Here is a 112644-nt window from a genome sequence, read left to right on the forward strand (position 1 = left end):
CGACCGCGCCGCGCCGGCCGAGGCGGGCGTGCCGGCCCCGTTGCGCGGCGCCGGGTCGAACGGCCGGCCACCCAGGGTGACCTGGTTGCCGGACTCGCCGGGGCGCTGCGTGGGCATCGGGTTGGCGGGGCCGTTGCCGAGGGCCGGCAGGGCGCCGAAGGCCGGGGCCGGGCCGGACGAGCGCGGGCCGGGCGGCGGCAGCGCGGGCGACGACTGCGGGCGGCCGGAGAGCGCCCGGGGCACGAGCACCGAGGTCGGCATGACCACCTCGGCGACGGTCCCGCGGTCGGTGCCCGGACGCAGCTCGACCTTGACGCCGTGCCGGGACGCCAGCCGGGCGACCACGACCAGGCCCATCATCCGCGAGACGGCCACGTCCACCTGCGGCGGCGTGGCGAGCCGCTCGTTGAGGTCGTGCAGCTGCTCGGGGCTGATCCCGATGCCCCGGTCCTCCACGTAGAGCGACGCGCGGTCGCCGACGCGCCGGGCCTCCACCATGACGTGCGAGTCCGGCGGCGAGAAGGCGGTGGCGTTGTCGAACAGCTCGGCGACCAGGTGGACCAGGTCGTTGACGGCGTGCGCCGCCACCTCGATGTCCCGGTCGATCACCCCGAACTCGATGCGGGTGTAGTGCTCGACCTCGGACTGGGCGGCCCGGAGCACGTCGATCAGGGCGGCCGGCTCCCGCTGCACGCGGGTGGAGTCGGCGCCGGCGAGCACCAGCAGGTTTTCGTCGTTGCGGCGCATCCGGGTCGCCAGGTGGTCGAGCTGGAACAGCTCGGCCAGCCGGTCCGGGTCCTCCTCGCCGCGCTCCAGCCGGTCGAGGTGACCGATCAGGCGGTCGACCAGGATCTGCGAGCGGCGGGCCAGGTTGACGAACATCGTCGCGACGGACGCGCGCAGCGCGGCCTGCTCGGCGGCGGTGCGGACGGCCTCCAGGTGGACCGCGTTGAACGCCTCGGTCACCTGGCCGAACTCGTCCTTGCTGCGTACCGGCAGCGGTTCGGCGATCTGGTTGGCGAGCTGCACCGGGGAGAGCTGGCCGGTCACCTTGGGGTCGCGCAGCCGGGCCACGGCCTGGGGCAGGCCGTACTGGGCGATGGAGAGCGCGCCCTGACGCAGGTCGCGCAGGGAGCGGGCCATCGAGCGGGCGACCAGGTAGGCGAAGAGGATCGCCAGGAGCAGCATGCTGAGCAGCAGGCCGGTCTCCAGGAACACCTGACGCTGCACGTCCGAGCGCAGCTCCTCGGCGCCCGCGACGACCTCGCGGTCGATCTTCGACTCGACCGTACGGATCAGCTTGGCGTTGGCCACCATCGCCGCGTCCCACTGGTCCGCGTCGAACGGCGCGCCGGTCAGGCTGTCGGCGGTGGTGATGCCGTTGAGCCAACTGTTGTAGGTGTTCGCCTCGCGCAGGTCGGGGCCGGCGACCACCTGGGCGTAGTACTCCTGCTCCGGCTGGCTCGCCACCACCTGGAAGCTCTGCAACCACTGGCTGGAGCCGGTGCTGGTGGCGATGTACTCGTTGCGCAGGTTGGGGGTGAGTCGCTGCTGGATGAAGGCCCGGTGCACCACGTCCCGGCGGCGCGACAGGAACTCCTTGTTGCGGGCGGTGGCGGTCGACGCGCGCATCTGGTCGCTGAGCTCGTTGTCGCCGGCGAGCTGGGTGGCCGAGTCGCGGATGCTGATCAGGTCGTCGATCAGGCCGTCGTACGCCTGCATGGCCGGGACGAGCCCGAGCTTGCCGTTGAAGACCTGGCTGCGGGTGCCGGGCAGGTCGGTCAGCGTCTGGTCGATCTCGCCCAGCAGGGTGTCGAGGTTGGCCGGGAGGTCCTCGACCTCGGCGCGCTGCTGCGAGTACGGCCCCTTGGCCTTGTCGACGCGGGCGTTGGCCTGCTCGTACGCCTGCTTGTAGCGGGCGTTGTCCTGACCGCGGGGCACGCCCAGCAGGCGCAGCGCGTTGGTGCGCTCGTCCTGGAGGGTGTCCACCAGGTCACCCGAGTAGCCGACGAGGTTGGCCAGGTCACCGGCCCGGTTGGCGTTGTTGAGGGTCTCCAGGTGGTCGACGAGGCCGCTGGTGCCCACGACCACCGTGGCGATGGTCGGCACGATCATGATGAGACCGAGCTTGGACCAGATCGGCATGTCGCGGAGCCGACCGGTCGGCCGGCGCAGACGCGACAGGAAGGAGCCCGCCGCCTTTGGCCGTTTGCTCACGTCACCGCCCTCGCGAAATTCTGGAACTGCGTTGCCCCTGGACAACGCCCAGCGGCCGACCCCACGGGCCGGACCATTCGAGATTCCATCACGCCACCTGCGAAAGAGAAAGCCCAGGTTGGCCGCAGCGGGAGGTGTGATGAGATGTTGATGCAATTTGATAGCAATCCGTCTGGCCGGAGTAACTGAAGGTAATGAAGCACCCCCATCGCGTTGTCCTGCTCGCCGGGCCTTCCGGGTCCGGAAAGTCGTACATAGCGCAGCGAACCGGCCTTCCGGTGCTCTGCCTGGACGACTTCTACAAGAACGGCGACGACCCTACGTTGCCGCGCCGAAACGGCCTGGTGGATTGGGAGTCGCCCCGCTCCTGGGACGCCGCGGCGGCCGTGGAGACGATTGCCCGGTTGGCCAGGGAGGGCAGGGCCGATGTGCCGGTCTACGCGATCGGTGCGGACCGCCGGGTGTCCACCCGGCCATTCGAGGTCGCCGGTTCGCCACTTTTCGTGGCCGAAGGGATCTTCGCGGCCGAGATCGTCGAGGAGTGCCGTCGGCGCGGGGTGCTCGCCGGGGCGTACGCCCTGCGTCGGCCCCGGGGGGCGACCTTCGTCCGCCGCCTGGCCCGCGACCTCGCCGAACAGCGCAAGGCTCCCCGGGTGCTCGTGCGCCGCGGCCTGGCGCTGCTGCGCGCGGAGCCGGCGGTGCTGCGGCGGCAGACCGGCCTGGGCGCCGAGGCGGCCCGGGCGGGCGAGGTGCTGCGCGCGGTGGCCGGCATGCTCGCCGGCCACCCGCACCGCTCCTGAGTCCTGCCGCGATCAGCCCAGCAGCTTGCCGTACGCGGGCTTGATCACTTCATCGATGATCTTCAGCCGCTCGTCGAACGGGATGAAGGCGCTCTTCATGGCGTTGATGGTGAACCACTGGAGTTCCTTCCAGCCGTAGCCGAAGGCGTCCACCAGCAGGGCCATCTCCCGCGACATCGACGTGCCGCTCATCAGCCGGTTGTCGGTGTTGACCGTCACCCGGAACCGCAGGTCCCGCAGCAGCCCGATCGGGTGCTCGGCGATCGACGGCGCGGCGCCGGTCTGCACGTTCGACGACGGGCACAGCTCCAGCGGGATCCGCTTGTCCCGCACGTACGCGGCCAGCCGCCCGAGCACCGGCTCCGGGCCGGGCGTGATGTCGTCCACGATGCGCACCCCGTGGCCGAGCCGGTCCGCCCCGCACCACTGGATCGCCTGCCAGATCGACGGCAGGCCGAACGCCTCGCCGGCGTGGATGGTGAAGTGGAAGTTCTCCCGCTGGAGGTACTCGAAGGCGTCCAGGTGCCGGGTGGGCGGGAAGCCCGCCTCGGCGCCGGCGATGTCGAAGCCGACCACCCCGGTGTCCCGGTGCCGGACGGCCAGCTCGGCGATCTCCTGGGACCGGGCGGCGTGCCGCATCGCGGTGAGCAGGGTGCCGACCCGGATCGGGGTGCCCGCCTCGGCGGCCAGCGCGCTGCCCTCGACGAAGCCGGCGAGCACCGCCTCGACCACCTCGTCCAGGGTCAGGTCCCGCTCCAGGTGCTGCTCGGGGGCGAACCGCACCTCGGCGTAGACCACCCCGTCGGCGGCCAGGTCCTGGGCGCACTCCCGGGCCACCCGCCGCAGGGACGACGCGGTCTGCATGACGGCGACGGTGTGCGCGAACGTCTCCAGGTAGCGCTCCAGGGAGCCGGAGTCGGCCGCCTCGACGAACCACCGACCGAGCGCCTCGGGATCGGTGGTGGGCAGCTCGTGGCCCACCTCGGCGGCCAGTTCGACGATCGTCGCCGGCCGCAGGCCGCCGTCGAGGTGATCGTGCAGCAGCGCCTTCGGGACCTTGACGATGTCCTCGTAACGGATTGTCGCGACCATGCACAGACCCTAGTCGGCACCGCCGGGTCGACCGACGCGACCGGCACGGATCGGCGCTCGGCGCGCCGCCCCGCCGGCCCCGCGCCACCGGCACCCGTGCCGGCCGGACGCCCCGCGTCGCCTGGGCCGGAACCGCCGGTGCGGTGGGCCGGGCAGGTCAGGGACGCCAGCCGTACACCCGGTCGACGGCGAGCCGGAGCACCAGGCGGCCGTCGGCGACCATCGCCGCCCGGTAGTCGGCCCAGTCGGGGTGCTCGCCGCGGATCCGTCGGTAGACCTCGACCAGCTCCTCGACGCTCGCGTCGTCGGTCGCCGCCGCCGGCGGGCTGAGCGTGACCACGCCCTCCGCGACCGCGTAGGCCCCGCCGTCGGCGGTGGTGACGTGCAGGCTGGCCCGGGGATCGCGGCGCAGGTTGCGCACCTTGGCGCGGTCGCCGGTGGTGGAGCAGCGGATCAGGCCGGGCTCGGCGAGGAAGTCGAGGTTGGACAGCTGGGGCCGCCCGTCGCGGCGCAGGGTCACCAGCACGCCCCGGCCGCGCTCGCCGAACAGCTCCCACAGCCGGGCGTTCACGCCGTCACCCGCAGCGGGGTGAGGGCGGCGGCCAGCCGGGCCACCTCGTCGAGCAGCACCGTGGCGGCGGCGTCGCGCTCCGGGTCCGGCACGAGTTCGTCGGAGGCGTCGTACGCGGTGGCGGCGGTGAACCAGTCGCCGATCCGGCGGCCCGCGCGGCCGGGCCGGGTGCTGGCGACGATGACGGTCAGGCAGGGCATGGCGAAGTCGCTCCTGTGGTGACGGGCCGGACCGGGGCCGGCACGGTGAACTTCGGGATGAGGCGCTGCGCCAGCGGGCCGATGCTGACGGCGAAGAGGAGGGTCCCGGGGCCGACGGTGCCGCCGAGCGTCCAGCCGAGGGCGAGCACGCCGAGCTCGATGGCCGTGCGTACCCGCCCGATCGGCAGGCCGCGGGCGGCCAGCCCGGTCATCAGGCCGTCGCGCGGCCCGGGACCGAGGCGGGCCCCGAGGTAGAGGGCCGTGGCGAGCCCGTTGAGCAGGATGCCGACGAGCAGCAGGCCGACCCGGCCGGCGACCGGGGCCACGGGCGGCAGGACGGCACGGGGCCGCTCAGCAGGGGACCAGCCGGCCCGGCAATCTGGTTGACATGTCACTCACCCTAGGAGGCAGGTTGATGACATGTCAACCAGATCGTTAGGATGGTCGGCATGGAGCAACCACGCTGGCTGGACGAGCGGGAGCAGAGCGCCTGGCGCGGCTACCGGCGGATGCGCCGCCTGCTCGACCTGGAGCTGGCCCGCGAGCTGATGCGCGACGCCGGGCTCTCCGAACCCGACTACGACGTCCTCTCCGACCTCTCGGAGACGCCCGACCAGCGGCTGCGGCTCAGCGAGCTGGCCGACCGGATGCTCTGGTCGCGCAGCCGGCTCTCCCACCACCTCACCCGGATGCAGCAGCGCGGCCTCGTCACCCGAGAGGAGTGCGCCTCGGACGGGCGCGGCGCCGTCGTCGTACTCACCGCCGAGGGCCGGCGCGCCGTCGAGGCCGCCGCCCCCGGCCACGTGGCGGCCGTCCGCCGGCACCTCGTCGACCTGCTGACCCCCGACGAGATCGCCGCGCTGGACGCGCTCACCCACCGGGTGGTCGACCACCTCACCGGCCGGGACGCCGCGCGGGACTGACCGTGGTGGTGCAGGCACCACCATCGAACCGGCGTACGCGCACCCATCGAAGTGCCCCGTCCGGCTCCCTAGCGTCAACGGCACACGTAGGAGCCGACGCGGGGAGTTGCACGTGTTCACGACATTGGCCACAGCGGTGGTCCGCCGTCCGGGGCGGGTGATCGCCGGCTGGCTGCTCGCCATCGCCGCGCTGACCGCCGCCACCTTCGCCGTCTACGGGCCGGGCGGACCGCGCCCCGCCGACAGCCAGGCCGACATCCTGCCGGCCCGGTACGAGTCCGCGCAGGCCGCCGCCATCGCGGCGCGGATGTTCCCCGAGCCGCCCGGCAGCTGGTCGCGATGGCGATGAACCTCGGCCTCGCCGAGGAGCTGCTGGCCCGCGATCCCGAGGCGGCGCGCGGGCTGGTCGCGGAGGCCCGGACGAGCGCCGGCACCGCCCTGTCCGAGCTGCGCGACGTGGTACGCGGAATCCACCCGCCGGTGCTCGCCGACCGGGGGCTCGCCGCCCTCGCCCTCGGCGCGGCCCTCCCGGTCGACCTGGACGTCGACCTGCCCGGCCGGCTGGCGCCCCCGCTGGAGTCGGCGCTCTACTTCACCGCCGCCGAACTGATCACCAACGCGGCCCGGCACAGCGGAGCGGCGCGCGTGGCGGTACGGCTGCGTCGGACGGCCGAGACGGTCCGGCTGACCGTCTCCGACGACGGCCGGGGCGGCGCCGACCCGCAGCGGGGCACCGGGTTGGCCGGCATCCGGCGGCGCCTCGCCGTCTTCGACGGCCGGGTCCGGATCGACTCGCCCGCGGGTGGGCCTACGGTGGTCGACGTGGAGCTGCCGTGCGAGTCGTGATCGCCGAGGACCTGGTGCTGCTGCGCGACGGGCTGATCCGGCTGCTCACCGCGTACGGCGACGAGGTGGTGGCCGCCGTGGAGACCGGCGACGAGCTGCTCGCCGCCCTGCTGGAGCACCGCCCCGACGTGGCGGTGGTGGACGTCCGGCTGCCGCCCACCCACACGGACGAGGGGCTGCGCGCCGCGCTGGCCGCCCGGGAACGGATCCCCGGCCTGCCGGTGCTGGTCCTCTTCCAGTACGTCGAGCAGCTCTACGCCCGGGAGCTGCTCTCCGACGGCGCGGGATCGGTCGGCTACCTACTCAAGGACCGGGTGGCCGACGTGACGCAGTTCGTCGACGCGGTGCACCGGGTCGCCGACGGCGGGATGGCGATGGACCCGGAGGTCGTCTCGCAACTGCTGGCCCGGCCGGCCCGGGCCGCGCCGCTGCGCCGGCTCACCCCGCGCGAGCACGAGGTGCTGGCGCTGATGGCCGAGGGGCGCTCGAACGGCGCGATCGCCCAGCGCATGGTGGTCACCGAGAAGGCGGTCAGCAAGCACATCAACTCGATCTTCGCCAAGCTCGACCTGCGCGACTGCGACGACGACCACCGCCGGGTACGCGCGGTGCTGACCTTCCTGGACGCCTGACGTGGACCCCCGCATCGTCGACCGTCTCCGCTGCCCGGTCTGCGCCGAGCCGCTGGCCGAGGTCGCCACCGGTGGCGCCGGCGCGCTGCGCTGCCCGCGCCGGCACAGCTTCGACGTGGCCCGCCAGGGCTACGTCAACCTGCTCGCCGGCCGCGCCCCGCACGCCGGCGACACCGCAGAGATGGTGGCCGCCCGCGCCGACTTCCTCTCCGCCGGCCACTACGACCTCATCTCGGCCGCCCTCGCCGCCACCGCCATGGAGGCCGTCGACCGCGTGACGGCTGCTCGGCGCCTGCCGGCCGGGGAGCAGGCCGGGGCACGCGTCGACGGGGCGTACCCCCTGGTGGTGGACGCCGGGGCGGGGACGGGCCGGCACCTCGCGGCGGTGCTGGCGGCGCTGCCGGACGCCGTGGGTCTCGCCCTCGACGTGTCGAAGCCGGCGCTGCGTCGGGCCGCCCGCGCGCACCCGCGCGCGGCGGCGGCGCTCGCCGACACCTGGCAGCGGCTGCCCCTGGCCGACGCCGGCACCGCCGTGCTGCTGAACGTCTTCGCGCCGCGCAACGGCGCCGAGTTCCACCGGGTCCTCGACCCGGCCGGGTCCCTGCTGGTGGTCACGCCGGCCGCCGACCACCTCGCCGAACTGGTCGGCGCCCTCGGCCTGCTGCGGGTGGACCCGGCCAAGGCGGACCGGGTCGCCGAGAGCCTCGGCGGACACTTCACCGAGGTGACGGCGGCCGAGCACCGGCGCGAGCTGGCGCTGACCGGCCCGGAGGTCGCGACGCTGGTCGGGATGGGTCCCAGCGCCTGGCACACCGACCCGGCCGGGCTCGCCGCCCGGGTCGCCGCCCTCGCCGAGCCGGTCCGGGTGACCGTCGCGGTGCGGCTGGCCGTCTGGCGCCCCGCCCCGCGCTGACCGTCCCTCAGGTGGAGAGGTCGACCTCTTCCCAGCCGGGGGGCTCGTCGTGGTACGGCCCGCGCAGCATGACGGCCCACTCCAGGGCCCACCGACGCTGGCCGATGGCGTTGGCGTCGACCAGCCCGGGCGGCGTCCGGCCGGCCCGTTCCGTCTCCAGGTACGCCCAGTCCAGGCAGTAGTGCAGGTCCAGCAGGGCGGCCGCGTCGGCGGGGTGCTGCGGGGCGGCGAGGATCCGGGCCCGCCACTGGCCGAAGGTCTCCCCCTCGGGGATGTGCGGCATCCGCTCCACCAGCCGCTCGTCGACCGGCAGCGTCGGGTCGAGCTGCTTGGTCAGGCCGAGCACCCAGGCCAGGGCGAAGAGCGCGTCGTGGTGCAGCACGAACGACCGGTGGTCGCCCTTGCCGCCGGTCACGAACTGGAACTCCGGCGGCGTGACCATCTCCACCAGGTGCGAGGCGAGCAGCCAGCTCATCGCCGCCTGCGGCGGCATCCCGAAGCAGCGGGCCAGGATCAGGTGCAGCACCGCGATGCGGGCCTCGATCTCCACCGTGGGGCGGAGCTCGATCTGGTCGCCGGGCTCCCACACGAGCGGGAACTGGGCGGGTGGCAGCGGAAGACGCAGCCGGGACAACTCGTCCAGGCTCGCCTCACGCACCTCCCGCGGATCGGGGGCAGGTACGGTCACGGCGAAAGATCCTGTCTGCTCGCGACGACTCGGCGCCGGTTGTCCCCCCTTGGCCAGGGAGGATAGCGGTCCGAACGGGCGGACACCATGCCGCCCCGGCGACCGCCGCGCTCAGCCGATCCGCTCGATCACCAGCGGCGTCGCGGCGGGCGCGACCGGCGCGATCCGCACCGCCCGCGCGGCGTCGTCCCGCGCCGCCGGGATGCGGGCGGCGTCCTGCGCGCGCAGCTCGTAGAGCGGGTCGCCCGCCCGCACCGCCTCGCCCGGGCGCTTGTGCAGCACCACCCCCGCAGGCACGCTGACCGGGTCCTCCTTGCGGGCGCGTCCGGCGCCGAGCCGCCAGGCGGCCACCCCCATGTCGTACGCGTCGATCGCCGCGACGTGGCCGTCGGTGTCCGCGCGGACCACCTCGACCTCGTTGGCGGTGGGCATCGGGGCGTCCGGGTCCCCGCCCTGGGCGCGGATCATCGCCCGCCAGGAGTCCATCGCCCGGCCGTCGCGCAGGGCAGCCTCCGGGTCGACGTCCGGCAGCCCGGCCGCGTCGAGCATCTCGCGGGCCAGCGCCAGGGTCAGCTCGACCACGTCGGCGGGGCCGCCCCCGGCGAGCACCTCGACGGACTCGGTCACCTCGACGGCGTTGCCGATGGCCTGGCCGAGCGGGGTGGACATGTCGGTGAGCAGGGCGACGGTCCGTACGCCGTGCGCGCCGCCCAGCTCGACCATCGTCCGGGCCAGCTCGCGGGCCTGCTCGACGGACTTCATGAACGCGCCGGAGCCGACCTTCACGTCGAGCACCAGCGCGCCGGTGCCCTCCGCGATCTTCTTGCTCATGATCGAGCTGGCGATCAGCGGGATGGCCTCGACGGTCCCGGTCACGTCGCGCAGCGCGTACAGCTTGCGGTCGGCGGGGACGAGCCCGGCGCCGGCCGCGCAGATCACCGCGCCGACGTCGCGGAGCTGGGCGGTGAACTCGTCGTTGCTCAACGCCGCCCGCCAGCCCGGGATCGACTCCAGCTTGTCCAGCGTGCCGCCGGTGTGCCCGAGGCCCCGGCCGCTGAGCTGCGGCACGGCGGCGCCGCACGCGGCGACCAGCGGGGTGAGCGGCAGGGTGATCTTGTCACCGACGCCGCCGGTGGAGTGCTTGTCGACGGTCGGCCGGGCGACGGCGGAGAGGTCGAGCCGCTCCCCGCTGGCGATCATCGCGGCGGTCCACCGGGCGATCTCGGGTGCGGTCATGCCGCGCAGCAGGATCGCCATGGCCAGCGCCGACATCTGCTCGTCGGCCACCACCCCCCGGGTGTACGCGTCCACCACCCAGTCGATCTGCGCGTCGGAGAGCACACCCCCGTCCCGCTTGACCCGGATGACGTCAACCGCCGTGAAAGCACTCACCTTTGAGTTCCTATCAATCGTTGCGAAACGGGTCGACGGGCCGCGACCACCGACGGCTGGGCTCAGCCACCCCAGCGAGTCGGTATCTCCATCGGCGGCTCACCCTCGCCCGCCCAGAAGATCGCTCCCGAGGCGTCCACGACCACCACCCGGGGCGTACGGGCCAGACCCCACGTGATCGCCTCCGCCGGGTCGCCCCAGCTCGGGCCCTCCTCCAGCACGCCGGTCTCGGCGCCCTCGTCGTCGCCCGCCGACCGCTCCCAGTAGGCCGTCCAGACCTGCTGGCCGGCGGAGAGGTCGGGGTGCACGAAGACCGTGCCGCGCCCACGCCAGGCGGCCAGCCGATCCGGCACCACGGGCACCGGGGCCTCCCCGGTCACGGCCTCCAGGTCGGCCACGTCGAAGGCGTGCGGCAGCAGCTCCGCCATCCGCAGCGGGCCACCCTTCGCCTCGATGAGACACTCCGGCCCGCCCTGTTCCCAGAGCAGCTGGCGGCACCGGCCGCACGGCATCAGCGGTTCGCCGGTGGCGTCGACGCAGGAGAGGGCCACGATCCGGCCGCCCCCGGTGGCGTGCAGCGAGGAGACGACCCCGCACTCGGCGCAGAGCACCACGCCGTACGCGGCGTTCTCCACGTTGCAGCCGACCACCACCCGGCCGTCGTCGACCAGCGCGGCCGCCCCGACCGGGAACTTCGAGTACGGCACGTACGCGTGCCGCATCACCTCGGTGGCGGCGTCCCGCAGCCGTTCCCAGTCGATCTCAGTCATTCCATCATTCTGCCGAATCCCCACGGGCCAGGCGTAGGAAGGGTGCGCGTGGGTGGTGGCCGGCACGCTCCGACGCCGGTGTCCGGCTGCCCGACGCGGCCGTCACCTGACGCTCAGTTCGGCCAGCCGCCGCGGGCTGACCGAGGTCAGCGTCGCGGCGGCCGCCTCGACGTCCACGTCGGGAACGTCATCGCCGCGACTGACCTGTACGAATGCGCCGTCGCGACGCAGCAGGTGGACGCGCTGGTCGTTCTCGACGCGCACCCAGTGCTCCGATTCCACCCACTGACAGGGTCCGTTCGTCCTGGTTGGCGCGGTGACGATGTCGCGCACTGAGACCTCAGCCACCGTCGGACCGCACCGCTGTGGTGGAGCGAAGTCGGCCGGCAGCGGCAGCACCGAGATCGATATCCGGCGATCCCCCTTCATCACGGTCACCGCCAACATGGGGTCGCGCAGTTCGGCGCGTGCGAAGACCACCTGGTAGCCCTCCACCTGCGGCACCAGGAGCGGCAACCCGAGGCGGGCGAACCCGTCCTCGCGGACGTCGCTTCGGGTCTCCTGACGCAGAAGCGGAAACGCGGCGAGCGGAACGGCCAGGACACCGGCCAGGACGACCTGGAGCAAGCGGGTACGGCCGCCGCCGATCGCGGTCCCGACGGCGAACCCCACCGCACCCAGCAGCACCGCCAGCCACACCGGCGGCGGAACCCAGCGTGGATGCCCCGCCTCGTAGAGCAACGTGCCGCTGGCGGTGGCGAGGGCGCCGAACAGCGCGGACAGCAGCGGACGGTCGACGGCCAGGGCGCGCAACGTTGCCCAGATGACGGCGACGGCGGCGTACGGCCCGATGAGCAGTACCGGGATCCCCCACCCGAGGCAACCGCCGACGTTGTTCGGCACGCAGTCCGCCTGCGCGTGGACCTCGGACTGCCAGAGAGAGGTCAGCAGCCCGGCGCCGACGGCGCCCAGGACGCCGGCGAGGACCGCGTCACGTAACCGCTTCACTGATGCCTCCCGGCCTGCGGGGCCTGGTCGGACTTCGGCCAGGCCCCGCAGGATACCTACCACCGGTAGTTGAACAGACCCATGTAGTCGGTCAGGATCCGGGCATACGCCTGGTTGCCCGCCCGGGTGGGGTGCAGCGTCTCCATACTGGAGAACTGCTTGGGGTCCCCGTCGTCGTCCACGGACGTGTCCCCGACCCGCGCGGCGTGCAGATAAGCCTCAGAGCTGCCACAGATGTTGTGATCGGCGAACTCACTGCGCGCGTCCATGCCGTACACCCGGTTGGCGGCGTCCGACGGAAGCACCGACACCATCTTGTCGGAGAGCCCGTTGAGGAACTGCGTCTCGGTGGGCGAGAAGCCGAACGGGATCGACGGAGGCAGCACCACCGCGTACTGACAGGGCGTGTCGAACAGGTGCGGGTATCCCATCACGAAGATGGCGGCGTTTGGCGCCCGGAGTCGGACCTGTCGTACGACCTCCTGGATCGACTGCCTGACGTAACCGTTGATCAGTTCCTCCTGCTTCTCCCCCAGCGGCTTGTCGTCGCCCTCCATGCGGTAGTCCGGCGCGCTGCAGTCGATGCCTGTCGCACAGGACATGCCGATCTTCGTGAACCGGGCGTCGTTGCCGCCGATGGACAGCATCACCGCCGTGGTGTTGGTGTTCAGCGATCCCTGATCGAGTTGGCTGATCTCCCCGTACTGGCCCACGGCCGGCTCACCCTGCCAGGCACCGCCGGAGAGCAGGCTCGGGCTCATCAGATTGTGGGCCCGCGCTCCGCTGCACGCCACGAACTGCGCGTCGATGTTCTGGTGGTGCTGCGCCGTCAACGACGCGACGGTCCCGGGCGCGCCGGGAATCGTCGCCTGCTGCGACCAGGCGTGCGCGCTGCGCCGGCAAGAGTTCCGCCACGCCTTGTCGTCGCCGTACTGGTCGCTGACCCGCGTGTAGTCGCCCGTCCCCTCACCCGAGGAGTACGAGTCGCCCAGCGCCACCAGGAAGTGCCGGGGTTTGCTGGGCAACGGCTGCACGGCGACGGCGTCCCAGGCGATGTCCTGGACACCGGTGCCGTCCAGGGTGAAGTTGCTCAACTCGACCTTGGGGTTACCCGTTCCGGTCAGGTCGAATACGCCCAGGTTGACCCATTTGTTGGACTCCCACTGCGTGGGGATGATGCGCCGTTCGGTGGTGCCGTTCGGCCGGCGGATGACGTATTCCGCCTGCCGTGTGTGCGCGCCGTGGTCCGGCATGTGCGCCCAGATCCGGGTCCAGGCGTTGGTCGGGTTGATGTTCCAGGTGCCGGTGACCCGGTACGTGGGATGTTCCGACCGTTTGTAGGTGTGGGTGAACCAGAAGTGCCCGCCGAAGCCGGCCCCGATCTGGTGGAAGTCCACCTTGCCGGGGTTCACCACGTCGCCGTCCGGCTGGGTGTGGCTGGCGAAGTTGAGGCTGAAGGTACCGCCCGACGTGAACGTGGGCCGGCAGCCCTCCGCGCCGAGCGGCACGGTGGTCGAGATGTCGTCGATGATCCGTGCGCCGCTGGGGAGACCCTCCACCTTGCAGGTGCCGTCCGAGTTGACCGGGGTCGGGTGGATGTTGTCACCCGCGTTCGCGTACGGCCGGGGCTCGACCGTCGTGTACTTACGGTTCTCCAGGCCACAGTTGATCGAGCAGTCCGTCCAGGTGACCGGGCCGTGCCACCAGCACTTCAGGTCGTCGCGCTGGCAAGCCCCCGCCTTGGTGGTCGGGTAGTCGCCCGGCACCTTCGGTGGCAGGGTCTCATCGCAGTCGTTGACCTGGGGTTCGCAGAAGGTGTAGCGGGCCGCGTGCGCGACGTCCGGCTGCCGTGCCGCCGCCGTCACGTACGTTGGGGAGAACGTCTCCAGCTTGTAGTTGTAGCGAATCAGCGACGTGTAGGCGAAGCCGATCACCCGCTCGGGGTACGACCAGTGGTTGGGGTGCTTCGCGTTGTCGTAGCCGATGTCGTCATCGACATCGTCCTCGTCGCCCGGGTTGTCCACGTCGAGCGGCGCCGTCAGGAACCGCTTGCGGTCGGCAGGATAGTCGGTGTTGGCGGGGTTGTTGGCCCAGCCCACGCCCCAGGGCAGGGTGGGGGCCTGCGGGTTCTGTGCGTAGAAGCCGGTGTTGTAGGCCCAGACGGCGAACCACCAGTTCTCCAGGTACTTCGGGTCGCCGTCGTTGGCGATCAGCCCGGCAGCACGGGTCTGGTTCCACTTGTCCTGCAGGATCCGCAGACCCGCCGCCACGTTGGTGGCGTAGTCCGTCGCGACCGCCTTCTGCTTCGTGTAGTCCCAGGTGACCCCGGCGAGGGTCCGGCCGGTCTCGGACTTCCGCATGCCCGAGGTCACCTGACCCGCGCCGTATCCGCAGTCCGGACGCGGTTCCTTGGTCTCGTCGAAATTGATCAGATTGAAGTCCGGGTCCTGGAGGTCGAGACCGTAGTAACCCAGGCTGGTCAGCGGATTCCCGACGGAGGCGTCCACGGCATGCCGGCTCGCCTGCCAGAGGTTCGACTCCTGGGCGAGGATGCCCAGAAAGATCTGCGCGGGCACGTAGCCGCCGCCGATGAGCGCCATCGACGGGAACATGCCTTGTGGGGAGTAGGCCGGCATGGAGTTGTTGTTCCAGTTGGCGGGTCGCTGGAACGTCAGCTGGTTACGCACCGCGAGGTTGGCCGCCCACTCCATCTGGGCCACCGTCGGCTGGTAGACCTGAAGCGTCTTGTCGTTGCGGGACACCGCGCAGGCGCCGTCGGGGTCCATCGGAACGTTGGGGTCGCCCGCCGTCGCGGTCGTCCGGGAACTGCTCTGCCCGCTGGCGGCGGGCCGGCCACGCAGCGAGGGCGAGAGCCGCCGCCCGGCATGGTCCACCCGTGGCTCGACCGAGAAACGGAGTTCCGAATCGTCGGCCGTCCGGCTCGTCCTGATGTCCACCCTCTCCGGTCGCCCGTTGTCCGGCCGTTCCGCCAACTGCCCGGCGGCCTCCCGACCCGTGGTGGCCCGCTGGACGACCAGAGCACCGGTAGTGGAGACGTCCGCGTCGGGCAGGCCGTCGATAGCCCGCCAGCTACGCGGCAGCCGACCTGCCGTACCGGCCTCTGCCCGCCCGCCGACGGCGAACACCCGGCCGCCCGCTCCGGGCCGGAGCTTTACCTGGCCCTGCGGGACCGCCCCGTGGTGGGACACCTTTCCGGCGGCGAACCGCTTGAACTCGGTCCGGCCGTCGCGCACGATCTGGAACGCCACCGCGTCGGGACCGTCGGCGAGCATCCGGAAGGGCGTGCCCCCCGTCGCTGCCAGGTTGGTCAGTGCACCGCCGGCACCGATCCGGACCAGGCTGTTGCCTTTCGAGCCGATCAGCCCGTCGCGCACCGGCAGCACAGAGGAGACCTGGCCGGCGGCGCGCACCTTCCGCACCGGCGAGGTCGGCCGCGCCGTGTCGACCGTGCCGAGCCAGGTGTGGGCCGCCTGACCAGGCTCGGTCGGCATTTCCAGCCGCGACAGAACCGCCTTCTCGCCCCTGCCGCACCCGGGGTTGTGGTAGGCCAGCGACACCCGCTCGGGCAGCTTCGTGACCGCACCAGTCTTCAGGTCGACGACTGCGGCGAACCCGCCTCGCTGCATGAGCAGCTCGCGGTTGGTGAAGGTCCGCGGCGCGTACACCACGACGGCGCGCCGGCCCGAGCCGGTCACGCAGGCCTGCCCGATCCACTGGTCGGTGTCGAAGCCGGGCTCCGCGAGGGTCGCCGCAGTCCGCCAGGCGTACGCCTGCGCCTCGTCGGCGACGAGAAGATGTAGGCCGGTTGCGTCGCCGGACGTGGTGACGGCGCGATCAGCCGACCGCCGCCATGCTGTCCCCAGACGGCGGTCGGGGTCGCGGACCCGGTCCGGATCGGCGGGTGGTCGAGGTGCACGACGGGTCTCCGGTGGGCGCGCGGACGCGGCGGTCGGGCCGGTCTCGGGCGCTGCGGACTTCGCAGTCGCGATGGACGAGGGAAGGAGGGTAGCGGCGCAGATCAGCGTCGCCATTGCGGCTAGGGACCGCTTCATGCTCACCTCACGCAGACGAGGGGAATCTGCGTAGAAGGCTGGCCGGGGGCGTCATCACAGGATCATCGCCAGATCACCGTCACCCGCACGGCAAGGGCCGCGTCCACCAGTGGTGGTGGACGCGGCCCGTGGCTGTCGCCTGCGCTCAGCCCTTGATGTACGGCTTGCCGTCGGCGGCCGGTGCCCGGACCCGGCCGACCAGACCGGCCACCGCCAGGATCGTCGCCAGGTAGGGCAGCATGGCCAGGAACTGGCTCGGGATCACGCTGTTGATGGCGCCCAGGTAGGTGGCGAGCTGGTCGGCGAAGCCGAAGAAGAGCGCCGCGAGCAGCGCCCCCGTGGGGCTCCACCGGCCGAAGATGAGCGCGGCGAGGGCGATGAAGCCCTTGCCGCCGATCATGTTCTTGGTGAACGAGTAGAGCGCCAGCGTGTAGGAGGCGCCGCCGATGCCGGCGACCACCCCGGCGAGCAGCACGTTGCGGTAGCGCAGCCCGAGCACCTTGACGCCCAGGGTGTCGGCGGCGGTGGGGTGCTCGCCGACCGAGCGGGTACGCAGGCCCCAGCGGGTGCGGAACAGCGCGATGTGGATGACCAGCACCAGCAGCAGGCCGAGGTAGAGGAAGATGTTGCCCCGGAACAGGGCCGGGCCGAGCAGCGGGATGTCCGACAGCAGCGGGATCTCCCAGTTGCTGAACCGGGGGGCGCTGTTGTACTTCTGCGCGTTGGTCTGCATCAGCCGCTCGTAGAGGAAGCCGGTGACGCCGACGGCCAGCAGGTTGAGCACGATGCCGATGACGACCTGGTCGACCAGGTAGCGGATCGAGAAGACGGCCAGCAGCAGCGAGATGAACGCGCCGCCGATGGCCGCGGCGACCAGGCCGACCCAGACGTTGCCGGTGAGGCTGCCGAAGAGCGCGCCGCTGAAGGCGCCCATCAGCAGCTGCCCCTCGATGGCCACGTTGACCACGCCGGAGCGCTCGCAGAGCACGCCGGCGAGGGCGCCGAAGATCAGCGGCAGGGCCAGGATGAAGGTGTTCCGGAGGATGTTGACCAGCGGCATGAAGTTCTGCCCGGGCGGCGCGTCGGAGACCTGCCAGCAGAGGAACGACAGCACGAAGCCGACCAGGCCGACGCCGAGGACGACGGTGAACCAGCGCTTCGGCAGGCCGGCGAGCATCGCGACGCCGGCGGCGAGGGCGACGAGGCCGAAGAGGATCGCGCCGAGGGTGCCGTGGATCTTCAGGGCGGCGCCGGCGGTGTCCTCGCTGAGGGTGAAGCGGGCCTGCTCGCCGGTGGCGAGCGCCCCGAACAGCACCGTCGCCAGCAGGCCGAGGGCGAGCAGCACGGCGCCGACCTTGCGGGTACGGGTCCAGAAGCCCTGGTCGACGGGGGCGACCGCGACGTCTTCGACAGCCATGGTGGACATGAGTTACCAGCCCTTCGCCAGGCTCGTCTGCAACCGGGCGGCGCGGGCGGCCCGGAGCTGGAAGATCGCCTTCACCAGGGCCGGCGCGGCGATGAAGATGACGATCAGCGCCTGGAGCACGGTGACCAGCTCCAGCGAGATCCCCGAGTAGGACTGCATCCGGTTGCCGCCGGCCTGGAGCGCGCCGAAGAGCAGCGCGGCCAGCGCGACGCCCCACGGCTTCACCCGGCCGAGCAGCGCCACCAGGATGCCGTCGAAGCCGATCTGCGCGACGACCAGCGGGGTCAGCGCGCTGGCGGTGGAGCCGAGCACCATGTTGGAGCCGCCGAGGCCGGCCAGGATCCCGGCGAAGACCATGATCAGGACGTACGTCCGGGTGACGCTGATGCCGGCGGTCCGCGCGGCGTCCGGGTTGGCGCCGACGGCGCGCAGCTCGAAGCCGAGCGTGGAGCGGTTGAGCAGCCACCAGACCGCCCAGGTGGCCAGCACCGCCAGGATGATGCCGGCGTGCACCCGGAGCCCGTCGCCGAGCAGCCGGGGCAGCTGGGCGGAGCCGTCGACCGGCTTGCTGATCGCGTCCGTACGGTTCGGGTCCTGGACGCCGTTCTGCACGATGATCCAGGTCAGGAAGTACGTGGCGATGTAGTTGAGCATGATCGTGTTGATCACCTCGTGGGCGCCGGTGCGCGCCTTGAGGATGCCCGGGATGAAGCCCCAGATCGCCCCGCCGAGCGCGCCGGCGAGCACCGCGACGAGCAGGTGCAGGCCCGGCGGCAGCGGCAGCAGGAAGCCCGCCAGCGCGGCCAGGATCACGCCCATGGTGGCCTGGCCCTGGGCGCCGATGTTGAACAGGCCGCCCCGGAAGGCCAGCGCCACCGACAGGCCGGTGAAGACCAGCGGCGCGGTGTAGGTGAGCGTCTCCGAGATCGGGCTCATCGCCGCCTGGAAGCCGACCGCGTCCGGGTCGAAGATCGCGCCCTTGAAGAGGTTCCCGTACGCCTCACTGACCAGCGTCCAGCTCGCGTTGAGCGCGTCGGCCGGCCGGGCCGTGATGTAGCTGTAGGTGGCGAGAACCTCGGGGTCGGACACGATCATCAGGATCGCGCCGACGATCATCGCCAGCACCAGCGACAGCAGCGTCACCGTGAAGGTGTTCGCCGCCCAGAGGTTGTCCAGGAACAGGCGGCCCAGCGAGGGCTTCGGCTCCGGGGCCCGGGCCGGGGCCTTCGGGGAGGTGGCCGTCTCGGCGCGCTCGGTGTTGCCGAGCGCGGTCCGCGCGGCCTGCGCCTCGGTCGCCGGCTCCTTGTCCGGGGAGCCCGACGGGGGGTTCGGGTTGCCCGGGGAGCCCGACTCGGGGTTCGGGTTCGTCATGCCTCGTCCTTGCTACCAGGGCCCTCGGCGGCGGGGGCCGCCGCGCCGCCGTCGGCCGGGGTCGTGCCGGTCGCGGCGGCGGGCGCCGCGTCCGGGGTGATGCCGGCCATCAGCAGGCCGATCTCCTCGCGCGGGGTGTCGGGGCCGACGATGCCGATGATCCGGCCGCGGTACATCACCGCGATCCGGTCGGCCAGGCCGATCACCTCGTCGAGCTCGCTGGAGACCACCATGACGGCGGTGCCGACGTCCCGCTCGCGGATGACCTGGCTGTGGATGAACTCGATCGACCCGACGTCGACGCCGCGGGTCGGCTGGGCGGCGATGAAGAGCTTCAGCGGCCGGGACAGCTCCCGGGCCACGATGACCTTCTGCTGGTTGCCGCCGGAGAGGGTGCCGACGGGCGCGTCGGCCGAGGAGGTGCGGACGTCGAACTGCTCGATCCGCTCCTTCGCCGACTTCGCGATGGCGTCCGGCCGCAACGCCAGGCCCTTGCCGAACGGCGGCCGGTCGTAGATGTCGAGCACCAGGTTCTCCGCGACGGAGAACTCCTTGACCAGGCCGTCGACGCTGCGGTCCTCGGGCACGTAGCCGACGCCCGCGCGGAGCACCTTCTTGGTCGACCAGCCGTCGACCTGCTGCCCGTCGAGCGTGACCGTGCCGGCGAGCGTCGGGCGCAGCCCCATGATCGCCTCGATCAGCTCGGTCTGGCCGTTGCCCTGCACGCCCGCGACGCCGAGCACCTCGCCCGCGTGCACGGTCAGGTCGATCCCGTCGACCGCGCGGATCTGCCGGTCGTCGTCGACGACGAGGCCGGCGACCTCCAGGACCGGCTTGCCGGGGGTGGCGGCCTCCTTGTCGACGGTGAGCCGCACGCTGCGGCCGACCATGAGCGCGGCCAGCTCGTCCCGGCTCGCCTCCGGGGAGGCGGTGCCGACGGTCTTCCCGCGCCGGATCACGGTGATCCGGTCGGCGATGGCCTTGACCTCGCCCAGCTTGTGGGTGATGAAGACGATCGACTTGCCGGCGGCCTTGAGCGACCGCATCACGGTGAGCAGTTCCTCGGTCTCCTGCGGCGTGAGCACGGCCGTCGGCTCGTCGAGGATGAGCAGGTCGACGTCGCGGGTGAGCGCCTTGACGATCTCCACCCGCTGCTGGATGCCGACCGGCAGGTCCTCGATCACCGCGTCCGGGTCGACCCGCAGGTTGTACCGCTCGGAGACCTCGGCGACCTCGCGCCGGGCCCGCCGCCGGTCCAGGAAGCCGGCGATGCCGCCCTTGACCTGCTCGGCGCCGAGCATGATGTTCTCGGTCACCGTGAAGACGGGCACCAGCATGAAGTGCTGGTGCACCATGCCGATCCCGGCCGCGATCGCGTCGGACGGGCCCCGCAGCTTCAGCGGCGCGCCGTCGACCAGGATCTCGCCCTCGTCGGGCTGGTAGAGCCCGTAGAGCACGTTCATCAGGGTCGACTTGCCCGCGCCGTTCTCGCCGAGCAGGGCGTGGATCTCTCCAGGCTCCACCGTCAGATCGATGTGGTCGTTGGCGACCAGATCACCGAACCGTTTGGTGATGCCGCGCAGTTCGAGTCTCAGCGCAACCTCCTGGAGTGCGAAGCGATGGTGCAGCGTAGCTGCCGATGTACCGCTCGCGGCGCGGGGCCGTCGTCGGGTGGTGCGGATCGGCCGCCCCGGCGCCGTGGGGGTTTCCCCCGCGACGCCGGGGCGGCCGGGTCGTCGTGCTGTACCGCTCGCCGGCCTACCGGGGTGATCGTCTCACCGCGGGCGGCCGGCGGAGCCTCACTTCGGCTGGGCCGCGGAGGTGACGGTGACGGTGCCGGCGGCGATGTCCGCCTTCAGCTTGTCGATCTCGGCCTTCAGCTCGGCCGGGACCTTGCTGTCGAACTCGTGGTACGGGGCGAGCCCGACGCCGTTGTTCGACAGGTTGCCGAGGTAGCCCGGGGTGGCCGACAGCTTCTCGCCGTTGGCGGCCTTGACGACGGCCTCCTTGACGGCGTCCGGGATGTTCTTCTCGACGGTGGTGATGATCGCCGCGCAGTCCTGGGTGCTCTCGCAGCCGTCGACGTCCACCCAGATGGTGTTGTACTTGCCGCCCGACGCCTTGGCCGCGCCGGTGGTGCCGAGGCCGGCACCGCCAGCGACCGGCATGATGATGTCGGCACCCTGGGCGACCAGCGCGTCGCTGACCTTCTTGCCCTCGTCCTGCTTGACGAAGTCGTTGGTGAAGGAGCCCTTCTGGGCGGCCTTGTCCCAGCCGACGACCTTGACCGTCTTGCTCTTGGTCTTGTTGTAGTGCGCGACGCCGTCGGCGTAGCCGTCCATGAAGATGGTGACCGGCGGGATCGGCAGGCCGCCGTAGGTGCCCACCGTGCCGCTCTTGGTCATGCCAGCGGCCAGGTAGCCGGCGAGGAAGCCGGCCTGGGCGGTGTCGAACTGCATCGGGTAGACGTTGGTCTCCGGGACCTTCGCGTCGACGATGCCGAACTGCTGGTTCGGGTTCGCCTTGGCGATCTTGGAGGTGGCGTCACCCATCAGGCCACCGACGGCCAGGATGAAGTCGCACTTCTGGTTGACGTACTGGGTCAGGTTGACCTCGTAGTCCGCCTCGGCCTTCGACGCGACGTACTTGATGTCGATCTTGTCGTTGGCCTTCTTGGCCTCCTCCAGGCCCTTCCAGGCGGAGGTGTTGAACGACTTGTCGTCGATGCCGCCGACGTCGGTCACCATGCAGGCGGTGTATTTCTTGTCGCCACTGCCGGCGTTGTTGTTCTCCTCGGGAGCCTCACCGCACGCGGCGGCGCCCAGCACGAGCCCACCCACCGCGACGGCGGAGGCGATCCGCATCCCACGCATCGAGCGCAAGACGTCTCCTTCCCATTGCACACCGCGTCCTGCACGGTGGCAGCCCTTTGAGCCGGCCTGCGCTGCGCCGCCGGCGTCCCACGTTACGGACGGGAGCGTACGCCCGCGCCCACCCACCGGCCGACAATCGTGCACGACTGTTGGGTGCCTGTTACCCCTACGTAACCCTTAGGTGGGGCAGATCACTCTCAGTGCTGGTAGATGCGCGGCGGGGCGTCGCGGAACGTCCGGTTCTGCACGTCGTCCCTGTCGGTGACGTTACCGCCAGAAGACGGCCACCGCCGCGTTGACCAGGGTCAACCCGACGATTGCCAGGAAGTGCCCACGGTTGACCACGTCGCGCTTCCGGGAAAAGAAGACCATGACGAAGATCAGGATGGCGAGCACCAACTTGGTAACAAGTTTCGCGGGGGCCGGCTCGTCGCCGTCGCGCAGTGGCGCGGAGAGGCCGATCCCGGTCGCCAGCATGATCACGGACCCCCAGAGCATGGCCGGGTTGATCCGCAGCTTGCCGCTGACGTACTGGACGATCGCGCCGCCGAGCAGCAGGGCGAAACCGATCAGATGGACGTAGCGAAGTATCAGTCTCAGAGCTTCCACGCCCACCATCCTCCCCCATCAACGACGGATTGTAGTAGCGGGGCGGGTAGGGGTTCCGCCCCGCTACTCGGCCATCAGGTCAGGCGCCACGCCTGGAAGGTGGGGCCGTCCGCCGGGAGGGTGACCGCGCCGTCGGCGTCGGGCCGCAGGGCGGGGGCCCCGCCGTACAGGTTCTCGGCCGGCCGCAGCCCGGCCAGGCGCAGCGGCTCGCCGGCGGCGCGGCGGGCCAGCACCAGCACCGTGCCGGTCGGCGCCTCGCGCAGGAAGACCAGCGTGTCCGCGTCGGCGTGCAGCCAGCGCAGGCCGCCGTGGCGCAGCGCGGGCTCCGCGCGGCGCAGCGCCACCAGGGCGCGGTACGCGGCGAACGTCGAGGCGTCCCAGCTCTCGGGCCGGTGCCACGGCATCGGGGTACGCGAACCCTCGCCGTTGGTGCCGGTCAGGCCCAGCTCGTCGCCGGCGAAGATCATCGGGGTGCCGGGCATGGTGGCGAGCAGCCCGGCGGCGACCTCCTGCCGGGCGGCGTCGCCGACCACGGTGCGGATCCGGGCGGAGTCGTGCGACCCGAGCAGCTGCCACGAGTGGGTGTACGACCGCCAGGAGATCAACGAGCGGTAGGCGTTCATGGTGGCGAGCACCGCGTCCGCGTCCCGGCGCACCACCCCGCCCGGGGTGCCGAGGAAGTTCGGTACGGGCTGGTCGCCGTGGCGCAGCCAGGACCAGACCGGGTCGGTGAAGCCGACGTAGTTCATCGTGCCGTGCCAGCCGTTCCGGTCGAGGTCGCCGGTGTGGTCGTGGCCGTGCTCGGCCATCAGCAGCGCGTCGGCCCGGGTCCGGACGACCACCTCGCGCAGCAGCGCCGCCACCTCGTGGGTGTACGCGTCGGCGCCCCGCCGCCCGGTCATGTTGGCCACGTCCACCCGCCAGCCGTCCAGCCCGTACGGCGGGCGCAGCCAGCGGCGCAGCAGCGAGTCGTCGGCGGTGGCGAAGCGCCGGCGCAGCTCGGCGCTGCCCCAGTTCAGCTTCGGCAGCGACCTGACCCCGTTCCACGACTCGTAGTCACCGGAGACCTCGTCGAAGTAGTACAGCTCCCGTTCGGGCGCGGAGGAGTCGGAGGCGGCCCTGGTGAACCACTCGTGCGCGTCGCCGGTGTGGTTGCTGGTGATGTCGCCGAGCAGCCGCCAGCCCCGGGCGCGTACGGCGTCGGCGAGGCGGGCCAGCGCGGCGTCCCCGCCGAGCAGCGGGTCGACGGTGTCGAAGCTGGCCGCGTCGTAGCGGTGGTTGGAGCGGGCCGGGAAGATCGGGGTCAGGTAGACGGTGTTCACCCCGAGCCGGTCCAGGTGATCCAGCCGCCCGGTGACGCCGTCCAGGTCTCCCCCGTAGAACTGCCGGGGAGTCTCGGGGCCGCGCCCGATCACCGGGGTGTCCCAGTCGCACGGGATGGCCCAGTCCGGCAGTTCGCGGCCCTCGGCGGCGGCGGACCGGGCGAACCGGTCGGGGAAGATCTGGTAGATCACCGCGTCGCGGGCCCAGGCCGGCGGCGGCGCGTGGGTGACCAGCTTGAAGTCGCCGTTGTCGGGCACGTCGTGGTGCACCAGGCCGGCGGCGTTCAGCCAGCGGTAGCCGCGGCTGCCGGTGAGCATGAACCGGTAGTTGCTGACCGGGTTGCGGGCCTCGACGGGGACCCGCCACCAGACGTCGCCGCCGTCGGTGCGGTCCACGACCGCCTCGGTGAAGCGGGGCTCTCCGTCGCCGGTGGTGCGCACGTGCACCTGCCGGACGTCGGCGCCGGCCGGCACCCGGACGAAGACGTCGACGACGTCGCCGAGGGCGGGCTCCTGCTCGGGCACGTACAGGGCGGAACCGTCGTGGTGCGGCAACAGGGACATGGTGGCGCCTTTCGCGTCGGTCGGACTGGGAGAGAAAGGGGTCTCCCGCCGCGGCCGGTTGCCCGGCCGCGGCGGTCGATCCGTGACTGCTCCGGTGTACGTCGGACGCCGACGCCCTTGCCGCAGCGGTGAGCCGAGGAGGCTCAGCCTTTTACAGCTCCGGCCGTGAGGCCGTTGACGATGTAGCGCTGGAGGAGCTGGAACACCAGCACCGTCGGGATGGCGGTGAGCAGGGTGCCCGCCGCGAAGATCCCGAAGTTGTTGTTGCGCTCGCCGGCCACCAGCCCGAACATTCCGACCGCGAGGGTCTTCGAGTTGGTGTTCGTGAGGAACACGTTGGCGATCACGAACTCGTTGATCGCACCGATGAAGGCGAGCAGACCGGTCACCGCCAGGATCGGCGCCACCAGCGGCAGCATGATCCGGAAGAAGATCTGGGCGTGCGAGGCGCCGTCCATGGTGGCGGACTCGTCCAGCTCCTTCGGCAGCGTGTCGAAGAAGCCCTTCATCAGCCAGGTGTTCGCGCCGAGGGCGGCACCCATGTAGAGCAGGAAGAGGCCCCACGGGGTGTTGAAGCCGATCACCGGCCACAGTTCGGTGACCTTCGTGAAGATCAGGAAGATCGCCACGATCGCCAGGAACTGCGGGAACATCTGGATCAGCAGCAGGGAGAGCAGTCCGACGCGACGGCCGGCGAACCGCATCCGGGAGAAGGCGTACGCCGCCAGCGCCGACAGGAAGATCGACGCGAAGCTGGCCACCCCCGCCAGGAGCAGCGAGTTGAGGAACCAGCGGGCGAAGGCGGTCCGCTCGAAGAGGTTGGTGAAGTTCTCCAGCGAGGCGCCGGTCGGCAGCAGCTCCGTGGAGGAGAGCGTGCCGAGCGGGTTGAGCGCCGCCGAGACGACGAACAGGATCGGGAAGAGGCTGAACGCCACCGCCAGGATCCCGACCAGGTGCCGCCATCCCACCTGGGCGAACCAGCGGTTCCTGGACCGTCCGGCCGCGTTGCGGTTGGCGACGGGCGCATCGGTGCGAGTGCTCACGAGTACACCTCCTCCTGCTTGCGGGTCCGGGAGAAGCTGATCGCCGACACCGTCGCCACGATCGCGAAGATGAAGATCGAGACAGCGGCGGCGAGGCCGTACTCGGCACCCTGGGCGCCGAAGGCCAGCCGGTAGGTGTAGGTGATCAGCAGGTCGGTGGCGCCGGCCGTCGGGTTGTCCGCCGGGAACGGTCCGCCCTCGGTGACGAACTGGATCGCGTTGAAGTTGTTGAAGTTGTACGCGAAGGACGCGATCAGCAGCGGCGAGATCGCCACCAGCAGCAGCGGCATGGTCACCGCGCGGAACGACTGGAACGGCGACGCCCCGTCGACCGAGGTGGCCTCGGTCAGCTCGCGTGGGATGGCCTGCAACGCGCCGGTGGTCACCAGGAACATGTACGGGTAGCCGAGCCAGAGCTGCACCAGCAGCACCGCGAGCCGGGCCGACCAGGTCTCACCGAACCAGTCCACCCCCAGCCCGAACAGGTTGTTGATCAGGCCGAAGTCGGTGTTGAACATGTCCCGCCAGACCAGCAGCATCGCGAAGGACGGCATGGCGTAGGGCAGGATCAGCAACACCCGGTAGAAGTTCGTGCCCCGCATCCGGGGCGAGTGCAGCGCCAGCGCGATCCCCATGCCGAGCAGGAACGTGAAGCCGGTGGAGCCGAGCGCGAAGGCGAAGTTCCAGATCAGCGTGCTGAAGAACGGGCCGGAGATGGCCGGGTCGGTGAGCACGCTGGCGAAGTTCCGCAGCCCGACGTTGACCTGCCAGCCCTGGGCCAGCGCCTCGCCGTCCGCGGCGACGAAGGAGCCGACCTTCCCGTCGGCGGTCCAGGTCTTACCGGTCTCGCTGTCGCGGATGCAGTCGCAGCCCGCGTCGTACGCCCGGACCGCCTTGCCCTCGTAGGCGCGCGACAGGCCGGACGAGCGCAGCGCGCCCCCGGAGGTCGGCACCACCAGGTCGGTGATGTCCTTGCTCCGCTTGCTGGCCTCGCCGAAGTTGAGGATCTGGTAGCCGTCGGCGGCGGTGACCTTGCCGCCCGGCGCGACGGTGACGCTGCCGGCGCCGAGCGGGCGCAGGCCCTCGGTATCGCCGACGGAGACCGTGTTCGTCTGCGGGTCGGTGACCAGGAAGACCAGCGCGCCGGTGGCCGGGTCGCCCTTGGTTGCGACGGTCAGCGGGTACTGGATCGAGCCGGGGACCTGCGTCACCGAGCCGCTCTGGATGGCGACGATGGCGTCGTCCTTGCTGCCCCGGTGGCCGTCACCGAAGTTCGTGAAGGCGGTGCTGGCGGTGTAGAGCACCGGGATGATCTGGAACGCCACCAGGAAGAGCGTGCCCGGGATCAGGTACTTGACGGGGATGTGCCGGGGGGTCAGGTAGAGGTAGAAGAGTCCGGCGGTGGTCGCCAGCAGGATCGCCAACCCGACCCAGAGCTCGGCCTCGATGAGCGGAAAGGCCGCCCAGACCGCGATCCCGGCCACGAGGCCGAGCAGGACCACCTTGACGAGCAGGCCGGTCAGGGTGATCGGCGCGTGGTTCCGCGCGGTACGGGACGTGCGCGGGGACCCGGACCGTACGGGCCCCCGGCCCGGGGGCTGCGTGGCAGCCCCCGGGCCGGATGACGACGTGCTCATTACTTGATCTGGCCGGCGATCGTCTTACCGGCTGCGGTGATCGTCTTGGCCGGGTCGGCGCCGCCGATGATGGCGGCCTCCGCCTTGCCGAACGGGTCCCAGATCGCGGCCATGGCCGGGATCGCCGGGAGCACCTGGCCGTTCTTGCCGGCCTCCTGGAACTTGGCCAGGTCCGGGTCGCTGCCCTTGACCTGGTCCAGCGCGGCGGTCAGCGCCGGGGGACGCGGCTCGGCGTTGTAGAGCGCCACGGCGAGGTCCGCGGTGGTCACGTGGTTCGCGACGAACTCCTGCGCCAGGGCCTTGTTCTGGCCCTTGGACGCGACGTAGAAGGACTGGACGCCCACGAACGGCTGGGCCTCCTTGCCACCGGCGAAGCCGGGGACCGGGGAGATGTCGTACTTGATGTTGGCCTTCTTGGCGTCGGCGATGGCCCACGGGCCGGAGACCAGGAAGGCGCACTTCTTGCCGGTGAACGTGGCGATCGAGTTCTCGGGGGTGATCGAACGCTTCAGCGCGCCCTCGCCCTTCTCACCGAGCTTGGCGATCTTCTGGAACGCCGCGATCGACTCCGGCTTGCCCACGCCCAGGTCCTTCGGGTCGTAGTCGCCGTTGGCGCCGGTACCGAAGAGGTAGCCGCCGGCCGAGGTGTAGAGCGGGTAGATGTGGTACGCGTCGCCGTTCTGGCCGGACTGGAGGCAGAGGATCTCGCTGGCCTTCTTCTCGGCCTTGAGCTTCTTGCCGGTGGCGACCAGCTCTTCGATGGTCTTCGGCGCCTCGGGGGCCAGCTCGGTGTTGCGGATCAGCGCCAGGTTCTCCATGGCGTAGGGCACGCCGTAGAGCTGGCCGTTGAACGTGACGGCCTTGACGGCGGTCTCGTTGAACGCGCTCTTCTGCTCGGCGGCGAGCTGGACCGGGTCGATGGCGCCGTTCTGCACCAGGTTGCCGATCCAGTCGTGCGCGCCGACCACGACGTCCGGGCCGCTGCCCTGCTGGGAGGCGGTGACGAAGTTGGTCTGGAGGTCCTTGGAGACGGCCTGGACCTCGACCGTGACGCCGTTCTCCTGGCCGAACTTCTCACCGAACGGCTTGAGGGCGGCGGCGCGCTTGTCGTCGGCCCAGATCACCAGCTTGCCGCCGGTGGCGGCCTTGCTGGACTCGTTCGCGGCCGGCTCGTCGTTGCTGTCGCCACCACAGCCGGAGGCGGCGAGCGCCAGGCCGAGGACGGCGACCACACCCGCGGTACGGATGCGCATCGGTACTCCTGTCGTCATGGCGGCCCGCCGGGGGAGGGGCGATCCCGCCAGTGGAAGCTCTGTAATTTTCTTGCCAACCGGCGCCGGGCGTGCTGCGCCGCTGCTCTCGCGTGTTGCGGGGACGTTAGCAAGAGGTTGCAGAGAATGGAAGGGCTTGCAGAAGTGTACGCAAGAACTTGCCTTTGAGCTAAAGTGCGCCCATGCGCGCTCGACTGTCCGACATCGCCCAACAGGCCGAAGTCAGCGAGGCCACGGTGTCGCGGGTGCTCAACGACCGCCCGGGAGTGGCCCCCGAGACCCGGCAGGCCGTACTGACCGCTCTCGATGTGCTCGGTTACGAGCGCCCGGCCCGGCTGCGCAAGCGCAGCGCCGGCCTCGTGGGCCTGGTGGTCCCCGAGCTCGACAACCCGATCTTCCCCGCCTTCGCCCAGGTGATCGAGTCGACCCTGGCGCAGAGCGGGTTCACCCCCGTGCTCTGCACCCAGACCGCCGGCGGGGTCACCGAGGACGAGTACGTGGAGATGCTGCTCGACCGGCAGGTCTCCGGAATAGTCTTCGTCTCCGGCCTGCACGCCGACACCGCCGCCAACCACGACCGCTACCGCGCCCTGATCGCCCGCCCGCTGCCCGTCGTGATGATCAACGGGTACGCGCCCGGCATCCCCGCGCCCTTCGTCTCCTGCGACGACGGCGAGGCCACCGAACTGGCCGTGGCCCACCTGGTGGCGCTCGGGCACCGCCGCATCGGCCTGATCACCGGGCCGGACCGGTTCGTGCCGGTGCAGCGCCGGGTGGCCGGCTTCCGGGCCGCGATGGGCCGGCTCGTCGGGGTCGACGAGCCCGGCCTCGACGAACTGGCCGAGCTGTCGCTGTTCGGCGTGGAGGGCGGCGAGGCCGCCGCCGCCCGGCTGCTGGACCGGGGCGTCACGGGCATCGTCTGCGGCTCCGACCTGATGGCGCTCGGCGCGATCCGGGCCGCCCGGCAGCGCGGCATGTCCGTCCCGGGAGAGCTGTCGGTGGTCGGCTACGACGACTCCCCGCTGATGGCCTTCACCGACCCGCCGCTGACCACGATGCGGCAGCCGGTGGCCGCGATGGCCGTCGCCGCCGTCCGGGCCCTGGTGGACGAGATCAACGGGCACGCCGCCCCGCACTCGGAGTACGTGTTCCGCCCGGAACTGGTCGTGCGCGGCTCCACCGCCGTCGCCCCGACCGGCGCCGCGCGCCCCGCCCCGGGCGGCCCGACCCGGCAGCGCCCGGCCCCGCCCGCGCTGGCCGTCCCGGCCTGACCGCCCGCCCCCGGCAGGCCCGCGCGAGCGGGGTTCCCTCGGGGCGCCGCGTGACCGACGCCATTTCTTGCGCAAGGAATGCTTGACTCTTGCAGTAACGAGCGGCATTCTGCTCAGACATCACCCCCGCACCCGCGCCGCGCTCGGGTGCCGCCGACCCGCGCCACAGAACGGGGAACGCCACCCATGACCGTCAGCAACCCCTCGCCGCTGGCCTCCGACGACGACTGGTGGCGCTCCGCGGTCGTCTACCAGGTCTACGTACGCAGCTTCGCCGACTCCAACGGCGACGGCGTCGGCGACCTCCAGGGCATCCGGGAGCGCCTGCCGTACCTGCACGACCTCGGCGTGGACGCGCTCTGGCTGACCCCCTTCTACACCTCCCCGATGATCGACGGCGGGTACGACGTCGCCGACTACCGCGACGTCGACCCGATGTTCGGCACCCTCGCGGACTTCGACGCGATGATCACCGACGCGCACGCCCTCGGCCTGCGGATCATCGTCGACCTGGTGCCCAACCACACCTCCAGCGCGCACCAGTGGTTCCAGGCGGCGCTGGCGGCCGGGCCCGGCTCCCCCGAGCGGGCGCGCTACCTCTTCGCCGAGGGCAAGGGCGAGAACGGCGAACTGCCCCCGAACGACTGGGAGAGCATCTTCGGCGGCCCCGCCTGGACGCGGATCGACGACGGTCAGTGGTACCTGCACCTGTTCGACCCGGCCCAGCCCGACCTGAACTGGCGGCACCCCGAGGTGCGCGCCGAGTTCGAGGGCGTGCTGCGCTTCTGGCTCGACCGGGGCGTGGACGGCTTCCGGATCGACGTGGCGCACGGCATGATCAAGGCCGAGGGGCTGCCGGACGTCGGGTTCAACTCCATGACCACCGGCCAGCGCCAGGCGGAGCTGCTCGGCAAGGGCCGGCTCCCCTACTTCGACCAGGACGAGGTGCACGACATCTACCGCGCCTGGCGGCCGATCCTGGACAGCTACCCGGGCGGCCGGATGGCGGTCGCCGAGGCGTGGGCCGAGACCCCGCAGCGCCTCGCCCGCTACATCGGCCCGGACGAGCTGCACCAGGCGTTCAGCTTCGACTTCCTCGACGCGACCTGGTCCGCCGACTCGTTCCGCAAGGTCGTCGACACCGCGCTCGCCGAGTCGACCATCGTCGGCGCGCCCACCACCTGGGTGCTCTCCAACCACGACAAGCAGCGGCACGTGACCCGCTACGGCGACGGCGCCGAGGGGCTGCGCCGGGCGCGCGCCGCCACCCTGCTGATGCTCGCCCTGCCCGGCTGCGCCTACCTCTACCAGGGCGAGGAACTGGGCCTGCCGGAGGTGCTCGACCTGCCGGACGAGCTGCGCCAGGACCCGGCGTTCCTGCGCACCGGCGAGAGCCGCGACGGCTGCCGGGTGCCGATCCCGTGGAGCGGCGAGCTGGCCCCGTACGGCTTCGGGCCGGCCGGCAGCGAGCTGAGCTGGCTGCCGGCCCCGGCCACCTGGCGTGCCCTCTCGGTCGCCGCCCAGACCGGCGTGCCCGGCTCGACGCTGGAGCTCTACCGCACCGCGCTGCGGATCCGCCGGGAGCACCCGGCGCTGGCCGCCGACGCGGGCGCAGTCACCTGGTTGGAGGCCGGGCCGGGCGTGCTCGCCTTCAGCCGCACCGCCGGTGACACCGTGCTGACCTGTGTGGTCAACATCAGCGGTGCGCCGGCCCTGATCGACGGGTACGGCGCACCGATCGCCGCCAGCGAGCCGCTCACCGGGCAGGGCTCCGGCCACCTGCTCGGAGTCGACGCGGCCGCGTGGTTCGAACGGCGCTGAGCGGGTAACCCGTCATCGACCTGGTCGTCCGTTGTGCCCCGCGCCGACGGGCGACTGGGCTACCGACCCCTTGTGGTGGGGGGTGAGGTGGCGCCGGCGCCTCCGGAGTCCGCTCCGGTGGCGCCGGCGTCCATCGGGATGCGCAGGCCGGGCCGGCTTCAGGCGCCGCTGGTGAGCTTGGCGGCGATGCGCCCGAAGCCGGCCCGCAGCTCGGCCTCGGTGGGCGGGGCGAGCGGCTCCGCGCTGTCGGCCTCCTCGGCCGCCGCCTCCAGCTCCTCGTCGATGGTGTCCTCGAAGTCGCCGTAGAGATCGGCCTGCTCGAGCTGCGCCGCCTCGTCCTCGGCGGCGATCTGCGCCGCGGCGATCTCGCCCCGGATCTCCTCGGCCGAGACCGCCGGCAGCAGCGGCTCCACGACCGCCATCAGCTGCTCCTCGGCGACGATCGACTCGGCCAGTGCGAGGGCGTGTGGCCGCTCGTAGGGGCCGCAGACCACCGGCTCCCACTCGTCGGCGTCGCCGAGCGGGCCGAAGGTGATGATCCACGGCAGGCCGAGCATCGGCGAGTCGTCCGGCAGGTCCAGTGTCACGAGTGCGCCCACGCGCCCATCATGTCCGTGGCGCCGGGCCCCCGGGGAGTCATTCCCGCCATTCGCCCTACCGCGCGCGGGTCGCCGGCGCCCGACCCGGTGTCGTCGGCACCGTCAGGCCGGCCGCGCCGCGTCCAACGCCGCGCGGACCATGGCCAGCGCCGTCGCGGGCGGTACGCCCAGCCGGGCGGCCTCGGCGGCGTACCCGGCCGCCATCCGCTGCAACCGGTCCGCCGCGTCGTCGCGCCCGGGCGCGACGAAGGTGCCATGCCGGCCCCGGGTCTCCAGCAGGCCGGCCGCCTCCAGCTCCCGGTAGGCCCGGGCCACCGTGTTGACCGCCAGCCCGAGGTCGGCCGCGAACCGACGGACGGTCGGCAGCCGCGTGCCCACCGCCAACCGGCCCGTCCCGATCAGCTCCGCGAGCTGCCCGCGCACCTGCTCGTACGGCGGCACCGCCGAGCCCTGGTCGACCGTGATCCGCACGCCCGCTCCCCCACTCATCCGGCCCCGCCCGGGGTACCCGGGTCCGTGTCCGCGTCCGGGTCGACCGGCCCCGGAGCCGCCGCCAGGTCCACCACCCGACCGCGCGGGCTGGTCGCGGCCAGCGCCGCGCCGAAGAGCACCAGCTGATTGAGCAGGTAGAGGTAGAGCAGCAGCCCCACGGCGCCCGCCACCACCGTGTACGCCGGGTTCCGCTCGGTGCGCACCACGTAGAAGCGCCCGACGGTGTTCAGCAGGGTGATGCCGACCGCGACCAGCAGCACCACCGGGCGCAGCCGGGACCGGCTCATCCGCAACCTCGGCACCGCCACCAGCAGCAGGGTGGCCAGCACCGCGTTGACCACCACGCTGAGCACCGCGCTGACCGTGGTCAGGCCGACCGAGCCGGTGCTGCGCAGCAGGAACCGCAGCAGCGACTCCAGGGCGTCCACCGCCGCCACCGAGACGCCGAGCAGCACGAAGATGACCACCAGTACGCCGAGGTCGACCAGGCGGCGGACCACCAGGTTGCCGGGCTGCTGGTTGAGCCCGTACATGAGCCGCTGGGAGGAGCGGATCGCCTCCACCCAGCCGACCCCGGTGAACGCGAGGATGATCAGGCCGACCACCCCGACCGTGCCGCTGCTGTCGGCGATCTGCACCGGGTCGAGGAACGGCAGGTTCTCCCGGAGGAAGTCCGCAGCAGCCGCGCTGACCTCGTCGTTGTCCTCCAGGATGGCCCCGAAGATCGAGTACCCGACCAGCGCCAGCGCGAAGACCGCGAAGAAGCCGTAGTAGGCGATCGCGGCGGCCAGCCGCCCGCCCAGCACGTCGTTGTAGAGCACGCCGGCCCGCCAGAGGTGGTCGGCTGCGCCCCACCGGCGGCGCGTGGCACTGATCCGGCGGTCGATGCCCGCCTCGATGCGGCCCAGCACGTTCACGCCGTCATCCTCGCCGATCTCCGGCCGCCGTGCGGGCAACCGGGTGCCGGCCCGCGCCGGGCGGCGGTCGTACGGCGGGAGCCGGCGTCGACGCCGTGGCGCACCCGGGCGACCGCTCAGCCGCCCAGCCGGAAGTCCCGGCGCGGCTGCCACCGGGTCTGCCCGCTGTGCGAGAAGAGAGTGAACGCCTCGACCTCGAACATGGCCGAGAAGTCGGCCAGGTCCTCGTACGCCCGGTCCAGCGCCTCCGGCGCGACGTCCTGGGCGACCGTGACGTGCGGGTGGTAGGGGAAGCGCGCCTCGCGGTGCAGCTCGGGGGCGGCCCGGATCGCGGCGGCGAGCAGTTCGCACTCGCTGATCCCGGCGGCCACCGCCACGAAGACGACCTGGGTCACCGGGCGGAACGTGCCGGTGCCCCGCAGGTGCAGGGTGAAGGGCAGGTGGGCGGCGGCGACCGCGCCGAGGTGCCGTTCCACCGCCGGCAGCGTCGCCACCGGGATCTCGGTCGGCCCGAGCAGGGTCACGTGCGCGGGGACGACCCGGGGGTCGCCGGCCTCGACCCGCCGTCGGGTGAGCAGGCTGCCCCACGGCTCGGGGATGTCGACGGCGATGCCGATCTCGATGGTGTCGCCGGCGTCCGGCGCCCCGTCCCTGCGATCCACGCTGTGCGTCATCCCTCCGGCCACCGACCCGTCCGCCCTCACCCGTCGCGCCGGGGCGCTACTCGCCGCGCACCGGCGGGAAGAAGCCCACCCGCTCGTACACGGTGCGCAGCGTCGTGCCGGCGAGTACGCGGGCCTTCTCCGCGCCGGCGGCGAGCAGCTTGTCGAGCTGCGCCGGGTCGTCGAGGTAGGTCCTGGTGCGCTCCTGGATCGGGCCGACGAACTCCCGCACCACCTCGCCGAGGTCCTTCTTGAGGTCGCCGTAGCCCTTGCCGGCGTACGCGGCGACCAGGTCGTCGACGCTCCGCCCGCTCAGGGCCGAGTAGATGGTCAGCAGGTTGGAGACGCCCGGCTTGGTCTCGGTGTCGAAGACGATCTCCCGCCCGGTGTCGGTGACCGCGGAGCGGATCTTCTTGGCCGAGCGGGCCGGATCCTCCAGCAGGTTGACGATGCCGGCCGGCGACGAGGACGACTTCGACATCTTGGCCGTCGGGTCCTGGAGGTCGGTGATCTTCGCGGTGTCCTTGACGATGTGCGGCGCGGGCACCGTCAGGGTCGGCCCGAACAGCGAGTTGAACCGCTGGGCCAGGTCGCGGGAGAGCTCCAGGTGCTGGCGCTGGTCCTCGCCGACCGGCACCGCGTTGGCCTGGTAGAGCAGGATGTCGGCGGCCTGGAGGATCGGGTAGGTGAACAGGCCGACGCTCGCCCGCTCGCCGCCCTGCTTCTGCGACTTGTCCTTGAACTGCGTCATCCGGCTCGCCTCGCCGAACCCGGTGATGCAGCCCAGCACCCAGGCGAGCTGCGAGTGCTCGGGCACCTGCGACTGCACGAAGAGCGTGCTGCGCTCGGGGTCGAGGCCGACGGCGAAGAGCTGCGCGGCGGCCATCCGGGAGCGCTGCATGAGCGTCTTCGGGTCGTGCCCCGCCGTGATCGCGTGCAGGTCGACCACGCAGTAGTAGGCGTCGTGGGTGTCCTGCAACGCCACCCAGTGCCGCACGGCGCCCAGGTAGTTGCCGAGGTGGAACGAGTCGGCCGTCGGCTGGATGCCGGAGAAGACGCGGGGGCGGGCGGGAACGTCGGACATGGCGGCAATTCTGTCAGCAAGACCCGGTGCGCGTCATGACGGGCCGGCGGGTCGGTTCCGCCCCACCGGTGCGGGGGCGGTGATCTCGCGCCGCGGCTCCGGCAGGCGCCCGGCGGAGACGGTGAGCCGGGCCACCCGCCGTCCCTCCAGCGTGAGCACCCGCAGCAGCCAGCCGTCGGGCGGGTCGTCGGGTTCCGCGCCGCCGTCGCCGGGCGGGCCGACGGTCACCGGCACCTCGTCGCCGGCGACGGGGAGCCGGCCCAGCGCGGCCATCACGAAGCCGCCGACCGTCTCGTACGGACCGGGTGGCAGGCGCACCCCGGTGTGCTCGGCGAAGTCGGCGAGGTTGAGCCGGCCGTCCACCACGGCGGGCAGGCCCGCGTGCACCGGGTCGGGGTCGGTGTCGTACTCGTCGTGGATCTCCCCGATCAGCTCCTCGATCAGGTCCTCCAGGGTGACGATGCCGGCGGTGCCGCCGTACTCGTCGACGACCACGGCGAGATGGTGGCGCTCCCGACGCATCTCGCTGAGCGCGGCGAGCACCCGTTTACTGCCGGGCAGCCGCTTCACCTCCCGGGTCAGCTCGCCGACGGTGGTGCAGGGATCGACGTCCGGGCGGAGCAGCACGTCGCGCAGGTGCACGAAGCCGACCACGTCGTCGTGGGTGCCGTCGACGACCGGGTAGCGGGTGTGGGTCTCGGCCCGCACCATCCGCTCCGCCTCGGCGATGGTGAGCCGGGCGGAGAGGAAGACGACCTCGGTGCGCGGCATCATCACCTCGCGGACCAGGCTCGCCCCCGCGACCAGCACCTCGTCGATGATCCGCCGCTCGACCGGGTCGAGCAGGGTGTTGGCGGCGACCAGGTCGCGCAGCTCCGCCTCACTGATCCGCTCCCGGCCGGCCGCCGGGCTGGCGCCGAGCAGGGCCGTCACCGCGCGGGTGGCGGCGTCGGCGGCGCGCACCACGATCCGGGCGACGGCCCGGGGCAACGGCCCCGGCTCGCGGCGTGGCCGGCTCCGGGCGCGTCGCCGCAGCCCGGGAGCACCCGCTTCCCGCATGACAGTGATGGTAGACAGCGCCGGGCCCGCAGGCAGCCCGTGTTCGGCTCTGTTCGAAGTTGTGGAATCATGATGGAATCACAAGGTGACCGACGCGGGGCGGGCACCGGGCGGCCGGCCGTAGGGTGATCACGACACGGGCCGCCACCGGACGGCCAGGCAGGAGGAGACCGACGTGAAACTGCTCGTCACCGGCGGCGCCGGCTTCATCGGCAGCGTGGTGACCAGGATGCTGCTCGACGCCGGCCACGAGGTCGTGGTGCTCGACGACCTGCGCACCGGCCACCGCGAGGCGCTCGCCCCCGACGCGACGCACGTCGACGCGCCCGTCCACGACGCCGCGCGGGTGCTCACCCCCGGCGCGGGCTTCGACGGGGTGCTGCACTTCGCCGCGCTGATCGCCGCGGGCGAGTCGATGACCCGGCCCGAGCTCTACTGGCACACCAACACCGTCGGCTCGATCGCCCTGATCGACGCCGTCCGGGCCGCCGGCGTGCCCCGCCTGGTCTTCTCCTCCACCGCCGCCGTCTACGGCAACCCCACCGAGCTGCCCATCCCCGAGACGGCGGTGAAGGCCCCGACGAACACGTACGGCGCCACCAAGCTCGCCGTCGACATGGCCCTCACCTCCGAGGCGATCGGGCACAACCTGGCCGCCGTCTCGCTGCGCTACTTCAACGTCGCCGGGGCGTACCTCGACGGCGACGTCGCGCTCGGCGAGCGGCACGACCCGGAGACCCACCTCATCCCGATCGCGCTGGAGGTGGCCGCCGGCCGGCGGGAGAAGCTCCAGCTCTTCGGCGACGACTACCCGACCGTCGACGGCACCTGCGTGCGCGACTACATCCACGTCGCCGACCTCGCCCGCGCCCACCTGCTGGCGCTCGACGCGGCGACCGCCGGGCAGCACCGGATCTACAACCTGGGCAACGGCAACGGCTTCACCAACCGCCAGGTGGTCGACGTGGTCCGCGAGGTCACCGGGCACCCCGTGCCGGTCGAGGTCGCGCCGCGCCGCGAGGGCGATCCCGCCGAGTTGGTCGCGTCGTCCGCGCTGGCCCGCGAGGAGCTGGGCTGGGTGCCGCGCAAGCCGACCCTGCCCGACATCGTCGCCGATGCCTGGGCGTTCTACCGCACGCACGTCGCGGGGCCACGGTGACCGACGACGTCGCGGCCCGCGCCACCGCCGACTTCCGTTCGGCGTACGGCGAGCCGCCCGCCGGCCGCTGGGCGGCTCCCGGGCGGGCGAACCTCATCGGCGAGCACACCGACTACAACGACGGCTTCGTCCTGCCCTTCGCCCTGCCGCTGCGCACGGTGGTGGCAGCCGCCCCGCAGCCCGGCGACACCTGGACGGTCCGCTCGGAGCTCACCGGCGAGACGATCACCTTCGGCGCCGAGGAGGTCGCCGGGCCCGGCCGGGTCACCGGCTGGGGCGCGTACGCGGCCGGGGTCGTCTGGGCGCTGCGGGCGGCGGGGCACGCGGTGCCCGGCGCCCGCCTGGCGATCGCCTCCGACGTGCCCCTGGGCGCCGGGCTGTCCTCCTCGGCCGCGCTGGAGGCCGCCGTGCTGGCCGCCCTGGTCGACCTGGGCGGGCTGGACCTGCCCGCCGAGCGACGGCCCCGGCTGGCCCGGCGCGCCGAGAACGACTACGTGGGCGCGCCGACCGGCATCATGGACCAGTCGGCGGTGATCCGCTGTCGCGCCGGGCACGCGCTCTTCCTGGACTGCCGCGACGAGTCCGTCGAGCAGGTCCCGTTCGACCTGGACGCCGCTGGCCTCGCCGTGCTGGTCGTCGACAGCCGGGCCCCGCACCGGCACGCCGACGGCGAGTACGCCGCCCGCCGCGGCTCCTGCGAGCGGGCCGCCGGGCTGCTCGGCGTCGCGGCGCTGCGCGACGTCCCCGCCGACGGGCTGGCCGACGCCCTGGCCCGGCTCGACGAGGACGAGACCCGCCGCCGGGTGCGGCACGTCGTGACCGAGAACCAGCGGGTGCTCGACACCGTCGCGCTGCTGCGCGCCGGCCGGGTACGCGAGATCGGGCCGCTGCTGACCGCCTCGCACGCCTCGATGCGCGACGACTTCGAGATCACCGTCCCGGAGATCGACACGGCCGTCGAGGCGGCCCTGGCCGCCGGGGCGCTCGGCGCCCGGATGACCGGCGGCGGCTTCGGCGGCTGCGTCCTCGCCCTCGTCGACGCGGAACGGGCCGACGCGGTCGCCGCCGCCGTCACGGCCGCGTACGCCGAGCGGGGCTTCGCCGCGCCCGGCCACGTCACCGTCCTGCCCGACCCGGGCGCCACCCGGCTGGACTGAGCACCGACGCGGCGACCCGCCGGACGGCCACCGCCCGCCCGGCGGGCGCCTACGCGGGCAGCAGCGGCTGCCGGTCCGGGACCCTGCGCCGACCGTCCGAGCGGCTACCGGAGCTGACCTGGATCACCGAGCACCAGCCGGGGAAGGCCGGTGGAGCCGACGAAGCCGCAGCGTTCGGGGTCTTCCCGCCGACCGACCCACCCGGCGGCACGCTGATACCTCTGTGGCATTTAAATACCTCTGTGGCATCGGGACGAACCGACAACGCTGCCGGTCGTCGCCGAGGTCCGGCGCAGCGGGTACGGCCCTGCGAAAGACCCGAGGCGCGAGACGCGGCGGCTGGCGCGGTCAACCAGCAGGCCCGGTCAGCCGAGGCGCAGTCAGCCGACGGGCGGGCGTCGGCGCCCACCCGTCGGCGGAACTCACTGCGCTTCGACGATCATCCCCGCGCCGACGGTGCGGTTGGTGGACTCGTCGATGATCACGAAGCCGCCGGTGGTGCGGTTGCGGCGGTACTCGTCCGCGAGCAGCGGCACGGTCGTCCGCAGCCGCACCCGGCCGATCTCGTTGAGCCCCAGCCCGCCCGCGGACTCGTCGCGGTGCAGCGAGTTGATGTCCAGCCGGTAGTGCAGACCGCGCACGATCGCCCGCGCCGAGCGGGTGGTGTGCTTGATGGCGTACTTCCCGCCGACCTGGAGCGGGCGGGTCTCGTCCATCCAGCACACCATCGCCTCGATGTCCTGGGACACCGCCGGGGCGTTGTTCGGACGGCAGATCATGTCGCCCCGGGAGATGTCGATCTCGTCTTCGAGGCGTACGGTCACCGACATCGGCGGGAACGCCTCCGCGACCGGCCCGTCGGCGGTCTCCACGGCGGCGATCCGGCTGGTGAAGCCGGACGGCAGCACCATCACCTCGTCGCCCGGCTTGAGCACACCGGAGGCGACCTGGCCCGCGTAGCCCCGGTAGTCGGTGACGGTGGTCGACTGCGGGCGGATCACGTACTGCACCGGGAAGCGCACGTCGACCAGGTTGCGGTCGCTGGCGATGTGCACCCGCTCCAGGTGGTGCAGCAGCGACGGGCCCTCGTACCAGGGCATGTTCTCCGACCGGGTGACGATGTTGTCGCCGCGCAGCGCCGAGACCGGCACCACCGTCAGGTCGGGCACGTCGAGCTTCGCGGCGAACGCAGTGAACTCGTCGGCGATCCGCTCGAAGACCTCCTGCGAGAAGTCGACCAGGTCCATCTTGTTGACGCAGAGGACCAGGTGCGGCACCCGCAGCAGCGAGCAGAGGAACGCGTGCCGGCGGGACTGCTCGACCAGGCCCTTGCGGGCGTCCACCAGGATCAGCGCCAGGTCGGCCGTCGACGCCCCGGTCACCATGTTGCGGGTGTACTGGATGTGCCCGGGGGTGTCCGCGATGATGAACTTCCGCCGGGGCGTGGCGAAGTAGCGGTACGCCACGTCGATGGTGATGCCCTGCTCGCGCTCCGCCCGCAGGCCGTCGGTGAGCAGCGCCAGGTTGGTGTACTCGTCGCCCCGCGCGGCGCTGACCGCCTCGACGGCGGCGAGCTGGTCGGTGAAGAGCGACTTCGTGTCGTAGAGCAGCCGGCCGATCAGGGTCGACTTGCCGTCGTCGACGCTGCCGGCGGTGGCGAAGCGCAGCAGGTCCATCGGCCGGGGCTCCGGCACGGCCCGGGCGTCCGTCGGGCTCGCGTCGGCCGGCGGGACGGTCTCGGTGGTCATCAGAAGTAGCCCTCCCGCTTGCGGTCCTCCATGGCGGCCTCGCTGACCCGGTCGTCGCCGCGGGTCGCGCCGCGCTCGGTGATCCGGGTGGCGGCGACCTCCTCGATGACCTTCTCGACCGTGTCGGCGTCGGAGCGCACGGCGGCGGTGCAGGACGCGTCGCCCACCGTCCGGTAGCGCACCCGCGCCTTGAACCGGTCCTCGCCCGCCCGGGGCCGGAAGAACTCGTTGACCGCGTAGAGCATCCCGTCGCGCTCGACCACCTCGCGCTCGTGGGCGTAGTAGATCGACGGCAGGGCGATGCGCTCGCGGGCGATGTAGTGCCAGACGTCCAGCTCGGTCCAGTTGGACAGCGGGAAGACCCGGATCGACTCGCCCGGGTGGTGGCGGCCGTTGTAGAGCGCCCACAGCTCCGGGCGCTGGTTCTTCGGGTCCCACTGGCCGAACTCGTCGCGGAAGCTGAACACCCGCTCCTTGGCGCGGGCCTTCTCCTCGTCGCGGCGGGCGCCGCCGAAGAGCGCGTCGAAGCGGTGCTTCTCCACCGCGTCCAGCAGCACCGGCGTCTGGATCCGGTTGCGCATCCCGTCGGCCGACTCGCGCACCAGCCCGCGGGCCAGCGCCTCCGGCACGCTCGCCACCACCAGTTGCAGCCCCAGCTCGGCGACCCGCTGGTCCCGGTATTCCAGGACCTCGGGGAAGTTGTGCCCGGTGTCCACGTGCATGACCGGGAACGGGACGTTGGCCGGGGCGAACGCCTTCTGGGCCAGCCGGAGCATGACGATCGAGTCCTTGCCGCCCGAGAAGAGCAGCACCGGCCGCTCCATCTCGGCGACCACCTCGCGCATCACGAAGATGCTCTCGGCCTCCAGCGCGTCGAGGTGCGACACCTGGTAGGCGGCGGGGGCGGTCATGACACGGGCTCGCTTCGCTCGAATCCGCTCATCGTATTCCAGACCTTTCCGGTCGGGCATGCCAAGAAGTGCCGCTCAGGCTACCCGGAATGACGCTGCAACGCTGCAAGCAACCGACTGGCGAGATCCTTGCGGCAGACCAGCAGGTCGGGCAGGCGCGGATCCGCCTCGTTGTATCTCAGCGCAGAACCGTCGATCCGGGAAGCGTGCAGGCCGGTGGCCGTCGCCACAGCGACCGGCGCGGCCGAGTCCCACTCGTACTGGCCGCCCGCATGGATGTAGGCGTCCACCTCACCGGTCACCACCGCGGCGATCTTCGCCCCGGCCGAGCCCATCGGCACCAGGTGCGCGCCGACGTCCTCCGCCAGGTCGGTCAGGAACACCGGCGGCCGGCTCCGGCTCGCCGCCAGGCGGATCGTCCGCCCGCCGGGCGCCGCCGCCTGCACCGTCGCCGGAGGGTACGCCGGCGGATAGTCGGTGCCCAGCACCCGCTGCTGCGCCGGCAGCCCGACCGCGCCCCCCACCAGCCCGTGCGGCGTCGGAGCGGTACGCGACCAGAGCGCCACGTGCACCGCCCAGTCCGAACGGCCCTCCTCGGAGAACTCCCGGGTGCCGTCCAGCGGGTCGATGATCCACACCCGGTCGGCGGTCAGCCGGGACACCGCCTCGGCGTTCACCTCCGCCGCCCACGCCAGCCGCGAACCCTCGTCCTCCTCGGAGAGGACGGCGTCGTCCGGCCGCCACTTCGCCAGCTCGGTGCGGATGAGGTCGTGCGAGACCTTGTCGCCCGCCGAGCGCAACGCCCCCGCGTCCGCGAAGCCCATCTCGGCGCGCAGGCCGAGCAGCGCCTGACCGGCCCGGGCCGCCAGCCACCGGGCGAAGGCCCCGTCGATCATCGGAGGACTGCCCATGACTCTCGCTCCCGTCGCCTCGCCACGCTCGGCATTTGCCGCCGACGATCCGCCCCGGCCGTTGCGTCGCGCCGAAAGGCGAAGACTACCGGCCCCCGGCGCCCGACCCGGCGCTCACACCCCGTGGTAGAGGTTCTGCGTCGGCTCCACGCCCCTGGTGACCACCGACTCCACCACGTCGGCGGCCCGGTCCACCAGGAACTCCAGCTCCTTGCGCTCGGTCGCGCCGAAATCCGACAGTACGTAGTCCGCCGGATCCTGCCGCCCCGGCGGCCGGCCGATGCCGAAGCGCACCCGGACGTACTCCTTCGTGCCCAGCGACTTCGACATCGACCGCAGGCCGTTGTGCCCGCCCTCGCCGCCGCCGCACTTCACCCGCAGCTGCCCGTAGCCGATGTCCAGCTCGTCGTGCACGGCGATCACCCGGCCCGGCGGCACCTTGTGGAACTGGGCGAGGCCGGTCACCGGCCCGCCGGAGAGGTTCATGTACGTCAGCGGCTTGACCAGCACCAGCTTCGGCCCGCCGAACCCGAGCCGCCCCTCGGCGACCTCCGCCACCGCCCGCTTGTGCCGGCCGAACTTCGCGCCGAGCCGGCCCGCCAGCAGGTCGGCCACCATGAAGCCGACGTTGTGCCGGTTGCCGGCGTACTCCCGGCCCGGGTTGCCCAGGCCGACCACCAGCCACGGCCCCGCCTCGTCCGTCACGCCCCGCCCCTCCCGCTGCTCGCCGTCACCGCACCCACCGGACACCGATACGCCGACAGGCGCCCCCGACCGCGCGGGGACGCCTGTCGCAAGCTGCGAACCGATCAGGCCTCGGTCTTCGCCTCGGCGTTCTCCTCGCCCTCGGCGGCCGGAGCCTCGGCGCCCTCGGCGGTCTCCTCGCCGACACCGGCCTCGGCCTCCTCGGCGGCCTCCTCGACCTCGGGGAGGGTGGCCTCGAGCTGCTCGGCGGTCGGCGCGGCGGTCACCGAGGCGACCGTCTGGTCCGCGTCGGCGGCCAGCTCGACGCCGGCCGGCAGCTCCACGTCGCCGGCGGTGACCTGCGTGCCGGCCTCCATGCCCTCGATCGAGGCCTCCAGGTGGTCCGGCACCTTGGTGGCGTCGGCGGTGACCGAGAGGGTGTCGTGGTCGTGCACGATCAGGGTGTCCTTCGCGGCCTCGCCGGTCAGCTGGACCGGGACCTCGACGGTGACCTTCTCGCCCCGGCGGACCAGCAGCAGGTCCACGTGCTCGAAGGTGTCCTTGATCGGGTCACGCTGGATCGCCTTCGGCAGCGCCAGCACCTGGGTGCCGTCGCTGACCTCGATCGCGAAGAGCTGGTTGGCGCCACCCTTGCGGATCGCGGCGGCGAACTCGCGGGACGGCAGCGCGATGTGCTTGGGCTTCTCGCCGTGGCCGTACAGCACGGCGGGCACCTTGCCGGCCCGGCGGGTACGACGGGCACCACCCTTGCCGAACTCGGTGCGGGGCTCGGCGCTGATCTTTACCTCGGACACGGGGAAACTCCTGATGCTTTCGCTGCGGCGGCTTGTCGTCTGGCGGTGCTGGGGCGAGGGGCTCGCTGGGGCTCATGCGTCGAGAACGACTGCCCGGAGCACCGCGTCGATGACGGTGCCTCCGTGCGGCGCTTGTCAGCGGCCCGCCGGGCACCCTCGCCGTGGCAACCGCACCAGTCTACCCGAGCTGATTCCGCGCGCTCCGGCAGTCCCCTTATCACCGTTCCCGCAGGCCCGCAGGGTGATCCGGCCCCGGTCGACGACACCCCGTACGCCGGGGCGTCCGACGCCGGGACCGGGGGCGCCCACGCCGCCCGGCCCGGCGTCGCACGGTCAGCTCAGGCCACCGAAGAGGGTGGTCACCGAGCCGTCGTCGAAGACCTCGCGGATCGCCCGCGCCAGCAGCGGCGCGATCGACAGCACGGTGATCTTGTCGAGCTGCTTCTCCGGCGGCAGCGGCAGCGTGTTGGTCACCACGACCTCGCTGATCGGGGCGTTCTTCAGCCGCTCGGTCGCGGGGTCGGAGAGCAGCGCGTGGGTCGAGGCCACGACCACGTCGGCCGCGCCGGACTCCCGGAGGATGTCCGCCGCCCCGCAGATCGTGCCGCCCGTGTCGATCATGTCGTCGACGATCAGGCAGACCCGGCCCTCGACCTCGCCGACCACCCGGTTCGCCACCACCTGGTTCGGCTTCAGCGGGTCCCGGGTCTTGTGGATGAACGCCAGCGGGCAGCCGCCCAGCCGGTCCGTCCACCGCTCCGCCACGCGTACCCGGCCCGAGTCCGGCGCGACCACCGTCATCGGGCGGCCGCCGTACTTGTGCTGGACGTACTCGGCGAGGATGTCCATGGCGAAGAGGTGGTCGACGGGGCCGTCGAAGAAGCCCTGGATCTGCGCGGTGTGCAGGTCGACGGTGAGGATGCGGTTCGCCCCGGCCGTCTTCAGCAGGTCCGCCACCAGCCGGGCCGAGATCGGCTCCCGGCCGCGGTGCTTCTTGTCCTGCCGGGCGTACGGGTAGAACGGCAGGACCACGGTGATCCGCTTGGCCGAACCGCGCTTCAGCGCGTCGATCATGATGAGGGTCTCCATGACCCACGTGTTGACCCCGTGCGTGACGGACTGGACCACGAAGGCGTCCGAACCGCGTACCGAGTCCTTGAACCGTACGAAGATCTCACCGTTGGCGAACTCGTACGCGTCGGCCGGCGTCGGCGCGACGCCGAGCACCTCACCGATCTCCTTGGCCAACTCCGGAAAGCCACGTCCGGAAAAAAGCATCAGGCTCTTGCGGTTTTCGGCGACGATGCTGCCCATGGGCCCGTCTGCTCCCGTTGGTCGGTGGTACCCGGCGGTGGTGGTGGGCCGGGGACTATTCGGTTGCAGTATCCCCCGCGCCCGAGGCCGACCTGACCGGCTCGGCATCCCCGTGGATTGCCTCACCTTCACTTGCCCGGGATCCCGATGCCGACGCATCCTCATCGGCCTTCTGGGCCCGCGCCGCCGCCTCCGCCGAGGCCGTACCGGCGCGCTTGCGGGCCACCCAGCCGTCGATGCTGCGCTGCGGCGCGCGGGTCACCCCGAGCGCGCCCGGCGGCACGTCCTGCGTGATCGCGCTGCCCGCCGCCACGTACGCCCCGGCGCCCACCTCGACGGGAGCGATGAGGCTGGTGTCGCAGCCGACGAACGCGGCCTCGCCGACCGTGGTGCGGTGCTTGTTCACCCCGTCGTAGTTGACGAAGATCGTCGCCGCGCCGATGTTCGCCTTCGCGCCGATCGTCGCGTCGCCCACGTACGACAGGTGCGGCACCTTCGCGCCCGCGCCCACCTCGGAGTTCTTCACCTCGACGAACGTGCCGACCTTGGCCTTCTCGGCCAGCCGGGCGTCCGGCCGCAGGTACGCGTACGGCCCGACGCTGGCGCCCGGGCCGACCTCCGCGCCCACCGCGTGGCTGCGCAGCACCGTGGCGCCGGGGCCGACGACCGTGTCGATCAGCGTCACATCCGGCCCGACGACCGCGCCCGTGCCGACCACCGTGCCGCCGCGCAGCTGGGTGTTCTGGTCGACCACGGCGTCGGAGTCCAGGGCGACCGTCACGTCGATCCAGGTGGTGTCCGGGTCGAGCAGGCTGACCCCGGTACGCATCCAGGCCTCGTTGACGCGGTCGCGCAGCAGCCGGCGCAGCGTGGCCAGCTCGACCCGGTCGTTGCAGCCCAGCGTCTCCACGTGGTCCGCCGCCACGTGCACGGCCACCGGCTCACCGGCCGAGCCCAGCAGGGCGAAGACGTCGGTCAGGTACTCCTCGCCCTGGTCGTTGTCGGTCGACAACTTGCCCAGCGCGTCGCGCAACCGGGCGACGTCGAACGCGTAGATGCCCGCGTTGATCTCCCGGATCGCCCGCTGCGCCTCGGTGGCGTCGCGCTCCTCGACGATCTGCTCGAGCCGCCCGCCGGCGTCGCGCACGATCCGGCCAAGGCCGGTCGGGTCGGGCACCTCGGCGGCGAGCACGGTCGCCGCCGCGCCCGCGCCCTCGTGCGCCGCCACCAGCGCGGCCACCGTCTCCGGGCGCAGCAGCGGTACGTCGCCGTTGATGACGACCACGGTGCCGGTGGCGTCCGGCACGGCGTCCAGCGCGATCCGGACGGCGTGGCCGGTGCCGAGCTGCTCGGCCTGGAGCACCGGGGTGGCCGCGGGGGCGATCTCCGTCAGGTGCGCGCGGACCTGGTCGGCGCCGTGCCCCACCACGACCACCGTGCGGTCCGCGGCCAGCGGCGCGGCGGCGGCGAGCACGTGGCCGACGAGGGTACGACCGAGCAGCGGGTGCAGCACCTTGGGCAGCGCCGACTTCATCCGCTTGCCCTCACCAGCGGCGAGCACGACAACGGTGCGGAGGTGGGGCTGGGACACGACACGGGCTCCCGTCGGGACGGCGAACAATCTCGCGGCCATGCTAACCAGACATCGTCTGCGACGAGCGGAAGCTCCCGGGAGAGGACTCGAACCCCTACAATCAGGACCAAAACCTGACGTCCTGCCATTAGACGACCCGGGACGGTCTAAAACGGGCAAACTTGACAGCCTGCCGGACTCCTACACCTTAGCGCCCCTCGCCCGGGACGCCATCGCCCATTTCCTCCCCGCATCCTCGGCAGGCGGTGGAGCGGTCGCGTGCAGCACCTCGGGCGGGCGTACGACAGCGTCAGACATTCATCCCCGACGCTGTCCCGTGCGCATCCCGGACACCTAAGTTACGGTGACGTAGGCGTAACTACGTGATCATCGCGTCCCCTTGCGAGGTGCCATGTCCACCACGTCCCTCGACCCCGCCGCCGGTCCGAAGCCGCTCACCCAGGGCACCCAGTCACGGGGCATCCTCATCGCCCTCTGGGCGTTCGTGGTGATCCCCTTCCTGGCCCTCCTCGCCGCCGTGCCGGTCGCCTGGGGCGGCTGGCTGAGCTGGACCGACGTGGCCGTCGCCGCGTTCTGGTACGTCGTCTCGGGCCTGGGCATCACCGTCGGCTACCACCGGTACTTCACCCACGGGTCGTTCAAGGCGAAGCGCTGGCTGCGGGTCGCGCTGGCGGTGTCCGGCTCGCTGGCGGTGCAGGGCGAGATCATCCAGTGGGTGGCCGACCACCGGCGTCACCACGCCTTCTCCGACCTGGAGGGCGACCCGCACTCGCCGTGGCGGTACGGCGAGAGCGTCCGGGGTCTGACCAAGGGTCTGTTCCACGCGCACGTCGGCTGGCTCTTCGGCCGCGAGCTGTCCAACCGCCGACGCTTCGCCCCGGACCTGCTCGCCGACCGGGACATCAACCGCGTGGACCGGCTGTTCCCGCTGCTGGTGGTGGTCTCGGTCCTCGGCCCGGCGCTGATGGGCGGCCTGCTCACCTGGTCGTGGCGGGGGGCGCTGTCCGCGCTCTTCTGGGCCGGCCTGGTGCGCATCGCGCTCCTGCACCACGTCACGTGGTCCATCAACTCCGTCTGCCACGTCTACGGAGAGCGGCCGTTCGCGGTGCGCCAGGGCGACCGGGCGTCGAACTTCTGGCCGCTGGCGATCGTGTCGTTCGGCGAGAGCTGGCACAACCTGCACCACGCCGACCCGACCAGCGCCCGGCACGGCGTACTGCGCGGGCAGGTGGACATCTCGGCCCGGGTGATCTGGCTGTTCGAGAAGGCCGGCGCGGCCTGGGACGTGCGCTGGCCGAAGCCCGAGCGCATCGCGGCGAAGCTCGTCGAACCGGCCGCCGGGCGGTAGCGCGGGCGGTGGGCGCGGGGGCCGCCTGGCAGGATGGCCGGGTGACCGAGCGCCGGCGGAGTGACGAGAACATGGCCGATGTCCCTGGCCGCGACCGCGCGACCAACCGGCGGCCGGCGGTTCCCGCCGGGGCCGGCAAACCCTCCGCACGCGTACGCATGTCGGCGGCCCAGCGCCGGGAGCAGCTGATCGCGATCGCCCGGCAGATCTTCGCCGAGCGCGGCTTCGACGCCACCTCCATAGAGGAGGTGGCGGCCCGCGCGAAGGTCTCCAAGCCGGTGGTCTACGAGCACTTCGGGGGCAAGGAGGGGCTCTACGCGGTGGTGGTGGACCGGGAGGTACGCGCCCTGCTGGACCGGATCACCACGGCCCTGACCGCAGGGCACCCGCGCGAGCTGCTGGAGCAGGCGGCACTCGCCCTGCTGACCTACATCGAGGAGGAGACCAGCGGCTTCCGGGTGCTGGTACGGGAGTCGCCGGTGCTGTCGGCGGCGGGCAACTTCAGCAGCGTGATGAACGACGTGGCCCACCAGGTGGAGCACATCCTCGGGGCTGAGTTCTCCAGCCGGGGCTACGACCCGAAGCTGGCCGAGCTCTACTCGCAGGCCCTGGTGGGGATGGTGGCGCTGACCGGCCGCTGGTGGCTGGAGGTGCGCAAGCCGCGCAAGGAGACCGTGGCGGCGCACCTGGTCAACCTGGCCTGGAGCGGGCTGTCGCACCTGGAGGCGAAGCCGAGCCTGATCACGGTCCGGGGGCGCTGAGCCCGATGCCGGTCAGCGGCCGTGGGCCTCGGAGACCGGGTGGTGGCGGCGGCGCCGTTCCTCCTCGGCGTGCTCGTCGGTGCCGACCTTGTCGTACAGGCCGGTGCCGAGCAGGAGCAGGCCGAAGAGCATCGACACGATCACCGTCGACATCGAGAAGTTGAGGAAGTTGGCCTGGGTCTGGAGCACCGACATCATGAGGATGCTGGTGACCAGGAAGATGATCCCGGCGGTCAGGTTCATGTAGTGGCCGAGGTTGCCGCGCCGGGACGCCCCGACGACGAGCACGATCCCGAAGACGACGGAGGCCAGCGAGAAGGCCAGGTTGGTGCGGAGCCCGAGGGCCCAGTTGTCGCCCCGGTCGAAGAGTGGGTCGCCAACCGTCAGGGCGACGCCCCAGACCCCGAAGACCAGGATGTAGAGCCCCACCAGGCCGGCGAGGAGCCGGTAGACCGGTCGCGCCGGATGGTTCACGGGAAAGTGCGGCATGACCCCTCCACCAATCAGGACATTCACCCTGATTGTCCCCCGGAGGGGGTCGTCCGTCCGCCAAACCGCCCAATGGCAGGCGGAACCACAAAGATCCCACCCCACCGGGCCGCAACGGCCGGACGGAGCGGGACCACGTCGGTTTTCGCCGGAGCCCGACCCGCGCAGGGATCAAGCCTGACCGCCCGGAGCGGGTCGGGCTCCGGCGAAAACCCACCAAACCACTCAGAGCACGAGGCGGGCCTTCTGCCAGGCCTCCTGCTCCTCGTCCGTGCCGACCTTGCCGTACATGCCGACCATCAGCAGGACCAGGCTGAGCACCATCAGCGCGACGACGGTGAAGACGCTGAAGTTGAAGATGTTGGCCTCGGTCTGGATGAAGGCGAGGCCGGCGAGGCTGATCACCATCATGACGTACGCCAGCCACTGGTTGATCATCACGTCGATGTTGCGGCCGATCGCGGTGCCGGCCAGCACCGCCGCCCCCAGCAGGACGCTGAGCAGCGAGAAGCCGAGATTCGTGCCCTGGCCGAGGACCTGGGTGTCATCCTGGGCGAGGACCTCGTTGCCGGCGCTCGCGATGATGCCGAGCACGCCGAAGGCCACCAGGTACAGACCGGTCAGCCCGCCGATCGCCCGGTAGACCGGCCGCGCGGGGTGGTTGACGGGGGTGTGGGCCATGTCTGAGTCTCCAACGCCGTTCGGGTGAGGGTCGACAGCGATTGTCCCGCACGCCGGGGTGTGACGCCGCACACGGGGGGCCTCCCGGTGCGGCGCCACGAGCAGGCGGTGGCTCAGCTCGACGGGATCTCGTCGGCCAGGGCCAGCCAGGACTCCTCGGTGCGCTCCCGCTCGGCCCGCAGCTCCTTGAGCTGGGCGTCGAGCTCGGCGACCTTGGCGTAGTCGGTGGCGTGCGCGGCGAGCTGGTCGAGCAGCGTCGCCTCCTTCTGCTCCAGCTTGGCGACCTGCCGTTCCAGCCGGGCCAGCTCCTTGCGGGCCTGCCGCGCCTCGGCGGCGGACATGCCGGTCGCGGCGGGGGCGTCGGCGCCGGCCCCGGAGGCCGTCTCGGGCAGCACCGGGTCGGGCCGGCCGGCGGCCCGGGCGAGGTACTCGTCGACGCCGCCGGGCAGGTGCACCAGCCGGCCGTCGCCGAACATCCCGTACGCGACGTCGGTGACCCGTTCGATGAGGTACCGGTCGTGGCTGGCCACGATGACGGTGCCGGGCCAGGAGTCGAGCAGGTCCTCCAGCGCGGCGAGGGTGTCGGTGTCCAGGTCGTTCGTGGGCTCGTCGAACAGGAGCACGTTCGGCTCACCGGCGAGCAGCCGCAGCATCTGCAAGCGGCGGCGCTCGCCGCCGGAGAGGTCGCTGACCGGCGTCCAGAGCCGCCGGTCGTCGAAGCCGAAGACCTCGGCGAGCTGGGCGGCGGAGACCTCCCGGTCGCCGAGCTGCACCCGCCGGGCCACCTCCTCCACCGCTTCGAGCACGCGCAGGTGACCGGGCAACTCGGCCAGTTCCTGGGAGAGGAAGGCCGGCCGGACCGTCGAGCCGGTGGCGAAGCGCCCGCCGTCGGGACGGGTGATGCCGGCCAGCATCCGCAGCAGGGTGGTCTTGCCCGCCCCGTTGCGGCCGAGGACGGCGATCCGGTCGCCGGGGCCGACCTGCCAGGTGGTGTCGCGCAGGATCTCCTTCGGGCCGGCGTGCAGGGTGACGTGCTCCAGGTCGTACACCTGCTTGCCGAGCCGGGCGGTGGCGAGCCGTTGCAGCGACATGGTGTCGCGGGCCGGCGGGACGTCGGCGATGAGGGCGTTGGCGGCGTCGATGCGGAAGCGCGGCTTGGACGTGCGGGCGGGCGGGCCGCGCCGCAGCCAGGCGATCTCCTTGCGGAGCAGGTTCTGCCGGCGGGCCTCGGTGGCCGCCGCGACCCGGTCCCGCTCGGCGCGGGCCAGCGTCCACGCGGCGAAGCCGCCCTCGTACGCCCGGACGGTCTGGTCGGCGACCTCCCAGGTGGTGGTGCAGACGGCGTCGAGGAACCACCGGTCGTGGGTGACCACGACGAGCGCGCCCTTGCGCCCGACGAGGTACTTCGCCAGCCAGTCGACGCCGCCGACGTCGAGGTGGTTGGTGGGCTCGTCGAGGATGAGCAGGTCGGACTCGCGCACCAGCAGCGCGGCCAGCGCGACCCGCCGCCGCTCGCCGCCCGACATCGGGCCGACGGGCTGGTCGAGGCCGAGGTGGGGCATGCCGAGGCCGTCGAGGATGGCTCGCACGCCGGCGTCGCCGGCCCACTCGTGCTCGGCGCCCATGCTCTCGCCGAGCCAGGCGGTGCCGAGCACCACGTCCCGGACGGTGGCCTCGGGGGCGAGCTGGAGGGTCTGCGGCAGCCAGGCGACCCGCAGGTCGCGGCGGTGGGTGACCCGGCCGTCGTCCGGCTCCTCGATCCGGGTGAGCAGCCGCAGCAGCGTGGACTTGCCGGCGCCGTTGAGGCCGACCACGCCGATCCGGTCGGCGTCGTCCAGGCCGAGCGAGACGTCGGTGAGCAGCGGCCCGGCGGCCCCGTAGCCCTTGGACACCCGGTCCAGGTTGACGATGTTGGCCACGACCTCACCTCCCATGATCAAGGCGTCCCGGTGCCGGTCGGCACCTGGGACGCCTGAGCTTCCAGCGTACGCGGACCGCCCCGCCGCCCGCCGGGCGCGGGCTCCCGCGAACCTGGGCCGGCGGCCCCCGGGGAGGTCGGGTCGGGCGCGGGGCGCAGCGGGCCGGTCAGGTGATGCGCGCGCCGGGGACCGGGCCGTGCGCGGTGCGCGCCTCGCGGCACACGTCGGCGGTGGTCAGCTCCGCGGCGATGCGCTCCGCGTCGGCGGCGTCCGTCGCGAGGAAGACGCAGGTCGGACCCGAACCGGAGACGATGCCGGCCAGCGCGCCGGCCGCATCGCCGGCCTTCAGCGTCTCCGCCAGCGACGGGCGCATCGCCAGGGCGGCGTCCTGGAGGTCGTTGCCGAGGGTCGCGGCGAGCACCCGGGGGTCGCGCTGGCGCAGCGCGGCGAAGAGCGCGTCGGTGCTGCCCAGCGGCTCGCCGGCGGTGCCGACGTCGCGCAGCCGGTCGAGTTCCCGGTAGGCGGCCGGCGTGGAGAGGCCGCCGTCCGCGACGGCCACCACCCAGTGCCAGGTGGTGGGGCGGGCCAGCACGGGACTGACCGTCTCGCCCCGGCCGGTGCCCAACGCGGTGCCCCCGTGGATCAGGAACGGCACGTCGGAGCCGAGGCCGGCGGCGATGCGGGCCAGCTCGTCACGCGACAGCCCGGTCCCCCAGAGCGCGTCGCAGGCGACCAGCGCGGCGGCCGCGTCGGCGCTGCCGCCGGCCAGCCCGCCGGCCAGCGGGATCTGCTTGCGCAGGTGCAGCCGGGCGTGCGGCGGCACCCCGGCGTAGCCGGCGAGGGCGTGGGCCGCCCGGATGGCCAGGTTGGTGTCGTCCAGGGCCAGCTCGCCGGCGCCCTCGCCCTCCATGGTGAGGGTGAGCGTGTCGCCCCGACGGGCGGTCAGCTCGTCGTGGATCGAGATGGCGTGGTAGACGGTGTTCAGCTCGTGGTAGCCGTCGCGGCGCAGCGGCCCCACCCCGAGATGCAGGTTGACCTTGGCGGGCACCCGGACGCGCACCGGTCCGCTGGCGCCACGCCGCCGCTGCTCGTCCTCGTCGTCCGGTCCCCAGGCCTCGGTCACGGGCGTCAGCCTACTGCGCGGCGGGTGGGGCGACCGGAGCCGACGCGGCGATGGCGGCGAACTGCTCGACGGTGAGCGCCTCGCCCCGCGCGCCGGGGTCGACGCCGGCGGCGGTGAGCGCCTCGGCCGCCCGGTCGGCGCCGCCGGCCCAGCCGGCCAGCGCTGCGCGCAGGGTCTTGCGGCGCTGCGCGAAGGCCGCGTCCACCACGGCGAAGACCCGTTCCCGGGGTACGTCGGCGCGGGGCGGCTCACGGCGGGTGAAGGCGACCAGCCCCGAGTCGACGTTCGGCACCGGCCAGAAGACGTTCGGCGGGACCTTGCCGGCGGCGCGGGACGAGGCGTACCAGGCGAGCTTGACCGACGGCACCCCGTACACCTTGGAGCCCGGGCCGGCGACGAGCCGGTCGGCGACCTCCTTCTGCACCATCACCAGCCCCTGGCGCAGGCTGGGCAGCTCGGCCAGCAGGTGCAGCACCACCGGCACGGCCACGTTGTAGGGCAGGTTCGCCACCAGCGCGGTCGGCGCGGGATCGGCCAACTCGGCGGCGCGGACGCGCAGCGCGTCGGCGTGGTGCACGCTCAGCCGCGCGGCGTCGGGGCCGGCGTGCCGGGCGGCGGTCTCCGGCAGCGCGGCGGCCAGCGTCGGGTCCAGCTCCACGGCGTGCACGTGCGCGGCGGCGGGAAGCAGGGCGAGGGTGAGGGAGCCGAGGCCGGGGCCGACCTCCAGCGCCACGTCGTCCGGGGACAGCCCGGCGGCGGTGACGATGCGCCGGACGGTGTTCGGGTCGTGCACGAAGTTCTGGCCGAGCCTCTTGGTGGGGGTGACGCCCAGCCGGGCGGCCAGTTCCCGGATCTCCGCCGGGCCGAGGAGACCGGTCACGCCCCGTAGCCTATGCGGGCCGCTCCCGGGGCGCGCGGGCCAGGGGTCCTCCCCGTCACCACGGGCCGAAGACGCGGTCGCCGGTGGCGGAGATGGCGGCGCAGAGTTCGTCCAGGTCCGTGCCGGTCGTCTCGGCCAGCGACCGTACGGTCAGCGGGATCAGGTACGAGGCGTTCGGCCGGCCCCGGTGCGGCATCGGGGTCAGGTAGGGCGCGTCGGTCTCCACCAGGAGCTGCCCGACCGGGGTCGCCGCGGCGGCCTCCCGCAGGGCGGCGGCGCTGCCGAACGTGACCGTGCCGGCGAAGCTGAGCAGGTAGCCCCGGCGGACGCACTCGCGGGCGAAGTCGGCGTCGCCGGAGAAGCAGTGCAGCACCACCGTGTCCGGGGCGCCCTCGTCGTCGAGGATCCGCAGCACGTCGGCGTGCGCGTCGCGGTCGTGCACGACCAGCGCCTTGCCGTACCGCTTGGCGATGGCGACGTGCGCCCGGAAGCTCTCCTCCTGCACGGCGCGGCCCTCCTCGCCGGTGCGGAAGAAGTCCATTCCCGTCTCGCCGATGCCGCGCACCCGGTCCCGGGCGGCGAGCGCCTCGATCTCGCGCAGCGCCTCGTCCAGGTCGGACAGGCGGGGGGCCTCGTTGGGGTGCAGCGCCACGGTGGCCAGCACGGCCGGGTGGGTGTCGGCGACGTCGGCGCCCCAGCGGGAGGAGGCGACGTCCACGCCGACCTGCACCAGCCGGTCGACGCCCACCGACGCGGCGACGGCCACGGCCACGGCGACCGGGTCCCCGGCGGGCCCGTCGCCCGGCTCCCCGTCCGCGCGCGGGCGTGGGGGTACGCCGGCCTCGCTGACGGTGATGTCGAGGTGGGTGTGGCTGTCCAGCACGGGGCGGGGCAGCGGCTCGGGTACGGGCGGGAACTCCCCGGCCCGGCGGGCGGCGCGCTGCTTGCGGGTTTCGGTGGGCTCGCTCATCGCGGCCAGCATCACACACGGCGGGCGGCCGGTGTTCCGGGGACGCCACCGGCCGTTCACCGGAACGGCACATCTCGCGCCTAGCGTCGTCGGCGTGACCGTCACCCCTCAGAGCAGCGGAAACGGCCCGCGCGTGACGTACGGGGGCGTGGTGTACCCGGCGGAGGAGATCGCCCGGGGCGCGGCGTACGAGCTGTTCAGTGCCGAGGAGGCACCCGGATTCGAGTGGGCGCCCCGGCCCGGCGCCGCGCTGCCGTGGCGCAGGTTCGCGCACGCGAGCGAGGTCGGCGTCGTGCAACCGGCGGTGCCGGCCGAGGAGGCGGAGTCCCCGCTGCTGGTGCCGCTGCACCGCGAGCGGGGCTGGTCGTACGTGCAGCAGCTCAGCCAGCAGCCGGCTGCCGCCGGTGATCCGACGCTGGCGGCGGTGCGCGCCTCAGCGGTGCTGCGGCGGGGCACCCGGATGGTCAAGGTGCTCTCCGCCCGGCAGCTCGCCGGATACGTGCGCGGGTGGCTGCCGCACGGCTTCTGCTACCGGGAGCACGACGTGGCGCACCTGCGTACGCCGGCGGCCACGGCCGTGCTGCGCACCGACGGCACGGACGGTCACGACGGCGCGGACGTCACGTACGTGCTGCGCTGGCGGGCGGCCGACCCGGCCGACTACGACGTGCCGGTCGGCGAGGCGCACCGGGGGCTGACCGCGCTCGCGCCGCGGGACCGGCTGGGCGGGGCGGTGCTCGGCACCGGTTTCGTGCCCAGCAGCGCCCAGCTCGTCCCGGAGTTCGTCACCCGGGACTTCGCGGACCTGCCGATGCCGGCGAACGCCACCCTGCTCGCCTACCCGCCCGACGGCGCGGAGGTGGTGCTCTACAGCTACCAGGCCGAGCAGCGCGGCTGGCTGCGGATGGTGGGCCCGCAGTGGCGGCACCTGCTGGCGGCGGTGCCGGGGCTCTCCCCCGACCAGGAGTACGTGCCGACCGGCGAGGCACCCCGCTCCACCCGCCTGGTCGGCGGCTACGCCGGCGGCGAGTACGAGGCGGTGGCCGACCTGCCGGGCGGGTTCCGGGTGCTGGCGATGACGCGGGCCGCCCGCTACCCGGTGGAGTCGGCGGCGCGCCGGCTGCGGCTGGCCGACTGGCGGGGCGTGCCCTGCCTGGTGCTGCGGGAGGAGTCCGGGTGGCTGCGCCTGCGCCTGCGCCGGCCCGGCCCGGACGCCGTGGCGGAGACCGGGGCGCAGTGCCAGGAGCGGGGCGTCTACGAGACGTGGGCGCCCGCGGACGAGGTCACCGACGACCGGGTGGTGGACCTGCCGTACGCGCCGTGACCCGGGCCCGGCAGGCGCGTGCGGCGGCATAACCATGGGCAGGACGGGAACCCGCCGGCGTCCCGACCGTCACGTGACGAGGAGACGCGCATGCCTTTCATCACCGTGGGGACGGAGAACTCCGCCCCCGTAGACCTGTACTACGAGGACCACGGTTCCGGGCAGCCGATCGTGCTCATCCACGGCTTCCCGTTCAACGGGGCGACCTGGGAGAAGCAGACCGGGCCGCTGCTGGCCGCCGGATACCGGACGATCACGTACGACCGGCGGGGCTTCGGCAACTCCGCCCAGCCGGCGTCCGGGTACGACTACGACACCTTCGCCGCCGACCTCGACGTGCTGATGACGGAGCTGGACCTGCGGGACGCGATCCTGGTGGGGCACTCGATGGGCACCGGCGAGGTGACCCACTACCTGGGCGTGTACGGCTCGCAGCGGGTCGACCGGGCGGTGCTGCTGGCCCCGCTCGCGCCGTTCCTGCTGAAGACCTCGGACAACCCGGAGGGGGTCGAGAAGAGCCTGTTCCAGGGCTTCCAGCAGGCCATCCTCGACGACCGGTTCGCCTACCTCACCACCTTCTGCGAGGCGTTCTTCAACTACCAGGAGAACAAGGGCAGGCTGGTCAGCGAGGAGGCGTTCCGGGCGCACTGGGAGATCGGCACCCGGGCCTCGGCGAAGGGCACCCACGACAGCGTGGACGCCTGGCAGACCGACTTCCGAGGTGACGTGTCCCGCATCGACGTGCCGGTGCTGATCGTGCAGGGTGACGCCGACGCGGTGCTGCCGTACCCGAAGACCGGTCAGCGGCTCCAGCCGATGCTGCCCGGCAGCCAGCTCGTCACGCTGAAGGGCGCGCCGCACGGCATCCCGTGGACGAACGCGGCGGAGGTGAACCGCAGCATCATGGACTTCATCGGCGCGCCGGCGATGGCCCGGGCCTGACGCGTCACGGCCACCGGCTCCTCGACGGCGACCGGCGCGGCGGCCTGCACCCGACGGCGACGGGCGCGGCCCCCGAGGGGGTCGCGCCCGTCGGCTGGGCAGGGGGCCGTCAGTCGGCCAGGCGGGCCAGTTCCTCGTCGACGATCGACGGGTCGAGCTTGCGGAAGACCGGCTTCGGCGCGGCCAGCGACCGACCGGCCTGAAGCGGTACGGACTCCCAGCGCGCGCCGACGGTGTAGTCGCCGGTCAGCACCGGGTACGCGGGCCCGCCGTCGAGGTCCTCGACCTCCTCGATCACCGGCATCGGGGCGTGCACGCCGGTGCCGCCGAGCAGCTCGTGCACCTTCTGCGCGGAGTGCGGCAGGAACGGCGTGAGCAGCGTGTTGGCGTCGCTGACCACCTGGAGGGCGACGTGCAGGATGGTGCCCATCCGCGGCTTGTCGTCCTCGCCCTTGAGCTTCCACGGCGCCTGCTCGGAGAGGTACCGGTTGGCCTCGGCGACCACCCGCATCGCCTCGCCGATGGCCTGCTTCTGCCGGTGCCGGGCGATCAGGTCGCCGACGGCGGCGAAGCCGGCCCGGGCGACGGCGAGCAGCGCCTCGTCGGCCTCGGTGAGGCCGGCCGGGTCGACGGGCGGGATCGCGCCGAAGTTCTTGGCCGCCATGGAGACGGACCGGTTGACGAGGTTGCCCCAACCGGCGACCAGCTCGTCGTTGTTGCGGCGGAGGAACTCGGCCCAGGTGAAGTCGGTGTCGTTGCTCTCCGGGCCGGCGGCGGCGATGAAGTAGCGCAGCGCGTCGGCGTCGTAGCGCTCCAGGAAGTCGCGGACGTAGATGACGACCCGGCGCGACGAGGAGAACTTCTTCCCCTCCATGGTCAGGTATTCACTGGAGACCACCTCGGTGGGCAGGTTGAGCCGGCCCAGCCGGCCCGGCTCGCCGTCGCGGCTGCCCGCGCCGGAGTAGCCGGAGAGCAGCGCCGGCCAGATCACCGAGTGGAAGACGATGTTGTCCTTGCCCATGAAGTAGTAGGCGCGGGCGTCCTTCCCCTCACCGTCGGTGGACCACCACCGGCGCCACGCCTCGGGGTCGCCGGAGCGGCGGGCCCACTCGATGGAGGCGGACAGGTAGCCGATCACCGCGTCGAACCAGACGTAGATGCGCTTGTCGGGGCGCTCGCGCCAGCCGTCGAGCGGGATCGGCACGCCCCACTCCAGGTCGCGGGTGATGGCCCGGGGCTGGAGGTCGTCGAGCAGGTTCTTCGAGAAGCGCAGCACGTTGGGCCGCCAGCCCTCGCGGGTGTCGAGCCACTGCCGCAGCACGTCGGCCAGGGCGGGCAGGTCGAGGAAGAAGTGCTCGGTCTCGACGAACTTCGGGGTCTCGCCGTTGATCCGCGACTTCGGGTCGATCAGGTCGATCGGGTCGAGCTGGTTGCCGCAGTTGTCGCACTGGTCGCCGCGCGCGCTGTCGTAGCCGCAGATCGGGCAGGTGCCCTCGATGTAGCGGTCGGGCAGCGTCCGGCCGGTGGACGGGGAGATCGCCCCCATGGTGGTCTTCGGGACGATGTAGCCGTTGTGGTACATGCCCTCGAACAGCTCCTGCACCACCGCGTAGTGGTTGCGGGTGGTGGTGCGGGTGAACAGGTCGTAGGAGAGCCCGAGGCCGTGCAGGTCCTCGACGATCACCCGGTTGTAGCGGTCGGCCAGCTCGCGCGGGGTGACCCCGTCGGCGTCCGCCTGCACCTGGATGGGGGTGCCGTGCTCGTCGGTGCCCGAGACCATGAGCACGTCGTGCCCGGCCATCCGCATGTACCGGCTGAAGACGTCGGAGGGAACGCCGAAACCGGAGACGTGGCCGATGTGGCGCGGGCCGTTGGCGTACGGCCAGGCGACCGCCGCGAGAACGTGACTCATGACCAGCAAGCCTAGTGACCCGCTCTCGGTGACCGCGAACCAATAGGGCCCGCGGGTCGGCGGCCCGGCCGGATGGGCTCCGTCGTTTGCCCGATTTGTCGCCGACACGCGGCCTGAGCTGCCGGCCGAGGTCCCGGTCGCGGGGTGCAATGAACGCCGTGACTGGCAGACGAGCGGCCCCCGATCGCGACGACCGTCCCTCCGGCCCCGCGGACGGCGGTGGGGCGGGGGCGCCGCGCGGCACCCTCGCGCCGCACCCCCGGGTGGTCCCGGCCGCCGCGCCGCCGGAGCCGCCCACCGAGGCCGCCGGCACGGGGTCCGCGCCGCCGCCCCCCGCGCCCGCCGTGGAGGTGGAGCCCACGACCGGGGCGCCGGTGGACGCCCTGCCGCGCCGGGTCCCGGTCCGCCAGCCGAACCGCTGGCCCCGCCGCGGGCGTCCGGTCGCCGACGGCACGCCGGACCCCGACGACGGCGGGCGTACGCCGGACGACGCGGGCGGTCGGTCGGCGCCCGCCCGGAACGACGCCGGGCGTACGCCGGACGGCGGGGACGGGCCGGACGACGACGGCGCGTACTGGCCGCCGATCGAGCTGGTGCACTGGGACGGCACGCCGATCCGGGAGGATCCGCCGCACGAGCGGCGACGGTCGACGCGGGACGAGGCCGCGCGGCGGCGGGCACCACGCCGCCCCCGCCCGCCCGATCCGCTGCCGGGGCTGGCCGCGCTGCTCGCCTTGAGCCTGGTCACGGCGTTCTTCGCGTGGGTCAGCGCCGGCCCGTTCTGGCTGGCGGTGGGGCACGCCACGCGGGGCACGGTCGTGATCGCCGATTGCACCGGGAGCGGGTTGACGCAGCGCTGCCGGGGCAACTTCGCCCCGGCCGACGAGACGTGGACCGCACACGGCGTACGGGTGAGCGGGGTGGCCGCGGAGCGCACCGCGACCGGCGCGACGCTGCCGGCCCGGATGACCGGCCCGGGCGGCGGCACCGCGTACGCGGACACCGGCCCGGCCGCGCACCTGCGCTGGCTGCTCGGCCTGCTGGTGGTGCTGGGCTGCGCCGCCGGGATCGCCCGCTGGACGGGGTCGACCCGGATCGCCGACCCGCGCGCCCGCCGCTGGGCGGTCACCGGCGCGCTGGCCGGTCCGCTGGTGATCACCGCCGGCTTCCTCGTCGCCGCCTGGTGAGACCCCGGTCAGACGCCACCGGCACAACGCCGGGTGCCCGGTCGGGGTGCCGGATGCCCGCGCGGGCGCTGGCGTCCCGCGCGGCTGCTCAGGCGTGCACGACGGTGTAGACGTCGCGGCGGCGCAGCGCGTACTGGGTGGCGACCTCGGTGATCGCGTCGCGGCGGGACAGGCCGGCGGCCTCGCGGGCGGCGACGGCGGCCCGCAGCGTGTCGTCGTCGGGCCGCTCGGGGGCCGACTCGGGCGCGCCGGCCACGACGAGGGTGATCTCGCCGCGCGGCTCCCCCTCGCTCGCCCAGTCCGCCAGTTCGCCGAGGGGGCGGCGGACGATCTCCTCGTACGTCTTGGTCAGCTCGCGGCAGAGCGCGGCCGGCCGGTCGGCGCCGAACGCGGCGGCCAGGTCGGCCAGTGCGGCGGCGATCCGGTGCGGCGCCTCGAAGAAGACCAGCGTCCGCTCCTCGGCGGCGAGGGCCCGCAGGCGCGACCGGCGGGCTCCGCCGGTGCGCGGCAGGAAGCCCTCGAAGCAGAACCGGTCGCAGGGCAGGCCGGAGAGGGCCAGGGCGGTGGTGACCGCGCTCGGGCCCGGCGCGGCGGTGACCGGCACGCCGGCGTCCAGGGCGGCGGTGACCAGCCGGTAGCCCGGGTCGGAGACGCTCGGCATGCCGCCGTCGGTCACCAGGGCCACGACGTAGCCGGCGGAGAGCACGTCGACCAGCTCGGGGGTGCGCCGTTCCTCGTTGCCCTCGAAGTAGGAGACGATCCGGCCGCCGACGGTGACGTCGAGGTCCCGGGCCAGCCGGGTGAGCCGGCGGGTGTCCTCGGCGGCCACCACGTCCGCGGCGGCGAGCACCTCGCGGAACCGGGCGGAGGCGTCGGCGGGGTTGCCGAGCGGCGCGCCGAGCAGGACCAGGCGCCCGGTTGCGGACATTTCACCCACGAGATGCGACTCCTTCATCGACGACGTTGCCGGTATCGGAGACGACGGGCGCCACCGGGCACCTTCGCAGCCTACGATCGCCGGGTGACGAGTGCGTCGACAGCACAGAGCGCGGACCAGGCGGAGCCGGATCCCACGGACGGGGGTCCGCCCCAGGGACCGCCGAGCGCGTCCGGCGGGGTTCCCGGCGTGGTCCGGCGACGGCTGGCCACGGTCGAGGCCGGGCTGGACGGGCGCTCCTGGCTCGCCACGGGCGTGGTCGTCGCGATCGCGGCGATCCTGCGCTTCGTCGGGCTGAGCCACCCGCCGGGCAAGATCTTCGACGAGACCTACTACGCCCGGGACGCCTGGGGGCTGGTCGACAAGGGCGTCGAGTGGAACTTCAAGGACGGCGGCCCGTCGTACGTGGTCCATCCGCCGCTGGGCAAGTGGCTGATCGGGCTCGGCGAGTGGGCCTTCGGCTACTCGGACGCCGAGCACGGCATCTCGGTGCCGGGGCAGCTGATGACGACCGCGCCGGAGTTCGGCTGGCGGGTCTCGGCGGCGCTCGTCGGCACCCTGTCGGTGCTGCTGCTGGTGCGCATCGGCCGGCGCATGTTCCGCTCCACCGTGCTCGGCTGCGCCGCCGGCCTGCTGCTCGCCCTGGACGGCTTCCACCTGGTGCTGTCACGCACCGCGCTGCTCGACATCTTCCTGCTCTTCTTCGTGCTGGCCACCTTCGGCGCCCTGGTGCTCGACCGCGACGCGCGGCGCCGCCGGTGGGCGCGGGCGCTGGAGGCCGGCCTGGACCCGGGCCGGCCGGGGCGGGCCGGGCGGCCGGCGGGCGGCTGGCGGAACTGGCCGTGGTGGCGGCTCGCCGCCGGCGTCCTGTTCGGCTGCGCCTGCGCGGTGAAGTGGAGCGCGCTCTACTTCCTGCCCGTCTTCGCGCTGCTGGTGATCCTGTGGGAGGTGGGCGTCCGCCGCTCCGCGGGCGTACGCCGGCCGTGGCGGGACACGCTCCTCGACGAGGTGCCGTGGCTGGTGCTGGCCGGGGTGCTGCTCGTACTCACCTACGTCGCCACCTGGTCCGGCTGGCTGCTCGGCGACGAGGGCTACTACCGGCTGGCCGAGCGCTACCCGAACGCCCCGCTGAGCGACGCCCCGGTGTTCGGCGCGCTCAACAACCTGATCGAGTACCACAAGGCCGCGTACGGCTTCCACGCCGGCCTCGACGACCCGCACAAGTACCAGTCGTGGCCGTGGCAGTGGCTGCTGCTGGGGCGGCCGGTCGCCTTCTACTGGTCCGGCGACGGGTCCTGTGGGGCGGCGAGCTGCGCCGCGGAGGTCCTGCTGCTCGGCACTCCCCTGCTCTGGTGGTCGTTCCTGCCGGCCCTGGTGGCGCTGGCCTGGCTGGGCCTGGCCCGGCGGGACTGGCGGGCGGGGGCGATCCTGCTCGTCGTGGCGGCCGGCCTGCTGCCCTGGTTCTGGTTCGCGCTCGACGGCCGGACGATGTTCTCCTTCTACACCGCACCGGCGCTGCCGTTCCTGGTGCTGGCGGTGACCTACGTGCTCGGCGCGATCGTCACGCCGGCCGGCCCACCGGGCGCCGCCACCGCGCAGATCGGCTCCCCGGCCACGGACGCGCAGCCGGGCTCCCCCGCCCCGGGTGGCGAGTCCGACGAGGCGCGGGAGCGCAGGCTCGTCGGCGGGGTGATCGTCGGGGCGTACGTCCTGCTGGTCGCGCTCTGCTTCGCGTACTTCTATCCGATCTTCGTCGGGAAGCTGCTGCCGTACGCGGAGTGGTCCGCGCGGATGTGGCTGGACGGCCGCTGGATCTGACGGCACGGCACGGCACCCGTCGCCGCCGCGAGCGGCGCGGCGGGCGCACGGAGAACGGGCCCGCACGCGGTGGCGTGCGGGCCCGTTCGACGTATAAGCGCGCCCCGATCGCCTGCCACGGGGGAAGCGGGCGATTGGGGCGCGCATCAAGAGCTTAACCACCCCGTACCACTGGCACAACGGGTCGACTTCGGTCAGATTTCCGACCGACGTGACACCGAACGGATGGTTTACATCCGGCATCTTACGGTCCGTCATCCTGCGCAAACGGTACGGATCGACGCCGTCGGCGGGTCCGGCATCTGCCACATTTTGCCGGTGACGGGATTCCCAGCAGTCGCGAGTTCCCGTAACGTATCGACAGATTTGGTTCTCCGGCCATCTCGGGTCCGGTCCGCCGGCACCCCGGCCGGTTGCACTGTGGGCCAACCCCCGATCGATCGGACGGAGTTCGCGATGACCCGTACCCTCCGCTGGGCAGGCGGCCTGCTGGCCACCGTCACCGCCGCCACCCTCGGACTGTCCGCCCCCGCCCAGGCGGCCACCGTCTCGGTGCCGTTGCGCACCCTCGTCGCCGACCTGCCGGTGGCCGCCGAGAGCCGCACCGGCTACTCCCGGAGTCTCTTCCCACACTGGACCGACGCGGACTCGGACGGCTGCAACACCCGGTACGAGGTACTGATCGCCGAGGCCACCACCCGCCCCACCGTCGGCTCCGGCTGCCAACTGACCGGCGGGCGCTGGCGCTCCTACTACGACGGCGCCTACTGGACCAACCCGTCCGATCTCGACATCGACCACATGGTCCCGCTGGCCGAGGCGTGGGACTCGGGCGCCCGGAACTGGACCACGTCGCGGCGACAGGCGTTCGCCAACGACCTCGGCGACGTCCGATCGCTGGTCGCGGTGACCGACAACGTCAACCAGGCCAAGGGCGACCAGGACCCGGCGACCTGGCTGCCGACCAACGAGAAGTGCCGCTACGTCGGCGAGTGGGTCGCGGTGAAGACCCGGTGGCGGCTGAGCGTGGACAGCGCCGAGAAGAGCGCGCTGACCAGCCGGGCGAGTTCCTGCACGAACATCACGCTCACGGTGACGCACGCGTACTGATCGCCGGGCGCCCCGGGGCGGCCGACCGGCCGCTCCGGGGCGCTGGTCAGAAGACCCGGGGAGTGCGGGGCAGCCAGCCGATGAAGCGGTCCTGAAGGGACGCCCCGGGCGTAGCCGGCAGGTCCTGCGCCGCAGCCGCGAGGCAGGACCCCAGGTAGACGCTGAGCATGGCCCGGTCCGTCCGGTACTCCTCCAGCAGCCGGGACCGCTTGACCACGCACGGCCAGTCGGCGCCGCAGGTGCCGCAGGTCCAGCCGGGTGCCAGTGGGGCGTGCTCGTCCGATCCGGACGCCGAGGACTCCGCACCACCGGTCATCGCACTCCCTCTCCCGTTCGCCTGACGGTCCGCTCCGGGCGGCCGCCGTCGACGGTGGATGACGATCGTCCCCCGGCGACGCCCTGTCAGCGCCGCAGGACGCTCCGGCGTTACGCGGTGCGGTACGTTCACCAGTCATGGCCCTCGCGACGCCGACCGTGGACCGGGCGCCGGCCCGCCGGTGCGGTCGACACCTGCCGCACCGGCCTCCCGCCGGGCCCGCCGTCCGACAGGCGTACCCGTCGGGAGGCGGCGATGCGTGACCTGCTGCCGCCGGCCGTGGCGGTGGCCGTGGCCGGGCCGTCGGACTGGACGGGCGAGCTGCTGCCGGCCGAGCGGGCCTGCCTCAGCGATCGCGCCGTGCAGAGCCGCCGCCGCGACTTCACCGCCGGAAGGGTCTGCGCCCGGCGGGCGATGGCCGCCCTCGGCGTGCCCCCGGTCGCGGTGCCGTCGGCCGCCGACCGGTCACCGGTCTGGCCGGCCGGCGTGGTCGGCGCCATCACCCACACCGCCGGCTACTGCGCGGCAGTCGCGGCCCGCGCCGACGAGATCCGGTCGGTCGGCATCGACGCCGAGGGGCACCGCGAGCTCAACGCGGGCGTACGCCGGCTGGTCTGCCTGCCCGAGGAGGAGGACCGGTGCGCCCGCCTGCCGGCGGGGACCTCCTGGCCGGCGGTGGTGTTCAGCGTCAAGGAGACGGTCTACAAGGTGTGGCACCCGCTCGTCGGCACGTGGCTGGACTTCCACGACGCCCTGGTGGAGCTCGACCCGGACGCCGGCACGTTCACGGCCCGCATCGCGCCGGCGCGGCGCGACGCCGCCCCCGTGCCCGACCCGCCCGCGCTGGTCACGGGCCGCTTCAGCATCGACGAGGCCCTGGTGCGCACCGCCGCCGTGCTGCTGCCCCGCTGAGCCGCACACGGCACGTCGGGGCGGGCGTGACCGAACAGGGGACGGCGCGGCGCCGGCGGAGACGCGAAGATGGTCCGTTGTCCGCGCACGGTAGCGTCAGCCGCGTTTGCCGTCGTCGTCAGGTGTGCCTAGGAGTACGGTGAGTCACCCCCCGCCCCCTTACGGGCCTCAGGATCCGAACCAACCGAACCCGGAGCAGCAGCCGCAGCCGTACCCGCCGGCCCCGATGCCGCAGTTCCCCGCCGAACAGGGCGGCCACCCGCCCCAGCCGCCGACCTCCGGCGCACCGCAGACCACGGGCGATCCGTGGGCCCCGCTCCCGCCCGTGCCGCCGCAGCAGCCGGCCGGCGACCAGTGGGGTGCCCCGCAGCCACCCGTCTCCGGGGCGCCCCAGCCCCCGGTGTCGGGCGCGCCCGGCGAGCCGTGGGCGCCGCCGCCGGTCTCCGGGGCACCGCACCAGCCGGTCTCCGGCATGCCGCCGCCGGTCTCCGGGGCGCCGGGCGAGCCGTGGGCCGCCCCGCACCAGCCGACCTCCGGCACGCCGTACCCGCCGGTGTCCGGCACGCCCGGCTACCCGGCCGGTGGCCCCGGTTACCCGCCGCCCGGTGCACCCGGTTATCCGCCGCCCGGTGGGCCCGGCTACCCGCCCGGCGCACCCGGTTACCCGCTCGGAGCGCCGCACCCGGTGGCGCCGCCGAAGAAGAACAACACCGTCCTGATCGTCGTGGTCGTGGTGGCCGTGCTGGCCCTGCTCTGCTGCATCGGTGGCGTCGTCGCGCTCATCGCCGGCGCCAACAAGGCCGCGAACGACCTGGAGAGGGCCGCCCCGAGAATCACGCTTCAGCCGGACGGCCCCGCCCCGTCGGCGAGGAGCGGCGAGAACTTCAACCTGAGGCCCGGCGCCACCCTGGTGGTCGCCGACGACGAGGGCACCCTCGAGATCACGGTCACCCGGTTCACCACGGAGACCAAGGGCTGCCGCTCGTACGCGCCGGACCCGGACAAGGGCATGTACCTGATCGCCCACGTCGACGCGACGGTGACCAAGGGCAGGAGTTCCATCAACCCGTTCTACTTCGAGTGGGTGGCCGCCAACGGCACCAAGACCAACGGCCTGGCGAGCGCGCTCTCCGGCTGCGGTGACCTGCTGGGCTCCGGCAACAACCTGCCTCAGGGCAGCAAGCGGGCCGGCACGGTGGTGTTCAACGTGGCCGACAAGAACGGCACGCTCGAGTACCGGCACAGGTTCAAGACCGCCGGCTCCTGGCGGCCGTGACCCGCGGCTCGTGACGGGAGGCCGGTCCCTCGGGGCCGGCCTCCCGCGCATCTTCCGTCCGCCGGCCTTCCCCGCCTGGTCGGGTCCACCGGCCACCGTCACGTCGGCCGGCCCACGGATCGCGGCGGTGCACGGATCGCGGCGGTGCACGGTCAGCGGCCCTGCTCCAGCAGACCCGCGACCGTGATCAACGGGGTCACCAGCGACGGCAGCAGGGCGGGATCGTCCAACCGGCCGCCCCGGTAGGTGATCAGCTCCGCCGCCCGTACGCTCCAGCTCGGCACCGCCCCGGCGAGGTGTGCGGCGATCAGGGTCGGCCCGACCAGCGCCTGCTGCCCCGGCGCCGCCGCTGCCACCCGCCACTGCCGGTCGAACTCCTCGTGCCCGGTGGCATAGGTGTCGCTGCCGAACAACGCGCGGCCCAGCTTCGAGAAGGCGTGCCGCGGCGCGACCGCCAGCGTGGGGAACTCCCGTCGCAGCCACACCGAGCTGACGACGTACGTGTGGGTCTGCGAGCTGGTCGTCTGGTTGCCGTCGGCGCCGGTCGAGCTGTGCGTCTCGGTGTACGCGTACTCGGCCACGCAGACGGGTCGGCCCTGGAGCGTCCCGGTCAGCGCGAACCGCACGCCCCGGCGGTTGCGCCCCGGTACGCGGTCCGTCCAGGTGAGCTGGGGCCGCTCGACGAAGGTCCAGCCGTACCGGGCGGCCCACTGTCGCCAGCGTTCCCGCCGCTCCCGCTCCTGCCGGTGGGTCGTCACGACCAGCGCGACGATGCCCACACCGATGAGGAGGGCGACGGCCACGCAGCCGCCCATCCAGAACACGCTCCCCATCCGCTCCACGGGCGGCAGCGTAGTGACCGGCCGCACGCCCGCCGGCGTCCGGGACGGTCGCGGCTGCCGGATCCCGGTACGGGGTTCCCTCGACGCCACGCCTCGCGGGCGTCACCCGGTGTCGCGTCGACCCCTGTCGACCCATTGATCCCACCCCAGACGTCGGTGGATCGATTGATCCCCATCTGGCGCGCTGCTTAGCTCCCGGGGGCACCGTCGACCACGGCGATGCCGATTTCTGCCGACATACCAGGAAGCGATCCCATGAGAACCATGAAGACGGTCCTGCGCCGGATCGGCGGGGCCGTGACTGCCCTGCTGGTGGTTGCCGGGGCCACGGTCGCCGGCGCGACCCCCGCCGCCGCCGCGAACTACTACTACGAGCTGCCGTACCCGGCGCGCGAGTCCTACCGGGTCACCCAGGGGCCGGAGGGCACCTACTCGCACGTCGGCCCCTACAACGAGTACGCCTGGGACTTCGGGCTGCCGGCCAACTACGAGGTCTCCGCCTCGCAGGGGGGCACCATCATCATGTCGAACTGGTCGCCGTACTGGCAGAACGGCATCGAGGTGATCATCCGGCACTCGAACGGCCAGTGCACCCACTACGCGCACCTGAACCGGGCGATCTACAACGCCGGCACCTGGGTGCCGCAGGGCCGCGTCATCGGCTGGTCGGGCAACACCGGCGCGTCCACCGGCCCGCACCTGCACTTCCAGGTCATCAACTGCAACACCCGGGTGGGCATCCCCGCCACCCTCCAGGGCTGGACGCCGTACACCGGCACCTGGCCGGTGAGCGTGAACTACTACGCCTGAGGCCCGTGACCGATAATCCCAGCCATTGATGGAAGCGCTCCCGGCGGGCCCCGGAATCGGGCGGTCGGCGCCGGGGCGCGTCGCGGGCGGGGTGCCGGCAGCTGCCGGCACCCCGGTCCACAGGCTACGGAGGGAAGTCGGATGACGGCACGGACGGACGACGCGGTCGAGTTGAGCGTGGTCGTACCCACCTATCAGGACGCGCAGTGCCTGGCGCTGACGCTGCGGTCGCTGACCCGGCAGACCGTCCGCCCCGAACGCTTCGAGGTGGTCGTGGTCCGCGACGGCGGCTCTTCCGCCGGATACGCCGACGCCGTCGGGGCGGCCACCGGCCTCGACCTCCGGTTGCTCGAGTTCCCCCGGCGGAGGGGACGCTCCGCGGCCCGCAACGAGGCAGTCCGGCACACCCGGGCGCCGCTGCTGCTGTTCCTCGACGCCGACTCGTACGCCTCCCCGCAGTTGCTGGAGCGCCACCTGGCCCACCACGCGGTCGCCGGCCAGCCCGCCGTGCTGATGGGCCGGCGCGACGAGCTGAGCCTGGAACACGTCGAGGCCGTCCTCGACGGGCGGGAGCTGACCGGCGTCCCCCGCCGCCGCGCGGACCGCTCCGGGGACCTGCGCTTCCCGCACGGCGAGCCGCCGGGGCAGGACTGGCTCCGGGCGGGCTGGGCGCTGGCCTACACCCACAACATCTCGCTCGCCCGCCACCTGTTCGACCGCGCCGGCGGGTTCGACGAACGCTCCGGGCTGCGCTGGGGCCTGGAGGACATCGAGCTGTTCTACCGGGTCCACCGGCACCTCGGCGTCACCGGGTCGAACTTCGCGTACGACGACGAGGCCCGCGCGTTCCACCTCCCGCACCACCGCAACACCGACCGCAACTTCGCCGACTTCGCGGCCAACCGGAGCCTCCTGACCGGGCAGTACCACGTCATCGAGTGGGAGTTCTACGGCCTGCTGGACGTGTACGACTCGCTGGAGCGCATCGTCTACTACCGGTGGGCGGCCACCGACTGCGCACGGCGCTCGACGTGCCGCATCGGCCCGGCGTTCGACCGTCTCGCCGACCGGCTGCCCGGCCCCCGCGTGCTGTGGGTGGGCACCGGCAGCACGCAGGTCGACCTGCCGCCCGGCGCGTTGACCTTCGACTACGCCGCCCCGCCCGGTCCCACGAACCACCACCTGGTCGGCATGGACCCGCCCATCCCGGCGGGCAGCCTCGACGCGGTGGTCAGCGTCGACTTCTGGCGGTACCTGCGCTGGGACGACCTCTGCCGGTTCGTCAACACCTCCGGACGGCTCGCCCGCGAGGTGCACCTGGTCTCCACCGGCGACACCGGATCCGCGCCGCTCACGCCCGGGCCGGCGGTGCTGGGCTACCTGCGCCGTGCCCTGAGCGACGCTTTCGCCACCAGGTTGACCCACGTCGACGGGCTCGGTGAGGTGCTCACCCTGCGGTCGCTGACCCCGGCCGCGCGTAGGGGTCCGGCGCGGGTCTGACGTTCCCCGGCGACCGGTGCGCGGATCAGGCGGACGGCCGGAACTGGACCGCGCCGACCCGGTGGCGGCTCGTCATCGAGCGCGGAACCGCGAACTGCGGAAGGTGCGGCGGTAGGTGTCCGGGGGCACGCCGATGGTGCGGTTGAAGTGCCGGCGCAGCGTCGTGGCGGTGCCCATGCCGGTAGCCGCCGCGATGGCGTCGATGCTGTCGTCCGTGGTCTCCAGCAGCTCCTGGGCGTGTCGGATCCGCTGGGTCAGCAGCCAGCGCAGCGGCGTGGTGCCGGCCGCCGACCTGAAGTGGCGGCCCAGGTTGCGCGAGCTCATGTTCGCCTGCCGGGCCAGGTCCTCCACGGTCAACGCGTGGTCGAGCCGTTCGATCGCCCACGAGAACAGCTCGGCGAGCGGATGGTCGTCCTGGGCGGGCACGGGGGCGGTGACGTACTGGGCCTGGCCGCCGGCCCGGTGCGGGGGCACGACCAGGCGGCGGGCCAGCCTGTTGGCGACCGCCGAGCCGTGGTCGAGGCGGACCAGGTGCAGGCACAGATCCATCGCCGCGGCCTTGCCGGCGGAGGTGAGCACGCTGCCGTCGTCCACGTAGAGCACGTCCGGATCGACCTCCACCAGGGGATAGCGGGCCGCCAGCGCCTCGGTGTGCGCCCAGTGCGTGGTCGCCCGTCGACCGTCCAGCAGGCCGGCGGCGGCGAGCACGAACGCGCCCGTGCACAGGGACGCCACCCGTGCGCCCGCCTCGTGGGCCGCGCGCACCGCGTCGACCAGGTCGGCGGGCGGTTCCTCGTCGACGTCGACCCACCCGGGGACGATCACCGTGTCGGCGTACGCGAGCTCGTCGAGACCGCAGTCGGGCTCGAGCCGGAACCGGCCGACCCGCACCGCACCCGATCCGCAGACGGCGACGCGGTACCAGGGGTCGGCGATGCCGGTCAGATCGGCGCCGAAGACCTCGCACGCCAGGGACAACTCGAAGTGCAGCATCCCGTCGGTGACGGCCAGCGCGACAGTACCCATGTCCGAAACTGTACGGGACGTGGCGTTCCAGACACTCGCCCCGCCGAACCGCCGCCGCCAGGATGGGTACAGGTGATCAATCGGGCACGGAGCTGGGAGAACGAACTGATGGGATCGGGTCGGACGGTGGCGGTCTTCGGCGCGTACGGACACACCGGGCGCTTCGTGGTGGCGGAGTTGCGCGCCCGCGGGTTCGTCCCGCTGCTCTGCGGACGCGACGCGGACAAACTGCGGGCGCTCACGGCGTCCTGGCCGGGGCTCGACACCCGGCCGGCCTCGGTCGACGATCCGGCCTCACTCGACCGCGCGCTGGCCGGCGCGGCTGCGGTGGTCAACTGCGCGGGGCCCTTCGCCGTGACCGCCGCGCCGGTGATCGAGGCGGCACTGCGCGCCGGGATCCCGTACGTGGACGTGGCGGCCGAGGTCGAGGCCAATCTCGACACCTTCACGCACTTCGCGGATCGCGCCCGCGCCGCGGGAACGGTGGTGGTCCCCGCGATGGCCTTCTTCGGCGGCCTCGGCGACCTGCTGGTCACCGCGGCGATGGGCGACTGGACGGCGGCCGACGAGGCGCACGTCGCGTACGGCTTGAGCGGTTGGCACCCCACGGCCGGGACCCGCGCCGCGGGCACGGTCTCCCGGCAGCGCCGGGACGGCCGGCGTGTCCGCTACCGCGACGGGCGGCTGGAGTACCGCGACGACGCCCCACCGACCCTGAAGTGGCCCTTCCCCGACCCGATGGGGATCCGGGCCGTGATCGGCGAGTTCACCATGGCCGACGTCGTCACCGTCCCCAGCCACCTGGCCATTCCCGAGGTGTGCACCTACATGACGGTCGAGGCGGCCGGCGAGCTGGCGGCTCCGGAGACATCGGCGCCGACCGCCGTCGACGATCGCGGCCGGTCCGCGCAGACCTTCCTCGTCGACGTCGTCGTGCGCTCCGGCGGCGAGGAACGGCGCGCCGTGGCGAGCGGCCAGGACATCTACGCCGTCAGTGCGCCGCTCGCGGTGGAAGCGGTCCACCGCATCCTCACGGGACGGACCAGGACGGTCGGTGTCGCCTCCGCCGGCGCCGTCTTCGACGCGCCCGGCTTCCTCCGCGCGCTGTCCGCGCACATCTCGCTCGACCTGCCACGGTAGGGCCGATCCTCCGCGGCCCCAATGACATGATCGGTCCATGCCCGTGATCGAAGTGGTACGCGGTGACATCACCCGCGAGGAAGTCGACGCCATCGTCAACGCGGCGAACGAGTCGCTGCTGGGCGGCGGTGGCGTCGACGGGGCGATCCACCGGGCGGCGGGACCAGGCCTGGCCCAGGCGGGCGCCGCTCTCGCGCCGTGCCATCCGGGCGAGGCCGTCGCCACCCCCGCGTTCGACCTGGATCCACCCGTACGCCACGTCATCCACACGGTCGGTCCGGTGTGGGAGGGCGGCGGCCACGGCGAGGCGGACGTCCTGGCCTCGTGCTACCGGCGCAGCCTCCAGGTCGCCGACGAGATCGGCGCCCGCCGCGTCGCCTTCCCCGCCATCGGCACCGGCGTCTACGGCTACCCGTCCGACCAGGCGGCGACGATCGCGGTCACGACGATCAGGGCGACACCGACCGCCGTCGAGCACGTCCGCCTGGTCGCCTTCGACGACGCCACGTACCGGCTCCTGGCAGCAGCCGCGTCGGCCGACTGAGCCGGGCCCGGCCCACCCTCGCCAGAGCGCCGTTGCTGTGCCGCGCTGCTCCACAAGATCGAAAAGGCCGTCTCCGACTGGCGGAAACGGCCTGAACTGGGTGGAGTTGAGGGGATTCGAACCCCTGACCCCCTCGATGCGAACGAGGTGCGCTACCGGACTGCGCCACAACCCCTCCGCCGGCGGACCGGCATCGGTCCCACCCGGCTTTCACCGGGCGGGCCGGCGCCAAGGTTAACAGGTTCACCGCCCCTGCCGCGAACCCACCCCCCGCGCGCCGCTTCGCCGGGCCAGACCGGCCGCCGGCCACGCTGACGCACGGCACGCCGCATCCAGGCGAGAACGGTCAGCGGGCCGGAGCCGACGCGGCCCGCCCGTCGGTCAGGCCGAGTGGGAGCCGCGACCGGACTGGTAGGGGCGGCCGCGCAGGCCGCCCGAGCGGCGGTAGGAGACGGAGCCGCCGTTGGCCGCCGCCGGCAGGTCCGCCGGCCGGTCGAGGCCCATCGCGGCGCGGCGTACCACCTCGCGCTGGGCCGCCAGGCGGCGCTGCGCCTCCCGGCGGGCCGCCGCGCGCCGAGCCTGCTCGCGCCGCACCTCGGCCTGCCGGGCGGCCAGCCACGCCGCCTCCCGGGCCCGGGCCCGCCGCCGCCGGCGATCGGCCACGGCGAGTCTGCGCAGGTGTACGACGTACGCGACCAGCAGGGTGGCGGTGACCCCGAAACCGATCCAGAAGCCGGGGCTGACCACGACCACGCCGATCAGCTCGACGAAGTTGAGCAGCAGCAGCGCGGCGAGCACCCGGCGGCGCCGGTAGACGGCGGGGGCGTGCTGTCGGCGGGGCGACGGCCGACGGCGGCCCTTGCGGGGGGCCGACGGCACGGCGCGCAGCCGCTTCGACCGGCGCGCGACGGGGGGCGCGGAAACGGGCGCGGAGAGCCCACCGGTGCTCGCATCCTCGCTGAGGGTGATGACGAGGCTACGGGGCGGATGCACCGGGCGGCGCCCCGGCACAGTACGGCGCCGCCGGCGGCGCTGGAGCACCCGCGCCGTCGACTGCGCCCGCTCCGCCACCAGCCGCTCGGTGGCGTCGTACCGGCGAACCAGCGCCGGGGCGAGGGCGAGCAGGCCGGCGGCGGCGAGGACGGCGAGGAGCACCGAGGTCGGCACCCTCACCCCTCCCGTCACCGAATTCGGAGCAACCACCGCCCGGCCGCAGGATCTTCCACCGATGGTGGTCGGATGCGCGGATCGTACGGATGGAGCAGCGCTTGCCACAGCTTGCAGTTACTTGAGGTTACGGGCCGTGGACGCGGATGCTGACACGCCGCGCCGATCCCGTGCGTGGGACGGCTCACCCCGTGGTGGCGCGGACCCGGTGCCAGCGGGCCAGCAGCCCTCCCTCGGCGGCGACCTCCTCGCTGGTCATCGCGTATCCGATGTGGTCCCGCCACGCACCGTCGATGTGCATGTAGCGCACGTGGTACGACTCCTCGCGGAAACCCAGCTTCTCCACCACCCGCCGGGACGGCCGGTTCTCGGGGCGGATGTTCACCTCGACCCGGTGCAGCCCGCCCTCGCCGAACGCGTGGTCGACCGCGAGCGCCAGCGCGGTGGGGATGACGCCGCGACCGGCCACCCGGGAGTCCACCCAGTAGCCCACGTACGCCGAGCAGAACGCCCGCCGCACGATGCTGCCCACGTTGAGGTGGCCGACCAGCCGCTCCCGGCCGCCCTCGCGCAGGCAGACGGCGAACGGCATCCCCTCGCCGATGCGCGCCGAGCGGCGCTGGTCGCGGTACACCCAGCGGAACGCGGCCGGCGAGTTCAGCTCGTGCCAACTGCCGGGGATGGACGACTCCCACGGCGCCAGCCACTCCCGGTTGGCGCGACGCACCTCCGACCAGGCGGCGGCGTCCGAACGCCGGTAGGGCCGCAGCAGCACCGGCCCGTCGGTCAGCACCGCCGGCCACCCCGGCGCCCGCCCGACCCCGAACAGACTCACGGACCAGACCTTCCGCTCGCGATCGAACCCACCGATGCCCGGGCGACCCCCGCCGGGCCACCCCTTCCGCTCGCGGCCGAGCGCGCGCTCCGCGCGCTCACCGGCGCCGGTCCAGCAGGAGGACGTCCACCGTGGAGCCGGCCGCCGCGGTGGTCACCCGCTCGCCGAGCACCATCAGCCCGTTCGCCTCCGCCAGCCCCGAGAGGGTGTACGGGCCACCGTTGAGCGGCTGCACCGTGTAGCCGCCGCCACGCCGCTCGGCGACGTGCGCGGGACGGAACTCGCGCAGCCCCACCGGGGACGAGATCGTCTCCAGCAGATGCGCGCGGACGCTGGGCCGGAACACCGGTTCCGCCCCGGCCAGCAGGTTGATCGCCGGACGGGCCAGCACCTCGAAGCCGATCAGGGCCGAGCCCGTGTCGCCGGGCAGGCACACCACCGGCACCTCCTCGGCGCCGACCGTGCCGAAGCCGAGCGAGGTGCCGGGATAGAGCGCGACCTCGGTGAAGGTGACGGGGCCGGCCCGGCTGCCCTCCCGGCGGGAGAGGATCCGCCGCACCATGTCGCCCGGCCCGGTGCCGGTGCCCCCCGTGGTGATGATCAGGTCGGCGCGCAGCGTCTGGTCCTCCAGCAGCCCGCGCAGCCCCTCCGGATCGTCGTCGCAGATGCCCACCCGGTACGCCAGCGCCCCCACCTCGGCCGCGGCGGCCGTCAGCGCGTGCGAGTTGGCGTCGACGGTCTGGCCGGGCTGGCTGCCCCGGCCCACGTCGACCAGCTCGTCGCCGGTGGCCACGATGACCACCCGGGGGCTGGGCCGGACCACGACGTGCCCGATGCCGGTGGCGGCGAAGACGGCCACCAGCGCCGGCGACACGTAGGTGCCGGCCCGGGCCAGCAGGGTGCCGGCGGGCAGCTCCTCGCCGGCCCGGCGCACCCCGTACCCCCGTTTGGGGACGCGGAAGATCTCCACCGCGGCCATGCCCTGGTCGGTCCACTCGACCGGGACGACCACGTCCGCGGCGAGCGGCAGCGGCGCCCCGGCGGCGACGGAGAAGCAGGCGCCCGGGGTGAGCCGGACCGGCCGCCAACTCGCCGCGCCGAGGTCGCCGACGACGTTGAGCCGGACGGTGCGCCCGCCCGGCCCGCCCGACTGGGACGGGACGTAGCCCACGCCCCGGCCCCCTCCGGAGATGTCCTCCCAGCGCGCCGCGTACCCGTCCACGGCCGCCTGGTCGAAGGCCGGGAAGGAGTGCGGCGCCACGACGTCCTCGGCGAGGACGTTGCCGTGCGCCTGGGTGAGGTCGAGGTCGAGCGGAGGCAGCGCGCGTAACCTGCGCAGCACGCTGCCCAGGTAGTCGGCGAGCGGCGTCAACTCGTTCGCGGCCGCCTCGGCGTCGGCCGACGCTGTCATGTACCAGTCACGCCCGACGCGTCGGTGTTGACGAACTCGGCCAGCCACTTGCGGAACTCGGCGCCGAGGTCGTCGCGCTCGGCGGCGATCTGCACCACGGTCTGGAGGTAGCCCAGCGGCATGCCGGTGTCGTAGCGGGTGCCCCGGTAGACGATCGCGTGCACCGGTGTGCCCTCGTTGCGCAGCAACTCCATCGCGTCGGTGAGCTGGATCTCCCCGCCGCTGCCCGGCTCCGTCCGCCGGATCGCGTCGAAGATGCTGGCCGGCAGCACGTAGCGGCCCAGCACCGCGAGGTTGCTCGGCGCGTCCTCCGGCTTGGGCTTCTCCACCATGCCGGTGACCCGGACGACCTCGCCGATGTCGGTCAGCTCCGCCTCCGCCGGCTCCACCGAGGCGATGCCGTAGCGCTTCGTCTCGGCCGGGTCGACCTCGAAGAAGGCCAGCACCACGCCGCCGGTGCGCGCCTGGAGCTCCAGCATGGCCGGCAGCAGCGGCTCGGCGGGCTTGACGAACTCGTCGCCCAGCAGCACCGCGAAAGGCTGGTCGCCGACGTGCGACTCGGCGTAGCCGACGGCGTGGCCCAGGCCGAGCTGCTCGGGCTGGCGGCAGGTGTAGATCTCGGCGAGCTCGCTCGGGCCGCGTACGGCGGCCAGGCGCTCGGTGTCGCCCTTCGCCTCCAGCCGCGCCTCCAGGTCGGGGCGGCGGTCGAAGTGGTCGACCATCGAGGTCTTGCCCCGACCCGTGATCAGCAGCACGTCACCGATGCCGGCCTGGGTGGCCTCCTCGACGATGTACTGCAGCACCGGGCGGTCGACCACCGGGAGCAGCTCCTTGGGCACCGCCTTCGTGGCCGGCAGGAACCGGGTGGCCAGACCGGCCGCCGGGATGACGGCCTTGACCGCGCGGGAGCGACCGGTTGCGGCGGTCGCCGTTGAGGGGTTCGCTGAGTGCTCCGACATGTCGCGAGACTATCGGCCACGGCTCTGTCGTGGAGGGTGAGGACCGGAAGACGCGCCGCCGCAGGGACCGGGCCGCACCGGGTCGGGCGCGGCCGGCTCGCTGCCCGCGGTGGTGTCGGCGGGATCGGCCGGTTCGGGGTGGGCCCGCACCGGCTGGCGGGGGGCGCCGGCGCGCGGCATGCCGTCCTCGGGGGTCACCGCCGCGGCCGGGACGGGGATCTCCCGCGCCGGCGGACCCGCCCGCTCCTCGGCGATGCGCCAGGTGTCCCGGCCGGCCGCCTTCGCGGCGTAGAGCGCGTCGTCGGCGGCGTCCAGCACCTGCTGGCCGGTGCCGCCGTGGTCCGGGTGCACGGCGATGCCGATGGAGACGGTGACTCCGATGGCAACGGCCGCGCCGCCGTGCCCGCCGGCGGCGATCGGGGCGTCGCGGACCGCCGCGCCGAGCCGCTCCGCGACGATCGCCGCGCCCCGGGCGTCGGTCTCCGGCAGCAGCAGCACGAACTCCTCGCCGCCCTGCCGGAAGGCGAGGTCGACCTCGCGGATCTCGCCGCGCACCCGTCGGGCGAACTCGGCCAGCACGGCGTCGCCGGCCGCGTGCCCGTAGGTGTCGTTGACGGCCTTGAACCGGTCCAGGTCGAGGGCGAGGACGCTCAGCATCCGGCCGAACCGGGTCGCCCGCTCGACCTCCCGGCGGATCGACTCCCGCAGGTAGCGGTAGTTCCACAGCCCGGTGAGCGGATCGGTCAGCGAGAGCCGCTGCGCCTCCTCGTGCACCCGGACGTTGTCGACCGCCACGGCGGCGTGACCGGCGAAGGTGCGCAGCGTGACGAGGTCGTCGTCGTCGAACTCGTCCGCGCCGAGCCGGTCGTAGAGGGCCAGCACGCCGAGCGCACCGGTGGGGACGGCGGGCTCCGGTCCGGGGCGGAGGGCCGACCCGTCGCGGGCGGTCGCGTCGGTCGGGCCGGGGGCGGCGAACGGCACCGCGATGTACGTGCGGCAGACCGGCTCCCCGGGCGGCGCGGCGGAGGGCTCCACCCGGCCCCGGCGCGGCTCCCCGGTGGCCGCGACCGCGCCCACCACGCCGCTGCCCAGCGGCACCCGCAACGGCCCCGACCCCTCGTCCGCCGCCCCGGCCTCCGCCAGCCCCTCGGTGCACTGCGCGACGAGCACCCCGCCGTCGTCGACGAGCAGCACCGCGCCGGCCCGGGCGCCGGTCGCGGCGATCGCGCTGTGCAGGATCACCCGCAGGATGCGTTGCAGGTCGTGCGTGCTGGCGAGGGTGTCCCCCAGCACGGCGAGGTGCCCGCGCAGCTGGTCCCGGCTGCTGGTCAGCGCCGCCACGTAGGTGCCCGTCTCGCGGGTCATCCGGTTGAAGGCGCCGGCCAGCCGGCCGATCTCGTCCCGGCTGCGCACCGGCACCCGGGCGGTCAGGTCGCCGCGCGCCACCCGGTCCACCGCGCCCGCCAGCTCGACCAGCGGGCGGGTCGTCACCCGGGCCAGCCGCCAGGCGACCACCAGGGCCAGCAGGGTGGCCACCAGCACCGCCGAGCCCAGTGCGACGTACAGGCCGCGGGGGCGTTCGCTGGGCACCGAGAGCACCAGCGGCAGGGGTTGCCCGGAGGACGGGCCGACCCGGCGGACGTACCGGCCGTCGGGCGTCTCGGTGACCCGCTCGCCGTGCAGCGTGCCGGCCGCGGCGAGCACGGCGTCGCGTACGGCGGTCGACTCGGTGCTGTGGGCGAGCCGGACGGGCGCCGAGGCGTCGTCGAGCAGGGTGACCGCCACCCCCGTCACGGCCGCGAGGCGCGCCACGAACGCCGGGTCGACCGGCTGCGCGGCGGTGACCGCGCCCAGCAGCCCGCCGGCCCGGTCGTGCAGGTCGGCCCGGGCCGCGAGCGCCCGCACCGGCCCGGCGACCGGTGGGCCGGCGCAGTCGCGCCACGGCTCGGCGGGGCCGCCGGGCGTGGCGTAGGTGACCCGGCCGGCGACGTCGGTGACCCGCACGGCGGCGGCCAGGTTGCGGCGGACGGCCTGGGTCGCGGCGGCCGGACGGTCACTGGTCAGGGCGACCGCGTCGGCGGCGGCCCGCAACTGCTGGCAGAGGGCCGCGACGGAGGTGCGCACGGTCGCGGCGGCCACCGCCAGCCGCTCGGTCGAGCGGCTGGAGTCGACCGCCGCCACGGTCGCCCCGACGAACATCACCCCGAGCACCACCGGGCCGAGCGCCACCGCCAGGAAGGCTGTGGTCAACCGCCCGCGTAGCGTCACTCGGTCCCCCCGGAAGTTCCGCCGCCGTTGCTTGCGATGCTGACACAGAGCCACCAGGGGACAAGCGTTGCGTCAGGAGTGTTGCGTGCCCGATTTTTCTCATGGAGCGGAAGAGGCGAAGCGGGATGCGCGCGCCGCCGTGCTCGCCCGCCGCCGGGCGCTGGGCGCGCCGCAGCGGGCCGACGCCGCCGGGCGCGTACAGGCCGAGCTGGTGGCTCTCGTACGCCGGCTGCGCCCACCGAGGATGACGGCGTACGTGCCGGTCGGCTCCGAGCCGGGCGGGCCCGACCTGCCGGCGGTGCTGCACGCGGCGCTGCCGCCGGGTGGGGAGCTGCTGCTGCCGGTGCTCCGCGACGACCTCGACCTCGACTGGGCGGCCTGGAGCGGGGCGGACGACCTGGTGGCCGCCGGGCGGGGGATGCGCGAGCCGGCGGGGCCGCGACTGGGGCGGGCGGCGGTCGCCGGGGCGGCGCTGGTGGTGGTGCCGGCGCTTGCCGTGGACCGCCGGGGGCGGCGGCTGGGCCGGGGCGGCGGCTCGTACGACCGGGCGCTGGCCCGGGTGCCGGCGGCGACCCTGACCGTGGTGCCGCTGCACGACGGCGAGCTGGTGGCGGCGCTGCCCGCCGAGCCGCACGACCGGCCGGTGCGCGCGGTCGTCACGCCCGCCGAGGGGCTGCGTACGCTGGACGCCGCCCCGGGTGTCACGGACCACACTTCCGCTGGACGAATCCGGGGGCGATGACGCACCATTGGCACTCGAATACGTCGAGTGCCAACCGGCCGTGCCCAGATCCGGAGGAGAACGTGCCCACGTACCAGTACGCCTGCACCGCGTGCGGTCACCAGCTCGAGGCGGTGCAGTCCTTCTCCGACTCGCCGCTGACCGAGTGCCCGGCGTGTGAGGGACGGCTGCGGAAGGTCTTCAACTCCGTCGGCATCGTGTTCAAGGGGTCGGGCTTCTACCGTACGGACTCGCGCTCGTCCGGCTCGGACACCGCGAACAGCGGCGCCGCCGCCAAGCCGGCGAAGTCGGAATCGTCCTCCGGCGGCGACTCCGGCTCGACCGGCTCGTCGTCGGCGGGTTCGTCCTCGTCCTCGGCGGGTTCGTCCTCGTCGGCGGGCGCGGGCGGCTCCTCCGGCGGCGGGGGCAAGACCCCGGCCGCCAGCACTTCCTGACCCACCCCACGGGCGGGCCGGGTCAGTCCCAGTGCGGGGGGCGCTCCGCGAGCAGCCAGTCGTCGTTGCCGCCGGAGCGCTCGCCCCACCCCCGGTCGGTGTCGTCGGCGGTCTGCTCGGGCAGCACCACGAAGTCGTCGCTGAGGTCGACCGTGCGGTCGTCGTCGCCGCGTACCGCCGGGGTGCCCGGATCCTCGGTGATGCTCACGAGCGGCAAGACTAGCGCAGCCGCCACCGGCGGGACCGGCGACGAACCGCCGGGCCGACGCGTCCGGCCGGTCGGCGGGCCACGGCGTTGGTAGCGTCGGACGGCGTGACGACCCCCACCTCCGGCGGCGCCCCGGACGAATACTGGCGGCGCCCCGACGCCTCGCCCGAGCGGCCCACGGGCGCGCCGGCGGGGTCGGCCGCGTCGCCCCCGGTGCCGGGGAGCGGCTACGCGGGCCCGCCCGCGACCACCCCGCCCCCGGCCGGGTGGCGCCCGCCGGTGCACCTGCGACCGCCACCGCCCCGGCGACTGCCGCCGCAGGACATGGCGGAGATCGACGCGGCCGAGCAGCGGGCCCAGCGGCTCACGTACGGCGTGGGCACGGTGGCCGTCGTGGTGCTGGTGATCCTCGTCTGCGTGCTCTGCTCCCGGCTCGTGTCCTGACCAGGTACGGGCCGCCGCCGTCGGCGGGACGTCAGAGGGTGTTGCCCCAGACCGCCTCGGCCCCGGAGTGCCCGGTCAGATAGACGTAGACGAGGCTGACGACGCCGAGCGCCACCACCACGACCGACAGCGCCGGGGTCACCCAGGACGGCAGCTTCGGCACCCGCCGGTGCCCGCTCGTCACGAACAGCAGCAGCAACGACGCCACGGCCAGCGGCAGCACCCAGCGGAACAGGATGTCGCCGTAGCGCGAGTGCGTGAAGATCTGCTCCACGATCGGGCCCTGCATGCCCCGGGCGACGAACGCGTCGGTCAGCTCCTCCCCCGACTCGACGGCGACGAAGGCCGACACCGGCGCCACCACGGCGAGGATCGCCACCGCCCAGTCCAGCCGCGTCCGGAACCGGGGCAGCGCCACGTACGCGGCGGAGAGCAGGGCCAGCAGCGGCACGAGCACGACGACCGCGTGCACCACCAGCACGTGGGCCGGCAGACCCAGGATCTCCTTGAACATCCACACCTCCGGCGGTACGCGGTCGCGGGCTGCCAGCGTACGGTGCGCCGGCGGGCCCGCCCAGATCGTCTCGACCGGGAACACGCGCCCGGGGCCGGTCCGGTTCACCACTGCCGCACGGCCCAGCCCGGACGGCGACGCCCCGCCCGGTGCGGCCTGCCGGCGACCGGGCTGTGGCCGGCGCCACGCTGCCGCGGAGGCCGGTTGTCGCTCTCCGGGCCGCGTGCTGTCATTGGCAGATGCCCGGTGGTGAGGAACTGCTCCGGTCGAGGGGCCTGCGGGTCACCCGGCCGCGCCTCGCCGTGCTCGACGTGCTGGCCGCCGGCGGTCACCTGGAGGTCGACGAGATCACCCGCCGGGTCCGCCAACGCCTCGACTCGGTCTCCACCCAGGCGGTCTACGACGTGCTGGGTGCCCTGTCGCGGGCCGGGCTGTCCCGCCGCATCGAGCCGGCCGGCAGCCCCGCCCGCTACGAGGCCCGGGCCGGGGACAACCACCACCACGTCGTCTGCCGGGGCTGCGGCGAGATCGCCGACATCGACTGCGCGGTCGGCAGCGCGCCCTGCCTGGACCCGGACATCGCCCACGGGTTCGAGGTCGACGAGGCGGAAGTGACGTTCTGGGGCCTCTGCCCCACCTGCCAGGCCCGCCGCTCCGCCGACGACTGACGCCCGACGGGCCTCCGCGCGGGCGGGCGGCGGCGGGGCGTGGCACGCTTGGCCGGTGGACTCCGATGACCTCGGCCTCTTCGGTCCGGGTTCGGTCACGTGGAAGGTGCACGAGGAGCCGATCCTGATCGTCGCCGGCCTGCGTTCTCTCTATCTCCAGTCGCTGCATCCCCGGGCCATGGCCGGGGTCGCCCAGAACAGCAACTACCGCTCCGACGCCTGGGGCCGCCTGGTGCGCACCGCCACCTACGTGGGCACCACCATCTACGGCACCACCGCCGAGGCGGAGGCCGCCGGGCTGCGCGTACGCCGCCGGCACGCCCGCCTGCGGGCCACCGACCTGTTCACCGGGGAGGAGTTCCGCGTCGACGACCCCGACCTGCTGCGCTGGGTGCACGTCACCGAGGTCGAGTCGTTCCTCGACACGGCCCGCCGGGCCGGGCTGCCGTTGACCGCCGACGAGGTCGACGGCTACTACACCGAGCAGCGGCGCTCGGCCGCCCTGGTCGGCCTCGACCCGGAGACCGTCCCCGGCACCGCCGCCGAGGTGGCCGACTACTACCGGCGGGTCCGCCCCGAACTGCGGATGACCCGCGAGGCGGCCGAGACGGCGCTCTTCCTCACCGCGCCACCGATCCCGTGGAAGCTCAGCCTGCCCGCCCGGATCGGGCTCAACCTCGGGCCGCCCCGCTGGGCGTACTTCGGCATCGCCGGCACCGCCCTCGCGCTGCTGCCGGCCTGGGCCCGGCGGATGTACGGCGGGCTGGGCCTGCCCACGACCGCGCTCTCCGCCGACCTGAGCGTCCGGGCGCTGCGGCTGACCCTCGCCACGTTGCCCCGCCGGTGGCGGGAGGGCCCGTTGCAGCAGGCCGCCAAGGAACGCGCCGCCCGGCTCACCGGCACGCCGGTCTGAGGGCAACGGCTGGACGGCTGCCGACTCGGGCGTGCCGGGCCGCTCAGTCCTGGCCGGGCACCGGCTCGGTGACGCGCTCGACGGCCGCCCACGGCTCCTTGCCCGGGGCCTGCGCCCCCACCGGGCAGGTGCGCCGGTAGTCGCACCAGCCGCAGCGTGGGCCGGGCGTGGTCGGGAACGCCTCGTCGGGGTCCTCCCCGTCGGCCACCGCCCGCTCGGCGGCCATGATGTCGCGGGCGGTCTCCTCCGCCCGGGTGAGCTGCCGGGCCAGGGACTCCACGGTGTGCTCGTGCGCGGCCACGGTGCCCGTCGGCAGGTGGTGCAGCTCCACCCGGCGGCACGGCCGGCGGAACACCCGCTCGGCGGCGTACGCGTAGAGCGCCAGCGCCTGCGAGCCGCGCGCGTCGTCGGCGTCCAGCCCGGTGCGGCCCGTCTTGTAGTCGACGATCACCAGCTCCGGGCCGTCGGGCCCGGGGCGGGAGTCGATCCGGTCGGCCCGGCCGTTGAAGGCCAGCACGGCGGTCTTGACCGCCACGACGCGCTCCACGCCGAGCGGGTCGACGCCGGGCTCCAGGGTCTCGACGTAGGACTCCAGCCAGCCCAGGGCCCGGCGGTAGGCCGCCCGCTCCTGCTCGTCGTCGCGGTAGCCCTCACGCACCCAGGTGCCCTTGAGCAACGCGGCGAGGGCCTCCGGCCGGCGCCGCTCGGGGCTCAGCGCGTACCAGTTCTTCAGGGCGGTGTGCACGCTCGCGCCGAGGGAGTTGTGCGCCCACGGCGGGCCCTTCTGCGGGGCCGGACGGTCGACGTAGGAGTAGCGGTAGCGCCGGGGACAGTCGGCGTAGGCGCCCAGCTTGCTGGGGGTGCAGACGAAGAGCCGTTCCGGCATGCCCTCGAAGCCGAGCTGCTCGGACTGCTCGCCGCGCTGCCGGGGCGCCCGGCCGCCGCCGGTGGAGGACCGTCCCGCTGAAGAGGCTCGTCGCACACCGCGATCCTGCCATCCACCCCCGACAGAACCGGCCGCCGGTCAGGTCATGTTGGCGTACTGGGTCACGAACGCGGCCACCGCGTCCGCGATGAGCTGCACCGCGATGGCGGCCAGCAGCAGACCGGCGATCCGGGTCAGCACCTCGATCCCGCCGGGACGCAGGATCTTGACGATCCCGCCGGAGAACCGGAGCACGACCCACACGGCGAGCATCACGGCCACGATCGCGGCGGCGATGGCCGTGACGTCCGCCCCGCCGTCGGCCTGCTGGACGAAGAGCATGGTGGCCACGATGGCGCCGGGACCGGCCAGCAGCGGCGTACCCAGCGGCACCAGGGCGATGTTCGAGGTGACCTGCTGGCTCGGGTCGTCGGCCTTGCCGGTCAGCAGTTCCAGCGCCACCAGGATGAGCAGCAACCCGCCGGCGGCCTGGAGGGCCGGCAGGTCCACGTGCAGGTAGTCGAGCAGCGTCTGCCCCGCCACCGCGAAGATCACGATCACGCCCAGTGCCAGGGCGACGGCCTGCCAGGCCGCCCGGTTGCGGTCCCGCGCCGTCAGGGGGCCGGTCAGCGCCAGGAAGATGGGCATCATGCCCGGTGGGTCGACGATCACCAGCAGGGTCACGAAGACCTCGCCGAACAGCTTGGCATCCACGTGATCAACGTAGCCGCGCGGCCGGAGACGGAAATGCGGATCAGCCGGAAGCGACCTCGGTCACCCCGCGCGCCTCGGCGACGATCCGCTCGTACGCCTCCGGTTCGGTGGTGAACGCGCCGAGCCGGACGGTCTTGTGCGTGCCGTGGAAGTCCGACGAGCCGGTCACCAGCAGGCCCAGCTCGTCGGCCAGGGCCCGGACGTGCGCCCGTTCGGCCGGCGAGTGGTCCTCGTGGTCGGCCTCCAGCCCCGCCAGCCCGATCGCGGCCAGGTCGGCGATCAGCTCGTCGGGCACGATCCGCCCCCGCCGGCTGGCCCTGGGGTGGGCGAACACGGGCACGCCGCCCGCCGCGCGCACGAGCCGGACCGCGCGGAAGACGTCGATGTCCTCCTTGGGCAGCCGGTAGCGCTCGCCCAGCCAGTCCGGCCCGAACGCCTCCGTCGTCGTGGTCACCAGGCCGGCCCGGATCAGCGCCTGCGCGATGTGCGGCCGGCCCACGGTCCCGCCGGCCGCGCCGGCCAGGATCTCGGGCCAGCTCACGTCGATCCCGTCGGCCCGCAGCAGCGCCACGATCCGCTCGCCCCGCTCCTTCCGGGCGGCCCGCACCCGGGCCAGCTCCGCCACGAGTTCCGGTGCGTCCGGATCGAACAGGTACGCCAGCAGGTGCAGCGGCACCGGGGGTTCCTCGCCGTACCAGCGGCAGGAGAGTTCCGCGCCCCGGACCAGGCTGAGCCCGGCCGGCAGCGCCGCCAGTGCGGGCGCCCAGCCGGCCGTGGTGTCGTGGTCGGTGATCGCCACCACGTCCAGCCCCGACTCGGCCGCCGCCCGTACCAGCTCGGCCGGGCCGAGCGTGCCGTCGCTGGCGGTGGAGTGGGTGTGCAGGTCGATCCGCGGTGCCGCGCTCATCGGCCCGACGCTACCGCCCGGGGCGCGCGGGCGCGCTCAGGAGGTGCCCTCGCCGCCCACCGGCACCGGGCGTCCCCCGGCGGGCAGGCCGGTCACGGGCGCGGGCAGGGCCGCCTCGCCGTCGAGCACCCGGCCCACCTCGACCCGCACCAGGGCGCCGGAGGTGTCGGAGTAGTGGGCCGTGCCCTGCGGCGTCCAGACCACCGGCCCGGCAGCGAGCGGACCGGCGGGGCGGGCCGCCGGTGCGGCGAGCCGGTCCAGGTCGACCAGCAACGCCCGGTCCCGCCCGCCCGCCCGGCCGTTGGCCAGGAGCCACCGCCCGTCGGCGGAGACCGCGCCGGCGCCGGCGACGGTCAGCGTCGGCCCGCAGCCCGTCCGTACCGGCGCGAGGTCGCGGGCCGGGTCGAGCAGGGCCAGGCAGGGCCGGCGGGGGGTTCCGGCGGACACCAGCGCGACCGCCAGGCCGTCGGGGCGCGTCGCGTAGACGTGCAGGGCGGCGTCGCCCGCCCCGCGCGGCGGGCCCGCCGCCGGGCGCCACAGGGCGTGGCCGGCGCGCGCCGGGTCGAGGCGGACCAGGACGGCGTCGCCGGCGAAGCCGACCGGCACCGCGGTGCTGGGCACCGGGGTCCGGGCGGCGGCGACGACCTGGGTGCCGACGATGCCCGCGGCGACCAGATCCGTCCCCTCCCGCCAGGCGACCTGCCGCCCGTCGGGGCTGAGGACGATGTCCCGCGCCCCGGCCAGGAGCAGGTGTGCCGCGCCCTGCGGCTGCACGACCCACAGCGAGCGGCCGGCCGCCGTCGGCGCGCCCACCACCGCCCAGCCGGCCCGGTCGGGCAGCCGCTGGGCGCGCTCGGCTGCCCGGCCCACGTCGGGCAGGGCGAGCCGCTGCCCGTCGGCGGTGACCAGGACGTCGGCGAGGATGAGATCCACCTCGCCGCGCCCCACGTCGGGCTGCGGGGCGGCCGAGAGCTGCGGGGTCGGGTCCGCCAGCGGCGAGGCGTACGGGTCGCCGAGCACCACGGTGGGGTGGGTGGGCCGCCCGGGCTGCTGCCCCAGCTGCGCCATCCCGGCGCTGACCGTCACGGTGGCCACGGCGGCGAGGGCGATCCCGGTCAGCGTCCGCCGGCGCCGGGACCGGTCGGCCCGCCGGATCGCCAGCCCCGCCGGATCGGCGACGAGCGGGCGCGCGACGGCCACCTGGCGGGCGAACGCCTCCCGTACCGCCTGCTCCAGCTCGTCCTGGGTCACGGCGAATGGACGCGTCGGGCCGTCGGTCCGGTTGTCACCATGGCCGGCCGGACGGCTCACCGGTGCTCTCCGGAGCCGGTGCGGGCCGCTTGTCGCCCGTGTCGCCCCTCGCCGCCCGTACGCGGCGCCGGCCCGGCACCGGCCCGCGCCCCCGAGGCCACGGGCACCGGATCGCCCGCCGACTCGTCGGCCGGTTCGGCGGGCGGCGGGCCGTCCGAGGCGGGACCGGCGGCCCGGATCGGAAGGCCGGTCGCGGCGTCCGGGGCGGCGGGCCCGGCGGCCCGGACTGGAAGGCCGGTCGCGGGACCGTCGGGGACGGCGGGTTTGGCGCTGCCCGTCCGGCCCGGGGCGGCGGCGTCGGGGCCGCCCACGGTGGCCGGTGCGACGAGCGGCGGGGCGTTCGTCGCCGCGACCACGGCCGCCGCGTCCTCCCCCACCACCATCGTCGGCGCCCCGTAGGGCGTCGACGGGCGGATCGGCGCGCCACCCCGGACCGGCGCGACCCGGCCGGCACCCTCGCGGACGAGGGCGGAACGGTCGGCGCCCCCGGGGACGGGGGCGGAACTGTCGGCGCCCCCGGGGACCGGCACGGAATGGTCGGCGCCCCCGTGCGCCGGGGCGAGACGGTCGGCGCCGCCGTGGACGGGCGCGGGACGGCCGGCTCCGCCGTGCGCCGGGACGCGACCGGTCCCGCCGGTGGCGGGGGCGGCAGGTTCCAGGTCGCCGGGCGCCGGGACGGGACGACCGGCGCCGCCGGGGACGGGACGACCGGTGCCGCCGGGGGCGGACGCGTGCGTGCCGTCGTGGCGGGCCGGGTCGGTCCCGGCGGGCAGGTCGAGGACGGCCTCGGCGCCCATCCGGCGGCGCAGGGTGCCCAGGGCGCGCGAGGTCTGGCTCTTGACCGTGCCCGGCGAGATGCCGAGCAGGGCGGCGGTCTGCGCCTCGGACATGTCCTCGTAGAAGCGCAGCACGAGCACCGCCCGCTGCCGGCTGGGCAGCGCGCTCAGGTGGCGCCAGAGCAGGTCCCGGTCGAGCTGCTGCTCGATCTCGTCGACCCCGGCCCGCTCGGGCAGCACCTCGGTGGGGCGTTCGCCGTGCCAGCGCCGGCGCCACCAGCTCGTCGATGTGTTGATCATGACCCGGCGGGCGTACGGCTCGATCGCCTCGATCCCGCCGAGCCGCTTCCACGCCAGGTACGTCTTCGTCAACGAGGTCTGCAACAGGTCCTCGGCGGTGGCCCAGTCACCGCTGAGCAGGTAGGCGGTGCGCAGCAGGGCGCTGGAGCGGGCCGCGACGAAGTCGCGGAACTCCTCCTCCAGGGGATCCCTGCTCACCACCGGCCACCTCCGCGCCCCGTTCCCCTGGCAGGTTGCCACGCCCGGGGCGGTCGGGTCGACGGCGAACGGTGCGCAGTTCCTCCGATGTTCGGACGAAAAGTTTCACGCCCCGTCGTCGGCCTTGGCCTCGTCGGCCTCCTTGCCCAGCCGCGCCTCGACCGCCTGCGGCTCGTACATCTCCTCGACGACGCGCAGGTAGAGCTCGTTCGGGTTGGGAAGGTTCTTGATCTCGCGCAGCGCCTGCTCCTGGCCGGCGGACTCCAGCACGAACGTGCCGTAGTTGAGCGCACGGCCGGTCGGGCTCTGCTCGTACTTCATGTCGGTGACCCGGGTCAGCGGCATCATCGCGACCTTCCGGGTGATGATGCCGTTGACCACCATCACCCGCTTGTTGGTCAGGATGAAGCGGTCGTACCACCAGTCGGCGACCTTCCACGCCACCCAGCCCATCACGGCGAACCAGAGCAGCACGGCGATGGTGGTGAGCGCGCCCACGTCCTGCCCGGCGAGGAAGCCGGAGAGGTAGCCGAGCACGAAGGTGGCGGCCACGCCGACCAGCAGCGGGGTGGTGAGGTGCACCCAGTGCCGCTTCCACTCACCCCGGTAGCGCTCGGTCGGGAAGAGGTAGCGCGCCACCAGCGAGCTGGGCTCGTCCTCCAGCGGCAGCACCCGGCGCGGCGCCGCGCCGGCGGCGTCGGCCCGCAGACCGGCCAGCTCGTCCTCGGAGATCTGGGGCGGCTGGTAGCCGGCCTCCGGGTCCCGGATCCAGGCCCGGCCGGAGCGCTCCGAACCCCCGTACGGCGACGGGTCGCCGTAGCCGGCATCGTCCGAAAAGGAGGGGCCGCCGGAAGGGCCCGGACCGGTGCCGTAGCCCGGCCCGTCGTCGGGGCCGAGCCGGGGGATCGGCTCCGTGTCTCGCTCCCGGCGCTCCCGATCGGGATCGTCGGGATCGAAGGGTGGACCGGAGGGGTTTCCCATCGGTGGCTAGGCGACGAGGCTGGTGAAGAAGTCGCCGAACCCCTGAGCGATGTCCATGATCCCGCCGCCCAGCGACTTGAACACATCCGCCGCAGAATTTGGCCGATAGGCGACGAAGAAGATCAAGAATGCGATTCCGGCCCAGGTGAGGACCTTCTTGACCATGGCGGGCCATCCTCTCGCGCGGCGCCGGGTCCCATTACCGCAGCGGCACCCAGAGTATCAGTGTGGTGTCGTACAGTGAATATCTGCGTCCGTTCTCCGACATTCCGGGTTGCCTGTCAAGCCCTGGGGCTCGTCAAGCCTTCCCGTGCAGATACGGAGAGGGTGCGCCGTACACGAGTTCGGGCGGTGTCCACTCGGTCAGGTCGTGCAAGACGACGTCTTCCGCGAGGAGGTGACCCGCACTCGCCGGCCAGGCTATCGCATGGAGCCACAATCCCCGAGCCTCGCCGGCGTACGCGCTTCGATCCGTCGGCGAGTTCACGAGCCACAGTGGAGTGGGATGACCGGCCACCTTGATCCTGGCCTGCCCCACATGCTCCGGATGCCCCGGCCCGGGATCGGTCAGCGCCTGCGCGAGTTCCGGGCCCGGGTCCGGGCCGACCAGCCCCGCGAAGCGGGTGCCCAGGCCGACGCCCGGCTCCTCGGCCACGAAGACCAGATCCGCGGGGCCCTCGCCGAGCGGCGCCGGCCCGGCGCAGGCGACCGCCGTGGCGCGCACCCCGGTGCGGTCGTCGCCGGCGTACGCCACGCCGGTCATGGTCCAACCGGTCGGCAGCGGCCACGGGCACCACAGCGGCGCCCTCGGCCGGGCCGGCGGCTCGGCGGCGCCGGCGATCCGCGCCACAACGCTGGCCACGATCTCGGCCCCGATGTGCTCGGGGACGTGCAGTGGGGGAACCGGCCCGCAGTCCAGGCAGCGCGACTCGGTGTGCATCAGGTCCGGCGCCCGTACCGGCCCACCACATTTGGGGCAACTCACCGCGACACTCACCATCCCACCGTCACCCCGTCGCGCCGCCCCGTCAAGCGGAGCGCCGGTTTCGGTGCCGCCGGAGGCCACCGGGGCGGGCGCTCAGCCCGGCGGCGGCCCGGCGTGCGTACGGATCCAGGCGTGCATGGCGATGCCGCTGGCCACGCCGGCGTTGATCGACCGGGTGGAGCCGTACTGGGCGATGGAGAAGAGCTGGTCGCAGGCGGCCCGCGCCGGCCCGGAGAGGCCCGGCCCCTCCTGCCCGAACAGCAGGACGCAACGGCGGGGCAGGGTGGTGGTCTCCAGCGGCCGGGAGCCGGGCAGGTTGTCGATGCCGACGACGGGCAGCCCTTGCCCGGCCGCCCAGGCGACGAACTCCTCGATGGTCTCGTGGTGCCGGACGTGCTGGTAGCGGTCGGTCACCATGGCGCCCCGCCGGTTCCACCGCCGGCGGCCCACGACGTGCACCTCGGCGGCGAGGAAGGCGTTGGCGTTGCGGACGACCGTGCCGATGTTGAAGTCGTGCTGCCAGTTCTCGATCGCCACGTGGAAGTCGTGCCGCCGCCGGTCCAGGTCGGCCACCACGGCCTCCCGCCGCCAGTAGCGGTAGCGGTCGACGACGTTGCGCCGGTCGCCCTCGGCGAGCAGCTCGGGGTCGTAGCGCGGGTCGTCCGGCGGGTCACCGGGCCACGGTCCCACGCCGACGTCGAGCTGGTCTCCGGTCACGATCCCGCAGGGTACGGCCCGCGAACCCCGCCCCGGGCCGCGCCCCCGGCCCCGCCCGGGCACCGGCCCCCGCACCTCCAGCGGCAGCGGCAGCCGCACCGGTCCCCGCATCGGCAGCGGCAACGGGTGGGGCGGAGCGGTTCAGCGCAGCGCCAACGCGACGCCGAGCCGGTCGAGGAAGCGGCGGTCGGCGGGGTCCGGCGGCAGCGCCGGCGCGCCGGTCGTCGTCGCCCCGCACACCCGGGCCGCCACCGACTGCACCCACTGCCGGTACGCCGCCGAGTCGGCGGGATCCGCCCGTCGCCGCAGCACCCGCGTCGCGGCCCGGCAGGCGGCGAGCAGGTCCACCACGTCGGTGAGGCGGTCGACGGGTTCGCCCGCCCCGTCGTGCCGGGCGTAGATGGCGACGACCACCGCGCGTACGAGATCGCTGTCGAAGGCCCGGCCGGCGGCGACCGCGTCCAGGCCGGCGAGCCCGGCGGCGACGGTACGGCGGGGCCGCCCGGTGCCGGGCGCGGCGGCGGCCACGATCACGCGGCCGGGCAGGCTGGTCAGCAGATCCCACTCGGCGGCGGAGTAGACGGCGGTGGTCAGCGGTGCGGCGCGGCGGCCGGCAGAGGACGGCTCTCCGGCGACGGAGTGGCTCATGGGGACCTCCGGCGCCAGCATATGCCCCGGATCGGAAAAAGGGCCCCTACCACCCGGAACCCGGATGAGAAGGGGCCCGTCGGTCAGCGCGGCTCGGGGAAGCTGGGCCGTTCCGGGTCGACGCCCTCGGGCACGGCCGTCGCGGCGTACTCCTTCTTGGGGACCATCACCCGACGGCGGAAGACGCAGACCAGGGTGCCGTCCTGGTTGTAGCCCCGGGTCTCCACGGAGACCACGCCCCGGTCGGGCTTGGAGGACGACTCGCGCTTGTCCAGCACGGTGGTCTCGCCGTAGATCGTGTCGCCGTGGAAGGTGGGCGCCACGTGCCGCAGGGACTCGACCTCGAGGTTGGCGATGGCCTTGCCGCTGACGTCGGGCACCGACATGCCCAGCAGCAGCGAGTAGATGTAGTTGCCGACCACCACGTTGCGCTTGAACTGGCTCGCCGTCTCGGCGTAGTGCGCGTCCATGTGCAGCGGGTGGTGGTTCATGGTGAGCAGGCAGAAGAGGTGGTCGTCGTACTCGGTGACCGTCTTGCCGGGCCAGTGGCGGTAGACCGCGCCGACCTCGAACTCCTCGTAGTAGCGGCCGAACTGCATCCTTGTCCCCTTCGACGGGCGGCGATGGAGTTCGGCACAGCATGCCTTATGGAGTGTTAAGGCGATGCGCGGGGCGCGTGGCGTGCGGAAATGTCACACCACCGCAACCGGGGGGAGACGCAATGAGCGGCGGGGCCCTCCCCGGCACCCGCCGCCCACGCTCTGATGCGGAAGATTCTGCCGTACGACAAGGCACACCGAACAGAGACGGAGGTCACATTTACCTTTTCGTAACATTACTGTGCGTGCTCGATCGACCGAGCGTCGACGCTCTCCGCACGCCAGATAGCCGCTTGTCAACCGCCTGATTGCTCATTCGCGCCGGCCAATCGTGTCGATCTCCATGGAAACGCTCCCATCACGTCCGGTCACGCAAATGCGTCGTGCACTTGCGTAACGCAACGGCCGGCGGGAACAACCACCATCGATGGGAGCGCGACCCGGGCAGCGCCGCGACGAGCACGTTTCGGCGGAGACGGGCCGGGAATTCCACGCGGTACGCCCTGGTTCCACCTGACGTAGCTATTCCGCGCCGATCGGAGACATTCATGGCAACCGTAGAGCTGACCACGGCAAACTTCGACGAGGTGACCGGCAGCGACGGCATCGTGCTCGTCGACTTCTGGGCCGAGTGGTGCGGCCCGTGCAAGCGGTTCGCCCCGGTCTACGAGCGCTCCTCCGAGAAGCACTCCGAGATCGTGTTCGGCAAGGTCGACACCGAGGCGCAGCAGGAGCTGGCCGCCAAGTTCGACATCCGGTCGATCCCGACCATCATGGCGATCCGCGACGGCGTCATCGTCTTCGCCCAGCCCGGCGCCCTGCCCGAGTCCGCCCTGGAGAACCTGATCGAGCAGGTCCAGGCCCTCGACATGGACGACGTACGCCAGAAGCTGGCCGGGCACAGCCACTGAGCCGCAGCGCCGCACGACGGCCGGGTCCCGAGGGCCCGGCCGTCGTCGTCTCCCCGCCGACCGGCGGGGACGGGGCCGCACTGGCCCTCCGGCCAGCGGTTCGTGGCCGGCGGAGGGAGCCGGTGCGGGCGGTACATCCCGTATCGTCACGACCCGATGGAAACCTTGACCACCCGCGGTCGCGCCGCCCGGCTCGCCGCCACCGCCCTCGGCCTGGCCGTCCTGCTGGCCGGCACCGTCTGGGGCACCGACGACCACTTCCCGTTCGGCCCGTTCCGGATGTACTCCACGTCCAACCCGCCGAACTCCCCCGCCCCGGACACCCGCGTCGAGGGCGTCGACAGCAGCGGAGCGGTCGTCGACCTGGGCGAGAGCGCCACGGGCATCCGCCGGGCCGAGATCGAGGGCCAGCAGAGCCGCTACGCCGCCGACCCCGCGCGGCTCGCCGAGGTCGCCGACGCGTACGCCGAACGCCACCCGGACGCGGCGGAGCTGGTGGAGGTCCGCATCGTCGTCCGCTGGCACGGCATCCGCGACGGGCGGCCCACCGGCCGCTGGACCGACGAGACCGTGGTCGCCTGGCGGGCGGACCGATGAGCCGCTGGTTGACCGAGGCCGTGCCGCGCGGGCGGGTGGCCGCCTTCCGCACGCTGATCTACCTCTTCGTCGCCGCCGACCTGGTCGTCTTCACCCCGTGGGTGCGCACCCGCGTGGCGGTGCCCGGCGAGCTCTACCAACCGCTGCTGGTCGGCCGCCTGCTGCCGCTGCCCACGCCGACCCCGGCGGTGGTCGCCGCGCTCTTCTGGGCCCTGCTGCTGCTCGCCCTGCTCGCCGCGACCGGCCGGGGGCCCCGGCTGCTCGGCTGGGCGGTCTTCGCGCTCTACTTCGAGTGGATGATCGTCGCGATGAGCTACGGCAAGGTCGACCACGACCGGTTCGGCCTGCTCGTCGCGCTGGCCGTGCTGCCCACGGCGGGCCGCGCCCGGCACGGCGACCCCACCCGCAGCGAGGCGGGCGGCTGGGCCCTGCGGGTCACCCAGATCGCCGTCATCTGCACGTACTTCCTGGCCGCCTGGGCCAAGCTGCGCTTCGGCGGGCTCGACTGGCTCACCGGCTCGGTGCTGGCGCGGGCCATCATCCGGCGCGGCACCGAGCTGGCCGACCTGATCGCCTCGGTGCCGTACCTGCTGCTCGTCGCCCAGTTCGGCATCGTCGCGTTCGAGCTGCTCAGCCCGGTGGTCTTCCTGCTCAGGGAGCGCTGGCGCCTGGCCACGGTGGGCTTCTTCTACTCGTTCCACCTGGTCACCATGGCGACCATCACGATCTCGTTCGCCCCGCACCTCGCCGCGATGACCGCCTTCCTCCCGCTGGAGCGCGTCCGGCCGGTGGTCTGGGCCCGCCGGCTCTTCAGCCGCCGGGGGCGCGACGCCACGAGGCCCGCCGGCGCCGCGCCGGCACTCGCGGGTCAGGCGTCCGCGGCCGGGCGACCGGACGGCCCGTAGAGGCGCTCCCGCGCCTCCTGGGGCAGCGCACACGCGGCCGTGCCGCCGGGCAACCGGTGCCGGTTGCGGGCCACCCAGCGGTACGCGGGCCAGGCGGCGGCGCGTACCGGGGCGAACCGGAGGCCGGCGCCCGCGACCCGCCAGAGCGGACCACTGTCGCCGAGCAGCCGCGCGATCGCGTCCGGGCCGGCCGCGCGGGAGCCGTCCGCGCCCACCCACTGCACCGCCTCCTCGCACTCGGCCTCGCTCAGGCCCAGCGCGTCGAGGTCGGCGAACTGCCACGGCACCACGCGGACGCCGGTCGGGATGCGCCGGTCGATGAACTCGGCGCACCGGGTGCAGAACGCGCAGTCCCCGTCGTAGACGAACGTCGACCTCTCCATGCCTCCATCCTCCACCCGCCGACCGCGCCCGGTGCGGCGAGGTGGGCGGGAACACGGCGGGTCGCTTGCGTTGCGCTCGTACGCGTGTTCGAATGTTGGCCATGCGCTGGGACAACCTCGCCGCTCCCCCGGAGGAGGGGGTCCCGGGTCGGGCAGCGCCGGCGACACCACCCCTGCCGCTGGCGCTGCCCGGCGCCGTCGCCCGCACCTTCGACACGCCGGGCTTCGCCGGCATGACGTTCTACGAGGTGCAGGCGAAGTCCATCATCAACAAGGTGCCCGGCACGTCCCGCGTCCCGTTCCAGTGGACGATCAACCCCTACCGGGGCTGCAGTCATGCATGCAAATACTGCTTCGCACGCAACACGCACACCTACCTCGACCTCGACGCCGGGGCGGACTTCGACCGGAAGGTCATCGTCAAGGTCAACGCCGGTGAGCTGGTCCGGCGGGAGCTGGCCGCGCCGCGCTGGCGGGGCGCGCACGTCGCGATGGGCACCAACGTCGACTGCTACCAGCGGGCCGAGGGTCGCTACCAGCTCATGCCGCAGATCATCGCGGCCCTGCGCGACTTCGCGAACCCGTTCTCGATCCTCACCAAGGGCACGCTGATCCTGCGTGACCTGCCGCTGCTGCGCCAGGCCGCCGAGGTCACCCGGGTCGGCGTGTCGTACTCGGTGGGCTTCGTCGACGAGCACCTCTGGCGCGCGGTGGAGCCGGGCACCCCCAGCCCGAGGCGGCGGCTGGACGCCGTACGGGCGCTGGCCGACGCCGGCTTCGACGTCGGCGTGCTGATGGCGCCGATCCTGCCCGGGCTCAGCGACGACGACGCGTCGATCGACGCGACCGTGGCGGCCATCGCCGCAGCCGGGGCGAGCAGCGTGACGCCGCTGGCGCTGCACCTGCGGCCGGGCGCCCGGGAGTGGTACGCGCGCTGGCTCGGCCGCGAGTTCCCACACCTGGTCCCCCGCTACCGCGAGCTCTACCGCTCCGGCGCGTACGCCCCGCAGCCCTACCAGCGGGAGCTGACGGCCCGGGTACGCATCGCGGCCCGCCGGCACGGGCTGCACCGGGGCGAGCGCGGCGACGACCGCCGCCCACCCGACCCGGCACCCGCGCCGCCGCCCGCCGAGCAGCTCACTCTCCTGTAGCCGTCGCAGGAGCACGCCCGGCTGCGCAGCGCGCTCGCGGGCGGGGGCTGAGCGGCGGGGTTAGAGTCGGCGGGTGCGCTCCGCTCAGCAGATCCTCGCCGACTCCGCCGTGATCGCCGTCGTGGGCGCGTCCCGCGACCCCCGCAAGGCCGCGCACAGCGTGCCGTTGCAGATGCAGCGGTACGGCTGGCGGATCATCCCGGTCAACCCGACGGCCGACGAGCTCTTCGGTGAGCGGGTCTACCGGTCCCTGGCCGACATCCCGCACCCGGTCGACCTGGTCGACGTGTTCCGGCCCGCCGACGACGCGGTCGACGTGGTACGCGAGGCGGTGGCGATCGGCGCCCCGGCGGTCTGGCTGCAGCTCGGCATCGTCTCGGCCGAGGCGCGGCGGATCGCCACGGAGGCGGGCGTCGACTACGTCGAAGACCGCTGCCTGATCGTCGAGCGCGCCGCCGCCGGCCTGACCAGGCTGGGCTGATCGGGCGTACGGCGGGCGGCGTCCGTGCCGTCGGACCGGCCCTGTCGAGCTGATGTCGTGAACGACTCACGGTCGCACGGGCCGGGTGATGTCGTGGGCGCCCACCTCCGCTGACGCGCGGCACCCGTGTCCGCACGGCCGCTGATGTCGTATCCGACTCAGCTCGACAGGGGCCGGCGGGCGACACCGGCAACGTGCCGGTGCCGCCCGGGCGGCGGAGACGGGGACGGCGGTGCCGCCGAAGACGTCAGAGCTTGTACTGCTTGAGCAGGCCCCGGGAGATGATCGTCTTCTGGATCTCCGAGGTGCCCTCGCCGATGAGCAGGAACGGCGCCTCGCGCATCAGGCGCTCGATCTCGTACTCCTTGGAGTAGCCGTAGCCGCCGTGGATGCGGAACGCCTCCTGGACGACCTCGGCGCAGTACTCCGAGGCGAGCAGCTTGGCCATGCCGGCCTCGACGTCGTTGCGCTGGCCGGCGTCCTTGAGCCGGGCGGCGTTGACCATGAGCGCGTGGGCGGCCTCGATCTTGGTGCCCATCTCGGCGAGCTTGAAGGCGACGGCCTGGTGCTTGGCGAGCGGCTGGCCGAAGGTGTGGCGCTGCTGGGCGTACGCGACGGCCAGCTCGAAGGCGCGGATGGAGATGCCACAGGCGCGGGCCGCCACGTTGACGCGGCCGACCTCGATGCCGTCCATCATCTGGTAGAAGCCGCGGCCGACCATCTCCGCGCCGCCGAGGACGGTGGACGCGTCGACGGTCACGCCGTCGAGCACCATCTCGGTGGTCTCGACGCCCTTGTAGCCCATCTTGTCGATCTTGCCGGGGATGGTCAGGCCGGGGGCGGTCTCGCCGAAGCCGGGCTCCTTCTCCAGCAGGAAGGTGCTCATGTTGCCGTAGACGGAGTCGGCGCCGGTGTCGGTCTTCACCAGGGTCGCCACCACCGACGAGTACGCCCCGTTGGTCAGCCACATCTTCTGGCCGTTGATCACGTACCGGTCGCCGTCGCGGACGGCCTTCGACTTGATCGCGGAGACGTCGGAGCCGCACTCCGGCTCGGACATGGAGAAGGCGCCGCGCACCTCGCCGGTCGCCATCCTCGGCAGCAGCCGGGCCTTCTGCTCGGCGGAGCCGTGCTGGGAGATCAGGTACGCGACGATGAAGTGGGTGTTGACGATGCCGGAGATCGACATCCAGCCCCGCGACAGCTCCTCGACCACCAGCGCGTAGGTCAGCAGGGACTCGCCGAGCCCGCCGTACTCCTCGTCGATGGTCAGACCGAAGAGGCCCATCTCACGCATCCCGTCGAGGATGTCGCTCGGGTACTCGTCGGCGTGCTCCAGCCGCTGCGCGTGCGGAATGATCTCCTTGTCGGCGAACTCCCGGACGGTTTCCAGGATCGACCGCTGCACATCGGTCAGGCCGGGCGTCTGGGCGAGTCTGGCCATCTCAGCCTCCGGGGGTCGGCGCCTTACTCATGGGTAACTGAACGCTCCGTCAGTATTGGTCGCACGGCCGTCGAGGCCAAGGTGACCAGTCCACACAACCGCTGTGAAAAGGTTCACCGCTGCGGGTAGCGTCCGGCAAGAGGGGACGCGATCCGCCACCGGCAGGAGGAGACCGTGAGCCAGCCACCGTCGTCGGGCCCACCAGATCCGGACCGGTCGTCGTCGCCCTGGGAGCCCCCGCCGGGGCACGACCCGTCACGGTACGAGCCGTCCGCCGAGCCGCCGCCCGCCCCCGAGCCGCCGTCGTACGGCCCACCCGCCCACGAGCAGCGCGGCTACGAGCAGCCCGGCTACGAGCAGCAGCCCGCGTACGGGCAGCCCAGCTACGAGCGGCCCGGCGAGCCGCCGCCGGGGCAGCAGTGGGGGCACCAGCCCCCGTACACCCCGCAGGTGCCCTACGGGCAGTACGGCCCGCCGTCCGGTCCCCGGCCCGGCGGGACGAACGTGCTGGCCATCCTCTCGCTGGTCTTCGCGTTCGTCTTCTCCCCGGTCGGCATCGTCCTCGGGCACCTGGCCAAGCGGCAGATCCGCACGTCGGGCGAGGAGGGCGACCAACTCGCCACGTGGGGGCTCATCCTCAGCTACGTCATCACCGGGCTCGGGCTGCTGGCCTGCTGCGGCTGGATCGTGCTGATCGTCGCCGCCGGCAACAGCGGCCCCAACTACTGAGGCCGCGCAATCAGCGGAACTGGGCCTCCCGGACGCTGTTGCCGCCGTCCACCACCAGCATCTGCCCGGTGATGTACGAGGCGGCCGGCGAGCAGAGGAAGGCGATCGCCGCCGCCACCTCGTCCGGCGTGCCGGGTCGGCCGACCGGGGTGCCGAGCCCCTGCCTGATCTCCGCCACCGTGGAGGCGGCGGTGTGGATGGTGCCCGGCGCGACCGCGTTGACGGTCACCCCGTCGGCGATCATCTCCATCGCCAGCGCCCGGGTCAGCCCGACCACGCCCGCCTTGGCCGCCGCGTAGGCCGCCTCGGTGGGCAGGGCGTTGACCGGCCCGGCAGTCGCGGCCAGGTTGACGATCCGGCCCCAGCCCCGCTCCGCCATGCCGCCGATGAAGGCCCGGCTGCACAGGAACGCGGTGGTGAGGTTGCGGTCGATCTCGCCGTGCCACTCGTCGTAGCTGAGCTGGGCGACCGGGCGCAGCACCTCGGGGCTGGCCCGGCTGGCCAGGCCGGCGTTGTTGACGAGCACCTCGACGTCGCCGAGCTGCTCGGTGACCGCGTCGGCGAGCGCGCCCACCTCCGACTCGTCGGTGAGGTCGGCGACGAAGCCGGTGACGCCCAGCTCGCCGGCCCGCTCGTGGATGCGTCGGGTGGTGGAGACGATGGCCACCCGGGCGCCGAGGTCGGCCAGGCGGCGGGCCGTCGCGTACCCGATGCCGTCCGGGCTGCCCGCCCCGGTGACCAGGGCGACCTTTCCGTCGAGCCGCATGGTCACCGGGTCCGGCAGGGCCGCGGGTTCGTCGGTGCCGGCGGTGCCCGGCGGGGCGGCGGCGCGGGTGCGCCGGGCCAGGCCGGGGCGGCTCGCGTCCCGTCTCGGTCGGCTGCCGGAGCGGTCCGCGGCTCGCGCGTCAATCACCATGCCGAGATCCTGCCCGCTGGAGGGAGCGCGGGCAACGCGGCACACCCGGTGGCGACGCCCCGGCGTCTGGGCAGGGCTGACTACCCTGACGGGCGCACCCCGCACCCAACGGAGCTGACGAATGACATATCCCCCGCCCTCCGGCGGCTGGAACGACCCGGCGTGGTCGGGCCAGCAGTCGAGCCCGCCCGCCGACCCCGCCCGCCCGGTGAGCGGCAATCCCGTCCCCACCCAGCCCACGGGCAGCGACCCGTACGCGCCGGCCGACCCGTACGCCGCGGACCCGTACGCGGGCGGCGACCCGTACGCCGGGATGAAGCACGCCTCCGGGCAGCCCGGACCCGCCGCCTACCCGCCGGCGTACCCGAACTACGGCTACGCCCCTGCGATGAGGACCAACGGCCTCGCCATCGCCGCCCTGGTGCTCGCCCTGGTCGGCATCGGTTCCTGCATCACCGCGCCGATCGGCGCGATCCTCGGCCACGTCGCGCAGAAGCAGATCCGGGAGACCGGCGAGGGCGGCGAGGGCATGGCGAAGGCCGGCATCATCGTCGGCTGGATCGTCACCGGCCTGTACCTGCTGGTGGTCCTCTTCTACGTGGCGATCATCATCTTCGCGATCAGCCAGGCCGACACCAGCGGCACCGGCTACTGAACCGACGGTGCCGCCCCGGCCTGGACCGGGGCGGCACGGATCGTCGGAAGGGCGGACCTACTCCGCGGGCGGGGTGAAGGACGAGGTGCGGGTCATGCCCGCGGCCCGGCCCTTCGCCGCCACCACGAGGGCCATCTTGCGGGACGCCTCGTCGATCATCTCGTCGCCGAGCATCACCGCGCCGAGCCGGCCGCCCGCCTCCGAGGTGTAGTGCTCGTACGCGTCGAGGATCAGCTCGGCGTGGTCGTAGTCGGCCTGGGCCGGCGAGTAGACCTCGTTCGCGGCGTCGATCTGGCCCGGGTGCAGCACCCACTTGCCGTCGAAGCCGAGCGCCGCCGAGCGCTTGGCCACCTCGCGGAACCCGTCCACGTCGCGGATCTGGAGGAACGGGCCGTCGATGGCCTGCTTGTCGTGCATCCGGGCCGCCATCAGGATGCGCATGAGGATGTAGTGGTAGGGGTCGCCCGGGTAGTCCGGGATGAGCGCGCCGACCACCAGGGACTTCATGTTGATCGAGGCCATGAAGTCGGCCGGGCCGAAGATGATGGTCTCGACCCGGGGCGAGGCGGCCGCGATGGCATCGATGTTGACCAGGCCGGCCGCGTTCTCGATCTGCGCCTCGATGCCGATCCGGCCGACCTCCAGGCCGAGCGTCCGCTCCAGCTGGGTCAGCGTCATGTCGAGCCACTGCACCTGGGCCGCGTTCTGCACCTTCGGCAGCATGATGCAGTCGAGGTTGGCGCCGGCGCCCTCCACCACGTCGATGACGTCGCGGTAGGTCCACGGGGTGGTGAGGTCGTTGACCCGTACGACGCGGGTCTTGCCCGACCAGTCGCCCTCGTTCAGGGCCGCGACGATGTTCTTGCGGGCGTCGGGCTTGGCGAGCGGGGCGACCGCGTCCTCCAGGTCGAGGAAGACCTGGTCGGCGGGGAGCCCCTGGGCCTTGCCGAGCATCTTGACGCTGGAGCCGGGTACCGCGAGGCAGGACCGGCGGGGGCGACCGACTGCGGCCATGGATGCGCTCCTTCCAGCGTGCGGAGGGCACGCCGACGTCACGTGGCGGAAATGCGAGGGCCGGACGATGCCGAGGGCCTTTGTGACGCCACGGTAACCTCGTGCCGTGACCGGGGTGAATGGACCTGTGGAAGATCTCACTGGGCGTCGACTCGTGGTGGTGACCGGGGCCAGTTCCGGTATCGGCCTGGCGGCCGCCGTGGACCTGGCGCGCCGCGGTGACCAGGTGGTACTCGTCGGCCGGGACCCGGCCCGGCTCCAGGCCGCGGCGGAACAGGTGCGGGAGGCGTCCGGCGAACGACCGGAACTCTTCCGCGCCGACTTCGCGGTGCTCGACGACGTCCGCGGGCTGGCTGCCAGACTGCGCGAGGCGTACGACCGGATCGACGTGCTCGCCAACAACGCCGGGGCGATCGCCCTGCAGCCCCTCACCACCGTCGACGGCTTCGAGCTGTCGATCCAGGCCAACCACCTGGCCCCCTTCCTGCTCAGCAGCCTGCTGCGGGACCGGATCGGCCGGATGGTGGTCACCGCCTCCGGCGCGCACCGCAGCGGCGTGCTCGACCCGGCCGACCTGAACGCCCCGCTGCGCCGCTACCGGCCGATGCAGGCGTACGGCACCAGCAAGCAGGCGAACATCCTCTTCACGGCCGAGGCGGCCCGACGCTGGCCGGAGATCCCCGCGTACTCCTTCCACCCGGGGGTGGTGCGCAGCCGGTTCGGCAACGACAGCCGGCTGGTCGCCCTGGGCATGCGGCTCCTGCCGTTCCGCAGCCCGGAGAAGGGCGCTGAGACGCTGGTCTGGCTGGCCAACCAGGCCCCCGAGCGGCTCATCACGGGCGGCTACTACATCGACCGGCGGCTGCGCCGGCCGCTGCCCAGGGCGGCCGACCCGCAGCTGGCCGCCCGACTCTGGACGGCCAGCGCAGAGGCGGTCGGCCTCGCCGGATGACGATGTCGCCCGCCGCCGGGACGCTGCCATACTCCGCCGCATGACGACGGGGAACGACATCGGCGGGGGCGACATCCTGCGGGTGCTCGGCGAGGACGGGGAACTGCGGGCGCGGCTCGACGCCGAGCTGACCGCCTTCAACAACCGGGCGACCGGCGCGGACGACGAGGCCGGCCTCTGCGTCCGGGTCGACGACGCCGACGGCGGGCTGGTCGCCGGCCTGACCGGGTGGACCTGGGGCGGCTGCGCCGGGATCGACATGGTGTGGGTGCGCGAGGACCGCCGTGGCGAGGGCTGGGGCGGCCGGCTGCTGCGCGCCGCCGAGGAGGAGGCCCGCCGGCGCGGCTGCACGGAGGTCTCGGTCGCCTCGTTCTCGTTCCAGGCGCCGGAGTTCTACCGCCGGCACGGCTACCTCGACACGGGTCGCCGGGAGGGCATCCCCGGGGGCCACGTCGACCACCACTTCTTCAAGTCGCTGGTCACCGACCCCGCCGCCGCCGTGCGCCTGGTGGCGCTGGTGGAGTTGGCCGCCGACGCGGTGGACGCCGGCCGGCGGTACGAGGACGCGGCGCTCGGGCTGCTCGGGCGGCACGGCGGCCGGCTGGAGCGCCGGCTGCGCACCGGCGACGGGCGTACGGAGGTGCATCTGATCCGGTTCGACACGCGCGACGGCTACGCCGGCTTCCTCGCCGACCCGCAGCGGGTGGCGCTCCGCGGCGAGCTGGGCGGGGCCGCCCCGACCGCCCGGGTGCTGGAGGTCCACGAGGTCTGAACCGGCGCGGGAGCGAACCGACCCGCTCCGCTCCACGGGGTGTGTTCACTGTGGACGCTCTGCTACGGTGCTTCGCAGTGATCAACGCCGATTAGTGAGGGGAGCTCCCGCATGACCGAGCAGATCGAGGCCTTCGAGCCGGTGGCGTCCGACGACTACGACCAGGAACTGACGTGCCTGGAGCCTCCGGTCGAGGCCTGACCGGTCGAAGCCTGAGTAGTCATGCGCGTCCGTGTGTCGCGGCTGGTCGTCTTCCTGTGGCGTGACGGCCAACTGGTCTGCGACGACCCGCTGCGGCACCGGCAGTTCGCGTTGACTGTCGAGGCGGAGAGGCTGCTGCGCGGCTACGCCGACTGGGCCGAGCTCGACGGCCGGCTCGCGCAGCAGCTCCTCGACGCCCACGTCCTCGTCGCCGAGGGTTCGCCCGAACACGACCGGGAGGAACGCCTCGGCGCCTGGCGCGACCTGGGGCCGGCGGCCACCTACTACCACCTGGCCAGCCGTACGCTCGGCAGCGACGTCTTCCGCTCGGCGGCGCAGGACGCGGCGGTGCTGCGCGCCAAGAGCGGCCAGCCCGCGCCGGTCAAGGAGCACGACGGTCCCCGGATCGCCCTGCCCCCCACCGACCCGCCCCCGGTCGACTTCACCACGGTCCTCGCGGCCCGGCGGTCGACGCGGTGGTTCGACCCGGACGACCCGGTGCCGCTGCCGGCGTTCGCCGCCCTGCTGCGCTGGACGGCCGGGGTCCGCCGCGAGGTGGACGTCTCCGGAGTCGGCACGGCGCTGCTCAAGACCGCCCCCTCCGGCGGGGCCCGCCACCCGGTCGAGGTCTACCCGGTGGTCCGCGACGTGGAGGGGCTGGAGCCCGGGATCTACCACTACGCGGTGCGCCGCCACGAGCTGGTGCGGCTCGCGCCCGCGCCCGGCGGGGACCGGCTGCGCGAGTGGTGCGGCGGGCAGCCGCACGCCGCCCAGGCCGGCTTCCTGCTGATGTACGCGGCGGTGCTCGACCGCACCGTGTGGAAGTACCCGGCGGCCCGCGCCTACCGCGCGCTCCTGCTCGACGTCGGTCACCTGAGCCAGACCGTCTACCTCACCGCGACGGCGCTCGGGCTCGGGACGTTCTTCACCGCCGCCACCCGCGACGCCCCCGTCGAGGACGCCCTCGGCCTGTCCTGGCCGGACGAGGTCTTCCTCGGCGTCTCCGGCGTCGGCGTGCCGCACCCCGCCGAGCGGGACCGCCAGGCGGCGATGCTCGCGGGCGGCGACGCGGCGTTCTCCTTCCCCCCGGACGCCTGGCACGGACGCGGCGAATGACGCCGAGGGTGACCGTCGACCTGGCCCGGCTGGACGCGAACATCGCGCGCTGCACCGGACGCGCGGCCGAGGCCGGGGTGGCCTTACGGGCACACGTCAAGGGGCACCGGAGCCCCGAGATCGCCGCCCGGCAGGTGGCCGCCGGCGCGGTGGGCGTCGCCGTCCACTCGGCGGCCGAGGCCGAGGCCTACGTCGCGGTGGGCGTGCCGGACGTGACGGTGGCGTGGCCGTGGCGCGACACGTGGCGGTGGAGCAGGTTCGCCCGGCTCGCGCGGCACTGCGCGGTGACGGTGCACGTGGACCACCCCGACGCGGTGACCGGGCTCGGCGCGGCGGCCGAGGCCCACGGCGTCGAACTCGGCGTACGGATCGAGGTCGACACGGGCCTGCACCGCGTCGGCGTCGACCCCGACGCGGCCGGGGAGCTGGCCGCCACGATCGCCAGGACCGGTGGGCTGCGCCTGTCGGGCGTGACCGGCTACGTGGGGATCACCGGCCCCGACGACGCCCGCGACCGGGTCGAGCTGGGCCGCAGCCGGGCACGCCTGCTGGTGTCCGTCGCGGAGCGCATCCGCGCGACCGGGACGCCCTGCCCGCAGGTGAGCGTCGGGGGCACCCCGACCCTCGCCGGGGCGCTGGACGTGGCCGGCGTGACCGAGGTGTGCGCCGGCGCGTACGCGCTGCTCGACGGCGGGCTGGCCCGGCTGGGCGAGTGCGACCCGGCGGCGGTCGCGATCGCCGTCACCACCACCGTCACCGGCACCGACGGGCAGGCGCTGCGCACCGACGCCGACGAGCTGCTGGCGGGCGCCGACCAGACCTGGATGAGCGGTGTCGTGCTGACCGCGCCCGACGGCGCGCCGGTCCGCCCGGAGTCGGTGTCGGTGGGCGACGAGCTGCGGGTGCTGCCCGGGCACGTGTGCCCGGTGGTGGCCCGCCGACCGCTGCTGCACGTGCTCGACGCCGGCGAACCGGTGGCCCGATGGCAGGCACTGGTGCTCCCGGACCGGGCATGACCCAGGCGGTCGCGCCCCTGGACCGTCCGGCCGACCCGCTGCGCGAGCGCCGGTTCGTCCTGTTCGCCACGGCCAGGACGATCTCCGTCTTCGGCAACGCGGTCGGCCCGCTCGCGCTGACCTTCGCCGTGCTGGACCTTCCCGGCTCCTCGCCCCCGGCGCTGTCGCTCGTGCTCGCCGCGATCTCGGTGCCCCGGATCGCGCTGATGCTGCTCGGCGGCGTCATCGGCGACCGGCTGCCCCGGCACCGCGTACTCGTGGCGGCGGAGCTGATGTGCGGCAGCGCGTACGGCGCGATGACCCTCCTCGTGCTGACCGGGCGGGCGAGCGTCGCCGCCCTCGCCGTCTGCGCGGCCGTCGCCGGCACCGCCTCCGCGCTGCTGCTGCCGTCGCTGAACGGGCTGACCGCCGAGCTGGTCGCGCCGCAGGCGCGGCAGCGCGGCAACGCTCTGCTGCGGCTGGGTACGAACACCGCCACGGTGGCGGGCTTCGCTGCGGGCGGCGCGCTGATCACCTGGCTCGGGCCGGGTTGGGCCCTGGCCCTCGACGCGGCCACGTTCGCCGTCGCCGCCGGCCTTCTCGCGCGGCTGCGCCTCGCCGGGACGGCCCGGACGACCAGGCGGAACCTGCCGGCCGAGCTGCGCGACGGCTGGCGGGAGTTCGTCCGGCGGCGCTGGCTGTGGCAGATCGTGCTCGCCGCAGCCGTGATCAACGCCGCCGTCGGGGTCACCTTCGGGCTCGCCGGGCCACTGCTCGCCAGGGCGCACCTGGGCGGTGCGGGCGCCTGGTCCGGCGTCCTCGCCGGGTACGCGGTGGGCATGTTCGCCGGCGTGCTCGTCGCGATGCGGATCAGGACGACCCGCCCCCTGCGCACGGCCGTACTCGCCGTGTCGATGCTGGGGCTGCCGGCGCTGCTGCTCGGCTCCGGCGCCGCCCTGCCGTTCGTGATCCTCGCCGCCGTGCTGGCCGGGGTGGCCTTCGACGTCTTCGGGGTGCTGTGGGAGACGACCGTCCAGTCCGAGGTGCCGACGGAGGCCATGTCCCGCGTGAGCGCGTACGAGTGGCTGGGGGCGGTGGGGCTGGGACCGCCGGTCATGATCGCCGCCGGCTTCGTCGTGCCCGGGATCGGCGTGCGGACCACCCTGCTCGGCCTGGCCGCGGTGATCGCCGTCGCCGCGCTCGTCCCGTTGGCCAGTTCCTCTGTCCGGCACTACGAAAGGCAACCCGATGGCCGAGTACGTTGACGCCTTCGTCACGGCGTATGACCGCTTCTGGGCGCCGTACCCGCAGCGGATGGGTGACGCGTGGCTGCGCCTGCACGGGCACGTGGCACCAGGAGCCGAGCGGAGCGTGCTCGACGTCGGCTGCGGCACCGGCATCGTGGCCGCCCGGTTCGCCTCCGTCGGCTACCGGGTCGTCGGGGTCGACGTCTCCGAGGCGATGATCGCCCGCGCCCGCGTACGGCTGGCCGGCACCGACGCGGTGCTGATCGCCGCGGACGCCGCGGACTTCGAGGTGCCGGTCCCCTGCGCGTTCGCGGTCTCCACGTACGACGTCCTCAACCACGTCGGCGGGATCGACCGGGTCCGCGCCTACCTGCGCTGCGTGCATGGGGCGGTCGCGCCGGGCGGCTGGTTCGGCTTCGACATGTCCACGGTCAAGGGCCTCCTCGCCGAGGTGCCGCCCGTCGCCCGGCAGGACGGGACCGTCTCGGTCGAGGTCGCGCGGGGCCCGCTCGACGGCGACCGCCGCCCGCTGCACGTCACCGGTGAGCTACGCACCGACGACGGCCACGCGACCCCCTTCTCCACGACGATCACCAACACCGCCCATCCGGTCGCCGACGTGCTCTCCGCCCTGGCGGACGCCGGCTGGGTGACGAGTCACGTCGCGGCCGTCGACGACCTGCTCACCCCGGTACCGGACCCGGAGGCACTGCCCCGGGTCGCCGTGCTCGCCCGACGCCCCTGACGGCGGGCCGATCCGGCTGATCAGCCGGGCGGCGGGCCCGCGTCGGCGGGGACGGTGGTGGCGACCGGGCGGACGCGACGGGCCGCCCGGGCACCGCCGAGCACCACCACCGCGACGCCGGCCAGCAGCAGCGCCAGCCCGGCCAGGGCGGTCACCCCGGGCAGCTGCCCCAGCCAGGCCCAGCCGATCAGGGCCGCGCCCGGGGCCTCCAGCAGGGCCAGCACGCTGACCGTGGTCGCCGAGACCCGCTTCAGCGCGTAGTTGAACATCGAGTGCCCGAGCAGTTGGGCGCCGGCCACCAGGGCCAGCACGACGAGCCAGGTGCCGGTGTCGAAGCCGGTGAGCGGCACCCGGCCGACCAGGCAGACCACGAGCAGCACCAGCGCGCACACCCCGTAGCAGATGGTGGTGTAGGTGGTCGTGCTGATCGTCGTACGGGCCCGCTCGCCCAGCGCGGTGTAGACCGCCGCGAAGAGACCCCCGGCCACCGCGAGCAGGTCGCCGGCGACGGCCCGACCGGAGACGGCGAAGTCGGCGCCGGTCGCCACGGCCGCCCCCGCGACCGCCACCCCGATGCCGAGCCAGACGACGCCCGGCAGCCGACGCCCCTGGGCCCGGGCGATCAGCCCCTGCCAGACCGGCTGGGTGGCGCACAGCGCGGTCGCCGCGGCGACCGAGGTGAGCTTCGTGCTGGGCATCCAGGTGGCGAAGTGCGCGGCGAGCGCGACCCCCGACAGTACGCAGTAGACGCCCTCGCGCCGGCCGGCGCCGACCGTCAGCGACCGGAACTCGGCACGCCGCCGGGCCGCCGAGAACGGGCCGAGCGCGGCCACCGAGAGCAGGTTGCGCCAGAACGCGACGGCTAGCGCTGGCGCCGCCGCGAAGGCCACCAGCGGCGCGGACGACGAGACGGCGACGACGGCCAGCACGACCGCCCCGGTGGTCACCGGGTCGAACGGGGGGCGGTGCGCTGCGGGGGACACGAGGTGCAATCCTCACACGCCACGGGCCACCACGTACCGTCAGCACTCCGTTACGATCATGCCTGTCCGCGCCGGCGATTCCCCTACCGCCCGGAGGCGCTCCCCCATGCCCACGTACCAGGCGGTCCTGTTCGACTTCTTCGGCACGCTGACCTGTTCCGTCCAGCGGGGCGCGGCCCACCGGTCGACCGCCGAGCTGCTCGGCTGCGCACCGCACACGCTCGTCGACGTGCTCGACCGCACCTACTACGAACGGGCCTGCGGGCGGCTGGGCGACGCCGAGGCGACCCTGCGCTGGGTCTGCCAGCAGGCCGGCGTGCACCCGTCCGAGGACGCGATCCGCTCGGCGGTCGCCTCCCACCACCGGGCCGTACGCGCCGACACCCGGCTGCGGGACGAGGCGGTGCCGACGCTGACCGCGCTGCGCGGGCTCGGCCTGCGTACGGGGGTGATCAGCGACTGCACGCACGAGCTGCCGGCGTTCCTGCCGCAGTTGCCGATCGCCCCGCTGCTCGACGTGCGGGTCTTCTCCGTGCAGGTGGGGCGCTGCAAGCCCGACCCGGCGCTCTACCAGGCGGCGTGCCGGCGGCTCGACCTGGCGCCGGCGGACTGCCTCTACGTCGGCGACGGCGGCAGTCAGGAGCTGACCGGGGCGGAGCGGGCCGGGATGACCGCCGTACGGCTGGCGGCCCCGGACCTGGCCGGCCACATGGTGTTCAACGCCGACGCCGCCTGGAGCGGGCCGGCGCTGCGCTCCCTCGACGAGGTGGTCCACCTCGTCGAGCGGGTGCCCGAACGGGCGGACGTGCTCCCCCCGGCGGACGTCCCCGTGCCGGCGGGCGCAGGCGTGCCGGCGGGCTGCTCCCCGGTGTGAGCCCGGGGCTCCCCGGTCACCCGCGCCGCCGGCGTGTCCGGCGGCGGGCGGGCGGGTGGGCGGCGCGGCCGTCGGACGGGCGCCTCAGCGGCGGCGGACCCGGTGCAAACGGAACGGCTTGCGGACCGTCCGCACCGCCGGCGTCTCCCGGGGCACCTCGGCCAGCGAGTCCGTGGGCAACCCGGTGCCGGCGACGGGCTCGCCGGCCGGGGCCAGCCGGTTCACCGCGCAGCCGTCGGCCGCCCAGCGCTCCACCAGCTCGGCGGCGGGCCCGGGCGCGTTCAGCCGCTTCGCGGCCACGAGGGGCGCGACGGTCTCCCAGTGCTCGGTGCCGGGCGTCACGCGGCTCACCCGGGCCGGCCAGGTGACGATGCGCCCGCCGTGGTCACCGCGCAGGGTGACCTGCGCCTCGGTCGCGTCGGCCAGCCCCGGGGCGGACTGCTCCCCCGGGCCGCTGACCACGAAGAGCGCCCCCTCCAGGGGCAGGCACCACAGCGCCAGCGCCGGCCCGCCGGCCACGCTCACCCAGGCCACGGCGGCCTTCTTCACAGCCTCGTCGACCAGCGGCGTGCTGGCCCGCTCCGCGTCGGTCACCCCGGCATCCTCCCGCATCCGCCCCCGTCCCGTCAGCGCCACCCGGGGTCCGCCGAGGGGCCGGGGTCCGCCGAGGGGCCGGGGTCCGCCGAGGGGCCGGGGTCCGCCGAGGGGCCGGCCGCGCCGACGTCCGTCGACGTCGACCGGGTCCGGCCACGCGCCCGGAGGCGCGGTGGCTCGGAGACGCGGACCGGCCCGGTCAGCCGACGAACGGCGGGACCATGATCTCGCCCCGGGCGACCGGCATGACGTGGCCGGCCACGGTGGCGCCCACCGCCTGGCCCTCGGCGGCGGTCACCGTGCAGGCCAGCTCGGACGGCCGATTGATCTCGATGCCCTGGTGGACGGTGTACTCCGCGCGCCCGTCGGCCGGCAGCAGGCCGCTGGCGACCAGCCACACCCCGAGGCCGAGGGCGGCCGAGCCGGTGGCCGGATCCTCCGGCACGCCCAGCCCCGGGACGAAGACCCGGGCGTGGGCGGTTTGCGCGGCGGCGTCCCAGGAGAAGACGCTGACGTGCTCCACTCCGTACCGCTGTGCCGCCGCCGCGTTGACCCGGGCGCGGGCCACCGCGTCCGGGCGGACCGGAAGGTAGGGGAACTCCAGCCCGCACCCGGCCACCCGCGGCGCCGGACCGACGTGGTCGTCGGCGCTCAGGCCGGCCATCTCGAGCAGCGGCTCCGGGTCCAGCTCGGGGCCGAGGGTGGGTACGCCGCCGGTGAGCGTGGCCCCGGTCGCGGTCACCTCGATCGGCAGCACGCCCGCGCCGCACTCCTGAGTGACCTGCCCCACACCGAACATGCCCCGACGGCTCGCGGTCACCGCCGCGCCGACGCTGGGATGCCCGGCGAACGGCAGTTCCTCGACCGGGGTGAAGATCCGGGCGCGGTAGGTGGCGCCGACCTGGGTGGGCGGGAGCACGAACACCGTCTCGGAGAGGTTGAACTCACACGCGAGCGCCTGCATCTGCTCGGTGGCCAGCGCTTCGGCGCCGAACACGACGGCCAGCGGGTTGCCGGCGAACGGGCGGTCCGTGAAGACGTCCACGATCTCGTAGGCCAAGGTCGACATGTTGATAAACACTAGGCGCTTAGGCTGGTGCCCGTGAGCACGCCGACCCGGATCTACATCGCCCGGCTCGCCGGGGTCGCCGTCTTCGACCCCAACGGCGACCAGGTGGGCCGGGTCCGCGACGCGGTGGCCCGGCTCCGGCCGACGCAGCGTCCGCCGGAGGTGGTCGGCCTGGTCGCCGAGATGCCGATGCGCCGGCGCATCTTCCTGTCCATCAACCGGATCACCTCCATCGACGCCGACGCGGTCGTGCTCGGCAGCGGCACGCTCAACCTGCGGCGCTTCGAGAAGCGCCCGAACGAGTTGCTCGTGCTCCAGGAGCTGCTGGACCGTCGGGTGCAGCTCGACCCCGGCGGGCAGGCGGGTTCCGTGGTCGACGTGGCGATGGAGTGCAGCCGGGGCGGCGAGTGGTCGCTGGCCCGGGTCGCCGTACGCGAGCACACCGGCCGGCTGACCCGCCGGGGCCACCTGCACCAGGTCGAATGGGAGCGGGTACGCGGGCTCAGCGGCATCGCCGACAGCCGGGGCACGGCCAACCTGCTCTCGGTGCTGGAGGACATGCGCCCCGCCGACCTCGCCAACGCCCTCCAGGACCTCCCCGACGCCCGGCGCAACGAGGTCGCCGCCGCGCTGGACGACGAGCGCCTGGCCGACGTGCTCAGCGAGCTGCCGGAGCACGACCAGGTGGAGATCCTGGCCGCGCTGGACCGGGAGCGGGCCGCCGACGTGCTGGAGGAGATGGACCCGGACGACGCCGCCGACCTGCTCAGCGAGCTGCCCCCGCCCGAGCAGGACGTGCTGCTCGACCTGATGCAGCCCGACGAGGCCGACCCCGTACGTCAGCTGCTCAAGTACACGCCGGGCACCGCGGGCAGCGTGATGACCTCCGAGCCGGTCATCCTGCCGCCGGACGCCACCGTCGCCGAGGCCCTGGCCCGGATCCGGGAACCGCAGCTCTCGCCCGCGATCGCCGCGCAGGTGTTCGTGTCCCGGGCGCCGATGACCACGCCGACCGGCCGCTACCTCGGCATGGTGCACTTCCAGCGGCTGCTGCGCGAGCCGCCGGCCGACCTGCTCGGCGGCATCGTGGTCAACGACATCGACCCGCTGCGGCCGACCACCCCGCTGCCGGAGATCACCCGCCGGATGGCCACGTACGACCTGGTCGCCATGCCCGTGATCGACCGCAACAACCGGCTGGTCGGCGCGGTCACCGTCGACGACGTGCTGGACCACCTCCTGCCCCGCGACTGGCGGGACCGGGACGCCGCCGGGCGCCCGGTCCCCGCCGAGCCGACGCTGGACGGCGCGAATGGCTGAGCAGCGACGGCCGCCGCGGCTCGACCAGCCGCGCGAGCCCCGGGGCGTCAAGCTGCCCCGGTTCGACCCGGAGGCCTTCGGCCGCTGGTCCGAGGGGATCGCCCGGGGGATGGGCACCGCGAACTTCATCGTCTACATGACGATCGTGATCGCGCTGTGGTTCGTCTGGAACACCCTGGCCCCGGCGGACCTGCGCTTCGACCCGTACACCTTCACGTTCCTGACCCTGGTGCTGTCCCTTCAGGCCAGCTACGCGGCCCCGCTGATCCTGCTGGCGCAGAACCGGCAGGCCGACCGGGACCGGGTCTCGCTGGAGGAGGACCGCCGGCGGGCGACCATGCAGAAGGCCGACACGGAGTACCTGACCCGGGAGATCGCCGCGCTGCGCAACGCGATGGGCGAGGTGGCGACCCGGGACTTCCTCCGTTCGGAGCTGGCCAGGCTCGCCGAGGAGCTGGACGAGGCGGGCCGCCGCCGGCAGCGGCTGGAGCGCCGGCAGCAGGAGAAGATCCCGCCCCACGGCGACGGGCTGGAGGAGCCCCGCGACGACCTGGACGACGACCGGGTCCGGGACGGCCAGCCGGAGGCCCGCAGCCGGGAGCCCGAGGGCTGAGCCCGGGTGGGGCCGCGCGAGCGGCGCGGCCGACGACGCCGGGCGGAACCGGGCGGGCGTGCCCCGGCGGCGGGCGAGGCCCACTCGATCGTCCCGTTTCGCCCGGTACGGCGCCCGGCCCAGCCGTCGCCATCGATTCGCTCACAC

111 protein-coding genes, 2 tRNA genes and 1 pseudogene (1 of these 114 cut by a window edge) are annotated in these 112644 nt (G+C 73.6%); 44 read left to right on the top strand and 70 right to left on the bottom strand.

Annotation, left to right across the window (positions count from 1 at the left end; genetic code table 11):
- Window positions 1–2217: the 5' portion of a sensor histidine kinase gene (locus tag GA0070610_RS23535; protein WP_089002066.1), read on the bottom strand. 1347 nt of this gene lie to the left of the window's left edge; the window shows 2217 of its 3564 coding nt (coding positions 1–2217); it begins with the start codon at window positions 2215–2217; the stop codon falls past the left edge of the window.
- A 278-nt stretch (window positions 2218–2495) separates the two neighbouring features.
- On the opposite strand from GA0070610_RS23535, the gene GA0070610_RS23540 reads away from it, so the two are divergent.
- A complete protein-coding gene (locus tag GA0070610_RS23540; RefSeq protein ID WP_231925784.1) occupies window positions 2496–3017 on the top strand; it encodes an ATP-binding protein in 522 nt (173 codons plus the stop codon).
- Between the two features lie 12 nt (window positions 3018–3029).
- Here the strand turns inward: GA0070610_RS23540 and GA0070610_RS23545 are convergent, their stop codons facing one another.
- The 4 genes and pseudogenes from GA0070610_RS23545 to GA0070610_RS23560 all read right to left on the bottom strand — a co-directional run.
- Complete coding sequence (locus GA0070610_RS23545) at window positions 3030–4109, bottom strand: adenosine deaminase (protein WP_089002068.1); 1080 nt, start codon at window positions 4107–4109, stop codon at window positions 3030–3032.
- A 157-nt stretch (window positions 4110–4266) separates the two neighbouring features.
- Complete coding sequence (locus GA0070610_RS23550; RefSeq protein WP_089002069.1) at window positions 4267–4680, bottom strand: PPOX class F420-dependent oxidoreductase; 414 nt, start codon at window positions 4678–4680, stop codon at window positions 4267–4269.
- Window positions 4677–4880, bottom strand: a complete 204-nt coding sequence (locus GA0070610_RS23555; RefSeq protein ID WP_089002070.1) for a hypothetical protein — start codon at window positions 4878–4880, stop codon at window positions 4677–4679. The genes GA0070610_RS23550 and GA0070610_RS23555 overlap by 4 nt, the downstream gene beginning before the upstream one ends.
- Window positions 4868–5221: pseudogene (locus tag GA0070610_RS23560) on the bottom strand (YczE/YyaS/YitT family protein); the annotation flags it as partial. The pseudogene GA0070610_RS23560 and the gene GA0070610_RS23555, both read right to left, overlap by 13 nt.
- A gap of 108 nt (window positions 5222–5329) precedes the next feature.
- Here GA0070610_RS23560 and GA0070610_RS23565 point away from each other — a divergent pair.
- From GA0070610_RS23565 to GA0070610_RS23585, 5 genes are all read left to right on the top strand, one after another.
- Window positions 5330–5803 carry a MarR family winged helix-turn-helix transcriptional regulator gene (locus GA0070610_RS23565; RefSeq protein ID WP_089003689.1) on the top strand — a complete coding sequence of 158 codons (474 nt, stop codon included), beginning with the start codon at window positions 5330–5332 and terminating at the stop codon, window positions 5801–5803.
- Between the two features lie 112 nt (window positions 5804–5915).
- Window positions 5916–6152, top strand: a complete 237-nt coding sequence (locus GA0070610_RS23570; RefSeq protein WP_157747218.1) for a hypothetical protein — start codon at window positions 5916–5918, stop codon at window positions 6150–6152.
- Window positions 6143–6649 (top strand): sensor histidine kinase, encoded by a 507-nt coding sequence (locus GA0070610_RS23575; protein ID WP_089002072.1) that lies wholly within the window; start codon window positions 6143–6145, stop codon window positions 6647–6649. The genes GA0070610_RS23570 and GA0070610_RS23575 overlap by 10 nt, the downstream gene beginning before the upstream one ends.
- Entirely contained in the window at window positions 6637–7281 is a 645-nt protein-coding gene (locus GA0070610_RS23580) for a LuxR C-terminal-related transcriptional regulator (protein WP_089002073.1), read from the top strand. Before GA0070610_RS23575 ends, GA0070610_RS23580 begins: the two co-directional genes overlap by 13 nt.
- A gap of 1 nt (window position 7282) precedes the next feature.
- Window positions 7283–8194, top strand: a complete 912-nt coding sequence (locus GA0070610_RS23585; protein WP_089002074.1) for a putative RNA methyltransferase — start codon at window positions 7283–7285, stop codon at window positions 8192–8194.
- Window positions 8195–8201: 7 nt separating this feature from the next.
- Here GA0070610_RS23585 and GA0070610_RS23590 read toward each other — a convergent pair whose 3' ends face one another.
- From GA0070610_RS23590 to GA0070610_RS23655, 14 genes are all read right to left on the bottom strand, one after another.
- Window positions 8202–8882 (bottom strand): DUF4272 domain-containing protein, encoded by a 681-nt coding sequence (locus GA0070610_RS23590; RefSeq protein WP_089002075.1) that lies wholly within the window; start codon window positions 8880–8882, stop codon window positions 8202–8204.
- A gap of 111 nt (window positions 8883–8993) precedes the next feature.
- Window positions 8994–10274 carry a thymidine phosphorylase gene (locus GA0070610_RS23595; protein WP_089002076.1) on the bottom strand — a complete coding sequence of 427 codons (1281 nt, stop codon included), beginning with the start codon at window positions 10272–10274 and terminating at the stop codon, window positions 8994–8996.
- 62 nt (window positions 10275–10336) lie between these two features.
- Window positions 10337–11044, bottom strand: coding sequence for a cytidine deaminase (locus tag GA0070610_RS23600; protein WP_089002077.1), 708 nt, complete (start codon window positions 11042–11044; stop codon window positions 10337–10339).
- Between the two features lie 102 nt (window positions 11045–11146).
- Window positions 11147–12052 (bottom strand): hypothetical protein, encoded by a 906-nt coding sequence (locus tag GA0070610_RS23605; RefSeq protein WP_089002078.1) that lies wholly within the window; start codon window positions 12050–12052, stop codon window positions 11147–11149.
- A gap of 56 nt (window positions 12053–12108) precedes the next feature.
- Window positions 12109–16125: an SGNH/GDSL hydrolase family protein gene (locus GA0070610_RS23610; protein ID WP_231925785.1), complete on the bottom strand. Its 4017-nt coding sequence runs from the start codon at window positions 16123–16125 to the stop codon at window positions 12109–12111.
- 145 nt (window positions 16126–16270) lie between these two features.
- The gene (locus tag GA0070610_RS23615) at window positions 16271–17551 is read right to left on the bottom strand and encodes an ABC transporter permease (RefSeq protein WP_089002080.1); all 1281 of its coding nucleotides are present in this window, start codon (window positions 17549–17551) and stop codon (window positions 16271–16273) included.
- Between the two features lie 3 nt (window positions 17552–17554).
- Window positions 17555–18922: an ABC transporter permease gene (locus tag GA0070610_RS23620; protein ID WP_089002081.1), complete on the bottom strand. Its 1368-nt coding sequence runs from the start codon at window positions 18920–18922 to the stop codon at window positions 17555–17557.
- Entirely contained in the window at window positions 18919–20550 is a 1632-nt protein-coding gene (locus GA0070610_RS23625; protein WP_089002082.1) for an ABC transporter ATP-binding protein, read from the bottom strand. The genes GA0070610_RS23620 and GA0070610_RS23625 overlap by 4 nt, the downstream gene beginning before the upstream one ends.
- A gap of 171 nt (window positions 20551–20721) precedes the next feature.
- Window positions 20722–21786 carry a BMP family lipoprotein gene (locus GA0070610_RS23630; protein WP_089002083.1) on the bottom strand — a complete coding sequence of 355 codons (1065 nt, stop codon included), beginning with the start codon at window positions 21784–21786 and terminating at the stop codon, window positions 20722–20724.
- Window positions 21787–22062: 276 nt separating this feature from the next.
- Entirely contained in the window at window positions 22063–22404 is a 342-nt protein-coding gene (locus GA0070610_RS23635; protein WP_089003690.1) for a hypothetical protein, read from the bottom strand.
- A gap of 74 nt (window positions 22405–22478) precedes the next feature.
- On the bottom strand, window positions 22479–24290 hold the full coding sequence (locus GA0070610_RS23640) for a glycoside hydrolase family 13 protein (protein WP_089002084.1): 1812 nt from the start codon (window positions 24288–24290) through the stop codon (window positions 22479–22481).
- A 143-nt stretch (window positions 24291–24433) separates the two neighbouring features.
- Window positions 24434–25333, bottom strand: coding sequence for a sugar ABC transporter permease (locus GA0070610_RS23645; RefSeq protein ID WP_089002085.1), 900 nt, complete (start codon window positions 25331–25333; stop codon window positions 24434–24436).
- Window positions 25330–26970, bottom strand: a complete 1641-nt coding sequence (locus GA0070610_RS23650) for an ABC transporter permease subunit (RefSeq protein ID WP_089002086.1) — start codon at window positions 26968–26970, stop codon at window positions 25330–25332. Before GA0070610_RS23650 ends, GA0070610_RS23645 begins: the two co-directional genes overlap by 4 nt.
- A complete protein-coding gene (locus GA0070610_RS23655; protein ID WP_089002087.1) occupies window positions 26970–28223 on the bottom strand; it encodes a sugar ABC transporter substrate-binding protein in 1254 nt (417 codons plus the stop codon). The genes GA0070610_RS23650 and GA0070610_RS23655 overlap by 1 nt, the downstream gene beginning before the upstream one ends.
- A 200-nt stretch (window positions 28224–28423) precedes the next feature.
- Between GA0070610_RS23655 and GA0070610_RS23660 the strand changes: the two genes are divergently transcribed.
- Together GA0070610_RS23660 and GA0070610_RS23665 are read left to right on the top strand one after the other, a co-directional pair.
- A complete protein-coding gene (locus GA0070610_RS23660; RefSeq protein ID WP_089002088.1) occupies window positions 28424–29512 on the top strand; it encodes a LacI family DNA-binding transcriptional regulator in 1089 nt (362 codons plus the stop codon).
- 186 nt (window positions 29513–29698) lie between these two features.
- Window positions 29699–31333, top strand: coding sequence for a glycoside hydrolase family 13 protein (locus tag GA0070610_RS23665; RefSeq protein WP_089002089.1), 1635 nt, complete (start codon window positions 29699–29701; stop codon window positions 31331–31333).
- Between the two features lie 158 nt (window positions 31334–31491).
- Here the strand turns inward: GA0070610_RS23665 and GA0070610_RS23670 are convergent, their stop codons facing one another.
- The 6 genes from GA0070610_RS23670 to GA0070610_RS23695 form a co-directional block, all read right to left on the bottom strand.
- Window positions 31492–31932 carry a hypothetical protein gene (locus GA0070610_RS23670; RefSeq protein WP_089002090.1) on the bottom strand — a complete coding sequence of 147 codons (441 nt, stop codon included), beginning with the start codon at window positions 31930–31932 and terminating at the stop codon, window positions 31492–31494.
- A gap of 102 nt (window positions 31933–32034) precedes the next feature.
- Window positions 32035–32403 (bottom strand): GntR family transcriptional regulator, encoded by a 369-nt coding sequence (locus GA0070610_RS23675; protein ID WP_231925786.1) that lies wholly within the window; start codon window positions 32401–32403, stop codon window positions 32035–32037.
- Window positions 32404–32417: 14 nt separating this feature from the next.
- Window positions 32418–33341, bottom strand: coding sequence for a YihY/virulence factor BrkB family protein (locus GA0070610_RS23680; RefSeq protein WP_089003691.1), 924 nt, complete (start codon window positions 33339–33341; stop codon window positions 32418–32420).
- Window positions 33342–33457: 116 nt separating this feature from the next.
- Window positions 33458–34015, bottom strand: a complete 558-nt coding sequence (locus GA0070610_RS23685) for a 2'-5' RNA ligase family protein (protein ID WP_089002092.1) — start codon at window positions 34013–34015, stop codon at window positions 33458–33460.
- A 46-nt stretch (window positions 34016–34061) separates the two neighbouring features.
- On the bottom strand, window positions 34062–35087 hold the full coding sequence (gene trpS / locus GA0070610_RS23690) for a tryptophan--tRNA ligase (protein WP_089002093.1): 1026 nt from the start codon (window positions 35085–35087) through the stop codon (window positions 34062–34064).
- A gap of 33 nt (window positions 35088–35120) precedes the next feature.
- Window positions 35121–36146 carry a hemolysin family protein gene (locus GA0070610_RS23695; protein ID WP_089002094.1) on the bottom strand — a complete coding sequence of 342 codons (1026 nt, stop codon included), beginning with the start codon at window positions 36144–36146 and terminating at the stop codon, window positions 35121–35123.
- Window positions 36147–36321: 175 nt separating this feature from the next.
- On the opposite strand from GA0070610_RS23695, the gene galE reads away from it, so the two are divergent.
- Complete coding sequence (galE, locus tag GA0070610_RS23700) at window positions 36322–37305, top strand: UDP-glucose 4-epimerase GalE (protein ID WP_089002095.1); 984 nt, start codon at window positions 36322–36324, stop codon at window positions 37303–37305.
- Window positions 37302–38462, top strand: a complete 1161-nt coding sequence (gene galK, locus GA0070610_RS23705; protein ID WP_089002096.1) for a galactokinase — start codon at window positions 37302–37304, stop codon at window positions 38460–38462. The genes galE and galK overlap by 4 nt, the downstream gene beginning before the upstream one ends.
- Window positions 38463–38884: 422 nt before the next feature.
- Here galK and GA0070610_RS23710 read toward each other — a convergent pair whose 3' ends face one another.
- The 8 genes from GA0070610_RS23710 to GA0070610_RS23745 all read right to left on the bottom strand — a co-directional run bounded on the left by GA0070610_RS23710 (window position 38885) and on the right by GA0070610_RS23745 (window position 46581).
- Window positions 38885–40210, bottom strand: coding sequence for a sulfate adenylyltransferase subunit 1 (locus GA0070610_RS23710; protein WP_089002097.1), 1326 nt, complete (start codon window positions 40208–40210; stop codon window positions 38885–38887).
- On the bottom strand, window positions 40210–41121 hold the full coding sequence (cysD, locus tag GA0070610_RS23715; protein ID WP_089002098.1) for a sulfate adenylyltransferase subunit CysD: 912 nt from the start codon (window positions 41119–41121) through the stop codon (window positions 40210–40212). The genes GA0070610_RS23710 and cysD overlap by 1 nt, the downstream gene beginning before the upstream one ends.
- 80 nt (window positions 41122–41201) lie before the next feature.
- Entirely contained in the window at window positions 41202–42032 is an 831-nt protein-coding gene (locus GA0070610_RS23720; protein ID WP_089002099.1) for an inositol monophosphatase family protein, read from the bottom strand.
- A 114-nt stretch (window positions 42033–42146) separates the two neighbouring features.
- Window positions 42147–42737 carry an aminoacyl-tRNA hydrolase gene (pth, locus tag GA0070610_RS23725; RefSeq protein ID WP_089003692.1) on the bottom strand — a complete coding sequence of 197 codons (591 nt, stop codon included), beginning with the start codon at window positions 42735–42737 and terminating at the stop codon, window positions 42147–42149.
- 104 nt (window positions 42738–42841) lie between these two features.
- Complete coding sequence (locus GA0070610_RS23730; protein WP_089002100.1) at window positions 42842–43531, bottom strand: 50S ribosomal protein L25/general stress protein Ctc; 690 nt, start codon at window positions 43529–43531, stop codon at window positions 42842–42844.
- 333 nt (window positions 43532–43864) lie between these two features.
- A complete protein-coding gene (locus tag GA0070610_RS23735) occupies window positions 43865–44845 on the bottom strand; it encodes a ribose-phosphate diphosphokinase (protein ID WP_089002101.1) in 981 nt (326 codons plus the stop codon).
- Between the two features lie 55 nt (window positions 44846–44900).
- Complete coding sequence (gene glmU, locus GA0070610_RS23740) at window positions 44901–46436, bottom strand: bifunctional UDP-N-acetylglucosamine diphosphorylase/glucosamine-1-phosphate N-acetyltransferase GlmU (protein ID WP_392567268.1); 1536 nt, start codon at window positions 46434–46436, stop codon at window positions 44901–44903.
- 74 nt (window positions 46437–46510) lie between these two features.
- Window positions 46511–46581: transfer RNA gene (locus GA0070610_RS23745), tRNA-Gln, on the bottom strand.
- A gap of 249 nt (window positions 46582–46830) precedes the next feature.
- Between GA0070610_RS23745 and GA0070610_RS23750 the strand changes: the two genes are divergently transcribed.
- Both GA0070610_RS23750 and GA0070610_RS23755 read left to right on the top strand, forming a co-directional pair.
- Window positions 46831–47787: an acyl-CoA desaturase gene (locus GA0070610_RS23750; RefSeq protein ID WP_089002103.1), complete on the top strand. Its 957-nt coding sequence runs from the start codon at window positions 46831–46833 to the stop codon at window positions 47785–47787.
- A gap of 71 nt (window positions 47788–47858) precedes the next feature.
- Complete coding sequence (locus GA0070610_RS23755) at window positions 47859–48548, top strand: TetR/AcrR family transcriptional regulator (RefSeq protein ID WP_089003693.1); 690 nt, start codon at window positions 47859–47861, stop codon at window positions 48546–48548.
- 12 nt (window positions 48549–48560) lie between these two features.
- Here the strand turns inward: GA0070610_RS23755 and GA0070610_RS23760 are convergent, their stop codons facing one another.
- From GA0070610_RS23760 to GA0070610_RS23785, 6 genes are all read right to left on the bottom strand, one after another.
- Entirely contained in the window at window positions 48561–49037 is a 477-nt protein-coding gene (locus GA0070610_RS23760; protein WP_089002104.1) for a DUF4383 domain-containing protein, read from the bottom strand.
- A gap of 225 nt (window positions 49038–49262) precedes the next feature.
- Window positions 49263–49718 carry a DUF4383 domain-containing protein gene (locus tag GA0070610_RS23765; protein ID WP_089002105.1) on the bottom strand — a complete coding sequence of 152 codons (456 nt, stop codon included), beginning with the start codon at window positions 49716–49718 and terminating at the stop codon, window positions 49263–49265.
- A 113-nt stretch (window positions 49719–49831) separates the two neighbouring features.
- Window positions 49832–51637: an ABC-F family ATP-binding cassette domain-containing protein gene (locus GA0070610_RS23770; protein WP_089003694.1), complete on the bottom strand. Its 1806-nt coding sequence runs from the start codon at window positions 51635–51637 to the stop codon at window positions 49832–49834.
- A gap of 166 nt (window positions 51638–51803) precedes the next feature.
- Complete coding sequence (locus tag GA0070610_RS23775) at window positions 51804–52760, bottom strand: 4-(cytidine 5'-diphospho)-2-C-methyl-D-erythritol kinase (protein ID WP_089002106.1); 957 nt, start codon at window positions 52758–52760, stop codon at window positions 51804–51806.
- Window positions 52761–52770: 10 nt separating this feature from the next.
- On the bottom strand, window positions 52771–53640 hold the full coding sequence (gene rsmA / locus GA0070610_RS23780; RefSeq protein ID WP_089002107.1) for a 16S rRNA (adenine(1518)-N(6)/adenine(1519)-N(6))-dimethyltransferase RsmA: 870 nt from the start codon (window positions 53638–53640) through the stop codon (window positions 52771–52773).
- A gap of 55 nt (window positions 53641–53695) precedes the next feature.
- Entirely contained in the window at window positions 53696–54622 is a 927-nt protein-coding gene (locus tag GA0070610_RS23785) for a TatD family hydrolase (RefSeq protein ID WP_089003695.1), read from the bottom strand.
- Between the two features lie 82 nt (window positions 54623–54704).
- On the opposite strand from GA0070610_RS23785, the gene GA0070610_RS23790 reads away from it, so the two are divergent.
- Window positions 54705–55934, top strand: a complete 1230-nt coding sequence (locus GA0070610_RS23790; protein WP_089002108.1) for a hypothetical protein — start codon at window positions 54705–54707, stop codon at window positions 55932–55934.
- A 90-nt stretch (window positions 55935–56024) separates the two neighbouring features.
- On the top strand, window positions 56025–56876 hold the full coding sequence (locus GA0070610_RS23795) for an alpha/beta fold hydrolase (protein WP_089002109.1): 852 nt from the start codon (window positions 56025–56027) through the stop codon (window positions 56874–56876).
- A gap of 109 nt (window positions 56877–56985) precedes the next feature.
- Here the strand turns inward: GA0070610_RS23795 and metG are convergent, their stop codons facing one another.
- The gene (gene metG / locus GA0070610_RS23800) at window positions 56986–58788 is read right to left on the bottom strand and encodes a methionine--tRNA ligase (RefSeq protein ID WP_089002110.1); all 1803 of its coding nucleotides are present in this window, start codon (window positions 58786–58788) and stop codon (window positions 56986–56988) included.
- A 158-nt stretch (window positions 58789–58946) separates the two neighbouring features.
- On the opposite strand from metG, the gene GA0070610_RS23805 reads away from it, so the two are divergent.
- Entirely contained in the window at window positions 58947–59975 is a 1029-nt protein-coding gene (locus GA0070610_RS23805) for a hypothetical protein (RefSeq protein ID WP_392567269.1), read from the top strand.
- An 88-nt stretch (window positions 59976–60063) separates the two neighbouring features.
- On the opposite strand, the gene rsmI is transcribed toward GA0070610_RS23805, so the two are convergent.
- The gene (gene rsmI / locus GA0070610_RS23810; protein WP_089002112.1) at window positions 60064–60930 is read right to left on the bottom strand and encodes a 16S rRNA (cytidine(1402)-2'-O)-methyltransferase; all 867 of its coding nucleotides are present in this window, start codon (window positions 60928–60930) and stop codon (window positions 60064–60066) included.
- Window positions 60931–60996: 66 nt separating this feature from the next.
- On the opposite strand from rsmI, the gene GA0070610_RS23815 reads away from it, so the two are divergent.
- Together GA0070610_RS23815 and GA0070610_RS23820 are read left to right on the top strand one after the other, a co-directional pair.
- On the top strand, window positions 60997–62730 hold the full coding sequence (locus GA0070610_RS23815) for a dolichyl-phosphate-mannose--protein mannosyltransferase (protein WP_089002113.1): 1734 nt from the start codon (window positions 60997–60999) through the stop codon (window positions 62728–62730).
- 456 nt (window positions 62731–63186) lie between these two features.
- Window positions 63187–63840, top strand: coding sequence for an HNH endonuclease family protein (locus GA0070610_RS23820; RefSeq protein WP_089002114.1), 654 nt, complete (start codon window positions 63187–63189; stop codon window positions 63838–63840).
- A gap of 46 nt (window positions 63841–63886) precedes the next feature.
- Here the strand turns inward: GA0070610_RS23820 and GA0070610_RS23825 are convergent, their stop codons facing one another.
- On the bottom strand, window positions 63887–64156 hold the full coding sequence (locus GA0070610_RS23825) for a hypothetical protein (protein WP_089002115.1): 270 nt from the start codon (window positions 64154–64156) through the stop codon (window positions 63887–63889).
- A 255-nt stretch (window positions 64157–64411) separates the two neighbouring features.
- Here GA0070610_RS23825 and GA0070610_RS23830 point away from each other — a divergent pair, with 255 nt between their 5' ends.
- A complete protein-coding gene (locus GA0070610_RS23830; protein WP_089002116.1) occupies window positions 64412–65068 on the top strand; it encodes a 4'-phosphopantetheinyl transferase family protein in 657 nt (218 codons plus the stop codon).
- Between the two features lie 226 nt (window positions 65069–65294).
- Window positions 65295–66344, top strand: a complete 1050-nt coding sequence (locus GA0070610_RS30695) for a hypothetical protein (RefSeq protein WP_157747219.1) — start codon at window positions 65295–65297, stop codon at window positions 66342–66344.
- A gap of 152 nt (window positions 66345–66496) precedes the next feature.
- On the opposite strand, the gene GA0070610_RS23845 is transcribed toward GA0070610_RS30695, so the two are convergent.
- Window positions 66497–67186 (bottom strand): hypothetical protein, encoded by a 690-nt coding sequence (locus tag GA0070610_RS23845; protein ID WP_157747220.1) that lies wholly within the window; start codon window positions 67184–67186, stop codon window positions 66497–66499.
- Window positions 67187–67441: 255 nt separating this feature from the next.
- Here GA0070610_RS23845 and GA0070610_RS23850 point away from each other — a divergent pair, with 255 nt between their 5' ends.
- Window positions 67442–67996 (top strand): M23 family metallopeptidase, encoded by a 555-nt coding sequence (locus GA0070610_RS23850; protein ID WP_089002120.1) that lies wholly within the window; start codon window positions 67442–67444, stop codon window positions 67994–67996.
- Window positions 67997–68137: 141 nt separating this feature from the next.
- Window positions 68138–69496 (top strand): glycosyltransferase family 2 protein, encoded by a 1359-nt coding sequence (locus tag GA0070610_RS23855; protein WP_089002121.1) that lies wholly within the window; start codon window positions 68138–68140, stop codon window positions 69494–69496.
- 72 nt (window positions 69497–69568) lie between these two features.
- Here the strand turns inward: GA0070610_RS23855 and GA0070610_RS23860 are convergent, their stop codons facing one another.
- Entirely contained in the window at window positions 69569–70522 is a 954-nt protein-coding gene (locus GA0070610_RS23860) for a helix-turn-helix domain-containing protein (protein ID WP_089002122.1), read from the bottom strand.
- A 108-nt stretch (window positions 70523–70630) separates the two neighbouring features.
- Here GA0070610_RS23860 and GA0070610_RS23865 point away from each other — a divergent pair, with 108 nt between their 5' ends.
- Both GA0070610_RS23865 and GA0070610_RS23870 read left to right on the top strand, forming a co-directional pair.
- Window positions 70631–71662, top strand: a complete 1032-nt coding sequence (locus GA0070610_RS23865) for a saccharopine dehydrogenase family protein (RefSeq protein ID WP_089003696.1) — start codon at window positions 70631–70633, stop codon at window positions 71660–71662.
- A gap of 37 nt (window positions 71663–71699) precedes the next feature.
- Window positions 71700–72206, top strand: coding sequence for an O-acetyl-ADP-ribose deacetylase (locus tag GA0070610_RS23870; RefSeq protein WP_089002123.1), 507 nt, complete (start codon window positions 71700–71702; stop codon window positions 72204–72206).
- A gap of 101 nt (window positions 72207–72307) precedes the next feature.
- On the opposite strand, the gene GA0070610_RS23875 is transcribed toward GA0070610_RS23870, so the two are convergent.
- From GA0070610_RS23875 to GA0070610_RS23900, 6 genes are all read right to left on the bottom strand, one after another.
- Window positions 72308–72381, bottom strand: a tRNA-Ala gene (locus GA0070610_RS23875).
- A gap of 206 nt (window positions 72382–72587) precedes the next feature.
- Complete coding sequence (gene sepX / locus GA0070610_RS23880; RefSeq protein WP_172896581.1) at window positions 72588–73379, bottom strand: divisome protein SepX/GlpR; 792 nt, start codon at window positions 73377–73379, stop codon at window positions 72588–72590.
- A gap of 178 nt (window positions 73380–73557) precedes the next feature.
- Window positions 73558–74166, bottom strand: a complete 609-nt coding sequence (locus GA0070610_RS23885) for a GNAT family N-acetyltransferase (protein WP_392567341.1) — start codon at window positions 74164–74166, stop codon at window positions 73558–73560.
- 139 nt (window positions 74167–74305) lie between these two features.
- Window positions 74306–75619, bottom strand: coding sequence for a molybdopterin molybdotransferase MoeA (locus GA0070610_RS23890; RefSeq protein ID WP_089002126.1), 1314 nt, complete (start codon window positions 75617–75619; stop codon window positions 74306–74308).
- The gene (locus GA0070610_RS23895; RefSeq protein ID WP_089002127.1) at window positions 75616–76578 is read right to left on the bottom strand and encodes a UTP--glucose-1-phosphate uridylyltransferase; all 963 of its coding nucleotides are present in this window, start codon (window positions 76576–76578) and stop codon (window positions 75616–75618) included. Before GA0070610_RS23895 ends, GA0070610_RS23890 begins: the two co-directional genes overlap by 4 nt.
- A 9-nt stretch (window positions 76579–76587) precedes the next feature.
- Window positions 76588–78846: a diguanylate cyclase gene (locus GA0070610_RS23900; protein WP_172896582.1), complete on the bottom strand. Its 2259-nt coding sequence runs from the start codon at window positions 78844–78846 to the stop codon at window positions 76588–76590.
- An 85-nt stretch (window positions 78847–78931) separates the two neighbouring features.
- On the opposite strand from GA0070610_RS23900, the gene GA0070610_RS23905 reads away from it, so the two are divergent.
- Together GA0070610_RS23905 and GA0070610_RS23910 are read left to right on the top strand one after the other, a co-directional pair.
- Window positions 78932–79588 carry a 5-formyltetrahydrofolate cyclo-ligase gene (locus GA0070610_RS23905; protein ID WP_089002129.1) on the top strand — a complete coding sequence of 219 codons (657 nt, stop codon included), beginning with the start codon at window positions 78932–78934 and terminating at the stop codon, window positions 79586–79588.
- A gap of 62 nt (window positions 79589–79650) precedes the next feature.
- On the top strand, window positions 79651–80022 hold the full coding sequence (locus GA0070610_RS23910) for an FmdB family zinc ribbon protein (protein WP_089002130.1): 372 nt from the start codon (window positions 79651–79653) through the stop codon (window positions 80020–80022).
- Between the two features lie 22 nt (window positions 80023–80044).
- On the opposite strand, the gene GA0070610_RS23915 is transcribed toward GA0070610_RS23910, so the two are convergent.
- Window positions 80045–80239, bottom strand: coding sequence for a hypothetical protein (locus tag GA0070610_RS23915; protein WP_089002131.1), 195 nt, complete (start codon window positions 80237–80239; stop codon window positions 80045–80047).
- Window positions 80240–80335: 96 nt separating this feature from the next.
- Here GA0070610_RS23915 and GA0070610_RS23920 point away from each other — a divergent pair, with 96 nt between their 5' ends.
- Window positions 80336–80674, top strand: a complete 339-nt coding sequence (locus GA0070610_RS23920) for a hypothetical protein (protein ID WP_089002132.1) — start codon at window positions 80336–80338, stop codon at window positions 80672–80674.
- Between the two features lie 31 nt (window positions 80675–80705).
- On the opposite strand, the gene GA0070610_RS23925 is transcribed toward GA0070610_RS23920, so the two are convergent.
- Window positions 80706–81188: a DUF2231 domain-containing protein gene (locus GA0070610_RS23925; RefSeq protein ID WP_089003697.1), complete on the bottom strand. Its 483-nt coding sequence runs from the start codon at window positions 81186–81188 to the stop codon at window positions 80706–80708.
- A 239-nt stretch (window positions 81189–81427) separates the two neighbouring features.
- Here GA0070610_RS23925 and GA0070610_RS23930 point away from each other — a divergent pair, with 239 nt between their 5' ends.
- Together GA0070610_RS23930 and GA0070610_RS23935 are read left to right on the top strand one after the other, a co-directional pair.
- Window positions 81428–81856: a Fur family transcriptional regulator gene (locus GA0070610_RS23930; protein WP_089002133.1), complete on the top strand. Its 429-nt coding sequence runs from the start codon at window positions 81428–81430 to the stop codon at window positions 81854–81856.
- A gap of 55 nt (window positions 81857–81911) precedes the next feature.
- On the top strand, window positions 81912–82769 hold the full coding sequence (locus GA0070610_RS23935; RefSeq protein ID WP_089002134.1) for an oxygenase MpaB family protein: 858 nt from the start codon (window positions 81912–81914) through the stop codon (window positions 82767–82769).
- A gap of 43 nt (window positions 82770–82812) precedes the next feature.
- On the opposite strand, the gene GA0070610_RS23940 is transcribed toward GA0070610_RS23935, so the two are convergent.
- The 11 genes from GA0070610_RS23940 to GA0070610_RS23985 form a co-directional block, all read right to left on the bottom strand.
- Window positions 82813–83655: a RecB family exonuclease gene (locus GA0070610_RS23940; protein ID WP_089003698.1), complete on the bottom strand. Its 843-nt coding sequence runs from the start codon at window positions 83653–83655 to the stop codon at window positions 82813–82815.
- Between the two features lie 138 nt (window positions 83656–83793).
- Window positions 83794–84408: a MarC family protein gene (locus tag GA0070610_RS23945; protein ID WP_089002135.1), complete on the bottom strand. Its 615-nt coding sequence runs from the start codon at window positions 84406–84408 to the stop codon at window positions 83794–83796.
- A 40-nt stretch (window positions 84409–84448) separates the two neighbouring features.
- The gene (locus GA0070610_RS23950; protein WP_089002136.1) at window positions 84449–85315 is read right to left on the bottom strand and encodes a PHP domain-containing protein; all 867 of its coding nucleotides are present in this window, start codon (window positions 85313–85315) and stop codon (window positions 84449–84451) included.
- Window positions 85316–85351: 36 nt separating this feature from the next.
- Window positions 85352–86566, bottom strand: a complete 1215-nt coding sequence (locus tag GA0070610_RS23955) for a hypothetical protein (protein WP_089002137.1) — start codon at window positions 86564–86566, stop codon at window positions 85352–85354.
- Window positions 86567–86622: 56 nt separating this feature from the next.
- Complete coding sequence (locus tag GA0070610_RS31545) at window positions 86623–87900, bottom strand: SigE family RNA polymerase sigma factor (protein WP_231925787.1); 1278 nt, start codon at window positions 87898–87900, stop codon at window positions 86623–86625.
- Between the two features lie 105 nt (window positions 87901–88005).
- Entirely contained in the window at window positions 88006–88881 is an 876-nt protein-coding gene (locus GA0070610_RS23965) for a PH domain-containing protein (protein ID WP_089002138.1), read from the bottom strand.
- A gap of 6 nt (window positions 88882–88887) precedes the next feature.
- Window positions 88888–89046 (bottom strand): hypothetical protein, encoded by a 159-nt coding sequence (locus GA0070610_RS30960; protein WP_007455302.1) that lies wholly within the window; start codon window positions 89044–89046, stop codon window positions 88888–88890.
- A gap of 133 nt (window positions 89047–89179) precedes the next feature.
- Complete coding sequence (locus GA0070610_RS23970; RefSeq protein ID WP_331716476.1) at window positions 89180–89878, bottom strand: DUF6758 family protein; 699 nt, start codon at window positions 89876–89878, stop codon at window positions 89180–89182.
- A gap of 81 nt (window positions 89879–89959) precedes the next feature.
- On the bottom strand, window positions 89960–90583 hold the full coding sequence (locus tag GA0070610_RS23975; RefSeq protein WP_089003699.1) for a TrmH family RNA methyltransferase: 624 nt from the start codon (window positions 90581–90583) through the stop codon (window positions 89960–89962).
- Between the two features lie 141 nt (window positions 90584–90724).
- Window positions 90725–91252, bottom strand: a complete 528-nt coding sequence (locus tag GA0070610_RS23980) for a hypothetical protein (protein ID WP_172896583.1) — start codon at window positions 91250–91252, stop codon at window positions 90725–90727.
- A 62-nt stretch (window positions 91253–91314) separates the two neighbouring features.
- On the bottom strand, window positions 91315–91830 hold the full coding sequence (locus GA0070610_RS23985) for a MaoC family dehydratase (protein WP_089002140.1): 516 nt from the start codon (window positions 91828–91830) through the stop codon (window positions 91315–91317).
- 548 nt (window positions 91831–92378) lie between these two features.
- Between GA0070610_RS23985 and trxA the strand changes: the two genes are divergently transcribed.
- The 3 genes from trxA to GA0070610_RS24000 all read left to right on the top strand — a co-directional run bounded on the left by trxA (window position 92379) and on the right by GA0070610_RS24000 (window position 94243).
- Window positions 92379–92741, top strand: coding sequence for a thioredoxin (trxA, locus tag GA0070610_RS23990; RefSeq protein WP_089002141.1), 363 nt, complete (start codon window positions 92379–92381; stop codon window positions 92739–92741).
- 156 nt (window positions 92742–92897) lie between these two features.
- Window positions 92898–93338 carry a hypothetical protein gene (locus GA0070610_RS23995; RefSeq protein ID WP_089002142.1) on the top strand — a complete coding sequence of 147 codons (441 nt, stop codon included), beginning with the start codon at window positions 92898–92900 and terminating at the stop codon, window positions 93336–93338.
- Entirely contained in the window at window positions 93335–94243 is a 909-nt protein-coding gene (locus GA0070610_RS24000; protein WP_089002143.1) for an HTTM domain-containing protein, read from the top strand. Before GA0070610_RS23995 ends, GA0070610_RS24000 begins: the two co-directional genes overlap by 4 nt.
- Here GA0070610_RS24000 and GA0070610_RS24005 read toward each other — a convergent pair.
- Complete coding sequence (locus GA0070610_RS24005) at window positions 94207–94626, bottom strand: thiol-disulfide oxidoreductase DCC family protein (protein ID WP_089002144.1); 420 nt, start codon at window positions 94624–94626, stop codon at window positions 94207–94209. The genes GA0070610_RS24000 and GA0070610_RS24005 overlap by 37 nt on opposite strands.
- Window positions 94627–94727: 101 nt before the next feature.
- Here GA0070610_RS24005 and GA0070610_RS24010 point away from each other — a divergent pair, with 101 nt between their 5' ends.
- Together GA0070610_RS24010 and GA0070610_RS24015 are read left to right on the top strand one after the other, a co-directional pair.
- Window positions 94728–95777, top strand: a complete 1050-nt coding sequence (locus GA0070610_RS24010) for an Rv2578c family radical SAM protein (RefSeq protein WP_089002145.1) — start codon at window positions 94728–94730, stop codon at window positions 95775–95777.
- 73 nt (window positions 95778–95850) lie between these two features.
- A complete protein-coding gene (locus GA0070610_RS24015; protein ID WP_089002146.1) occupies window positions 95851–96258 on the top strand; it encodes a CoA-binding protein in 408 nt (135 codons plus the stop codon).
- A gap of 247 nt (window positions 96259–96505) precedes the next feature.
- Here GA0070610_RS24015 and GA0070610_RS24020 read toward each other — a convergent pair whose 3' ends face one another.
- Window positions 96506–97702, bottom strand: a complete 1197-nt coding sequence (locus GA0070610_RS24020) for an acyl-CoA dehydrogenase family protein (protein WP_089002147.1) — start codon at window positions 97700–97702, stop codon at window positions 96506–96508.
- A 174-nt stretch (window positions 97703–97876) separates the two neighbouring features.
- Between GA0070610_RS24020 and GA0070610_RS24025 the strand changes: the two genes are divergently transcribed.
- A complete protein-coding gene (locus tag GA0070610_RS24025; RefSeq protein ID WP_089002148.1) occupies window positions 97877–98431 on the top strand; it encodes a DUF4190 domain-containing protein in 555 nt (184 codons plus the stop codon).
- A gap of 10 nt (window positions 98432–98441) precedes the next feature.
- On the opposite strand, the gene GA0070610_RS24030 is transcribed toward GA0070610_RS24025, so the two are convergent.
- Window positions 98442–99347 carry an SDR family NAD(P)-dependent oxidoreductase gene (locus tag GA0070610_RS24030; RefSeq protein ID WP_089002149.1) on the bottom strand — a complete coding sequence of 302 codons (906 nt, stop codon included), beginning with the start codon at window positions 99345–99347 and terminating at the stop codon, window positions 98442–98444.
- A 121-nt stretch (window positions 99348–99468) separates the two neighbouring features.
- Here GA0070610_RS24030 and GA0070610_RS24035 point away from each other — a divergent pair, with 121 nt between their 5' ends.
- On the top strand, window positions 99469–100002 hold the full coding sequence (locus GA0070610_RS24035; RefSeq protein ID WP_089002150.1) for a DUF4190 domain-containing protein: 534 nt from the start codon (window positions 99469–99471) through the stop codon (window positions 100000–100002).
- A gap of 57 nt (window positions 100003–100059) precedes the next feature.
- On the opposite strand, the gene GA0070610_RS24040 is transcribed toward GA0070610_RS24035, so the two are convergent.
- Window positions 100060–101016, bottom strand: a complete 957-nt coding sequence (locus GA0070610_RS24040; protein ID WP_089002151.1) for an HpcH/HpaI aldolase/citrate lyase family protein — start codon at window positions 101014–101016, stop codon at window positions 100060–100062.
- A gap of 127 nt (window positions 101017–101143) precedes the next feature.
- On the opposite strand from GA0070610_RS24040, the gene GA0070610_RS24045 reads away from it, so the two are divergent.
- The 6 genes from GA0070610_RS24045 to GA0070610_RS31245 all read left to right on the top strand — a co-directional run bounded on the left by GA0070610_RS24045 (window position 101144) and on the right by GA0070610_RS31245 (window position 107044).
- Window positions 101144–101968, top strand: coding sequence for an SDR family NAD(P)-dependent oxidoreductase (locus GA0070610_RS24045; RefSeq protein WP_089002152.1), 825 nt, complete (start codon window positions 101144–101146; stop codon window positions 101966–101968).
- A 40-nt stretch (window positions 101969–102008) separates the two neighbouring features.
- Complete coding sequence (locus GA0070610_RS24050; protein WP_089002153.1) at window positions 102009–102740, top strand: GNAT family N-acetyltransferase; 732 nt, start codon at window positions 102009–102011, stop codon at window positions 102738–102740.
- A 222-nt stretch (window positions 102741–102962) separates the two neighbouring features.
- Window positions 102963–104057: a SagB family peptide dehydrogenase gene (locus tag GA0070610_RS24055; protein WP_089002154.1), complete on the top strand. Its 1095-nt coding sequence runs from the start codon at window positions 102963–102965 to the stop codon at window positions 104055–104057.
- Complete coding sequence (locus GA0070610_RS24060; protein WP_089002155.1) at window positions 104054–105073, top strand: alanine racemase; 1020 nt, start codon at window positions 104054–104056, stop codon at window positions 105071–105073. Before GA0070610_RS24055 ends, GA0070610_RS24060 begins: the two co-directional genes overlap by 4 nt.
- Entirely contained in the window at window positions 105070–106317 is a 1248-nt protein-coding gene (locus GA0070610_RS24065) for an MFS transporter (RefSeq protein WP_089002156.1), read from the top strand. The genes GA0070610_RS24060 and GA0070610_RS24065 overlap by 4 nt, the downstream gene beginning before the upstream one ends.
- On the top strand, window positions 106301–107044 hold the full coding sequence (locus tag GA0070610_RS31245) for a class I SAM-dependent DNA methyltransferase (protein WP_089002157.1): 744 nt from the start codon (window positions 106301–106303) through the stop codon (window positions 107042–107044). Before GA0070610_RS24065 ends, GA0070610_RS31245 begins: the two co-directional genes overlap by 17 nt.
- A 20-nt stretch (window positions 107045–107064) precedes the next feature.
- On the opposite strand, the gene GA0070610_RS24075 is transcribed toward GA0070610_RS31245, so the two are convergent.
- Window positions 107065–108027 (bottom strand): DMT family transporter, encoded by a 963-nt coding sequence (locus tag GA0070610_RS24075; protein WP_089002158.1) that lies wholly within the window; start codon window positions 108025–108027, stop codon window positions 107065–107067.
- A 106-nt stretch (window positions 108028–108133) separates the two neighbouring features.
- Here GA0070610_RS24075 and GA0070610_RS24080 point away from each other — a divergent pair, with 106 nt between their 5' ends.
- Window positions 108134–108901 carry an HAD family hydrolase gene (locus GA0070610_RS24080; protein ID WP_089002159.1) on the top strand — a complete coding sequence of 256 codons (768 nt, stop codon included), beginning with the start codon at window positions 108134–108136 and terminating at the stop codon, window positions 108899–108901.
- A gap of 84 nt (window positions 108902–108985) precedes the next feature.
- Here the strand turns inward: GA0070610_RS24080 and GA0070610_RS24085 are convergent, their stop codons facing one another.
- Both GA0070610_RS24085 and GA0070610_RS24090 read right to left on the bottom strand, forming a co-directional pair.
- Window positions 108986–109513: a hypothetical protein gene (locus tag GA0070610_RS24085; protein ID WP_392567342.1), complete on the bottom strand. Its 528-nt coding sequence runs from the start codon at window positions 109511–109513 to the stop codon at window positions 108986–108988.
- Window positions 109514–109694: 181 nt separating this feature from the next.
- Window positions 109695–110564 carry a PhzF family phenazine biosynthesis protein gene (locus GA0070610_RS24090; protein WP_089002161.1) on the bottom strand — a complete coding sequence of 290 codons (870 nt, stop codon included), beginning with the start codon at window positions 110562–110564 and terminating at the stop codon, window positions 109695–109697.
- Between the two features lie 33 nt (window positions 110565–110597).
- On the opposite strand from GA0070610_RS24090, the gene GA0070610_RS24095 reads away from it, so the two are divergent.
- The gene (locus tag GA0070610_RS24095; protein WP_089003701.1) at window positions 110598–111884 is read left to right on the top strand and encodes a magnesium transporter MgtE N-terminal domain-containing protein; all 1287 of its coding nucleotides are present in this window, start codon (window positions 110598–110600) and stop codon (window positions 111882–111884) included.
- Complete coding sequence (locus GA0070610_RS24100) at window positions 111877–112497, top strand: DUF1003 domain-containing protein (RefSeq protein WP_089002162.1); 621 nt, start codon at window positions 111877–111879, stop codon at window positions 112495–112497. Before GA0070610_RS24095 ends, GA0070610_RS24100 begins: the two co-directional genes overlap by 8 nt.
- Window positions 112498–112644: the final 147 nt, after the last annotated feature.

This window comes from Micromonospora echinofusca (assembly GCF_900091445.1).
Taxonomy (GTDB): Bacteria; Actinomycetota; Actinomycetes; order Mycobacteriales; family Micromonosporaceae; genus Micromonospora; species Micromonospora echinofusca.

Coding starts and splice junctions, on each gene's coding strand:
- GA0070610_RS23860 (WP_089002122.1), bottom strand. CDS start 70,522: ATGGGTACTGTCGCGCTGGCCGTCACCGACGGGATGCTGCACTTCGAG.
- GA0070610_RS23545 (WP_089002068.1), bottom strand. CDS start 4,109: ATGGTCGCGACAATCCGTTACGAGGACATCGTCAAGGTCCCGAAGGCG.
- GA0070610_RS23600 (WP_089002077.1), bottom strand. CDS start 11,044: ATGACTGAGATCGACTGGGAACGGCTGCGGGACGCCGCCACCGAGGTG.
- GA0070610_RS23685 (WP_089002092.1), bottom strand. CDS start 34,015: ATGACGCACAGCGTGGATCGCAGGGACGGGGCGCCGGACGCCGGCGAC.
- GA0070610_RS23930 (WP_089002133.1), top strand. CDS start 81,428: ATGCCCGGTGGTGAGGAACTGCTCCGGTCGAGGGGCCTGCGGGTCACC.
- GA0070610_RS23640 (WP_089002084.1), bottom strand. CDS start 24,290: ATGTCCCTGTTGCCGCACCACGACGGTTCCGCCCTGTACGTGCCCGAG.
- GA0070610_RS23555 (WP_089002070.1), bottom strand. CDS start 4,880: ATGCCCTGCCTGACCGTCATCGTCGCCAGCACCCGGCCCGGCCGCGCG.
- GA0070610_RS23895 (WP_089002127.1), bottom strand. CDS start 76,578: ATGTCGGAGCACTCAGCGAACCCCTCAACGGCGACCGCCGCAACCGGT.
- GA0070610_RS24005 (WP_089002144.1), bottom strand. CDS start 94,626: ATGGAGAGGTCGACGTTCGTCTACGACGGGGACTGCGCGTTCTGCACC.
- GA0070610_RS23620 (WP_089002081.1), bottom strand. CDS start 18,922: ATGACGAACCCGAACCCCGAGTCGGGCTCCCCGGGCAACCCGAACCCC.
- GA0070610_RS24050 (WP_089002153.1), top strand. CDS start 102,009: ATGACGACGGGGAACGACATCGGCGGGGGCGACATCCTGCGGGTGCTC.
- GA0070610_RS23820 (WP_089002114.1), top strand. CDS start 63,187: ATGACCCGTACCCTCCGCTGGGCAGGCGGCCTGCTGGCCACCGTCACC.
- GA0070610_RS23995 (WP_089002142.1), top strand. CDS start 92,898: ATGGAAACCTTGACCACCCGCGGTCGCGCCGCCCGGCTCGCCGCCACC.
- trpS (WP_089002093.1), bottom strand. CDS start 35,087: ATGTCCGACGTTCCCGCCCGCCCCCGCGTCTTCTCCGGCATCCAGCCG.
- GA0070610_RS23760 (WP_089002104.1), bottom strand. CDS start 49,037: ATGCCGCACTTTCCCGTGAACCATCCGGCGCGACCGGTCTACCGGCTC.
- GA0070610_RS23610 (WP_231925785.1), bottom strand. CDS start 16,125: ATGAAGCGGTCCCTAGCCGCAATGGCGACGCTGATCTGCGCCGCTACC.
- GA0070610_RS24040 (WP_089002151.1), bottom strand. CDS start 101,016: ATGGCCGCAGTCGGTCGCCCCCGCCGGTCCTGCCTCGCGGTACCCGGC.
- GA0070610_RS23575 (WP_089002072.1), top strand. CDS start 6,143: ATGGCGATGAACCTCGGCCTCGCCGAGGAGCTGCTGGCCCGCGATCCC.
- GA0070610_RS23720 (WP_089002099.1), bottom strand. CDS start 42,032: ATGGGCAGTCCTCCGATGATCGACGGGGCCTTCGCCCGGTGGCTGGCG.
- GA0070610_RS23785 (WP_089003695.1), bottom strand. CDS start 54,622: ATGCTGGCCGCGATGAGCGAGCCCACCGAAACCCGCAAGCAGCGCGCC.
- GA0070610_RS23825 (WP_089002115.1), bottom strand. CDS start 64,156: ATGACCGGTGGTGCGGAGTCCTCGGCGTCCGGATCGGACGAGCACGCC.
- GA0070610_RS23750 (WP_089002103.1), top strand. CDS start 46,831: ATGTCCACCACGTCCCTCGACCCCGCCGCCGGTCCGAAGCCGCTCACC.
- GA0070610_RS23850 (WP_089002120.1), top strand. CDS start 67,442: ATGAGAACCATGAAGACGGTCCTGCGCCGGATCGGCGGGGCCGTGACT.
- GA0070610_RS24085 (WP_392567342.1), bottom strand. CDS start 109,513: ATGCGGGAGGATGCCGGGGTGACCGACGCGGAGCGGGCCAGCACGCCG.
- GA0070610_RS23630 (WP_089002083.1), bottom strand. CDS start 21,786: ATGCGGATCGCCTCCGCCGTCGCGGTGGGTGGGCTCGTGCTGGGCGCC.
- GA0070610_RS24060 (WP_089002155.1), top strand. CDS start 104,054: ATGACGCCGAGGGTGACCGTCGACCTGGCCCGGCTGGACGCGAACATC.
- GA0070610_RS24030 (WP_089002149.1), bottom strand. CDS start 99,347: ATGGTGATTGACGCGCGAGCCGCGGACCGCTCCGGCAGCCGACCGAGA.
- metG (WP_089002110.1), bottom strand. CDS start 58,788: ATGAGTCACGTTCTCGCGGCGGTCGCCTGGCCGTACGCCAACGGCCCG.
- GA0070610_RS24100 (WP_089002162.1), top strand. CDS start 111,877: ATGGCTGAGCAGCGACGGCCGCCGCGGCTCGACCAGCCGCGCGAGCCC.
- GA0070610_RS24080 (WP_089002159.1), top strand. CDS start 108,134: ATGCCCACGTACCAGGCGGTCCTGTTCGACTTCTTCGGCACGCTGACC.
- GA0070610_RS24065 (WP_089002156.1), top strand. CDS start 105,070: ATGACCCAGGCGGTCGCGCCCCTGGACCGTCCGGCCGACCCGCTGCGC.
- cysD (WP_089002098.1), bottom strand. CDS start 41,121: ATGACCGCCCCCGCCGCCTACCAGGTGTCGCACCTCGACGCGCTGGAG.
- GA0070610_RS23950 (WP_089002136.1), bottom strand. CDS start 85,315: ATGAGCGCGGCACCGCGGATCGACCTGCACACCCACTCCACCGCCAGC.
- GA0070610_RS23735 (WP_089002101.1), bottom strand. CDS start 44,845: ATGGGCAGCATCGTCGCCGAAAACCGCAAGAGCCTGATGCTTTTTTCC.
- GA0070610_RS23855 (WP_089002121.1), top strand. CDS start 68,138: ATGACGGCACGGACGGACGACGCGGTCGAGTTGAGCGTGGTCGTACCC.
- GA0070610_RS23755 (WP_089003693.1), top strand. CDS start 47,859: ATGGCCGATGTCCCTGGCCGCGACCGCGCGACCAACCGGCGGCCGGCG.
- GA0070610_RS23890 (WP_089002126.1), bottom strand. CDS start 75,619: ATGACAGCGTCGGCCGACGCCGAGGCGGCCGCGAACGAGTTGACGCCG.
- GA0070610_RS23830 (WP_089002116.1), top strand. CDS start 64,412: ATGCGTGACCTGCTGCCGCCGGCCGTGGCGGTGGCCGTGGCCGGGCCG.
- GA0070610_RS23565 (WP_089003689.1), top strand. CDS start 5,330: ATGGAGCAACCACGCTGGCTGGACGAGCGGGAGCAGAGCGCCTGGCGC.
- rsmI (WP_089002112.1), bottom strand. CDS start 60,930: ATGAAGGAGTCGCATCTCGTGGGTGAAATGTCCGCAACCGGGCGCCTG.
- GA0070610_RS23980 (WP_172896583.1), bottom strand. CDS start 91,252: ATGCTGGCGCCGGAGGTCCCCATGAGCCACTCCGTCGCCGGAGAGCCG.
- GA0070610_RS23650 (WP_089002086.1), bottom strand. CDS start 26,970: ATGAGCACGTCGTCATCCGGCCCGGGGGCTGCCACGCAGCCCCCGGGC.
- GA0070610_RS23940 (WP_089003698.1), bottom strand. CDS start 83,655: ATGCCGGAACGGCTCTTCGTCTGCACCCCCAGCAAGCTGGGCGCCTAC.
- GA0070610_RS31245 (WP_089002157.1), top strand. CDS start 106,301: ATGGCCGAGTACGTTGACGCCTTCGTCACGGCGTATGACCGCTTCTGG.
- GA0070610_RS23765 (WP_089002105.1), bottom strand. CDS start 49,718: ATGGCCCACACCCCCGTCAACCACCCCGCGCGGCCGGTCTACCGGGCG.
- GA0070610_RS23710 (WP_089002097.1), bottom strand. CDS start 40,210: ATGACCACCGAGACCGTCCCGCCGGCCGACGCGAGCCCGACGGACGCC.
- GA0070610_RS23795 (WP_089002109.1), top strand. CDS start 56,025: ATGCCTTTCATCACCGTGGGGACGGAGAACTCCGCCCCCGTAGACCTG.
- GA0070610_RS30960 (WP_007455302.1), bottom strand. CDS start 89,046: ATGGTCAAGAAGGTCCTCACCTGGGCCGGAATCGCATTCTTGATCTTC.
- GA0070610_RS24020 (WP_089002147.1), bottom strand. CDS start 97,702: ATGGCCAGACTCGCCCAGACGCCCGGCCTGACCGATGTGCAGCGGTCG.
- GA0070610_RS24035 (WP_089002150.1), top strand. CDS start 99,469: ATGACATATCCCCCGCCCTCCGGCGGCTGGAACGACCCGGCGTGGTCG.
- GA0070610_RS23660 (WP_089002088.1), top strand. CDS start 28,424: ATGCGCGCTCGACTGTCCGACATCGCCCAACAGGCCGAAGTCAGCGAG.
- GA0070610_RS23615 (WP_089002080.1), bottom strand. CDS start 17,551: ATGTCCACCATGGCTGTCGAAGACGTCGCGGTCGCCCCCGTCGACCAG.
- GA0070610_RS23695 (WP_089002094.1), bottom strand. CDS start 36,146: ATGCGGGAAGCGGGTGCTCCCGGGCTGCGGCGACGCGCCCGGAGCCGG.
- GA0070610_RS24000 (WP_089002143.1), top strand. CDS start 93,335: ATGAGCCGCTGGTTGACCGAGGCCGTGCCGCGCGGGCGGGTGGCCGCC.
- GA0070610_RS23865 (WP_089003696.1), top strand. CDS start 70,631: ATGGGATCGGGTCGGACGGTGGCGGTCTTCGGCGCGTACGGACACACC.
- GA0070610_RS23655 (WP_089002087.1), bottom strand. CDS start 28,223: ATGCGCATCCGTACCGCGGGTGTGGTCGCCGTCCTCGGCCTGGCGCTC.
- trxA (WP_089002141.1), top strand. CDS start 92,379: ATGGCAACCGTAGAGCTGACCACGGCAAACTTCGACGAGGTGACCGGC.
- GA0070610_RS23870 (WP_089002123.1), top strand. CDS start 71,700: ATGCCCGTGATCGAAGTGGTACGCGGTGACATCACCCGCGAGGAAGTC.
- GA0070610_RS24055 (WP_089002154.1), top strand. CDS start 102,963: ATGCGCGTCCGTGTGTCGCGGCTGGTCGTCTTCCTGTGGCGTGACGGC.
- GA0070610_RS24010 (WP_089002145.1), top strand. CDS start 94,728: ATGCGCTGGGACAACCTCGCCGCTCCCCCGGAGGAGGGGGTCCCGGGT.
- GA0070610_RS24090 (WP_089002161.1), bottom strand. CDS start 110,564: ATGTCGACCTTGGCCTACGAGATCGTGGACGTCTTCACGGACCGCCCG.
- GA0070610_RS23965 (WP_089002138.1), bottom strand. CDS start 88,881: ATGGGAAACCCCTCCGGTCCACCCTTCGATCCCGACGATCCCGATCGG.
- GA0070610_RS23985 (WP_089002140.1), bottom strand. CDS start 91,830: ATGCAGTTCGGCCGCTACTACGAGGAGTTCGAGGTCGGCGCGGTCTAC.
- GA0070610_RS23925 (WP_089003697.1), bottom strand. CDS start 81,188: ATGTTCAAGGAGATCCTGGGTCTGCCGGCCCACGTGCTGGTGGTGCAC.
- GA0070610_RS23665 (WP_089002089.1), top strand. CDS start 29,699: ATGACCGTCAGCAACCCCTCGCCGCTGGCCTCCGACGACGACTGGTGG.
- GA0070610_RS30695 (WP_157747219.1), top strand. CDS start 65,295: ATGCCGCAGTTCCCCGCCGAACAGGGCGGCCACCCGCCCCAGCCGCCG.